The sequence below is a fragment of the Phocaeicola plebeius genome, from assembly GCF_003437535.1.
GTDB classification, from domain to species: domain Bacteria; phylum Bacteroidota; class Bacteroidia; order Bacteroidales; family Bacteroidaceae; genus Phocaeicola; species Phocaeicola plebeius_A.
Genome location: NZ_QSQT01000001.1, coordinates 173,015 through 288,357, shown reverse-complemented (window position 1 = coordinate 288,357; position 115,343 = coordinate 173,015). Strand labels below are relative to the sequence as shown.

General features: G+C 44.6%; 109 protein-coding genes, 1 tRNA gene and 3 pseudogenes (2 of these 113 running past the window's edge). 27 read left to right on the top strand and 86 right to left on the bottom strand.

Translation table 11 applies throughout. From position 1 onward, the window contains the following. Together DXD04_RS01230 and DXD04_RS01225 are read right to left on the bottom strand one after the other, a co-directional pair. Positions 1-1,373 carry the start of a SusC/RagA family TonB-linked outer membrane protein gene (locus DXD04_RS01230; RefSeq protein ID WP_117670129.1) on the bottom strand. 1,657 nt of this gene lie to the left of the window's left edge, so 1,373 of the gene's 3,030 nt are visible here — the first part of the coding sequence; it begins with the start codon at positions 1,371-1,373; its stop codon lies beyond the left edge, outside the window. Positions 1,374-1,587: 214 nt separating this feature from the next. Beyond that, positions 1,588-3,234 (bottom strand): DUF6377 domain-containing protein, encoded by a 1,647-nt coding sequence (locus DXD04_RS01225; RefSeq protein ID WP_220444605.1) that lies wholly within the window; start codon positions 3,232-3,234, stop codon positions 1,588-1,590. Between the two features lie 200 nt (positions 3,235-3,434). Between DXD04_RS01225 and DXD04_RS01220 the strand changes: the two are divergent. Continuing rightward, positions 3,435-3,584, top strand: a pseudogene (locus DXD04_RS01220) (DUF4491 family protein); the annotation flags it as partial. A gap of 175 nt (positions 3,585-3,759) precedes the next feature. On the opposite strand, the gene DXD04_RS01215 reads toward DXD04_RS01220, so the two are convergent. From DXD04_RS01215 to DXD04_RS01175, 9 genes are all read right to left on the bottom strand, one after another. Beyond that, entirely contained in the window at positions 3,760-4,773 is a 1,014-nt protein-coding gene (locus tag DXD04_RS01215) for a glycoside hydrolase family 53 protein (RefSeq protein WP_117670127.1), read from the bottom strand. A gap of 6 nt (positions 4,774-4,779) precedes the next feature. After that, complete coding sequence (locus DXD04_RS01210; RefSeq protein WP_117670125.1) at positions 4,780-7,272, bottom strand: glycoside hydrolase family 2 TIM barrel-domain containing protein; 2,493 nt, start codon at positions 7,270-7,272, stop codon at positions 4,780-4,782. Positions 7,273-7,354: 82 nt separating this feature from the next. Continuing rightward, positions 7,355-8,452 (bottom strand): glycoside hydrolase family 53 protein, encoded by a 1,098-nt coding sequence (locus DXD04_RS01205; RefSeq protein WP_117670123.1) that lies wholly within the window; start codon positions 8,450-8,452, stop codon positions 7,355-7,357. 14 nt (positions 8,453-8,466) lie between these two features. Next, complete coding sequence (locus DXD04_RS01200; protein ID WP_117670121.1) at positions 8,467-9,915, bottom strand: DUF5114 domain-containing protein; 1,449 nt, start codon at positions 9,913-9,915, stop codon at positions 8,467-8,469. A gap of 18 nt (positions 9,916-9,933) precedes the next feature. Then, positions 9,934-11,505 carry a RagB/SusD family nutrient uptake outer membrane protein gene (locus tag DXD04_RS01195; protein WP_117670119.1) on the bottom strand — a complete coding sequence of 524 codons (1,572 nt, stop codon included), beginning with the start codon at positions 11,503-11,505 and terminating at the stop codon, positions 9,934-9,936. A gap of 21 nt (positions 11,506-11,526) precedes the next feature. Then, positions 11,527-14,499, bottom strand: a complete 2,973-nt coding sequence (locus DXD04_RS01190) for a SusC/RagA family TonB-linked outer membrane protein (RefSeq protein WP_117670117.1) — start codon at positions 14,497-14,499, stop codon at positions 11,527-11,529. Positions 14,500-14,614: 115 nt separating this feature from the next. Further along, a complete protein-coding gene (locus tag DXD04_RS01185) occupies positions 14,615-18,520 on the bottom strand; it encodes a hybrid sensor histidine kinase/response regulator transcription factor (protein ID WP_117670115.1) in 3,906 nt (1,301 codons plus the stop codon). Positions 18,521-19,060: 540 nt separating this feature from the next. Beyond that, positions 19,061-20,137 carry a butyrate kinase gene (gene buk, locus DXD04_RS01180; protein WP_117670113.1) on the bottom strand — a complete coding sequence of 359 codons (1,077 nt, stop codon included), beginning with the start codon at positions 20,135-20,137 and terminating at the stop codon, positions 19,061-19,063. Positions 20,138-20,148: 11 nt separating this feature from the next. After that, a complete protein-coding gene (locus DXD04_RS01175; protein ID WP_117670111.1) occupies positions 20,149-21,069 on the bottom strand; it encodes a phosphate acyltransferase in 921 nt (306 codons plus the stop codon). A 200-nt stretch (positions 21,070-21,269) separates the two neighbouring features. Between DXD04_RS01175 and DXD04_RS01170 the strand changes: the two genes are divergently transcribed. The 4 genes from DXD04_RS01170 (at position 21,270) to DXD04_RS01155 (ending at position 26,363) form a co-directional block, all read left to right on the top strand. Beyond that, entirely contained in the window at positions 21,270-22,883 is a 1,614-nt protein-coding gene (locus DXD04_RS01170) for a glycoside hydrolase family protein (RefSeq protein WP_117670109.1), read from the top strand. 183 nt (positions 22,884-23,066) lie between these two features. Then, complete coding sequence (locus DXD04_RS01165; RefSeq protein ID WP_117670107.1) at positions 23,067-24,836, top strand: gamma-glutamyl-gamma-aminobutyrate hydrolase family protein; 1,770 nt, start codon at positions 23,067-23,069, stop codon at positions 24,834-24,836. Between the two features lie 81 nt (positions 24,837-24,917). After that, positions 24,918-25,916, top strand: coding sequence for a M20 family metallopeptidase (locus DXD04_RS01160; protein WP_117670210.1), 999 nt, complete (start codon positions 24,918-24,920; stop codon positions 25,914-25,916). A 15-nt stretch (positions 25,917-25,931) separates the two neighbouring features. Further along, the gene (locus tag DXD04_RS01155; RefSeq protein ID WP_007559352.1) at positions 25,932-26,363 is read left to right on the top strand and encodes a SufE family protein; all 432 of its coding nucleotides are present in this window, start codon (positions 25,932-25,934) and stop codon (positions 26,361-26,363) included. Positions 26,364-26,544: 181 nt separating this feature from the next. Here the strand turns inward: DXD04_RS01155 and rplQ are convergent, their stop codons facing one another. The 34 genes from rplQ to DXD04_RS00985 form a co-directional block, all read right to left on the bottom strand. Beyond that, complete coding sequence (rplQ, locus tag DXD04_RS01150) at positions 26,545-27,039, bottom strand: 50S ribosomal protein L17 (protein ID WP_007559355.1); 495 nt, start codon at positions 27,037-27,039, stop codon at positions 26,545-26,547. 3 nt (positions 27,040-27,042) lie between these two features. Further along, positions 27,043-28,035 (bottom strand): DNA-directed RNA polymerase subunit alpha, encoded by a 993-nt coding sequence (locus DXD04_RS01145; protein ID WP_007559357.1) that lies wholly within the window; start codon positions 28,033-28,035, stop codon positions 27,043-27,045. A gap of 11 nt (positions 28,036-28,046) precedes the next feature. Further along, positions 28,047-28,652 (bottom strand): 30S ribosomal protein S4, encoded by a 606-nt coding sequence (gene rpsD / locus DXD04_RS01140; RefSeq protein ID WP_022054454.1) that lies wholly within the window; start codon positions 28,650-28,652, stop codon positions 28,047-28,049. 117 nt (positions 28,653-28,769) lie between these two features. Further along, complete coding sequence (gene rpsK, locus DXD04_RS01135) at positions 28,770-29,159, bottom strand: 30S ribosomal protein S11 (protein WP_007559359.1); 390 nt, start codon at positions 29,157-29,159, stop codon at positions 28,770-28,772. A gap of 8 nt (positions 29,160-29,167) precedes the next feature. Beyond that, complete coding sequence (gene rpsM, locus DXD04_RS01130) at positions 29,168-29,548, bottom strand: 30S ribosomal protein S13 (protein ID WP_007559362.1); 381 nt, start codon at positions 29,546-29,548, stop codon at positions 29,168-29,170. Positions 29,549-29,581: 33 nt separating this feature from the next. After that, positions 29,582-29,698: a type B 50S ribosomal protein L36 gene (ykgO, locus tag DXD04_RS01125; protein ID WP_002558051.1), complete on the bottom strand. Its 117-nt coding sequence runs from the start codon at positions 29,696-29,698 to the stop codon at positions 29,582-29,584. A 15-nt stretch (positions 29,699-29,713) separates the two neighbouring features. After that, entirely contained in the window at positions 29,714-29,932 is a 219-nt protein-coding gene (gene infA / locus DXD04_RS01120) for a translation initiation factor IF-1 (RefSeq protein WP_002558052.1), read from the bottom strand. A gap of 1 nt (position 29,933) precedes the next feature. Further along, on the bottom strand, positions 29,934-30,731 hold the full coding sequence (gene map / locus DXD04_RS01115) for a type I methionyl aminopeptidase (RefSeq protein WP_007559364.1): 798 nt from the start codon (positions 30,729-30,731) through the stop codon (positions 29,934-29,936). Positions 30,732-30,747: 16 nt separating this feature from the next. Next, on the bottom strand, positions 30,748-32,094 hold the full coding sequence (secY, locus tag DXD04_RS01110; protein ID WP_007559366.1) for a preprotein translocase subunit SecY: 1,347 nt from the start codon (positions 32,092-32,094) through the stop codon (positions 30,748-30,750). A 4-nt stretch (positions 32,095-32,098) separates the two neighbouring features. Beyond that, positions 32,099-32,545, bottom strand: a complete 447-nt coding sequence (gene rplO / locus DXD04_RS01105) for a 50S ribosomal protein L15 (RefSeq protein WP_117670105.1) — start codon at positions 32,543-32,545, stop codon at positions 32,099-32,101. 30 nt (positions 32,546-32,575) lie between these two features. Then, positions 32,576-32,752, bottom strand: a complete 177-nt coding sequence (gene rpmD / locus DXD04_RS01100; protein WP_007559368.1) for a 50S ribosomal protein L30 — start codon at positions 32,750-32,752, stop codon at positions 32,576-32,578. An 11-nt stretch (positions 32,753-32,763) separates the two neighbouring features. Then, a complete protein-coding gene (rpsE, locus tag DXD04_RS01095; RefSeq protein ID WP_007559369.1) occupies positions 32,764-33,279 on the bottom strand; it encodes a 30S ribosomal protein S5 in 516 nt (171 codons plus the stop codon). Positions 33,280-33,285: 6 nt separating this feature from the next. Beyond that, the gene (rplR, locus tag DXD04_RS01090; protein ID WP_117670103.1) at positions 33,286-33,627 is read right to left on the bottom strand and encodes a 50S ribosomal protein L18; all 342 of its coding nucleotides are present in this window, start codon (positions 33,625-33,627) and stop codon (positions 33,286-33,288) included. A 21-nt stretch (positions 33,628-33,648) separates the two neighbouring features. Continuing rightward, positions 33,649-34,218 carry a 50S ribosomal protein L6 gene (gene rplF, locus DXD04_RS01085; protein WP_007559371.1) on the bottom strand — a complete coding sequence of 190 codons (570 nt, stop codon included), beginning with the start codon at positions 34,216-34,218 and terminating at the stop codon, positions 33,649-33,651. 17 nt (positions 34,219-34,235) lie between these two features. Then, positions 34,236-34,631, bottom strand: coding sequence for a 30S ribosomal protein S8 (gene rpsH, locus DXD04_RS01080; RefSeq protein WP_007559373.1), 396 nt, complete (start codon positions 34,629-34,631; stop codon positions 34,236-34,238). Between the two features lie 59 nt (positions 34,632-34,690). Next, positions 34,691-34,990 carry a 30S ribosomal protein S14 gene (gene rpsN / locus DXD04_RS01075; protein ID WP_007559374.1) on the bottom strand — a complete coding sequence of 100 codons (300 nt, stop codon included), beginning with the start codon at positions 34,988-34,990 and terminating at the stop codon, positions 34,691-34,693. Positions 34,991-34,996: 6 nt separating this feature from the next. Beyond that, complete coding sequence (gene rplE / locus DXD04_RS01070; protein ID WP_007559375.1) at positions 34,997-35,554, bottom strand: 50S ribosomal protein L5; 558 nt, start codon at positions 35,552-35,554, stop codon at positions 34,997-34,999. Beyond that, on the bottom strand, positions 35,554-35,877 hold the full coding sequence (gene rplX / locus DXD04_RS01065) for a 50S ribosomal protein L24 (RefSeq protein WP_007559376.1): 324 nt from the start codon (positions 35,875-35,877) through the stop codon (positions 35,554-35,556). The genes rplE and rplX overlap by 1 nt, the downstream gene beginning before the upstream one ends. Before the next feature lie 20 nt (positions 35,878-35,897). Next, positions 35,898-36,263, bottom strand: a complete 366-nt coding sequence (gene rplN, locus DXD04_RS01060; RefSeq protein WP_007559377.1) for a 50S ribosomal protein L14 — start codon at positions 36,261-36,263, stop codon at positions 35,898-35,900. A 2-nt stretch (positions 36,264-36,265) separates the two neighbouring features. Further along, complete coding sequence (rpsQ, locus tag DXD04_RS01055) at positions 36,266-36,523, bottom strand: 30S ribosomal protein S17 (protein ID WP_040312450.1); 258 nt, start codon at positions 36,521-36,523, stop codon at positions 36,266-36,268. Positions 36,524-36,534: 11 nt separating this feature from the next. Beyond that, a complete protein-coding gene (gene rpmC, locus DXD04_RS01050) occupies positions 36,535-36,729 on the bottom strand; it encodes a 50S ribosomal protein L29 (protein ID WP_007559379.1) in 195 nt (64 codons plus the stop codon). 5 nt (positions 36,730-36,734) lie between these two features. Continuing rightward, positions 36,735-37,166 (bottom strand): 50S ribosomal protein L16, encoded by a 432-nt coding sequence (gene rplP / locus DXD04_RS01045; RefSeq protein WP_007559380.1) that lies wholly within the window; start codon positions 37,164-37,166, stop codon positions 36,735-36,737. 20 nt (positions 37,167-37,186) lie between these two features. Continuing rightward, positions 37,187-37,918 carry a 30S ribosomal protein S3 gene (gene rpsC / locus DXD04_RS01040; RefSeq protein WP_007559382.1) on the bottom strand — a complete coding sequence of 244 codons (732 nt, stop codon included), beginning with the start codon at positions 37,916-37,918 and terminating at the stop codon, positions 37,187-37,189. Between the two features lie 6 nt (positions 37,919-37,924). Then, the gene (gene rplV / locus DXD04_RS01035) at positions 37,925-38,332 is read right to left on the bottom strand and encodes a 50S ribosomal protein L22 (protein WP_007559383.1); all 408 of its coding nucleotides are present in this window, start codon (positions 38,330-38,332) and stop codon (positions 37,925-37,927) included. 38 nt (positions 38,333-38,370) lie between these two features. Next, complete coding sequence (gene rpsS / locus DXD04_RS01030; RefSeq protein WP_007559385.1) at positions 38,371-38,640, bottom strand: 30S ribosomal protein S19; 270 nt, start codon at positions 38,638-38,640, stop codon at positions 38,371-38,373. A gap of 25 nt (positions 38,641-38,665) precedes the next feature. Then, the gene (gene rplB, locus DXD04_RS01025; RefSeq protein ID WP_007559387.1) at positions 38,666-39,487 is read right to left on the bottom strand and encodes a 50S ribosomal protein L2; all 822 of its coding nucleotides are present in this window, start codon (positions 39,485-39,487) and stop codon (positions 38,666-38,668) included. Positions 39,488-39,494: 7 nt separating this feature from the next. After that, positions 39,495-39,785, bottom strand: a complete 291-nt coding sequence (gene rplW / locus DXD04_RS01020; protein WP_117670100.1) for a 50S ribosomal protein L23 — start codon at positions 39,783-39,785, stop codon at positions 39,495-39,497. Positions 39,786-39,805: 20 nt separating this feature from the next. Then, positions 39,806-40,435: a 50S ribosomal protein L4 gene (rplD, locus tag DXD04_RS01015; RefSeq protein ID WP_117670098.1), complete on the bottom strand. Its 630-nt coding sequence runs from the start codon at positions 40,433-40,435 to the stop codon at positions 39,806-39,808. After that, complete coding sequence (gene rplC, locus DXD04_RS01010) at positions 40,435-41,052, bottom strand: 50S ribosomal protein L3 (RefSeq protein ID WP_007559391.1); 618 nt, start codon at positions 41,050-41,052, stop codon at positions 40,435-40,437. The genes rplD and rplC overlap by 1 nt, the downstream gene beginning before the upstream one ends. 20 nt (positions 41,053-41,072) lie before the next feature. Then, positions 41,073-41,378 (bottom strand): 30S ribosomal protein S10, encoded by a 306-nt coding sequence (gene rpsJ / locus DXD04_RS01005; RefSeq protein WP_002558075.1) that lies wholly within the window; start codon positions 41,376-41,378, stop codon positions 41,073-41,075. Between the two features lie 94 nt (positions 41,379-41,472). Continuing rightward, positions 41,473-43,590, bottom strand: a complete 2,118-nt coding sequence (gene fusA / locus DXD04_RS01000) for an elongation factor G (RefSeq protein WP_117670096.1) — start codon at positions 43,588-43,590, stop codon at positions 41,473-41,475. A gap of 29 nt (positions 43,591-43,619) precedes the next feature. Then, complete coding sequence (rpsG, locus tag DXD04_RS00995; protein ID WP_007559393.1) at positions 43,620-44,096, bottom strand: 30S ribosomal protein S7; 477 nt, start codon at positions 44,094-44,096, stop codon at positions 43,620-43,622. Positions 44,097-44,246: 150 nt separating this feature from the next. After that, on the bottom strand, positions 44,247-44,654 hold the full coding sequence (gene rpsL / locus DXD04_RS00990) for a 30S ribosomal protein S12 (protein ID WP_007559394.1): 408 nt from the start codon (positions 44,652-44,654) through the stop codon (positions 44,247-44,249). 186 nt (positions 44,655-44,840) lie between these two features. After that, a complete protein-coding gene (locus DXD04_RS00985) occupies positions 44,841-45,164 on the bottom strand; it encodes a DUF3467 domain-containing protein (RefSeq protein WP_117670094.1) in 324 nt (107 codons plus the stop codon). Between the two features lie 180 nt (positions 45,165-45,344). Here DXD04_RS00985 and DXD04_RS00980 point away from each other — a divergent pair, with 180 nt between their 5' ends. Further along, positions 45,345-46,331 (top strand): glycoside hydrolase family 43 protein, encoded by a 987-nt coding sequence (locus DXD04_RS00980; RefSeq protein WP_409034791.1) that lies wholly within the window; start codon positions 45,345-45,347, stop codon positions 46,329-46,331. Between the two features lie 45 nt (positions 46,332-46,376). On the opposite strand, the gene DXD04_RS00975 is transcribed toward DXD04_RS00980, so the two are convergent. Genes DXD04_RS00975 through DXD04_RS00960 form a run of 4 tightly spaced genes read right to left on the bottom strand, consistent with a single transcriptional unit; the run spans position 46,377 to position 52,507 of the window. Beyond that, complete coding sequence (locus DXD04_RS00975; protein ID WP_117670090.1) at positions 46,377-48,266, bottom strand: DEAD/DEAH box helicase; 1,890 nt, start codon at positions 48,264-48,266, stop codon at positions 46,377-46,379. Positions 48,267-48,325: 59 nt separating this feature from the next. Then, positions 48,326-49,258 (bottom strand): riboflavin biosynthesis protein RibF, encoded by a 933-nt coding sequence (gene ribF, locus DXD04_RS00970; RefSeq protein ID WP_117670088.1) that lies wholly within the window; start codon positions 49,256-49,258, stop codon positions 48,326-48,328. Positions 49,259-49,262: 4 nt separating this feature from the next. Then, positions 49,263-49,883, bottom strand: a complete 621-nt coding sequence (locus DXD04_RS00965) for an HAD family hydrolase (protein WP_117670086.1) — start codon at positions 49,881-49,883, stop codon at positions 49,263-49,265. After that, on the bottom strand, positions 49,880-52,507 hold the full coding sequence (locus DXD04_RS00960) for a calcium-translocating P-type ATPase, PMCA-type (protein ID WP_117670084.1): 2,628 nt from the start codon (positions 52,505-52,507) through the stop codon (positions 49,880-49,882). The genes DXD04_RS00965 and DXD04_RS00960 overlap by 4 nt, the downstream gene beginning before the upstream one ends. Positions 52,508-52,669: 162 nt before the next feature. On the opposite strand from DXD04_RS00960, the gene DXD04_RS00955 reads away from it, so the two are divergent. Beyond that, positions 52,670-52,743: transfer RNA gene (locus DXD04_RS00955), tRNA-Ile, on the top strand. 151 nt (positions 52,744-52,894) lie between these two features. Then, on the top strand, positions 52,895-53,653 hold the full coding sequence (locus tag DXD04_RS00950; RefSeq protein WP_117670082.1) for a NigD1/NigD2 family lipoprotein: 759 nt from the start codon (positions 52,895-52,897) through the stop codon (positions 53,651-53,653). A gap of 152 nt (positions 53,654-53,805) precedes the next feature. Here DXD04_RS00950 and DXD04_RS00945 read toward each other — a convergent pair whose 3' ends face one another. Genes DXD04_RS00945 through ruvB form a run of 3 tightly spaced genes read right to left on the bottom strand, consistent with a single transcriptional unit; the run spans position 53,806 to position 57,742 of the window. After that, entirely contained in the window at positions 53,806-55,164 is a 1,359-nt protein-coding gene (locus DXD04_RS00945) for a TIGR00341 family protein (RefSeq protein WP_117670079.1), read from the bottom strand. Between the two features lie 53 nt (positions 55,165-55,217). After that, complete coding sequence (locus DXD04_RS00940) at positions 55,218-56,708, bottom strand: oligosaccharide flippase family protein (protein WP_117670077.1); 1,491 nt, start codon at positions 56,706-56,708, stop codon at positions 55,218-55,220. 8 nt (positions 56,709-56,716) lie between these two features. Continuing rightward, complete coding sequence (gene ruvB, locus DXD04_RS00935; protein WP_117670075.1) at positions 56,717-57,742, bottom strand: Holliday junction branch migration DNA helicase RuvB; 1,026 nt, start codon at positions 57,740-57,742, stop codon at positions 56,717-56,719. Between the two features lie 119 nt (positions 57,743-57,861). On the opposite strand from ruvB, the gene DXD04_RS00930 reads away from it, so the two are divergent. Further along, positions 57,862-58,668 carry a 4Fe-4S binding protein gene (locus tag DXD04_RS00930; RefSeq protein ID WP_117670073.1) on the top strand — a complete coding sequence of 269 codons (807 nt, stop codon included), beginning with the start codon at positions 57,862-57,864 and terminating at the stop codon, positions 58,666-58,668. A gap of 16 nt (positions 58,669-58,684) precedes the next feature. Beyond that, positions 58,685-59,812 (top strand): tRNA 2-thiouridine(34) synthase MnmA, encoded by a 1,128-nt coding sequence (mnmA, locus tag DXD04_RS00925; RefSeq protein WP_117670071.1) that lies wholly within the window; start codon positions 58,685-58,687, stop codon positions 59,810-59,812. Positions 59,813-59,888: 76 nt separating this feature from the next. On the opposite strand, the pseudogene DXD04_RS00920 reads toward mnmA, so the two are convergent. The 8 genes and pseudogenes from DXD04_RS00920 to DXD04_RS00885 form a co-directional block, all read right to left on the bottom strand. Further along, positions 59,889-61,379, bottom strand: a pseudogene (locus tag DXD04_RS00920) (sulfatase family protein); the annotation flags it as partial. Between the two features lie 99 nt (positions 61,380-61,478). Then, positions 61,479-65,060: a glycoside hydrolase family 2 TIM barrel-domain containing protein gene (locus tag DXD04_RS00915; RefSeq protein ID WP_259295944.1), complete on the bottom strand. Its 3,582-nt coding sequence runs from the start codon at positions 65,058-65,060 to the stop codon at positions 61,479-61,481. Positions 65,061-65,073: 13 nt separating this feature from the next. Then, entirely contained in the window at positions 65,074-67,071 is a 1,998-nt protein-coding gene (locus tag DXD04_RS00910) for a family 20 glycosylhydrolase (protein WP_117670067.1), read from the bottom strand. A gap of 612 nt (positions 67,072-67,683) precedes the next feature. Then, positions 67,684-70,452, bottom strand: a complete 2,769-nt coding sequence (locus tag DXD04_RS00905) for a GH92 family glycosyl hydrolase (protein ID WP_117670065.1) — start codon at positions 70,450-70,452, stop codon at positions 67,684-67,686. A 34-nt stretch (positions 70,453-70,486) separates the two neighbouring features. After that, positions 70,487-71,713: a YdcF family protein gene (locus DXD04_RS00900; protein WP_181977115.1), complete on the bottom strand. Its 1,227-nt coding sequence runs from the start codon at positions 71,711-71,713 to the stop codon at positions 70,487-70,489. Continuing rightward, the gene (locus DXD04_RS00895) at positions 71,710-72,603 is read right to left on the bottom strand and encodes a glycerophosphodiester phosphodiesterase family protein (protein WP_117670061.1); all 894 of its coding nucleotides are present in this window, start codon (positions 72,601-72,603) and stop codon (positions 71,710-71,712) included. Before DXD04_RS00895 ends, DXD04_RS00900 begins: the two co-directional genes overlap by 4 nt. A gap of 20 nt (positions 72,604-72,623) precedes the next feature. Beyond that, positions 72,624-74,171, bottom strand: a complete 1,548-nt coding sequence (locus DXD04_RS00890) for a RagB/SusD family nutrient uptake outer membrane protein (RefSeq protein ID WP_117670059.1) — start codon at positions 74,169-74,171, stop codon at positions 72,624-72,626. 11 nt (positions 74,172-74,182) lie between these two features. Beyond that, positions 74,183-77,476, bottom strand: a complete 3,294-nt coding sequence (locus tag DXD04_RS00885; protein ID WP_270530458.1) for a SusC/RagA family TonB-linked outer membrane protein — start codon at positions 77,474-77,476, stop codon at positions 74,183-74,185. 287 nt (positions 77,477-77,763) lie between these two features. Between DXD04_RS00885 and metG the strand changes: the two genes are divergently transcribed. The 13 genes from metG to DXD04_RS00815 all read left to right on the top strand — a co-directional run bounded on the left by metG (position 77,764) and on the right by DXD04_RS00815 (position 86,358). Continuing rightward, on the top strand, positions 77,764-79,806 hold the full coding sequence (gene metG, locus DXD04_RS00880) for a methionine--tRNA ligase (protein WP_022054295.1): 2,043 nt from the start codon (positions 77,764-77,766) through the stop codon (positions 79,804-79,806). 98 nt (positions 79,807-79,904) lie between these two features. After that, on the top strand, positions 79,905-81,350 hold the full coding sequence (locus DXD04_RS00875) for a lipopolysaccharide biosynthesis protein (RefSeq protein WP_117670055.1): 1,446 nt from the start codon (positions 79,905-79,907) through the stop codon (positions 81,348-81,350). Positions 81,351-81,911: 561 nt separating this feature from the next. After that, on the top strand, positions 81,912-82,322 hold the full coding sequence (locus tag DXD04_RS16630; RefSeq protein ID WP_032588465.1) for a hypothetical protein: 411 nt from the start codon (positions 81,912-81,914) through the stop codon (positions 82,320-82,322). Between the two features lie 62 nt (positions 82,323-82,384). Beyond that, positions 82,385-82,720: a hypothetical protein gene (locus tag DXD04_RS00860; RefSeq protein ID WP_004310306.1), complete on the top strand. Its 336-nt coding sequence runs from the start codon at positions 82,385-82,387 to the stop codon at positions 82,718-82,720. A gap of 7 nt (positions 82,721-82,727) precedes the next feature. Next, a complete protein-coding gene (locus DXD04_RS00855) occupies positions 82,728-82,943 on the top strand; it encodes a hypothetical protein (RefSeq protein WP_005643957.1) in 216 nt (71 codons plus the stop codon). A gap of 11 nt (positions 82,944-82,954) precedes the next feature. Next, positions 82,955-83,176, top strand: coding sequence for a hypothetical protein (locus DXD04_RS00850; protein ID WP_008019901.1), 222 nt, complete (start codon positions 82,955-82,957; stop codon positions 83,174-83,176). A 23-nt stretch (positions 83,177-83,199) separates the two neighbouring features. Further along, positions 83,200-83,619: a PcfK-like family protein gene (locus tag DXD04_RS00845; RefSeq protein ID WP_004310304.1), complete on the top strand. Its 420-nt coding sequence runs from the start codon at positions 83,200-83,202 to the stop codon at positions 83,617-83,619. Continuing rightward, positions 83,616-84,881, top strand: coding sequence for a PcfJ domain-containing protein (locus tag DXD04_RS00840; RefSeq protein WP_004310303.1), 1,266 nt, complete (start codon positions 83,616-83,618; stop codon positions 84,879-84,881). Before DXD04_RS00845 ends, DXD04_RS00840 begins: the two co-directional genes overlap by 4 nt. A 24-nt stretch (positions 84,882-84,905) precedes the next feature. After that, a complete protein-coding gene (locus DXD04_RS00835; protein WP_005827305.1) occupies positions 84,906-85,163 on the top strand; it encodes a hypothetical protein in 258 nt (85 codons plus the stop codon). Between the two features lie 31 nt (positions 85,164-85,194). Continuing rightward, positions 85,195-85,413 carry a DUF3873 domain-containing protein gene (locus DXD04_RS00830; RefSeq protein ID WP_008770680.1) on the top strand — a complete coding sequence of 73 codons (219 nt, stop codon included), beginning with the start codon at positions 85,195-85,197 and terminating at the stop codon, positions 85,411-85,413. After that, on the top strand, positions 85,353-85,658 hold the full coding sequence (locus DXD04_RS00825; RefSeq protein ID WP_004310302.1) for a DUF6956 domain-containing protein: 306 nt from the start codon (positions 85,353-85,355) through the stop codon (positions 85,656-85,658). The genes DXD04_RS00830 and DXD04_RS00825 overlap by 61 nt, the downstream gene beginning before the upstream one ends. Before the next feature lie 53 nt (positions 85,659-85,711). Beyond that, positions 85,712-86,020 (top strand): hypothetical protein, encoded by a 309-nt coding sequence (locus DXD04_RS00820; RefSeq protein ID WP_004310301.1) that lies wholly within the window; start codon positions 85,712-85,714, stop codon positions 86,018-86,020. A gap of 116 nt (positions 86,021-86,136) precedes the next feature. Then, positions 86,137-86,358 carry a DUF7688 family protein gene (locus DXD04_RS00815; protein WP_004310300.1) on the top strand — a complete coding sequence of 74 codons (222 nt, stop codon included), beginning with the start codon at positions 86,137-86,139 and terminating at the stop codon, positions 86,356-86,358. Between the two features lie 62 nt (positions 86,359-86,420). On the opposite strand, the gene DXD04_RS00810 is transcribed toward DXD04_RS00815, so the two are convergent. From DXD04_RS00810 to DXD04_RS00725, 18 genes are all read right to left on the bottom strand, one after another. Continuing rightward, on the bottom strand, positions 86,421-86,948 hold the full coding sequence (locus DXD04_RS00810) for a glycoside hydrolase family protein (RefSeq protein WP_005827312.1): 528 nt from the start codon (positions 86,946-86,948) through the stop codon (positions 86,421-86,423). Next, on the bottom strand, positions 86,945-87,451 hold the full coding sequence (locus DXD04_RS00805) for a DUF3872 domain-containing protein (RefSeq protein WP_032595742.1): 507 nt from the start codon (positions 87,449-87,451) through the stop codon (positions 86,945-86,947). The genes DXD04_RS00810 and DXD04_RS00805 overlap by 4 nt, the downstream gene beginning before the upstream one ends. Further along, positions 87,451-88,350, bottom strand: a complete 900-nt coding sequence (locus DXD04_RS00800; RefSeq protein ID WP_004310298.1) for a toprim domain-containing protein — start codon at positions 88,348-88,350, stop codon at positions 87,451-87,453. The genes DXD04_RS00805 and DXD04_RS00800 overlap by 1 nt, the downstream gene beginning before the upstream one ends. Positions 88,351-88,358: 8 nt before the next feature. Next, a complete protein-coding gene (locus tag DXD04_RS00795; protein WP_032588474.1) occupies positions 88,359-88,934 on the bottom strand; it encodes a conjugal transfer protein TraO in 576 nt (191 codons plus the stop codon). 2 nt (positions 88,935-88,936) lie between these two features. Further along, positions 88,937-89,995, bottom strand: coding sequence for a conjugative transposon protein TraN (traN, locus tag DXD04_RS00790; RefSeq protein ID WP_032588475.1), 1,059 nt, complete (start codon positions 89,993-89,995; stop codon positions 88,937-88,939). Positions 89,996-90,064: 69 nt separating this feature from the next. Further along, entirely contained in the window at positions 90,065-91,420 is a 1,356-nt protein-coding gene (gene traM, locus DXD04_RS00785; RefSeq protein ID WP_032595739.1) for a conjugative transposon protein TraM, read from the bottom strand. Further along, complete coding sequence (locus DXD04_RS00780; protein WP_004308924.1) at positions 91,401-91,709, bottom strand: TraL conjugative transposon family protein; 309 nt, start codon at positions 91,707-91,709, stop codon at positions 91,401-91,403. Before DXD04_RS00780 ends, traM begins: the two co-directional genes overlap by 20 nt. Positions 91,710-91,715: 6 nt before the next feature. Further along, on the bottom strand, positions 91,716-92,339 hold the full coding sequence (gene traK, locus DXD04_RS00775; RefSeq protein ID WP_004308925.1) for a conjugative transposon protein TraK: 624 nt from the start codon (positions 92,337-92,339) through the stop codon (positions 91,716-91,718). Between the two features lie 31 nt (positions 92,340-92,370). Next, the gene (gene traJ, locus DXD04_RS00770) at positions 92,371-93,375 is read right to left on the bottom strand and encodes a conjugative transposon protein TraJ (protein WP_004308926.1); all 1,005 of its coding nucleotides are present in this window, start codon (positions 93,373-93,375) and stop codon (positions 92,371-92,373) included. Between the two features lie 3 nt (positions 93,376-93,378). After that, complete coding sequence (locus tag DXD04_RS00765; RefSeq protein ID WP_004308927.1) at positions 93,379-94,008, bottom strand: DUF4141 domain-containing protein; 630 nt, start codon at positions 94,006-94,008, stop codon at positions 93,379-93,381. A 30-nt stretch (positions 94,009-94,038) separates the two neighbouring features. Further along, the gene (locus DXD04_RS00760) at positions 94,039-94,422 is read right to left on the bottom strand and encodes a DUF3876 domain-containing protein (RefSeq protein WP_004308928.1); all 384 of its coding nucleotides are present in this window, start codon (positions 94,420-94,422) and stop codon (positions 94,039-94,041) included. Between the two features lie 37 nt (positions 94,423-94,459). Further along, a complete protein-coding gene (locus DXD04_RS00755) occupies positions 94,460-96,964 on the bottom strand; it encodes a TraG family conjugative transposon ATPase (RefSeq protein WP_005827325.1) in 2,505 nt (834 codons plus the stop codon). Further along, positions 96,961-97,293, bottom strand: coding sequence for a DUF4133 domain-containing protein (locus tag DXD04_RS00750; RefSeq protein WP_004311206.1), 333 nt, complete (start codon positions 97,291-97,293; stop codon positions 96,961-96,963). Before DXD04_RS00750 ends, DXD04_RS00755 begins: the two co-directional genes overlap by 4 nt. A gap of 10 nt (positions 97,294-97,303) precedes the next feature. Continuing rightward, positions 97,304-97,615, bottom strand: coding sequence for a DUF4134 domain-containing protein (locus tag DXD04_RS00745; protein WP_004311205.1), 312 nt, complete (start codon positions 97,613-97,615; stop codon positions 97,304-97,306). Between the two features lie 201 nt (positions 97,616-97,816). Further along, complete coding sequence (locus DXD04_RS00740; RefSeq protein ID WP_032595736.1) at positions 97,817-98,557, bottom strand: hypothetical protein; 741 nt, start codon at positions 98,555-98,557, stop codon at positions 97,817-97,819. Beyond that, positions 98,554-98,943 (bottom strand): DUF3408 domain-containing protein, encoded by a 390-nt coding sequence (locus DXD04_RS00735; RefSeq protein WP_299338276.1) that lies wholly within the window; start codon positions 98,941-98,943, stop codon positions 98,554-98,556. Before DXD04_RS00735 ends, DXD04_RS00740 begins: the two co-directional genes overlap by 4 nt. Beyond that, on the bottom strand, positions 98,940-99,389 hold the full coding sequence (locus tag DXD04_RS00730) for a DUF3408 domain-containing protein (protein WP_117670053.1): 450 nt from the start codon (positions 99,387-99,389) through the stop codon (positions 98,940-98,942). Before DXD04_RS00730 ends, DXD04_RS00735 begins: the two co-directional genes overlap by 4 nt. A 5-nt stretch (positions 99,390-99,394) precedes the next feature. Next, positions 99,395-100,150 (bottom strand): ParA family protein, encoded by a 756-nt coding sequence (locus DXD04_RS00725; protein ID WP_005643916.1) that lies wholly within the window; start codon positions 100,148-100,150, stop codon positions 99,395-99,397. A gap of 170 nt (positions 100,151-100,320) precedes the next feature. On the opposite strand from DXD04_RS00725, the gene DXD04_RS17030 reads away from it, so the two are divergent. From DXD04_RS17030 to mobC, 4 genes are all read left to right on the top strand, one after another. Continuing rightward, positions 100,321-100,518, top strand: coding sequence for a hypothetical protein (locus DXD04_RS17030; protein ID WP_431849728.1), 198 nt, complete (start codon positions 100,321-100,323; stop codon positions 100,516-100,518). A gap of 313 nt (positions 100,519-100,831) precedes the next feature. Further along, a complete protein-coding gene (mobA, locus tag DXD04_RS00710; protein WP_004291488.1) occupies positions 100,832-101,260 on the top strand; it encodes a conjugal transfer protein MobA in 429 nt (142 codons plus the stop codon). Then, positions 101,239-102,486, top strand: a complete 1,248-nt coding sequence (gene mobB / locus DXD04_RS00705) for a conjugal transfer protein MobB (protein ID WP_004291483.1) — start codon at positions 101,239-101,241, stop codon at positions 102,484-102,486. Before mobA ends, mobB begins: the two co-directional genes overlap by 22 nt. Before the next feature lie 30 nt (positions 102,487-102,516). Beyond that, the gene (mobC, locus tag DXD04_RS00700) at positions 102,517-104,535 is read left to right on the top strand and encodes a conjugal transfer protein MobC (RefSeq protein ID WP_004291482.1); all 2,019 of its coding nucleotides are present in this window, start codon (positions 102,517-102,519) and stop codon (positions 104,533-104,535) included. A gap of 131 nt (positions 104,536-104,666) precedes the next feature. Here the strand turns inward: mobC and DXD04_RS00695 are convergent, their stop codons facing one another. From DXD04_RS00695 to DXD04_RS00655, 8 genes and pseudogenes are all read right to left on the bottom strand, one after another. Beyond that, positions 104,667-107,921, bottom strand: coding sequence for a P-loop NTPase fold protein (locus tag DXD04_RS00695; RefSeq protein ID WP_004291481.1), 3,255 nt, complete (start codon positions 107,919-107,921; stop codon positions 104,667-104,669). A gap of 16 nt (positions 107,922-107,937) precedes the next feature. Next, a complete protein-coding gene (locus DXD04_RS00690; protein ID WP_004291480.1) occupies positions 107,938-109,068 on the bottom strand; it encodes an ATP-binding protein in 1,131 nt (376 codons plus the stop codon). A 301-nt stretch (positions 109,069-109,369) separates the two neighbouring features. After that, positions 109,370-109,975 (bottom strand): RteC domain-containing protein, encoded by a 606-nt coding sequence (locus DXD04_RS00685; RefSeq protein ID WP_004304269.1) that lies wholly within the window; start codon positions 109,973-109,975, stop codon positions 109,370-109,372. Positions 109,976-110,213: 238 nt separating this feature from the next. After that, complete coding sequence (locus tag DXD04_RS00680; protein ID WP_004291474.1) at positions 110,214-110,636, bottom strand: dihydrofolate reductase family protein; 423 nt, start codon at positions 110,634-110,636, stop codon at positions 110,214-110,216. Positions 110,637-111,188: 552 nt separating this feature from the next. Beyond that, entirely contained in the window at positions 111,189-112,232 is a 1,044-nt protein-coding gene (locus DXD04_RS00670) for an ABC transporter permease (RefSeq protein ID WP_005809236.1), read from the bottom strand. A gap of 2 nt (positions 112,233-112,234) precedes the next feature. Then, positions 112,235-112,462: pseudogene (locus DXD04_RS00665) on the bottom strand (hypothetical protein); the annotation flags it as partial. 121 nt (positions 112,463-112,583) lie between these two features. Further along, positions 112,584-113,942 carry an efflux transporter outer membrane subunit gene (locus DXD04_RS00660; protein ID WP_005809240.1) on the bottom strand — a complete coding sequence of 453 codons (1,359 nt, stop codon included), beginning with the start codon at positions 113,940-113,942 and terminating at the stop codon, positions 112,584-112,586. After that, on the bottom strand, positions 113,943-115,343 hold the end of the coding sequence (locus tag DXD04_RS00655; RefSeq protein ID WP_005809243.1) for an efflux RND transporter permease subunit. Its footprint extends 1,713 nt past the window's final position; 1,401 of the gene's 3,114 nt are visible here — the last part of the coding sequence; its start codon lies beyond the right edge, outside the window; its stop codon occupies positions 113,943-113,945.

Below are 115,343 nucleotides of genomic sequence, written 5' to 3'. Positions count from 1 at the left end.
TCATAGCCAAATGTTGACTTAAATTGCAACCAGTCACAAAACTTTATTTCTGCTGAAATATTAGCCAAGAAATTATATCCATCCGTCCGCTTGCTATCATTGTATATAGGCCCAATAGGATTACGCATCGTTCCGTACCAGTTAGCCTGTGAACGATTGTCGTAGTCCGGATAACCAGGATAGCTCCAGTCACCCTCATCTGTTTTAACCGGCTGTGTAGGAAGTGCCTTCATTGCACCGGCCACATCATAGCTTCCTGAAGTTTTAGTATCAGTAGAAAATGTCAGGTTATTTGAGAACTTCAACCAATTCAAAACCTGAGAGTCCGTGTTGGCTTGAAACGTAAAACGGCGATATTTAACGCTCTCTACCACACCTTTTTGCTCTAAAAATCCACCAGAAACATAATAATGAGACTTTTCACTCCCTCCAGAGTAACTAACTGTATAATTTTGTGATAGTCCTGTACGGAACATTTCATCAAGCCAATCAGTACTTGAAGTCAATGAAGAAGGATCTGCCCACAAAGGATTTGTTGTTTGCCCAGCTGCAGAAAGCATATCATTGCTATAAGCTGCATACTGGCTCGCATTCAACATCTCTGGTTGATTCGTAACATTCTGTACAGCCCAATTAGCACTGAAAGAAAGCTTACCTTTCCCACTTTCTCCCTTTCTCGTAGTAACCATTACTACACCATTAGCACCGCGAGAACCATAAATAGCTGTGGCAGAAGCATCTTTTAGAACATCAACACGCTCGACATCTGCCATATTGATAGAATTAAGTCCTAAATCTGTAGGTACTCCATCAATTACTATCAACGGATTACTATCATTGATAGAACCAATACCACGTACTCGAATAGTAACATTATCTCCGGGCTTACCACTATCTATAATCTGCAATCCTGCAACTTTACCTTGCAGTGCCTGACCTACGTTAGATATTGGAGAGTTCTTCATATCCTTCGCTCCGACAGAACCTACTGCTCCTGTCAGGTCACTCTTTTTCATCGTACCATATCCCACAACAACTACCTCGTCCAATAGTTCCGTGTCATCTTTCAAAGTAATAACAAGCGGCTGGTTACCTGTCACTGTTACATTCTGACTTGCGTATCCTATATAAGAAATCACCAAAACCGATCCTTTAGGAATACTTAAAGAGAATTTTCCATCAATATCCGTTATAGAACCATTCGACGTTCCTTCCTGGATAACATTTGCCCCAATAACAGGTTCCCCTGTAACATCCTTTACAGTACCTGTTACCGTAAGATTCTGACCAAATACACTCGCTGTAATAAATAGCCCTCCTAAAAGAGAAAGCGCTCGCTTCTTTTGTAGAAACCTTGAAGTGTTGTTTTGCATAAATTAGACTTTTAATTAATAAATTAGATGTAATATTACTACATCCTTTTCCAACAATGCAAAAGTATTATGCTAATATAAAAGCTTCAAGGCAACCAAGTATAAAAGTAGTAATTTAAGGTGTTCAAATAATCATAACATTCTTATTATTATAATATTAGAAAATGATTTCAATGTCAAAAAAGTAGTAATCCAATAAATGAAAAACAAGACGCTACTGCTCTAAACTACCAATTTGCATGACATATTTTTCAAATTCATCCCGATTGCAAGCCGCCTTATTCCGTGCCTTAGTTCGATAATTATAAATGGTAGTAACCGAATAACGAAGGAACTGAGCTATTTTTACACTATCTGTAATACCTAACCGAATCAATGCAAAAATACGCAACTCTGTATTAAGCCGTTCATTCGGCTTTAAATGAACTTTTTCACTTTCAATTAATAGTTTATTAAAATCATCAACAAAAGTCGGAAACAGCAACAAAAAGGTATCATCAAAACTCGCATAAAAATCTTTTAATTCTTTATCAACCAGTCGAGAAGACTTCAACTGATGATACAATTCCTCAACCTTTCCAACCGCAGCTAATTTAGCTAAACTTTTACGGTATTCATCCAACTTCTCAATATACGTTGAGCATTGATCAAGATAACGTCCTATGTAAATCTCCTTTAAATAAGTATTCTCACTCAATGCGTGATTCAACTCCTTCAACTTAGCATTTGACAGGCACAAGTCATTGTTTAAATCCTGTAGTTTCCGGTTCGCATCTATTACTTGACGTCGTGCTACCGCCAGACGTTTCATCTGGCAATACATATAATAAACTCCTCCCAATAAAATAAATGACAAGATACAAATACAAATAAACATTATTTGTAACTTATGCTGCCGCCTTGCTTTTTCTAAATGATAAGCCTCATTTATCACCGGAAATATTTTCAAGGTTTCTATAATCCGTAAACGGGCATTACACATAGCTGCATCTTCCATACAAAGTTTCAAATAAGAATAAGCACGATCGAGGTCTCCCTCTTGATAAAGTAACACAGCCAGTTCTCTCAAGGAAGCATATTCTCTAACTCCCGATTTCATATCAGCTATAGCAGAAAGCAACAAACAGCGTTTCTGGTTCTCTTTATCTCCAATTAAAGAATAAGAGTTTGATAATGTATAATAAAGTATAGCCTCATCATGAACTTCCATTTTATGTTTATTAGTATAATCTTCAAGCATTGCAATAGCTTCCTTACATTGACCATGAACATTATAACGATCAGCCTTAACAATTTGATAAGTAACAGACTCCTGATTATTTACCAGCAAAATAGAATCTCTATAAGAATCCGTTAATCTATTATATTGGCCTTTTTGGGCAACAGAAACCGTATAATCAGCCATATTCCCATAAACAGTACGATAAACATGATAATAATAAGGTCGCAAATAATCAGGCAACCGTTCCCGATTAACCTTTTTCATCAAATCCAGAGATTCTTTAAACATACCAGCAACTCCAGAAATCTCCGCCATATTCATTAAAGCATTTATCTGGTAATCCTCATTCTGGATACGTTGAGCAACTTCATAAATAGCACGAGCCACATGCAATGAAGAGTCAGCATTAAAAGAAGAATATCCAGAATATAACTCTCCTAATATATGATAACGTTGTTCATTAGTTTCTGAATTATCTAACATTTTATTCAAACGCTCCAAGTATTCCAAACGCTTCTTTATATACAAAGGACGTTCTTTAATTGCTTTATCAAGCTCTGATAACAACATAGGCATCTCATCTGCCATAGAAACAATAGCAAAAAAAAGCAGAAACAACGAAATCAAGAATTTCTTCATTCTAGATACAATAACTATAAGTTAAACCAAATTCAAATCTATCGTATAAACACAAAATTAATCAATTAAATGAAACAATAAATATTTCTTTCTCAAATTATAACTGATTTGAATATACCATAAAAAATTTATTTCAATGCTCCAGCCGCCTTCTGTCCATAATAAGATAAATTACTGAAATATAGGTCATCGATTACATACTGGTAAGTCAGATTCTGCTGTCGACCCTGTTGGGAGTTTTCTCATTCTCTTCTTTCTGGACCATCAAGGAGGTCTTCGAACAGCGCGAACGCGTACTGAAAGGCTGGTTCCCGATGAATCCGAAGCGGAAGAAAGAATACGAGCAGTAAGAAAACGGGTTCTAGAAGCAATATGACAACTTCCAGAACCCGTTTTTTACAGACATAGTAATGAAGCCATGATATGCTCCATGAAGGACTGAGCCTAATAATTAAACGTAATTGAAAATTACCTTATGAAAAAATAGAATGCAATAAAAAAAGGCTTTTCAAACTCTTACACTCACTAATTTTCCGTAAAGGCTTCCATAATGGCGGTAGGGTGTCCATCGGCAGTAAATGCACCCAATACGTAAGGAGTGGGTTTACATTCGGGTTCCCAATAAAACACACCCCGGCATTTTCCTTCGGTTTCCATACGGGCTTGGCGGATGATACGGGCAAGCTGCGCTTTCCCTTCTTCCGGTTTTGCCGACTCCATTCCCGTTTCAACAATCATGACGGGGCAGTTATATTTTCGGCTCATCCGACGAATATTATCCATACACCGCGTTATCGCTTCATCAGCATTTTTAACGTGTTTGTACATAATCGACCAGTACGGATAAAGCGACATACCTATCATGTCCCATTTCCCTCCGTTAGCCTTCAGTCCGTCAAAGATATAATTATACAATTCGTTGTTAAACCCGTTGTCAAGGTGGACGATGACAGTCGTTTCCGGGAAAATATCTTTTACGGCATCATAACCTGCAGTGGTCAAGGCAGCATATTGCGGCATATTAGTGCTGGCGCGTCCCACCTCCCAAAGGAAACCGTCGCTGGTTTCGTTGCCCACCTGTACCCAGCGAGGTTTGATGCCGCTATTTTTAAGTAGCAACAAGACATCGCGTGTATGTGTGGCCACAGCTACCTTCAAATCTTCGAACGACAGGTTCTGCCAAGCACGTGGAATGGTTTGATGTGCAGGGTCTGCCCAAAAATCGCTATAATGAAAGTCTACCATCAGCTCCATGTCGTTTGCTTGAGCGCGCTTAGCCAGTGTAAGCATATCTTCCTTGCTGCTCCATCCGTCTTCAGGGTCTACCCACACGCGCAGACGGATGGCGTTAAGCCCTAATTCTTTCATCAGGGCAGTACATTCACGTTCTTCGCCTTTCTGATTATAAAACCGGTGCCCTTCTGCTTCGAGTTGGGTAGTCCAACTGATGTCGGCACCTTTGTAGAACGTAGTGTCTGTTTGTCCATACGCGTGGAAGGAACAAAGAGCCATCCACGCAAGATATATTATCTTCTTCATACCCAGTTATTTTACAGGTTTCACGTTAATCCGGATACTTCCGCTTTTTACGCCTTTAGCTGTAGCTTGCAGTTCCAATGTGCCGGCTTCTTCGCCCGCCTGGAGGATAACCGTCAACATTCCGTTAAAAACGTGCATCCGGGGCAGATGGAAAAGATCGAGGCAAGTGGGGTCGCCATTGGCTGAAGCACGGTAAGTTCCGGCTCCTTTTACCCTAAAGTTAACCAAGCGCCCGTCGGTAGGACAGAGATTGCCGTCTTTATCTACGATGCGCAAGGTTACATAAGCAAGCTCTTTTCCATCGGCATTTAGTGTATGGTGAGGGGTGGAAAGTTCGATATGATGCGGCTTTCCGGCAGTACGGACTGTCTGTTCTGCCACCGCTTTTCCTGCTTCGTCATAAGCCACTACTCTTACTTCGCCCGGCTCGTAAACCACGTCTGTCCACATCAGGCGGTAGCGGCGTTGCAGCCAGAGCGAATCTTTTCCCTGTAATGCCCTGCTTTCCTCGACCGTAAGTTTGCACTGCCTGCCATAACTTTTTCCGTTGACAAAAAGTTCGGCTTCGGGATAGCTGGTATAAACAAACACAGGCGTATTTTTTCCTTCTCTCCCATGCCAAGTCCAGTGGGGCAATATATATAATGTAGGCGACTGTTTATTCCAGATGCTACGATATAAGTAATAACGATCTTTAGGCAAGCTTGCCAAATCAATGATACCGAACAATGAGCTGTGACTGGGCCAAGCATCAGTATCGTAAGGCGAGGGTTCGCCCAGATAATCGAAGCCGGTCCATACGAACTGCCCGATTGTCCACGGATAATCATCAGCTAATGCAAAATCTTCATCGGGTACATTACTCCATGAACAATATTCCAAATCATATCCGGTAGACTGGTGGTCGTCATACATCGCTGTGTGGCGTTTAACGACCGGGAACTTATATACTCCACGCGAGCTGACCGTAGAAGCGGTTTCTGAACCCAGCACGATATTTTGCGGCAGGCGGTTATATGCTTCCGTATAGAGGTGGGTACGATAATTGAAACCGGGAACATCCAACAAGGCAGCAAATCCATTGTCTAACACACTCAAAACCTGATCCATGCCGCAAGTGACAGGACGTGTAGAATCTTCTCGATGGCAAATTTCCTGTAAGAATGCAGCAACTTTGCAACCTTCTGGTTTCCATTGGGTAGGAACCTCGTTGCCGATGCTCCACATCACCACGCTGGGATTGTTGCGGTAATGGCGAACCATGTTTACAATGTCTTTTTCCGCCCATTCATTGAAAAAGCGGTGGTATCCGTTCTCACACTTGGCTATATCCCATTCATCGAACGATTCAACCATCAGCATGATACCCATCTCGTCGCAAAGTTCCACCAGCTCAGGGGCAGGCATGGTATGTCCGGTACGGATGGCATCACATCCCATGTCTTTCAGTAAAATCAGCTGATGGCGCAAGGCAGATACATTGATAGCCGCTCCCAACGGCCCTAAATCGTGATGATTGCATACTCCTTGAAATTTGCGGTGCTTGCCGTTCAGAAAAAATCCTTTGTCGGCTACAAACTCCAGACTGCGAATGCCGAAACGGGTGGTATATTCATCAACAAGCCGGTTGTCTGCATAGACTTTAGAAACGGCTTTGTACAATGAAGGACTTTCGGGCGACCACAACATCGGGGAATTTACCAGAAAGTTTTGTTCGAAAGACATTCCGTTAGTGATTTTGCGCGTATTGTCTTTGGCGGCAACTATCTTTCCTTCGGGCGAAACAATCTCGGTTACGATACGGACATCTTTATTGTCGGCATTTGCTACCGTTGTAAGTAATTTTACCGAAGCATAATCAACACTTACGTGTGGGGTAGTCAGTTTCGTACCCCAAACGGGTACGTGTATGTCGTCTGTAGCAATGACATGCACATTCCGGTAAAGTCCGGCTCCGGGATACCAGCGCGAAGACTGCGGACGGTTTTCCAAGCGTACTGCCAGCGTGTTTGCTTGTCCATCTTTATTGACATACGGTGTTACATCAAAATAGAAAGAATTATATCCCCAGGGCCAAAAGCCTATTTCTTTTCCATTTACGTAGATACGGGCTTCGCTCATCGCGCCGTCGAACATCAGCGTAATCTGTTTGCCGGCAGGTGCATGGAAAGTAGTACGATACCAGCCTACACCCACGTATGGCAATCCGCCCGTCCGTCCGGTTTTCACCGAAGCCTCCGTTTCAAAATTCTGGGTAACAGCTACGTTCTGTAAATCATGGCTGCGGTCGAACGGACCAAAGATAGCCCAGTCGTGAGGAATCGTAACAGCCTCCCACTCCGAATCATCAAATCCGGGAGTCTCGGCCCCTTTCACGTCTCCTTTTGTGAACCGCCATCCTTTTTCTAACAGTTGCTCGCTGCGTTGTGCCCATACAGAGCCCGACGTGATAACACATACAAAGAAGAAGATGAGTTTAAATAGGTTTGTATGTTTCATATTGTTGGTTTTTGAATAGTTAGATTTGAATAATCTATTCAGGAGGGAAGTCTTTTCACTACTCCCCTCCTGATAACAAATTTTAGTTACGAGCGAAAGCATTCAGTGAGGCAGTAGGTTTTCCGCTGTCATCAAATAAGCCCTTTTGGTATCCGTTCCATCCTCCATAACATTCCGGTTCCCAAACAAATACCCCCAAGCATCCCTCTACCTGTTTAGCTTTGGTCATGAAATCGGAATAAAAGGCTTCAGCTTGTTCGTAGTTCCACGGGATACCTATCTCGCAAACCATGATTTGGGTATGATACGTACTGATAAGCGATTGCATATTGGCAATGCAAGCATCGTTTTGTGCCTTCCATGTCTGCCCGTTTTCATCTACCGGACTCCATTCAGCCAGTCCATTGTTTTCATCAGGGTCTTCGCCCGGATAAAGCGACATTCCGATAATATCCCATTTCGCTCCGTTCCCTTGCAAGCCATTAAATATCCATGCATAATGCGTCAACTCGTTACCCCGGTCTAAATGAACAATAACCTGAGCTTCAGGATAAACCGTTTTTACAGCATCGTAACCCGAATTGACCAATGCCGCAAAGTTTGCCATATCCGTGCTTGCCTTGCCTTCGTCAAACAACATGCCGTTGCTGGTTTCGTTTCCTACTTGTACCCATTCCACGTCGATACCTTGATTTTTAAGCGTAGTCAATACTTCAGTCGTATGGTTGGCGACAGCCTGACGCAGTTCATCAAACGAATAATCCTCCCAAGCCGCCGGTTTGGTTTGATTTCCCGGATCCGCCCATGTATCGCTGTAATGAAAATCAATCATCAGCCGGTATCCCAAGTTATGTGCCCGCCATGCTTTGGCAACTACGTCGGCTTGGTTACACCAGCCGTCGACAGGATTCACCCACACACGTAAACGGATAGCATTCATCCCAAGTTCGCGGAGCAGAGACATACATTCCCGTTCTTTTCCGTCGGCATCATAAAATTTCCTTCCGTTAGCTTCCATTTCGGTCAGCCAGCTTACATCGGCACCGCGGGCAAATCCCGTCATATCGTATGTCTCTTCCGGAATTTCGGGGAATACCGGTTTATCATCGTCGTTGCAGGAAGTGATGGCAACCCCCGCCAATAGGAGTAAGCCCATCCACCAGTTTTTTATCTTTTTCATGGTTGTTTCGTTTTTTAATTTGCTGTGTAATTCCAAGTCATGTTAGTAAGGTCAACGGTAAGGGTAACCGCTCCGGTTCCGTCGAACCATATATTCCATTTGTCGTCTTGTGAAGACAGTTGCGAGTTTTCATCCGGGTCGCATCCATACCATACCGAGTTCGTCCGGTCTACGATGTTGATTTGGTCTCTTACTTCTCCGGAATAAGTGCCTGTGTACACACCGCTTTCGCTGCCGGTAGGGTAGAGTGTAGTCAGGATGACTTCGGAACCGGTAGAATAAGAAACCACGTCGAGCGATTCGGGAAGCGTGACGGGAGTCTCTTCACCGGAGTCTCCTCCGCCCGGCAGTTCGGCTGCTCCTGCCTCTACGCTGACCGTGCAGTTTGTCGGATCATACAGATTCAGTCGGACGGTACATTCTCCTGCCTGCGGCACATCAACCGTAATGTTTCCGGCAGTTTCGGCTAAAGCGACATGCTCTCCATCGGCGGCAAACGCAATGCCGGTGGCTGTGCCCGAGCCGTCTCCGGTTTCCACATTATACTGTTCTCCCTGCCCGTTGATGGTTATCGTGCGGCTTCCGGCAGCGTCGGCAGTAAATGTGGCAACCCATTGGTTTGTGGCTTGGTCTAACGTAAGGTCGATGCTTTCGCTTGTCAGTCCGCTGACAGAGAGCGAACTGATATGAAGCGCACTCCATTCTGCCGCTTGCGTATTGACGATAACATAGTAACATCCAGCTGTTCCAGGAAACCACATATTCTGGAGCGAGTTGTTCGGGTCGTCTGTAAGATGGAATGCCCCTTCGCTTCCTGATGTTCCCCATATCGAGCCGTCTCCTTCTTTAAGAAGGATATGATACCATGCTTCAGGTATAGAGATAAATCCGCTGTATATACCGTCGGCATCCGGTGAGTAAAAAGTAACACCTGTTTCACCCAAATTCTCCGTCTGATCATTTGACAGGATGACAGTACCGGTGTTCATATCCATTTTGTATGGTGTGACATCGATACTTACCACATTGCTGTATACCGGAGGAATATTTGTTCCGGTAGTTCCTGCCAGACGGAAATAAATCTTATTATTCCGTCCCGTAACAGCTCCAATCTCGCTTGCTAATGAGTTCAGTTCCAGCCCTGTGAATGCGATGGAAAGTGAAGTCGTTGCAGTCTTGCTGACGGTGGTAGAAAAATCCTCCGACAGCGATGCTTCCACATAGGTTGTAACGGTGACAGTTGTTCCTACCGCAGGGTCACTTATCTGAATCGTGCGGTCTGTCCACGCCAGTGAAACCACTATCTCTTGAGCCAAGTCAGCATTCAGTTCAACCCTGTCGGTGGTAGCCATTAAGTTATTGCTTTCCAGGCTCTGCAAATATATTTTGTCGCCATCTTTCTCGCAAGCCGAAAAAGCAAGCAATGCGAACAATACGGCAAACAGGCTTTTTATCGTTTTCATAACAAAAGAGTTTAAGTATTAATAGTTCTCATTATATAAATTCGGATTGGCAGTCAGTTCGGTAGACGGAATAGGATAAATGTTATATTTGCTGTCTACCCCTGTTCCTGCCAGTGTTCCTCCTTTCCACTCCCATACGTATGTATTAGAAGTAAAACGGTTAAAGCGAATCAAGTCAGTACGCCGTGTGCCTTCCCAATACAGTTCGCGCAAGCGTTCGGCAAGGAAAAAGATACAATTGTCATTGGTCATGGCAGCCCAGTTCGGAATCGGTTCAGCTCCCACACGGTCCCTCAGTTCGTTTACATACTTGTAAGCCTGATCCATGCTGCCTCCTTGCCCGCCCCGTGCCGTAGCTTCGGCATACATCAAGTAAACATCTGCCAGACGGAATAACGGGAAGTCCGTATTCACACCCGATTGTGCCGTATTGGATGCCGTTTCTCCCGCATCGGTTACGTTTGACCATTTAGTTACCACATAACCTTCCTTCTCGTTAGTCATGTCTGTAATATTGAGGGTTTGCCCTTCGGTGATAAACATACCTCTGGGGTCATTATTGAATTGGGCAGAGGCAGCACCGCGCATTCTCATAGACCCCCATCCGCTGGCTACTCCGACTGAGTTTTGTGCCATGCCGGCAGGTACCGCCGCACATACCACATACGTGGAAGCTCCCCATGAAACAGTAGTGGTAGCATCAACAGGAAGTGTAAAAATAATTTCGTTGGTACGTTTATCATTATCAGCATTAAACAGCTTGGCATAATCCTGTTCCAGCGTATAGCCTTGTTCGATGGCATGGTTACAAGCAGTGATACATTCAGTATAGCGAGCCTCGCCGATATAGGTTTCAGCGTTCAGATACATTCTTGCCAGCAGCGTGTAAGCCGCTCCTTTCGAAGCACGTCCGTAAGGGCATTCGTCGCGGTTCAGCAATCCGTTCTCTGTTCCTGTAATTTCATTTAATTCCGTCTCAATAAAATCGAAAATCTGTTGGGCTGTATAGCGTGGGGGAATGTAACTGCCCACAGGGTCGTTTTCAGAGACAAATGGAATATCATGGAAAAAGTCGAGTGCGTGGTAATAAAACAGTGCGCGGAGGAAACGGGCTTCCGCACGATATGTACGCAGGGTAGACTGTGTTTGTCCGTCGAATGCAGCGATTGCATCGTCTGTAGTATGACGGAGAAACTCATTACAAAGCGCAATGTTATAATAGATACGATAGTACATATCCGAAACCCATACATCGGTAGCATCCCAAGAGAGGTTGCTGATGTCGCTCAGCGTTTCACCGGATAACCATGTATAGGCCACTTCATCGGTACCGACTTCTTGCAGGTTAAAATAACAGCGCATGTAATCGAATCCTTTGTTGCTTGAGAGGTCTTGACTGCCGTTCTGTTCCTGGCCGGTAGTGACCATTGCCGTATATAATTTTGCTAATACCTGATAATAACTTTCTGCACTGTTATAAATATTTTCGGAAGTGATTTCCGTATGCGGGAACTGATCCAAATCTCCTACGCAGGAAGGAGTAAGAAAACATCCGCAGCAAATCATTGCTGTATATAATATTCGTTTCATAGCTTGGTACTGGATTGAAGATTAAAAATTAAGTCCGATATTCAAAGAATAAGTACGCGGACGCGGATAAAACGTATTGTCCACACCATTAGGTACTTCCGGGTCTACGCCACTGTATCTGGTGATACAGAATACGTTTTGAACCATCGCACTGACATTGAGGTTGCATCCCTTGAAGATTTCTCCGAAGTTATAACCCAATGTAAGATTGTCCATCTTTAAGAAAGAAGCATTTTCAACGTAATGGTCGGATAAATGCTGGCGGGTCTGGAATCCGGTTTCCAGATAGCTGGTTGAAAGATTGTTCAACTGATAAGCATTGTAGCTCATTGTTTCAAAGGCTCCGGTAGTCATAGCCATGCCATTGTAAACATAGTTACCGATATTGGCACGGAAACTCATGCCCAGGTTCCATCGTTTCCATTGTAGTGAAGTACTTAATCCCATGATAAAATCCGGGGCAGGCGAATGGTAGCGGTATAAGTCGCCTTCGTTGATAGTACCGTCATTGTTTAAATCGGCATAAACACCTTCAATAGGCTTTCCGGTTTTTTCATCGTACAGCTGCTTATATACATAAAACATATAGGGTTCATATCCTTCGGAAAGGGTTTGCACATATTGTCCGTCTACCGCCGGCCCTACTTGTGTGTTGGTAGCTTGTCCTCCTTCCACAATCGACAAATTCTTAACCTTCATTTTCTGCCAAGTCATATTAAAGCTGACATCCCATGTTAAATCTTTGGTTTGAACCGGTGTAGCGTTTAAAGACAATTCAATACCTTGGCTGTCTACGTTACCGACATTGGTTGTGATGTTGCGGTCGAACGTAGAACCTGCGGCGGCAGGAACCGTGGCAATCAAATCTTTTGTTTTCCGAGTATAATAATCCAAGCTACCCGTGATGCGGTCTTTCAAGAAACCAAAGTCGAATCCAAAGTTCCACGAGGTAGTTGTTTCCCATTTCAAGTCTGATACGTATGCTTCCGGGCGGTATGTATAAATAGGAGTACCTCCTACGATACCTTGTGCCCCATCTTGGCTGATGGTATAAACAGGCAGGTAATTATAATTGCCAATACCGTCTTGCTGGCCAGTGACTCCATAACTTGCACGCAGTTTCAGGTTACTTAATACTTGTTGGTCTTTCATAAACGATTCTTCCGTAACTCTCCATCCTAAAGCAACAGAAGGGAATGTACCCCAGCGCTGCGATTGTGCAAAGCGGGAGGTGGCATCACGGCGAACAGTAGCCGTCAGCATATAGCGCGAACCGTAAGAATAATTCAGACGTCCGTAGTACGAAAGCAACACATGACGTTGGTCGGATGTCCTGTATTGAGTTTGTATTTCTCCGGCGGCATTCATTTGTGTAGTAGCCGGAGTGGCGGATTTCCAATATTGGTAATCATATCCTACGGTTGCATCGAAACTGCTGTTGAGGGTATCAACAAACTTATTGTAGTTAGCATACAGGGTCAGCAGCCTGTTCTCGTTTTTCTGCGGTCCATACGGATAATAATATCCCCCGGTAGTATAATATTGAGCAGCTTCGGGCGATACGTATTCCGATCCTTTTCCTTCGGCATAGTCGTATCCCAATGTGGCATGGAGTTTCAAGTCAGGGAAGAAATGCAAACGGTAGTCAACATCGAAGTTACCGATAAAACGGACTACCTTGCTATGAGCATCGCGTTGTTCCAGTAAACCAACCGGATTCCTTACTCCGCCCGTCACCGGACTCCCATCGCCCGTAATGGCTTCTGTAAAGCCTCCAAATGCGTCAGTCCCAGAATAAACAGGTATAGTGGGATTCATGGTAGAAGCTCCCCAGATGGCCGAAGTGTTGGCAAACTGGTTCTTATTGAGCGAACCTTTGGCATTGATAGTCAATTTCAGATGGTCATCAAAAAAAGACGGAGACAACGAAAGGCTACCGGTAAAGCGTTCGGCATTGTCTGTTTTAAGCAAACCATCCTGGTTATAATAACCTACCGATACGCGGATTGGCCAGTTCGGGGCGATACGTCCTGCCAAACTCAGGTTGTTATCTGTTCCGAAAGCGTTATGATAAACCTGGTCGTTCCAGTCGGTGTTTGCCGTTCCCAATAAAGCTTGCTGGGCAGCACTTCCTTGCGTTTTTACTACGTTTACAAACTGGTCATAGCTCAGCATGTCTGCCATTCTTGTGCGGGTCTGAATGGAATTGGTTGTACTGAACGTTACTTTCAACTTGTCGGAGTTCCCTTTTTTAGTAGTGATGATGATAACACCATTTGAAGCACGTGAGCCATAGATTGCCGTAGAAGAAGCATCTTTCAGAATGGTCATGCTTTCAATGTCATTCGGATTAATCAGACTGAGGAAGTTTCCATCGTTTCCGCTGATACCTCCTTGTTCCAATGGCACACCATCCAGCACGATAAGCGGGTCGTTGCTGGCGTTCAGCGAAGCACCTCCACGTACACGGATGGTACTACCTGCCGTAGGCGAACCACTGTTCGACATAATCTGTACACCGGAGATTTTCCCATTGATAAGCTGCTCCGGCGAGCTGACCAGTCCCGTATTGAAATCTTCGCTCGACACGTTGGTAACCGAGCCGGTCAAATCGCTTTTACGCTGTGTACCGTAACCGATGACTACCACGTCGCTCAGCATTTCTGTATCCGATTTCAGTCGAATGTTTAATACGTTGGCAGACACATTTACTGTTTGAGAAGCGTATCCGATGTACGAAAATTGAAGTTGCTTGCTTCCTGCCGGAAGTTCTACTGAGTAGTTTCCATCGAAATCGGTGATAGTCCCGGTTGTGGTACCTACTACCAATACACTGACTCCGATAAGAGGTTCTTGATTTTCATCATCGATGACTTGTCCGGTAATGATTCTTTTTCCGCTTTGTTGCGCGGAAAGTGTGATTGTGTTTCCGCCTCCTGTTATTATCAGAAAGAACAGGAACACTTTCAGCAGATTAAAAATGTTGTTTTTCATGTTACGTATTATGTTTTTTTGTTCGTGGCAAAGGTAGAATACAACCTGCTACTTCAAAGAAACATATCGGACATATAACAAAAGAAATCGGACAACTGTTGTAAAACAGCTTTTTTCAGTCTTCTGAAGCGTATTGTTTGGGGGTTTTACCAAATACTCCCTGAAAACATTTCGAGAAATAAGACGCATTAGAATAACCTACCATGTACATGATCTCCGATACGGTAAATTTCCGCTGCTGTAACAGCATTGCGGCTTTCTTCATTCGGATGGATTTGATATATTCCACCGGAGACATGCCCGTGAGCTGTTTTACTTTCCGGTAGATTTGTTTGCTTCCTACACCGGAAAGATTGCAAAGCGCATTGACATTCAAGTCGGAGTCAGATATATGGTCCTCGATAAGCTGGGTTATAGCTGTCAAAAACTTTTCGTCCTGCGAGGCTATTTCTTCAATTGGCTTAGGGGAAGAAATCTTTTCCATCCGTGCCTTCGTTTCGTAGGCAACCCTGTTATGCAACAGCTGGGAAACTTTGAAGTAAAGAATCTCAGCATCGAAAGGTTTGGCGATGAAAGCATCTATCTGCGACTGCAAGCTCTTGCGTTCTGTTTGTTTATCATCTTTTGCGGTCAGCATGATGATAGGAATCACGGCAGTAGTCAGGTTTTTCTTTAATATGCGACTCATTTCAATGCCGTCCATGACGGGCATCATCAAGTCGGAAATAATTAAGTCGGGCTGCTGGTTGTTTACAACCTCCAGCCCTTCTTTCCCATTGGCTGCGAATACACACCGGTAACCATCAGCCAGGATGGTTTGGATGACATTGCGCATTTCCGGATTGTCATCTACAATCAGAATCAACGGCTTGAGTTCGTGGCTATCTGCTTCTTCTCTGGTTTCCGGCTCCTGGGTTGAGGATACGGACAAGTTGAGCGATTCATCTACGGGAAAAGTCACGGTGAAAGTTGTTCCTTTTTGGATAGTTGATGCTACTTCAACTTTTCCGTGATGTAGTTCCGTATAAGTTTTTACCAGGTAAAGTCCGATTCCGGTGCCTTCGTATTGCTGTTTAGTGCGTGAAGACTGATAAAAACGCTGGAAGACATAAGGCAGCTCATTTTCGGCAATGCCTATTCCGGTGTCAGCGATACGGATGCTTACAGCCTGCAAATCTTCATGATATTCAATTACAATACTGATAGTGCCGCCCCGCGGCGTATATTTAGTTGCATTCGAAAGCAGGTTGTTTATTATTGACTTAAGTTTGATGACATCCATGTCCATAAACAAAGAATTGGTGTTGCAGGAAAGATTCCATTGATATTTTTCTTCCACATCCGCTTCTTTATAAACGGCATATATGTTCTTGACAAACGAAACCAGTTCGATACGCGACACGATAAGCATAGAGTCTTCTTTCCGGTCTATACGGTTAAATTCCAACAGCTTATGAATCATTTCATTCAGACTGACCGCATTTCGGTAAACCACTTCCAACATTGATTTTTGATGATAGTCTTTCACATCAATCAGTAATTTGCTTATCGGAGTGACAATCATGCTGATCGGGTTTTTCAGGTCGTGGGAAATATTTGATAAGAAATCTAATTTTTGCTGCGACTGTTCCATTATCTGGCGTTTTTCCATCTGTTCCAGTTTCAGACGGTTTTTTACCATGAAAAAGTTGATTATCCATCCGACCAATCCTCCGATAATAAGGAAATAAGCCATTTTTGCCCACAAAGTTTGATACCACGGCGAAAGAATGGTAACCGAAAGCATGGAAGCAGTTTTTTGTCTGTCCCCGGCATGCCGTATGAACAGGGTATATTTACCGTGAGGAATATTGGTATAGGAAATGCGGTTAGAACGTTCGTCCACCTGATGCCAGTCCTTGTCCAATCCTTCTAATTTATATACAAAGTTACCTTTCTTTATATGGTCATACGAGTAATCAGAAAATTCGAACGACAGATTATTTTCTTTGTAACTTAATTCGATGTTTTGTGTGTACCGCACACTGCTGTCGGTAGTTATCTTTTGGTTGTTGGCTGTTATTGCAGTGATGTGGACAGGAAGATACTTTGCTGCTTTGCTAGCGGCCGAAGGAGTACACAGCCCGATACCATCATAACCTCCCAAAAATACACGCCGGTCAGTCTTATCGTAGCAGACGCATGTAAACATCTGGTCACCGACAGGGATGCGTGATACCGCATTGTTCTTTTTGTCAATTCCCCATAATCCTTTGGTTGTAGAAACCCAAATGCTGCTTTCAACTTCTGCCATGGAAAGAATATTACAATTCTTCTGGTTCAAATTGATTTCCGTGACTGTCTCCGTGACGGGATTGATACGCAACACTTTATTGTGGCATCCTGCCCAAAGATATCCTTCGCTGTCGCTCATCAGAAAATCGGTAGTGATTTCTTCATTTGTTCTTGGCAGGCGGAATGCGGTGAATTTCCCACTCTTCGGATTCAGTTTCTGAATCCCGTTATTATATAACATAATCCACACGTTGCCGCTACGGTCTTCTACCACTTGGTTGATAAACATACTTTTCAGTCCGTCTTGGGTCGTATAGTTCTTGTCGGCCACACAATAACCCGATGCGGAATGTAACAATTTATCTTTCCGGATAACAAAAAGTCCGCCCAGACAAGTGCTTATCCAGAAATTCCCGTCAAGGTCTTCAAACATATAGTAAGCCCAATTCGCGTTATACGAACGCGTCCGGTCAACGATTGTATATGGAATGAATTGTTGAGTCGATTCATCATACCGCTCTATGCCACCGTCTGTGGCAATCCATAAATTACCTGTTCGGTCTTCATAAATATGGCGTATACGGTTATGGGATAATGGGTAATCTTTTTTGTTCATCTTATACCATCGTGTTTTCGGATTACTATTTATCAAGCCGCGCTCTACGAATAATAATCCGTCTGTACCTCCCAGCCAGTAATTACCTTTACTGTCGCGGAAAATGGAATGGAATAAATTTCCCTCACTACTGTGCGTCAGTTGCCATACAGGTATGAATAAATAAGGATGAGTATTGCGGGCAAGGGATACGCCATTATCTGTACCCAACCAGATGTTAGAATCTTTGTCAGAAAAGATACTCCAAACGATATTATTTGATAGCGAGTGACTATTACGTGAATCGTGGAACAAATGGTTATGTTTTCCGGTAGCAGGATTATAAATGTATAGTCCGTTATCTGTTCCTATCAGTAAGTTTCTATCGACATCAAAAGCCAGTGATTTCACCGAATTGTCCTGAAAGAGAGGAATACTTTCTGCCCGTCCGTATCGCAGACAAATCAACTCGCCTTCTGTTCCTATCCATAAACATTTACGCTCTTTATCCTCCAGCATTATATTGGCAAAAAAATTCTTTTCGCGTCGAGCAGCAGGAATACCGATGAGGTAGAAATCATTACCAGTTTCATCCAACCGACATACCCCGTCATAGGTCCCGATATACAGTTCTCCATCAGACGTATGCAATAGTGAGTAAACAGCAACATGGGGAAGACGGCTGTTATAGGGCGTAAAAGCTTTCAGTTCGTGTGTATTAAGCGTATATCGGTAAAGTCCGTTTAATGTTCCTATCCAAAGGTTATTTTTGTAGAAAGCAAGACTACGCACATCGTTTGGGAAAGAGACTTCAGCAGTAACGTAATGGTCAGTCTTGTAATTATATATCAATAATCCGTTGTCTGCTCCAAGAAAGATAGAGTCTCCTGCAACAACACCGCAATAGATACGTACGTTACTGTTTTTTCCGTATTCAAAGTGAGATTGTATGGTATATCCGTCATAACTAAGCAAGCCAGCATTCGACCCCATCCAAATAAGACCACTTTGATCTTGCAAAATACAACTGATAGTTGAAGCATCGGCTTGTAAAGGAATACGGTCTAATTGGAGGTAAAACATTTGCTGCCCGTACAATCCCTGTATTGCCGACACAAGCATGTATAGGATGAGAAGAAAGTACTTTTTCATGTTACACAAGATAAAGAGATGAAACAGACACGAAAACAAAGATATGAATTCTTACCGAATCATGCAAAGGCAGATAAACATAACAAAAAATCTATGCTGATATATAGCACCTAATTTACCCTTTCACCAAGGATATACAAAATATGAATATACACCTATGAGACGTTTTTGTGGCAGTAAGTGTTCAATAGAAAAAAGTTATGAGGCTCTGAAATACGAATAATAACCGCTTGCAAACGTCTATCCTATATAAAAGTTGCTTCACTCTAAAAGCTAACAATATCATTACAAACGCATTAAAAATATTCAAACCAAGATAATTTTCTTTCAAACGTCAAGACAAATTCTCTGTTTCACACTGTGGGATACAAAAACCACAGTGTGGGATACATATTTCACACTGTGAAATACAAATCCCGCACTGTGGAACAGAGAATATACAAAGGGATTTCAAAAAATACTTACCCGAACTTCAATTAATTCTGCCGACAAATCAAATTAATCCTGAATCACTGTCATATTATACAGATAGTAATCAAATCAATCCGATGAAGTTTCCGGCGCATACTCCTGCAAAGTCAATTCTCCTCGCAGCACTCCCAAGGCATTCATGGCCAATGCTCCCATTTCATCCTCACCAGGAATTACCACAATCGGAGCCAGGCCTTCCAGCCATTCACGCAACCCCTGGATGCAATAGTCATTGAAAGCGATACCTCCAGTCAGAATCACAGCATCAGTCTGTCCGTGAAGTGCGATGTGCATGGCACCGACCTGCTTGGCTACCGTATAAAGCATGGCATCCAGCACTAACTTGTGCTTTTCGGCTCCGGCATGTGCCCAACGGATAATACTCTGCACATCGGTGGTACCCAAATGAGCCACCAGGCCTCCCCGACCGTTTATCATCTTACGGATTTCGGCATAGGTATATTTTCCGCTGAAACACATATCCACCAACTGCCGGGCCGGCAACGTTCCTGCCCGCTCCGGACTGAAAGGCCCCTCTCCATTCAAGGCGTTATTAACATCGACTACCTTTCCATAATGATGGGCACTGACCGAGATGCCTCCTCCCAAATGGGCTACAATCAGATTTAGTTCTTCATACTTTCGTCCGATACGAGCTGCATAACTGCGGGAAACAGCCCGACTGTTCAGGGCATGGAAAATAGAGATGCGCGGCAGTTCCGGAATACCGGAGATACGGGCCAAATCGCGCAACTCATCAGTCACCACCGGATCGGCCAAATAAGAAGGACAACCGGCACAATGCGCAATCTCATCGGCAATCCATGCCGCCAGATTCGATGCATGTTCCATATCGGCATGCCATAAATCATGCTTGATTCGCTCGTTAATCTGATATACTCCTCCGGGAGTAGGTTTCAACAAGCCTCCACGGGCAATCACGGCATCAAAGACAAGCGGAATGCCAGCCTTCTCCAGCGTATCGTGCACACACTTGCGACGGTACTCATATTGTTCATTAATATGGTGAAAGCCGGCCAACTCCTTGGAAGGATGCGCAATGCTTTCACGCCAGATAGGATTCTCATTCTCGTAGACTGCCAGCTTCGTAGAAGTGGAGCCCGGATTGATGACAAGTATCTTCATAAGGTCTAGTTTTATTCTTTTCGTGTCCCTGCCAGACATGCCAGTACCAGACTGTAGTATTTGGAGTTTCCGGAGTCACTCCGCGAAGGCACTACTACCGGTGCAATGGTACCGGTCAGCATACCTGCCATATTCGCATCGCCAAACAGAGACAGGGTTTTGTAAAACGTATTGCCCGCTTCGATATTAGGGAAAATCAGAATATCTGCATTGCCTACCACAGGCGAGGAAAGTCCTTTTATCTCCCCGCTGTGCTTGTCGCAGGCGGTCTTGGCATCCATCGGCCCGTCGATAAAGACTTTTCCGAAACGGCCTTCCTGCGCTTCTTTTTTCAGTTCCACGTAGCTCAGGGTATGAGGAAATTTCTCGTTGATTTTCTCCGTGCAGTGTATCAGTGCCACCCGGGGTTCTTCGCATCCCAACGTACGACACAAAGCCAGGTCGTTGGCAATCATTGAACGGTATTGTTCCAAAGTAGGACGAGGAATTACTGCCGCATCCGAGAAAAACAGCAGTTTATGATACAAAGGAACCTGCGCCACGGCCACATGGCTCAGCACTCCTCCTTCGGGTAACAGCCCCTCTCCTTTTTTCAGGACCGCACGCAGCAGGTTGTCGGTGTTGATAAGTCCCTTCATCAGGACTTCCGCCTCGCCCGTGCGTACCAGTTGCACAGCCAGTGCAGCCGCTTCATCCGGTGTTCCAGCTTCGTAAATGCGTACAAAGTCGGGAGAAGCTGCCCGCAAGTCGAGCGCTTCTTTCAAATGAGCAGAATCTGTGACTAGCAGATATTCAGCAATCTCCTCTCTCAGGCTACGGATAATGACATATTCCGTGTGCGGGTCGTTCGGGCAGACCACCGCCACTTTCCGTCGTATGCCGCGCGAACGCAGGCAGTTGACCATCTGAGAAAGGGTTCGAATCAGTTCCATATCATTAGATTTTAAACAAATATGAGAAAATAATTTGAATAAATATCTATTTGGGATGCTAATTAATGCTATAGAGCCGGAGAAGGAAAAATCCTCTCAACGTCAATTTGTCGATAAAATCCTACGAAGTACGTATTATATGCTACAACCGTGCAAGGAGATATACCTACTTTTGCAGAAAATTATACATAATACTTACCATGAAAAATATATTCTGCTTTTTAACCTTATTGCTCAGTCTGGGTGCAAATGCTCAAATCACAGAACGTACATTGCCCGCCGAATGGAAGCACCTTATTGATGGAGGGCGGTTTAAAGACCGGTTCCTGCCTATGCCCGACGGGAAGTCCGGCGAAAATGTGTGGGGAACTGACTCGGTACGTCTCCGGTACGTTGACAACGGGATTGAGAATCCGGAACTTTCTTTCTGGGGAGGAAACATTCTCAAAGGTAAGGATAACAAATACCATCTCTTTGTCTGCGGATGGCCGGAAAACTCACCTAAGGGGCACATGACATGGCCCAAATCTACCGTATTCCATACGACAAGTGACTGTTTGAGCGGACCTTATACCATCTGTGACACGATTGGGAAGGGACATAATCCGGAAGCATTCATACTAAAAGACGGACGTCCCGTGGTGTACGTAATCGACGGATATTACATTGCAGACAGCCTGAATGGGCCGTGGACGTACAGTCATTTCACCTTCGACAAGAGAAACAGAAAAATCATTGAGGGGCTGTCTAACCTGACCTTTGCCAGAAGAAGTGACGGTTCTTATCTGATGGTATGCCGCGGAGGAGGGGTATGGATTAGTGAAAATGGTATCTCTCCCTATCAACAGGTAAGTGACAGAAGTGTGTATCCTGACGTAAACGGGGAATTTGAGGACCCGGTTATCTGGAAAGACAGCTTGCAATATCACCTTATCGTCAACGACTGGCTGGGAAGAATTGCCTACTACCAGCGTTCCATTGACGGTATCCACTGGATTACGGAGGAGGGCGAAGCTTACACTCCGGGAATAGCCGCTCACAAGAATGGTTACAAGGAAAACTGGTTTAAGTATGAGCGTATGAAAGTGTTTCAGGATGAATACGGACGCCCCATTCAGGCCAACTTTGCCGTTATCGATACCATCAAATGGGAAGATCATCCCAACGATCGGCACAGTTCAAAGAATATATGCATCCCTCTGAACAAAGGATTGCGCTTGTCTGTCCTGAACGAAGATACGATTACCGCCCAGACCAAAGAAATCAAGGTACTGGTGAAAGCGGAGGAAGGAGTTGACTTCAAGGATTTCGACATGAAATCGCTGAGATTCGGAAGCTCCTCGGACGTAAATTACGGAAAGGGATGCAAGGCTGTCAAACGTATCGCTTCGGGCAAGGACCTGATTCTCGTATTCGATGGCAGAAACAATACCATCAGAAAAGATGAATTTGCTCCCAAACTGCTCGGAAAGACGAAAAAAGGAGAATTGCTGTACGGATATGCCAGACTGCCTTACGTCAATTATCATCCGGCATGCCTGTCGGCGGCATATCCTATGGCGTATGACAAGCAATTGGAACTGGAAGTGAAGAATTTCGGTTTGTCCACCTCAGAAGAAACAGACCTGACCGTACTGGTCAATGGAGTAAAACTGGCAGAAGGACAAGTGAAAACGCTTTCACCGTATGAAAGTGTAAAACTTAGCCTGCCTTGCATAAACGCAGCTAAGATTGACAACCAGACTTTATTTACGATTGTGTACAGCCAGTACGGTAAGGAAATCCGCAAAGAGACCATACAGAATTTCGACTGATAACACATTACCTTATACACATGAACGGGGAATACGAGCTCCTTTTTTAGAAGGTATTGTATTCCCTTTTTTATGAGACTCTATCTTAATTGTCAATTATTTACTTTATTCCTTCTTTTCTTGTGCGCATAATTCGCAAGTTCTCTCTATATTTGCCTTACTTGGTAAATAAAGAAGGAACACATGAAAACAAATTTTTCTTTCGATATGCAGGCCCTCGACGAGGGCATTCACAGCCGCTTCCCCAATCATAAGGAAGCACCGCTTATCGGACTTACCGGAAACTTCAGCGACGGAAATCTGACATTGGCTCCGGGGTATTATCAGTCTATCATTCAGGCCGGAGGGGTGCCGGTGGTCATTCCTCCCTACGAGGATGTAAACTTGCTGATTAATACGCTTGAGCAGCTTGACGGATTGTTGCTCACTGGAGGAGGTGATTTGAATCCGCTATTCCTGCACGAAGATCCTATCCGGGAACTTCACAGCATCAATCCGTACCGCGACCGTCAGGAACTGCTTCTGACGCGTTTGGCTGCCAACCGACAGATTCCGATATTAGGTATCTGCCGAGGGATGCAGGTCATCAATGCGGCATTGGGAGGCACACTCTATCAGGACATCTATGCACAGAAGGATACACCATCCATTAAGCACAGTCAGGATTTGGAACGGAGTTTCCCATCGCACAGGGTAGAGTTAGCAGAAGGCAGTCTGTTGGCACGTATCTTAAACGTCAAGGAGGTAGCTGTAAACTCTTTCCACCATCAGGCCGTGAAAGAAGCTGCTCCGGGTTTCCGTGTATCGGCTACGGCACCCGATGGAGTAATAGAAGCAATAGAAAGCACAGAATACAAATCTATTATAGGGGTGCAGTGGCATCCGGAATGTTTCATCCTGAATCAGGACAAGTGTATGATGCCGTTGTTCGGATGGCTCGTCCGTGAAGCTGGCTCATTCCAGAAGGCCAAGAAGCTGCATGAACGTCTGCTGATTCTCGACACGCACTGTGATACTCCGATGTTCTTCGACCAGCACATCCGCTTCCATGCACGGGACTCCAAAATAAAAGTGGACTTACATAAAATGACGGAGGGGCGACAGGATGCGACCATCATGGTGGCTTACCTGGAACAGAAGGAACGTACGGACGAGGCACTGCTGGCTACAACGGCCAAGGCAGACCGTCTGCTGAATGAGATTGAGGAGATGGTAGCTATGAACTGTACGGCTGTAGACATCGCTTATTCCCCCAACGACTTATACCGTCTGAAACGGGAAGGAAAGAAGGCCATTATGTTGGGCATTGAAAACGGATATGCCATCGGAAAGGATTTAAGCCGGGTAGCACATTTCCGGAAACGGGGAGTAGTGTATATGACGCTCTGCCACAATGGAAACAATGACATCTGTGGTTCTGCACGCTACAATGAAGAAAACTTGGGAGTTACTCCGTTTGGGGAGCAGGTTATTCAGGAGATGAACCGCCTGGGAATGATGGTAGATTTGTCACACAGTGGAGAACGGACATTCTACGAGACACTGGACATCAGCAGCCAACCGGTGGTTTGTTCGCATTCTTCCAGCCGTGCGCTCTGCGACCATCCCCGTAACCTGACCGACGACCAGCTTCGTGCCATAGCCCGCAAGGGAGGCGTGGTACAGGTATGCTTATATAGCGGCTTCCTCCGTAAGGAGCGTCCGGCTCACATCTTGGATGCCATCGAACACCTGAATCACATGGTGAACGTGATGGGTATCGAACATGTGGGAATCGGCAGTGACTTTGACGGTGACGGAGGTATTATCGGATGCAATGACTCTTCGGAAATAATCAATCTGACTCGTCAGTTGCTTCATGAACGGTACAGCGAGGAAGACATCCGGCGCATTTGGGGAGGTAACTTCTTACGTGTCATGCAGCAAGTGCAGGAGAATGGCTCCTACAAATAAAGTTTAAAACCCGATTGCCGTTGCAAGGCGTGTACAAAAATAAGTTTACCTTTGCACCACAATCAAAACAAATGAATTATGATTTCAATAAAGAATCTGCTGGCAGTAACTGCTTTAATGACAGGAGGGGCCTTCATCTCTTGCGGGAACAGTCAGAAGAACAGCCAGCAAATAGAAGAATCTGAAGCGGCTATAGTGCAGGCACCGGCATTCAATGCGGATAGTGCATACGCTTACATTGCCGCACAGGTGCAATTCGGACCTCGTGTTCCTAATACGGAAGCTCACCGGAGATGCGGCGATTACCTGGCCGCACAACTGGAGAAATTCGGTGCGAAGGTGTACAACCAGCATGCAGATTTAGTGGCCTACAATGGTACCATCCTGAAATCGCGCAACATCATCGGGGCTTACCAGCCGGAAAACAAAAAGCGAGTGATGCTGTGTGCGCACTGGGATAGCCGTCCATACGCTGACCAGGATGAAAAATCTAATCACCAGAAACCGATAGATGGAGCCAACGACGGTGCCAGTGGTGTAGGTGTATTGCTCGAAATTGCCCGTCAGATTCAACAGCAGGCACCACAAGTCGGCATCGACCTGATATTCTTCGATTCAGAAGATTACGGCACACCGGATTTCTACGAAGGTACTTACAAACCAGATACCTGGTGTCTGGGTTCGCAATACTGGGGCCGCATTCCTCACGTACCTGATTACAAGGCTCGGTTTGGTATCTTGCTTGATATGGTAGGCGGAAAGAATGCCACATTCTACTACGAAGCGTTCTCCAAGCAGACGGCGAACAATGCCATGAAGAAAATCTGGAAAATGGCTGACCATCTGGGTTACAGCAATTACTTCATCAAGGAAGACGGAGGTCAGGTTACCGACGACCATGTGTATGTAAACCAGTACCGCCAGATTCCGTGCGTAGATATTATTCACTACGATACGCAAAGTAACACCGGTTTTAACCCGACCTGGCACACACTGGACGACAGCTTAGAGAATATTGACAAAGCCACTCTTCAAGCCGTAGGACAAACGGTGATGGGGGTAATTTATAACGAAAAATAATTAAACACTACCGCAATGAAAACTATCAATGAACTCCAGGACGAAGTGATCGAAGAATTCAGCGACTTCGACGATTGGATGGACAAATATCAGCTACTGATTGATTTGGGTAATGACCAGCAGCCGCTTGACCCGAAATATAAAACCGAGCAGAACCTGATTGACGGCTGTCAGAGCCGCGTTTGGTTACAAGCTGATCTGGTAGACGGCAAAGTGGTATTTCAGGCAGAGAGCGACGCATTAATCGTAAAAGGTATCATATCTTTACTTATTCAGGTGGTATCTGGACACACACCTGACGAAATTCTGGAATCTGACCTTTACTTCATCGAGAAGATTGGACTGAAAGAACACCTCTCACCAACCCGCAGTAATGGTCTGCTTGCCATGGTAAAACAAATGCGCATGTACGCCTTAGCATTCAAAGCCAAAATGCAAGAAGCATAATCTCACAGAAAATTAATCAAGGTAATCACATAAAAGGCTCGTGAAGCAGGTTTAAATCTGATTTCACGAGCCTTTTTTATTGACAATGTTTTCCCAAGACCTTGATGTTTTTCAATCCCAATAGAGCATAAAAAAGGCTATGCAAACGCATAGCCTTTTAAGTATATAGCATGTTACAGAATTATTCAGCTTTAGGGGCTTCCTCTGTAGTAGCTTCAGTTGCAGCAGCTTCAGCAGCCGGTGCTTCTGCAGTTGCAGCTGATTTCTTAGAACGACGAGTACGAGTAGCTTTCTTGGCAGCTGTCTTAGCCATGTTCTCGTTGTAGTCAACCAATTCGATGAAACACATTTCAGCGTTATCACCCAAACGGTGACCAGTCTTGATAATACGAGTGTAACCACCCGGACGATCAGCAACTTTTACAGAGATTTCTTTGAACAGTTCAGTTACAGCATATTTGTCCTGAAGATTGCTAAATACAACACGACGTGAGTTAGTAGTGTCATCTTTAGATCTTGTAATCAGCGGCTCAACGAACTTCTTCAAAGCTTTAGCCTTCGCAACAGTCGTAGTGATTCTTTTGTGCTTGATCAAAGAACATGCCATGTTTGACAGCATTGCATTTCTGTGAGAAGCAGTACGACCTAAATGGTTGAATTTTTTATTATGTCTCATTGTTTATTCTTTGTCTAATTTATACTTAGAAATATCTGTTCCAAACGAAAGATTCAGACTCTCGAGCAAATCATCAAGCTCAGTGAGCGATTTCTTACCGAAGTTACGGAACTTCAGCAGGTCGGTCTTATTGAACTGAACCAAGTCACCCAATGTTTCTACATCGGCAGCCTTCAAACAGTTCAAGGCACGAACTGACAAGTCCATATCAACCAATTTGGTCTTCAGCAACTGACGCATGTGCAATACTTCTTCATCGAATTCTTCATTTCCTTCTGCATCTGATGTTTCAAGAGTAATCTTTTCATCAGAGAACAGCATGAAGTGGTGAATCAAAATTTTTGCAGCTTCTTTCAGCGCTTCCTTCGGGTGAATGGAACCGTCCGTCGTAATTTCCAGCACCAACTTTTCATAGTCAGTCTTCTGTTCTACACGATAGTTTTCCACCGCATATTTCACATTACGAATCGGAGTGTAAATAGAATCGATAGGAATTACATTCACATCGGTGCAGAATTCACGGTTTTCGTCAGCCGGAACATATCCACGACCTTTGTTAATTGTAATGTCTATCTGCATAGTTGCTTTTGAATCTAAATGGCAAATAACCAATTCAGGATTTAACACTTCAAATCCGGTCAAATACTTACCAATATCACCTGCCTTAAATTCAGTAGAATTCTCAACGGTAATGCTTACCTTCTCATTTTCGAATTCCTCAACTACTCGCTTGAATCGAACTTGCTTCAGATTCAAGATAATGTTAGTGACATCTTCTTTCACACCCGGAATTGTAGCAAATTCATGTTCCACACCCTCAATACGGATTGTGTTGATTGCATAACCTTCCAACGAAGAAAGAAGAATACGGCGTAAAGCATTACCTACGGTAATACCGAAACCGGGTTCAAGCGGACGGAATTCGAATTTCCCGAATTTGGAATCCGCTTCCAACATTAATACTTTATCAGGTTTTTGAAATGCTAATATCGCCATGAAATTAATTATTATTTAGAGTACAATTCAACGATCAAGTGTTCTTTAATGTTTTCAGGAATGTCAGCTCTTTCTGGAACATGCAACAATTTACCAGTCTTAGAGTTTTCATCCCATTCCAACCAAGGATATTTGCTGTGGTTAAATCCAGCCAAAGAGTTAGCAACAACTTCCAAAGACTTAGATTTTTCACGAACACCTACCAACTGACCCGGTTTTACAGAGAAAGAAGGAATGTTTACAACCTTACCATCTACAGTAATGTGCTTGTGACCTACAAGCTGACGAGCAGCAGCACGAGTCGGTGCAATACCCAAACGGAACACTACGTTGTCCAAACGACATTCAAGGCTCTGCAACAAGATTTCACCAGTAATACCGTTCATACTTGCTGCTTTCTCAAACATGTTACGGAATTGTTTCTCCAACACACCGTAAGTATATTTAGCTTTCTGCTTTTCAGCCAACATGACACCGTATTCAGAAGTTTTTCTGCGACGGTTGTTACCATGTTGTCCAGGAGGATAGTTTTTCTTAGACAAAACTTTATCTGCTCCAAAGATTGCTTCACCGAATTTACGTGCAATTCTAGTTTTTGGTCCAGTATATCTAGCCATTTTCTTTCTTAATTTAATTGTTATTCATGAACTCAATTTGTTGCAGCCGCGATTACAGAAAGGAATTGCAATCCATTATTTAACAAAATCAAGTTACATCTAAATAGGTTATCTTTATTATACTCTTCTTCTTTTAGGAGGACGACAACCGTTGTGAGGCAATGGAGTTACGTCGATAATTTCAGTAACTTCAATTCCAGCTCCATGTACAGTTCTGATTGCAGACTCACGTCCGTTTCCAGGACCCTTTACATAAGCCTTTACCTTTCTCAGGCCAAGATCGTATGCCACTTTTGCACAATCCTGGGCAGCCATCTGAGCTGCATAAGGAGTGTTCTTCTTAGAACCTCTAAATCCCATCTTACCTGCAGAAGACCATGCAATAATCTGGCCTTCGCTGTTTGCCAAAGAAACGATAATGTTATTGAATGAAGAATGAACATGCAACTGTCCATTAGCATCAACCTTGACATTTCTTTTTTTAGCTGCGACTGTTTTTTTTGCCATATTAACAATTATTTAGTAGCTTTTTTCTTATTTGCAACTGTTTTCTTTCTTCCCTTACGTGTACGAGCATTGTTCTTTGTGCTCTGACCTCTAACGGGCAGACCCAAGCGGTGACGAACACCACGGTAGCAACCAATATCCATTAATCGCTTAATGTTCAACTGGATTTCAGAACGAAGATCACCTTCAACCTTGTATTCAGCACCAATGATTTCACGGATCTTAGCAGCCTGATCATCAGTCCAATCCTTTACTTTCAGGTCACGATCTACGCCTGCCTTATCCAAAATTTTTGCTGAACTACTGCGTCCGATACCATATACGTATGTTAACGCAATCTCACCTCTTTTATTCTGAGGCAAATCTACACCAACTATTCTTATAGCCATATACTAAATTATTTTTTTTGCAAAAATAATAAATTATCCTTGACGTTGTTTATACTTAGGATTTTTCTTGTTAATAACATACAAACGGCCATTACGTCTAACGATTTTGCATTCCGGCGTACGTTTCTTTAATGATGCTCTTACTTTCATATCTTATATTTTCTTTTATTTGTATCTAAAAACGATTCTTCCTTTAGATAAGTCATAAGGAGACATCTCGACCCTTACCTTATCTCCGGGTAATATTTTAATGTAATGCATTCTCATTTTACCAGAAATATGAGCTGTAATCTCATGTCCGTTTTCTAGTTCTACACGAAACATTGCATTAGACAATGCTTCGACGATAACTCCATCTTGTTCTATTGCGGATTGCTTTGCCATATTAAATTGCTTTATCTCCTAAAACTTGTTCTATAAATTCAAATGACGATAATATATCAGCCTTTCCTACTCCCACAGCTACCGTATGTTCAAAATGTGCTGCACATTTGCGGTCTCTTGTACGGATAGTCCATCTATCCTCCTCCATCACAATTTGACGATTGCCCATCGTTATCATCGGCTCAATCGCAATACACATTCCTTTTTTTAACAAAGTTCCTGTGCCACGCCGACCATAATTAGGAACTGGAGGATCTTCATGCATTTCCTTTCCAATACCATGACCTACAAACTCACGAACCACGCCATAAGAATGTGCTTCACAGTATTCTTGAATCGAGTAACCTATATCACCAAGCCGCTTTCCATGAACTGCATTTTCAATTCCCTTATAAAGAGATTCTTTAGTTACCTTCAACAATTTCACGATTTCAGGATCAACTTCACCTACACAGAACGTATAAGCCGAATCACCACAAAAACCATTCATGAAAGTACCACAGTCCACAGAAACAATATCACCGTCTTTCAAAGGAATATCATTGGGAATCCCATGAACGACCTGGTCATTAACCGATGTACATAGTGTACCAGGAAAGGGAGAACCGTATGGATTAGGGAAACCCTTAAAAGTAGGTATAGCCCCATGGTCGCGAATAAATTCTTCTGCAACCTTATCCAATTGCTTGGTAGTAACTCCCGGTTGTATCATTTTAGCTACTTCAGCCAGAGTTCTCCCGACAAGGAGATTACTCTGACGAAGTAACTCTATTTCATCATCTGTCTTTAAAAATATCATTCGAGACGAGTAGTTTTTAATAAGCAGCTACATTACCGGAACGTCCTTTAATTCTTCCCGAACTCAACAGTCCGTCATAATGACGCATCAACAAATGGCTTTCAACCTGCTGAAGAGTATCCAATACTACTCCTACAAGAATCAGCAAAGATGTACCACCGAAGAACTGAGCAAATTCAGCTTGAACTCCGAAAAGACCGGCAAAAGCAGGCAGAATAGCAATAATAGCCAAGAATATAGAACCCGGCAGTGTAATACGAGACATAATTACATCCAAATATTCTGCAGTGTTCTTACCCGGCTTTATTCCCGGAATAAAACCGTTATTTCTCTTCATATCTTCTGCCATCTGGTTAGTATTGATTGTAATTGCAGTATAGAAATAAGTGAAAAGTATAATCAATGCCGCAAAAACAAAATTGTACCAGAAGCTTGTATGGTCAATCAAAGCGCGAGTGATGCCGCTTGCATCCTCCATATTGGAGAAACCTACAATAGTGATAGGAATGAACATAATTGCCTGAGCAAAGATGATAGGCATTACGTTCGCAGCATTCACCTTCAAAGGAATGTACTGTCTTGCACCACCATATTGTTTATTACCTACAATACGTTTTGCATACTGTACAGGAACCTTACGCACACCCTGAACCAACAAAATAGCAGCAGCTATCACAGCCAGCAAACAAACAAGTTCAATCAGGAACATGATGATACCTCCTGCACCCGGAGAAGCAAGTCTGGAAACAAACTCACCAGAGAAAGACTGAGGAAGACGAGCAATGATACCCACCATAATGATTAATGAGATACCATTACCAATACCTTTGTCAGTGATTCTTTCACCAAGCCACAGAACGAACATACTACCTGCTGCCAGAATGATAGTCGAAGTTATAATAAAGAAAGTCCAATCTAATGAAGCATTAAGGGCAGGCCCTGCTTGCATTTTCAAGTTGATCAGATAAGATGGAGCTTGGAAAATCAAAATAATGATTGTCAGGATACGAGTATACTGATTAATCTTTCGACGCCCGCTTTCACCCTCACGCTGTAATTTCTGGAAATAAGGTACTGCAATAGCCAACAGCTGAATCACGATGGATGCAGAGATGTACGGCATAATTCCAAGTGCAAAAATAGAAGCATTTGAAAAAGCACCACCAGAAAACATATTCAACAAGGCAAGAAGACCTTCACTCGTCTGTTCATGCAATTTAGACAGCATATCCGGATTGATACCTGGCAATACGACGTAGGAACCAAATCGATAAATTGCAACAAACAATATAGTAATGAGGATCCGTTTTCTCAGATCCTCAATATTCCATATATTCTTTAATGTTTCAATAGATTTTATCATTGAATCAGAGTTTTACTGCATTACCACCAACGGCTTCGATTGCAGCTACTGCGCTCTTAGAGAAAGCATTTGCTTCTACATCAAGCTTAGTAGTTAAACTACCGTTACCAAGAACTTTCACTAATTGGTTAGAAGAGATGAAACCAGCTTCAATCAAATCGTTAATACCTACCTTAGACAGATTCTTAGCTTCAGCCAATTTCTGAATAGTGTCAAGATTAACAGCTTTGTATTCAACACGGTTAATATTCTTAAAACCAAATTTCGGAACACGACGTTGAAGCGGCATCTGACCACCTTCAAAACCAATCTTCTTTGAATAGCCAGATCTTGATTTTGCTCCTTTATGTCCTCTTGTAGAAGTACCGCCTAAACCTGAACCAGCACCACGACCAACTCTTTTTCTAGTTTTGACAGAACCTTCTGCAGGACGTAAATTATTTAAATTCATATTGTAAGATCCTTTATTGTTAACAATATATTACTTAACGATTGCTACCAGGTGTTTTACCTTTTCAATCATACCCAGAATTGAAGGAGTCTCTTCGTGTTCAACCACACGATTCAATTTACGGAGACCAAGTGCATCCAAAGTTCTTTTCTGATCAGCCGGAGCACCAATTCTACTCTTTACTTGTTTAATCTTAATAGTTGACATACGATTCCTCCTTATCCTCTAAATACTTTATCTAAACTTACACCTCTGTTCTGAGCAACCATGCGAGCATCTCTCATTTCGCTCAAAGCCAAGATAGTAGCCTTAACCAGATTGTGAGGATTTGAAGATCCTTTAGACTTAGCCAAAACATCTGTTACACCTACACTTTCCAGTACGGCACGCATAGCACCACCTGCTACTACTCCAGTACCTGTTGAAGCCGGCTTAATAAATACTTCAGCTCCACCAAATTTAGCAGACTGTTCGTGAGGAACAGTTCCCTTCAATACCGGAACACGAGTCAGGTTCTTCTTTGCAGCTTCTACACCTTTAGCGATTGCAGCTGTTACTTCACCAGCTTTACCAAGTCCCCAGCCAATGATACCATCTTCGTTACCTACTACTACAATTGCAGAGAAGCTGAAAGTTCTACCACCTTTTGTAACCTTAGTAACGCGGTTGATTGCAACCAATCTATCTTTTAACTCTATATCGTTAGTGATCTTAACTCTATTATTAACTGCCATAATTCATTAAAATTTAAGTCCACCGTTACGAGCAGCATCAGCTACTTCTTTTACTCTCCCATGATACAAGTAACCATTACGGTCGAATACGACAGTCGTAATACCAGCTTCCTGAGCTTTCTTTGCAATCAGCTCACCAACTTTAGCAGCCTGTTCTTTCTTAGGCATAGGTTCCATGCCCAAAGATGAAGCAGCAACCAGTGTCTTACCACTTAAATCGTCGATAACCTGAACATAAATCTGCTTGTTACTTCTAAACACACTCATACGCGGACGTTCAGCAGTACCTGAAATCTTATTGCGTACTCTATATTTAATCTTAATACGTCTTTCTATTTTTGTTGTCATAATTGTACGATTTTATGTGAATTATTTAGCGCCAGCTGACTTACCAGACTTTCTACGAATTTCTTCACCAACAAACTTAATACCTTTTCCTTTGTAAGGTTCAGGCTTACGGAAAGAACGTATTTTTGAACAAACCTGACCAAGCAGCTGTTTGTCACAAGATTCCAATATGATAAGAGGGTTCTTATTTCTTTCAGATTTAGTTTCAACCTTGATTTCAGGAGGCAACTGCATAAAGATATTATGAGTGTAACCCAAAGCGAAATCAATGATATTACCGTTATTAGAAGCACGGTAACCTACACCGACTAATTCCAATTCTTTCTTGTAACCTTCAGAAACACCTACAACCATGTTGTTGATCAATGCACGATACAAACCATGGAATGCATGACGCTGTTTCAGGTTATCAAGCATAGCTTCTTCGTTTTCCTTCAACACCACGTGTCCGTCTGCAACCTCTACAATGATAGCAGGATTTACAAACTGACTCAACTCACCTTTAGGTCCTTTTACGTTCACAACATTTTCCTTCAGAGTAACTGTTACTCCAGCAGGGATACTAATGGGTAATTTACCAATTCTTGACATTGCTTATCCTCCTAACATTAATATACATAGCAAAGAACTTCACCACCAATCTTCAGTTCAGCAGCTTCTTTGTCTGTCATAACACCTTTGGAAGTAGATATAATAGCAATACCTAATCCATTAATAACTCTCGGCATGTCTTTGTATCCAGTATACTTACGCATACCTGGAGTAGATACTCTTTCAAGTTTCTTGATAGCGTTAACCTTGTTAACTGCATCATACTTCAGAGCCACTTTGATAGTACCCTGAGGACCGTCTTCAACAAACTTGTAGTTCAGGATGTAACCTTTATCAAAAAGGATTTTTGTAATTTCCTTTTTCAAATTTGAAGCAGGTACTTCCACCACTCTGTGCTTAGCACTAATTGCATTTCTCAATCTAGTGAGATAATCTGCGATTGGATCTGTCATAAAAATTAATTGTTAAATTAATCAGGACTACCCTGACAATATTTAATAAAAAAAATAAATTACCAGCTTGCTTTCTTAACGCCAGGAATCAAACCGTTTGAAGCCATTTCACGGAACTGAATACGTGAAATACCAAACTGACGGATATAACCTTTTGGACGACCAGTCAGTTTGCAACGATTGTGTAAGCGAATAGGATTAGCGTTCTTAGGGATAGCCTGCAACTTCTGAGCAGCCTCAAAAGCTTCTACAGGATCACCAGAATTTACAATCTTCTTCAACGCAGCACGCTTCTCAGCATATTTAGCAACAAGTTTAGCTCTTCTTACTTCACGAGCCTTCATTGATTCTTTTGCCATATCTTATCAATCTTTTTTAGCGTTTTTAAACGGTAATCCGAATTCTTTCAACAAAGCATAACCTTCTTCGTCAGTCTGAGCAGAAGTTACGAAAGTAATGTTCATACCCAAAATCTTGGTGATGCTATCAATGTTGATTTCAGGGAAGATAATCTGTTCCTGGATACCCAATGTATAGTTTCCTCTTCCGTCGAATTTGCTTTCAATACCTTTGAAGTCACGGATACGTGGCAATGCAACGCGAACCAGTTTTTCAAGGAATTCATACATTCTTTCACGGCGCAAAGTAACCATCACACCGATAGGCATTTTTTTACGCAACTTAAAGTTAGCGATATCCTTACGAGAAACAGTAGCTACAGCTTTCTGTCCTGTAATAGCAGTCAATTCATTGATTGCTACGTCAATAATCTTCTTGTCAGCTACCGCCATACCCAAGCCTTGATTGATAACAATCTTCTTAAGTACAGGGATTTGCATTGATGAAGAATACTGGAATTGATTCTTCAAAGCAGGAGCAATGCGCTCTGCATATTCTTTCTTAAGGCTAGCAGTATTACTCATTATTTAATCTCCTCTCCTGATTTTTTAGCATAACGAACAAATGTTCTTCCATCAGAACTTTCTCTTCTACCTACACGAGTCGGTTTTCCTGTTTTCGGGTCTACAGGATTCAGGTTAGAGATGTGAATAGGAGCTTCCTGCTTCACAATACCCCCCTGAGGATTCTTTGCGTTAGGTTTGGTACTCTTAGATACCATATTGATACCTTCTACCAGTGCACGTCCTTCTTTAACAAGAACCTTCAATACGCGGCCAGTTTTACCCTTATCTTCACCAGAGTTTACGTAAACTGTATCGCCTTTTTTAATATGTAATTTACTCATTACTTAAATCTTTTACAAAATTAAAGTACTTCAGGTGCAAGTGAAACCACTTTCATGTTCGCGTTACGCAATTCTCTCGCAACCGGGCCAAAAATACGACTTCCTCTAATTTCACCTGCGTTATTCAGCAATACGCAAGCATTGTCATCAAAACGAATGTAAGAGCCGTCAGCACGACGGATTTCTTTCTTTGTACGTACAATCAAGGCCTTAGATACTGCACCTTTTTTAATATCACTTGAGGGGATAACACTCTTTATTGAAACTACAATAACATCCCCAACAGAGGCGTAACGTCTCTTTGTACCGCCTAATACGCGAATACAAAGAGCTTCTTTCGCACCACTGTTGTCACATACTGTAAGTCTGGATTCTGCTTGTATCATAATTACTTAGCTCTTTCAATAATTTCAATCAATCTCCATCTCTTAGTTTTACTCAAAGGACGAGTTTCCATGATGCGAACAGTATCGCCAATCTGGCATTCATTCTTTTCGTCATGAGCATGGTATTTTTTCGTTTTAGAAACGAACTTACCATAAATAGGGTGTTTTTCCTTAAACTTAGCAGCAACAGTAATGGTCTTATCCATTTTATTGCTAACTACAACACCAGTTCTTTCTTTTCTTAAATTTCTAGCTTCCATGAGGACCATTATTATTTGTTAAGTTCTCTCTGACGCAATTCTGCTTTCATACGCGCAATAGTTCTGCGTAACTTCTTAATCTGTGCAGGATTTTCCAGCGGAGAGATCGAATGATTTAAAACCATTTGATTGTAATTGGCAACTTCAGTCTGAATTCTTTCTGCCAATTCGTTGGTAGCTATTTCTCTAATTTCTGCAATCTTCATATCAATTAAGCATTTTGACTTGCGTCGTAATCACGTCTAACAATAAACTTAGTTGTAACAGGAAGTTTCTGTGCAGCAAGACGCAAAGCTTCTTTTGCTACATCGAAAGATACACCTTCTACTTCGATCAAAATACGACCCGGAGTTACAGGTGCTACGAAACCTTCTGGAGAACCTTTACCTTTACCCATACGTACATCGGCAGGCTTACGAGTAATAGGTTTGTCCGGGAAGATACGAATCCAAATCTGACCCTGACGCTGCATATATCTTGTTACAGCAATACGAGCTGCCTCTATCTGACGACCTGTAATCCATTTAGTCTGAAGAGACTTGATGCCAAAAGAACCAAAAGCCAACTGATGTCCTCTTTGGGCGTTACCTTTAGCGCTACCTTTCTGCTGTCTTCTGAATTTTGTTTTTTTCGGTTGTAACATAATTCCTAAAATTCAAATCGTTAGCGATTGTTATTTTTCTTTCTGCGGAAGTTCTTTCCACCATTGTTACCGTTTCCTCCACGGTTATTTTCTTTGCTCTGAGTGAAGTTTGGAGCCAACTCACGTTTTCCATAAACTTCTCCACGGCAAATCCAAACCTTGATACCCAGCAAACCAACTTTTGTCAAAGCTTCAGCATGACAGTAGTCGATATCTGCACGGAAAGTATGCAATGGAGTACGTCCTTCCTTGTACATTTCTGAACGAGCCATTTCAGCACCATTCAAACGACCAGAGATCAGCACTTTGATACCTTCAGCTCCCATACGCATTGTATTGGCAATAGCCATCTTGATAGCGCGACGGTAAGCAATTTTACCTTCTACCTGACGAGCGATGTTGTTAGCCACAATCACAGCATCAAGTTCCGGTCTCTTAACTTCAAAGATATTAATCTGGATATCCTTATCGGTGATCTTCTTCAACTCTTCTTTCAGCTTGTCAACTTCCTGACCACCTTTACCAATGATAATACCCGGACGAGCAGTACATACAGTAATTGTCACCAATTTCAGAGTACGTTCAATAACGATTCTTGAAACGCTGGCTTTTGCAAGTCTGGCATTCAGATATTTACGAATTTTGCTGTCTTCCAGCAAAGCGTCACCATAATTCTTGCCACCGTACCAATTAGAATCCCATCCTCTGATAATTCCTAAACGGTTGCTTATCGGATTAACTTTCTGTCCCATCTACTCTTAATTTTTATCATTAGTATTCTTAGAATCAACGAACAAAGTCACATGGTTTGAACGTTTACGAATTCTGTAACCTCTACCCTGTGGAGCCGGTCTCATTCTTTTCAAGGTTGCTCCCCCGTCAACATAAATCTTAGTTACAAACAATTCGCCGTCTTCAGCTTTACGTTCGTTTTTCTGTTCCCAGTTAGCAATAGCAGAGCGTAACAATTTTTCCACTCTTGCAGAAGCTTCTTTAGAAGAAAACTTCAAGACACCAAGTGCTCTATTTACCTCCATACCACGAATCATGTCAGCCACGAGACGCATTTTACGCGGAGAAGTAGGCACATTTTGCAATTTTGCAAAATACATGGTTTTAAGGGCTTCTTTTCTCTTTTCAGCCGATATTTTTTTTCTTGCTCCCATTATTTATTACTTTATTATTTCAAATGTGCGTCCTGTTATTATTTTTTCTTGTTACCAGCATGACCACGGAAAGTACGAGTTGGTGCAAATTCACCTAACTTATGACCAACCATGTTTTCAGTAACGTAAACAGGAATAAATTTGTTTCCGTTGTGAACTGCAATTGTATGCCCTACGAAATCAGGCGAAATCATTGAAGCTCTAGCCCATGTCTTAACAACTGATTTCTTGCCGCTTTCATTCATAGCCAGCACCTTGTTTTCCAGTTTTACATTAATATATGGACCTTTTTTTAATGAACGACTCATAAATTACTCAATTAATCAGTTGTTATTACTTTCTTCTTTCAATAATATACTTAGAAGACTGTTTCTTAGGTGCTCTTGTCTTCAAGCCCTTAGCATACAAGCCTGTACGTGATCTTGGGTGACCTCCCGACTGACGTCCTTCACCACCACCCATCGGGTGATCAACAGGGTTCATAACAACACCACGGTTGTGAGGACGACGACCCAACCAGCGAGAACGACCAGCCTTACCTGATGATTCCAATGCATGGTCTGAGTTACCTACACTACCGATAGTAGCTTTACAAGCACTCAAGATTTGTCTTACTTCACCTGAAGGCAATTTGATTACACAATATTTACCTTCACGAGATGTCAACTGAGCAAAGTTACCAGCCGATCTTACCAAAGCAGCACCCTGGCCCGGACGCAATTCAATGTTGTGAATTACAGTACCCACAGGGATGTTTTCAAGAGGAAGTGCGTTACCAATCTCAGGCGCCGCATTCGCTCCAGACATCAAAGTGCTACCTACTTGCAATCCATTAGGAGCAATGATATATCTTTTTTCACCATCAGCATAAAACAACAAAGCGATACGAGCCGAACGGTTCGGATCATATTCAATTGTTTTAACGACTGCTGGAACACCGTCTTTATTTCTCTTGAAATCAATAATACGGAATTTTCTCTTGTGACCACCGCCGATATAGCGCATTGTCATCTTACCTACGTGGTTACGACCACCAGTAGAACGCTTTCCATATACAAGAGATTTTTCTGGTACCGATGCAGTAATTTCTTCAAAAGTACCAATAATTTTGTGTCTCTGCCCCGGTGTTGTGGGCTTAAATTTACGTACTGCCATCTTTTATTTAAATATTGCTATAAAAATCAATAGTATCACCTTCTTTCAATGTAACGATAGCTTTCTTGTAAGCATTTGTACGTCCATTGATAAGACCAGACTTAGTATAACGGCTCTTATTCTTTCCTGTGTAGCGAATTGTGTTTACGTCTACTACAGTCACATTATACATAGCTTCGATTTCACGCTTAATTTCTAATTTGTTAGCTTCAGGACGAACAATAAATCCAAAGCGGTTGAATTTTTCAGATATTGCCGTCATTTTTTCTGTAACCAACGGTTTAATAATCATTCCCATATTACTTCAGCCTCCTTTAATTATTTCACTAAGGTTTCCTCGATAGCTTTCAAAGCACTTTCTGTCACAACAAGAGTTTCTGCGTTCAACACAGAGTATGTATTCAGCGCAGAAGCAATTGCAAGATTTGTACGCTCTAAGTTACGAGCAGACAAATATACGTTTTTATTTGCTTCCGGCAAAACCATAAGTAGCTTTTTACCAGCCACTTTGAGATTATTCACAACATTTACAAATTCTTTAGTCTTAGGAGCTTCGAAAGTGAAGTCTTCTACTACTACGATGTTGTTAGTCTGTGCCTTGTATGCCAATGCAGATTTACGAGCCAAAACTTTCACTTTCTTGTTCAGTTTGAACCAATAATCGCGAGGTTTAGGACCAAAAACACGAGCACCACCCACCAATACTGGAGAGTTGATATCACCACGACGTGCACCGCCGCCACCTTTCTGACGACCCAATTTACGAGTAGAACCACTGATTTCGCTTCTTTCCTTAGACTTGTGAGTACCCTGGCGCTGATTAGCCATATACTGCTTCACATCCAGATAGATAGCGTGATCATTTGGAGTGATTCCGAAGATAGCTTCGTTCAAAGCAACCTTTTTGCCGGTATCTTCACCCTTAATATTTAATACGTTAACTTCCATTATTTCTCAATTATTACGATTGAACCTTTGCAACCCGGAACAGAACCTTTGATCAACAGCAAGTTGTGTTCAGGAATCACTTTTAATACCTGTAAGTTGTGAGTAGTTACCCTGTCACCACCCATTTGTCCGCCCATGCGCATTCCTTTGAATACTTTAGCAGGGTAAGAACAAGCACCGATAGAACCCGGTTTGCGGGCACGGTTGTGCTGACCATGAGTAGTCTGGCCTACACCGCCAAATCCATGACGTTTTACAACACCCTGGAAACCTTTTCCTTTAGAAGTACCAATAACATCTACATAAGCAGTGTCATTGAACAATTCTACAGTGATAGTGTCACCTAAATTCAATTCTTCTGAGAAATCTTTGAACTCGGCCAAGTGTCTCTTTGGAGTTACTCCAGCTTTCTTAAAGTGACCCATCAACGGTTTAGTAGTGTGCTTTTCCTTCTTGTCCTGGAAACCTACCTGAACAGCTGCATAGCCATCTTTTTCTACACTCTTAATCTGAGTAACTACACAAGGACCAGCTTCGATAACAGTGCATGGTACATTCTTACCATCAGCACTGAAAACGGATGTCATTCCGATTTTCTTTCCTAATAATCCTGGCATTTCAGTTAATTTTTAATTGATTAAACTTTAATTTCTACTTCTACCCCACTCGGTAATTCCAATTTCATCAAAGCGTCTACTGTCTTAGCAGTTGAGCTGTAGATGTCAATCAGCCTCTTGTAAGAAGACAATTCAAACTGTTCACGTGACTTCTTGTTAACGAAAGTCGAACGGTTTACAGTAAAAATACGTTTGTGTGTAGGCAATGGAATAGGACCGCTTACAATAGCACCTGTAGCCTTCACAGTTCTTACAATCTTTTCTGCTGACTTGTCTACCAAGTTGTGATCGTAAGATTTCAGTTTAATTCTGATTTTCTGACTCATTTGTTTATTAAATTATTAATTGTTTATATTGGGAAGGAAGCTTGAGGACTAAGAGTCATTCGCTAGTCCTCATCAACTTCCATCCTATTTCTTTTTATACCAAGTCTACGCGACCTTTAACTTCTTCCAGTACAGTCTTAGCGATTGAGCTAGAAACCTGAGCGTGGTGATCGTAAGTCATTGAAGAAGTAGCACGACCTGAAGTAATAGTACGCAAAGCAGTTACATAACCGAACATTTCAGCCAATGGAACCATTGCTTTTACGATACGAGCACCAGAACGGCTTGTTTCCATACCTTCTACCTGACCACGACGTCTGTTCAAGTCACCGATTACATCACCCATGTTTTCTTCCGGAGTCACAACTTCCAGCTTCATGATCGGCTCCATCAGAACCGGACCTGCCTTCACACAAGCATTCTTGTATGCCTGGATAGCACAGATTTCGAAAGACAACTGGTCAGAGTCAACCGGGTGGAATGAACCATCCTTCAAAACGACCTTCAAAGAATCAAGCGGATAACCAGCCAATACACCGTTCTTCATTGCAGTCAAGAAACCTTTCTGAACTGAAGGAATGAATTCCTTAGGAACGTTACCACCCTTCACTTCATCGATGAACTGCAGACCACCCTGTTTGAAGTCTTCATCAACTGGACCTACAGAAACGATGATGTCAGCAAACTTACCACGACCACCAGACTGTTTCTTGTAAACTTCACGCAATTCAACAGTCTTAGTAATTGCTTCTTTGTAGCTAACCTGAGGACGACCTTGGTTACATTCAACCTTGAACTCACGTTTCAGACGGTCGATAATGATATCCAAGTGAAGCTCACCCATACCAGAGATAACTGTCTGTCCAGTCTGTTCGTCAGTCTTCACAGTAAATGTCGGGTCTTCTTCAGCCAACTTAGCCAAACCGTTAGACAACTTATCAAGGTCTTTCTGAGTCTTAGGCTCTACTGCGATACCGATAACCGGTTCTGGGAAGTCCATTGATTCAAGAACGATCGGAGCAGTTTCATCGCAAAGAGTATCACCAGTGCGAATATCCTTGAAACCTACACCAGCACCAATATCACCAGCGCTGATTACTTCCACAGGATTCTGCTTATTTGAGTGCATCTGGAACAAACGAGATACACGTTCCTTCTTTCCTGAACGAGAGTTGTAAATATATGAACCAGCTTCTACTTTACCTGAGTACACACGGAAGAAAGTCAAACGACCTACATACGGGTCAGTAGCGATCTTAAATGCCAAAGCTGAAGTCTTTTCGTCTTCATCCGGTTTACGGTCTTCTTCAGCACCCGTGTTCGGGTTAGTACCAACGATGTTCGGAGTATCCAGCGGAGAAGGTAAGAATGCACATACATAGTCAAGCAAAGTCTGCACACCTTTGTTCTTGAATGAAGATCCACACAACATCGGAACGATTTCCATCTTCAAAGTACCTGCACGCAAAGCACGCATCACTTCTTCCTCTGTAATTGTAGAAGGATCATCGAAATATTTCTCCATCAAAGCTTCATCAAACTCAGCTACTTTTTCGAGCATCTTATCTCTCCATTCCTGAGCTTCGTCTACCAAGTTTGCAGGGATTTCTTCTACATCATAGTCAGCACCCATAGTTTCATCGTGCCACAAGATAGCTTTCATCTTAATCAGGTCAACTACACCTTTGAAAGACTCTTCTGCACCGATAGGAATTACAACCGGACATGGATTAGCGCCCAATACATCCTTCATCTGACGAACAACTTCGAAGAAGTCAGCTCCAGAACGGTCCATCTTGTTAACATAACCGATACGAGGAACATTGTATTTATCAGCCTGACGCCATACTGTTTCTGACTGAGGTTCAACACCACCTACAGCACAATAAGTAGCCACAGCGCCATCCAACACACGGAGTGAACGTTCTACTTCTGCAGTAAAGTCCACGTGTCCCGGAGTGTCAATCAAGTTGATTTTATACTTGTTACCAGCATACTTCCAATAAGTAGTTGTAGCAGCTGAAGTAATAGTAATACCACGTTCCTGCTCCTGTTCCATCCAGTCCATGGTAGCAGCACCATCGTGCACCTCACCAATCTTATGAGTCAAACCTGTGTAAAACAAGATACGTTCAGAAGTAGTTGTCTTACCAGCATCGATGTGCGCCATGATTCCGATGTTACGGGTCAAATGCAAATCATGTTTAGCCATTTTAATTCGTCTTAAAGTTATTAACTAGATTAAAATCTGAAGTGAGCGAAAGCACGGTTAGCTTCAGCCATACGGTGCATATCTTCCTTACGTTTGAAAGCACCACCCTGTTCATTGTATGCATCAAGGATTTCTGCAGCCAATTTATCAGCCATTGACTTTCCACCACGTTTACGGGCAAAAGCAATCAGATTCTTCATAGAGATTGACTCCTTACGATCCGGACGAATTTCGGTAGGAACCTGGAAAGTAGCACCACCGATACGGCGAGATTTTACTTCCAACTGAGGAGTTACGTTATCAAGAGCTTTTTTCCAAACTTCCAATGCTGAAGTTTCTTCACCCGGAAGCTTAGTTTCAACTGTTTTCAGTGCGTTATAGAAGATTTCGTAAGAAGTGTTCTTCTTTCCATCATACATCAGATGGTTTACGAATTTAGAAACCTTCTGATCATTAAATACTGGATCCGGAAGGATCACACGTTTTTTTGGTTTTGCTTTTCTCATTTTGTTTGATAATAGTGTTTAGTTTGGGGCTGCATCTCTGTCTACTTCAACGCTTCCTCCGAAGCATTTACTCAACCTTAAAGCTTTTCCAACAAACCAAAACGAATTTATAAAAGTTTTTTTCTTAATAAGGATTGTACTCAGCGAGGATTATTTCTTACCTTTTCCTGCCGGAGCTGCTTGTCCTGGTTTCGGACGCTTAGCGCCATATTTAGAACGTCTCTGTGTACGGCCTGCTACACCTGCTGTATCCAGTGTACCACGAACGATGTGATAACGTACACCCGGAAGGTCTTTCACACGACCACCACGAACCAAAACGATTGAGTGTTCCTGCAAGTTATGTCCTTCTCCCGGAATGTAAGAGTTCACTTCCTTAGAGTTTGTCAGACGCACACGAGCAACTTTACGCATTGCTGAGTTCGGTTTTTTCGGAGTTGTAGTGTAAACACGTACGCAAACGCCACGTCTCTGAGGACATGAATCCAATGCCGGTGATTTACTCTTATCAACCAAAACCGTTCTTCCTTTTCTTACTAACTGTTGAATAGTAGGCATTTTGTTTGATTTTTAATTGTTATATATTTGTTTCTTATTGTTTCTACAATCCTTGTCGAAATACTACATTTCGGGCTGCAAAATTACAAATAACTTTTTAATAGACAAACTGTTTTTAAAAAGAAAAAAGCTCATTCCCCGAAAAAAACGGGAAATGAGCCTCTTGAGTCCTCTATTTATATTTTTTTAAGCCTCTCCTTTGAAATCACTCAACGGTGGAGCGAAAGTTTTTCCGCCTTGTGCCTGCTGTTCCGGCATCCGAATCTGACCAAAATTCTGCTCATACTTAGTCACATTGTCCTGCAATGCAAACATCAGACGCTTTGCATGTTCCGGAGTCATTACAATACGAGATTGAACACCTGCTTTCGGCAAACCCGGCATTACACGTACAAAGTCAAGAATAAATTCAGAGCTTGAATGAGTAATAATTGCAAGATTCGCATAAGTTCCCTGTGCCACTTCTTCTTTTAATTCTATCTGAAGCTGATTTTTGTTTTCGTTTTCCATAATGATTAAACTGTTTAATGAATTTATACGGCAAATGTAGGAAAAAAGTTGGAGTAAACTAATAAATCCAATTCTTTTTCTAACCCACATACCCATAATCCAATCTAAAAAACCTTTTGTCCACCCTCCCGACCCATACGACAGCTATCTTTGCATCAAAATCATTTTCAAATTTAATATATCATGAAAAATCCATTCATTAACCTGGGGGTTATTGCCCTCACCATTTTTACCACACATTCATCTATCCTACAAGCCGCACAAAAAGATACTACATTTGTAGCGACTCAAAACCCGGTGGTTTCCTATAAATATCTGGGTGACCCAGCCGCATTAGTCCACGACGGCACAGTATATATTTATGCCGGCCACGATGAATGTCCCGCACCTCAGCAATATTATCTGATGAACGAATGGTGCATTTTCTCTACCAGAGACATGAAAACCTTCACCGAACATGCCTATACGTTGAAAGCTACCGATTTCAAGTGGGCAAAAGGAGAAGCGTGGGCCAGTCAGGTAATTGAACATAACGGGAAATTCTACTGGTATGTCACCGTCGAACATGCCACTATTCCCGGGAAGTCAATTGGAGTTGCCGTATCCGACTCTCCCATAGGGCCTTTTAAAGATGCACGCGGCAGTGCACTGATTACCAACGACATGACGACCCAATACACTTCCATTGCATGGGATGATATAGACCCGACGGTCTTTATCGACGATGACGGTCAAGCTTATCTTTTTTGGGGAAACACACAATGTTACTATGCAAAACTAAAAGATAATATGACAGAACTGGACGGCCCCATTCATCCCATCAACCTTCCCAGATACACAGAAGCACCTTGGGTTCACAAACATGGAGACTGGTACTACCTGTCTTTTGCTTCAGAATTCCCAGAAAAAATATGCTATGCCATGAGCAAGAACATCAATGGGCCCTGGATCTATAAAGGCATCCTCAATGAAATAGCCGGAAACTCCAATACCAACCATCAGGCCATCATCGATTTTAAAGGGAAATCCTACTTCATCTACCATAACGGAAGCATAAATACTGATGGCTGCGGATTCAGAAGATCCATCTGTATTGACCCGCTTTTTTACCAGAAAGACGGAAGTATCAAACGTATACAAATGACAACAGAAGGCATCTTCAAATAAATAAAAAGCCGGAAAGGAACAATTCCCTTCCGGCTTTTTATTTATTTATTTTTTACGTTTGCTGCGTTTAGCCCAACCTTCTTCTGAAAAGTCTGGTTCTTCTCCCCGAAGCGGTTGATTATCCTGCTGAAAGAACTGCTTCCAGTCATCTTTCTTTTTCGGACCGCGAGGACTGGTATATCCTCTTTCCTCCCGGCTCGGCTTTTTCGCCTTCTCTACCTTTGAAGGTTTATCAGCTTTCTTTTCAGCCGCCACTTTCTTTTTCTTTCCGCTCTTATCACTTTTCCCGGTATTCTCGCCGGCAATCTCTACACATACCTTACGCCCCCCGCTCAATACGACTTTGTTCAAAGCCTTTAGCACTTGTGGAGCCTGTTCTTGAATCACCTCAAAAAATGAGAAATTCTGCATCAAGTCAATACGGCCAATCTGAATACGCTCCTTTCTCAGATTACGGTTTACCAGGTCTATAATCTGATTGGTATAAAAGCCGTCTGTTTTTCCTAAATTCAAGAACAAACGCGTATAACCTTTTTCAGCCTTACGGCCTACCTTCTCTTTATCTCCCTTACGAGATTCCTTTGCCTCAGATTTCTTTTCATTAGCCTTAGGCTGCTCAATTTCAGGAGCATTTTTATAATAATCCAAGAAACGATTAAACTCCAATGAAACCACGCGCTTAATCAAATCTTCCTTATCCAGCCAATCAAGTTTTCGGTAAATGCCAGGTAAGAAGGTCTCTATCTCCTCTTCATTTACTTTCACTTTCTCTATATCATCAATCACCTTTATCAACTGCTGCTGACAAATTTCCTGTCCGGATGGGAGCACACTAACTTCAAACTTCTTTTTGATGATGTGCTCAATCTCCTTCATACGGCCCTTCTCCCGCAAATTGATAATTGCAATGGAAATTCCCGTTTTTCCAGCACGCCCTGTACGGCCACTCCGATGCGTATAACTTTCAGTATCATCAGGCAATCCGTAATTAATTACGTGCGTCAGGTCATTCACATCCAGTCCTCTCGCAGCCACATCCGTTGCAACCAGTAACTGCAAGTGACGTTGACGGAACTTCTGCATCACCAAGTCACGCTGTGCCTGGCTCAACTCGCCATGCAGCGAGTCTGCATTATATCCATCCTGTATAAGCTTATCGGCTATTTCCTGGGTTTCCTTGCGCGTACGGCAAAAAACGATACCATAAATCTGAGGATAAAAATCAACGACACGTTTCAATGCCAGATATTTATCTTTTGCGTGTACTATATAAGCCACATGATTAACGTTCTTGCTTCCTTCATTCTTGGTTCCGACGGTAATCTCCTTTGCCTCATGCAAATAAGTCTTCGCAATACGGGCAATTTCCGGACTCATCGTCGCAGAGAACATCAAAGTATTCCGGTCTTGAGGTATATTTTCAAGAATCGCATTGATACTATCCGTAAAGCCCATATTCAGCATCTCATCCGCTTCATCCATAACCACGTCGCGGATTGTAGCCAATTGAGCCACCTTGCGTTCCATCAAGTCAATCAAGCGGCCGGGAGTAGCTACGATAATATGCACTCCCCTCTTTAAACTGCGAATCTGGCTATCTATGGAAGAACCTCCATACACAGGAAGAATCTTTAAATCGGTGATATACTTCGAATAGTCAGTCAGGTCACCTGCTATTTGCAGGCAAAGTTCACGTGTCGGACAAAGCACCAACGCCTGTGGTACACAATTTTTTACATCAATTTTCTGAATCAGCGGCAGACCAAATGCGGCTGTTTTTCCGGTTCCGGTTTGTGCCAGAGCCACTACATCATTGCCGTTTCCCAACAAATACGGTATTACTTCTTCTTGCACGGGCATAGGATTCTCATACCCTAATTCCTCAATTGCCTTGCGTATTTCCGGTGAAACGCCAAGTTCTTCAAATGTTTTCATTCAATTCAATTATCTAATTTGCTGCAAAGATACAGACAAATCAGATGCTGCCCAAAACTTTATCCCTTTTGGTGCAAAAGATTTTTCACCACCTCTTTATCCTGCCGCAACTGCCATGTAAGCTTTTCCACACTTTCAAATTTCACTTCCGGGCGCAGATACTCCACAAACTCAATTTTTATCAGTTCCTGATAAATATCTCCCTGGAAATTCAATATATGGACTTCCACACTCACAGACTGTCCATTCTCGTTCACGGTAGGGCAACTTCCTATATTCAACATTCCAGCGTAGCGTTCTTTCCCTATATATACATAAACCGCATACACTCCCGTTGCCGGCAGAAGCTTTTCAGCACACAATGGCTGGATGTTGGCTGTAGGAAATCCTAAAGTACGCCCCACTTTCTTTCCGTCAACCACTCTTCCGCTTAAATAGTAGCTGTAACCCAGATAAGCATTCGCTTTCTTTATATCTCCTGCAAGCAGACATGAACGAATCAACGTAGAACTAATAGAAGTACCATCTTCTACCAAAGCTCTTGACTGCATCATACGCATGCCTAATTCTTTTCCATATTGGCAGTATTCCTCAAACCCCTCTCCCTGATTATGTCCAAAATGATGATCATATCCTACAAAAAGAGTCTGCACATTATACATCTCATGCAGAATCCTCATAAATTCACGGGCAGAAAGCAACGACAATTCCTTCGTAAAAGGAAGTAGCACACAATATTCAATAGGAGAATGCTCAAAACATTCTATTTTCTGAGACAAGCATGTCAGCAGCCGGGGACGATAATCCGTATCCAGTACCTGCCGAGGATGAGAAGCAAAAGTTATCAGGCAAGAAGCAAGTCCTCCCGCCTTCGCAATATTATGCACCTGCTCTATCAGGTATTGATGTCCTCTATGTACACCGTCAAAACAACCTATGGTTGCCACACATGCAGGAAGATTTGCGGCCGTAGAGCCAGTAACTATTTTCATTTGCTTACACTATAAATTTTTGAAGCTGTACCTCCAGATTATCTCCTGGTACATAATGACACACACCGATTCCCAACTTAGCAGCTGCCTGACAATTCTCTTCAGAATCATCTATAAACAAGACTTCATCGGCTTTAAGTCCTGCCTCTTTCAGCACAGTCTGAAAGATTTCCACATCGGGTTTTGCCAGATGCATCCGGTACGAAAGAAATACCTGCGTAAAGCAATCAAGCATCGGCATACCTTTATAAATAAACTTACCTGCACACTCTTTCCAATGCAAGTCATTCGTATTGCTCAGCAAATATAAATTATAGTTTTCCTTTAGCTTCAGCAATAATTCAAACTTATAATCCGGAATTTCCTTTAACATGCTGTTCCATATCCGGTCAATCTCCTCGTCCGGAAGTTCACGACCCACCTCTTCGCGAATCCGGTCCCGGAACTGCTCCGTGGTCAATGTGCCACACTCATATTCTTTAAAGAAACCTTTTTCATTCGTTCCAGTCATCCACTGACGCACTTCATGCAGCCCGATACCCTCCAAACGCTCTAAACAACGGTGTACATCCAAATCAAGAAGCACACCGCCTAAATCAAATATAATATTTTTAATCCGGTTCATTTTTTCATCATCCGTTTAACTCCTCGCCAAATCTCACCAATCCAAAGTACCACAGAAGTACCGGCTATAATATAAGCCCATTCCAATGCAGGCAAAGGCTCTGTACGGAAGACCTTGCCACCAAAAGTAACAATAATGAACTGACCAACCAGAATAATCAATGCCACTCCTAACATACCCATCGCATGACCGGCATCTTTAAAGATAGAATGATTCGTACCAAATACGCTGGCATTAAACAGGTTCCAGAACTGCAGCATGACAAAAATCGTAAAGAAGACAGTCAGATGATGCACATCCATACCGCCAGGCATGTTCTTAAAGAAAGCCAACAGCCCCATCAGTACAATCAAGAATCCGGCACCCACACCGAATATATTGTTCCGCATGGCAGGAGATATGATAAAATCAGTACGCTTGCGAGGTTTTTCATTCATTACATCCATGCTCGGCGCAATAGACGCCAACGCCATCGCTGCAAACGTATCCATAATCAGGTTCACCCACAGCATTTGAGTAACCGTCAGCGGAAGTTCCGTACCTAAAAAGGCACCCAGCAACACGCTCAGCAAAGCTACCACATTGATGGTCAGCTGGAACACAATAAAGCGCTGGATATTCTTATACAACGAACGTCCCCACATCACTGCAGTAGCAATGCTATGGAAGGAGTCATCCAACAACGTAATATCACTGGCCTCTTTCGCCACAGAAGTACCCGTTCCCATTGACAAACCCACCTGCGCATGATTCAATGCCGGCGCGTCATTTGTTCCGTCACCAGTCACTGCTACTACTTCACCTTTTTGCTGGAGCAACTGTACCAGACGTTGCTTATCCATCGGACGTGCACGGCTCATCACCTTCAAATCGACCACTCTTTCCAAAGCTTCTTCATCGCTCAAGGCAGCAAACTCCACTCCGGTAATGCGATTCCGTTCCGTATCTTCCGATGTCCACAGCCCGATTTGTCGTGCGATTTCAGTTGCTGTTCCCGGAGTATCTCCCGTTACAATCTTCACACGGATACCAGCCGACTGGCATTTCTTCACCGCATCAGGCACATCCGAACGAATCGGATCACTGATTGCAAAAATTCCCATGAATGTCAATCCGCCTTCCTTCACCAGTTCCGCACAATCCGTACTGCTATTTTCAGGAATTACCTTATAAGCCACTCCCAATGTACGCATAGCCTGATTCTGGTAAGCCAAAAGCTGTTCATTATATTGCTTAACCCGGCTTTCTTCCAGGTTACATTTTCCCATCACAATCTCAGGAGCCCCCTTCACATAAAGCACACGTGTGTTCAAAACAGAAGAGTCGACCAGCGTAGCCATATATTTTCTTTCCGTAGAGAAAGTAAGCTGATTTACCGTCTTTGCCTGATTTCTCAATAAGATGTAATCCATTCCCTGCTCATTCAACCAAAGCAAGAGAGCCACTTCCGTGGGGTTTCCTACTCCGGACGGCTTACCTTCTCCCTCTTTCTCTTCCAGGAAAGCAGTAGAGTTAGTTGCTATACCCTCTGCTATCAGGTTCTTCTGAGATTCATCCAACTTGGCATCATACACCTGCATCAGGTTCTGTGTCAGTGTACCTGTCTTATCCGTACAAATCACCGTAATGGCTCCCATTGTTTCGCATGCATGCATCTTACGAACCAAGTTGTTCGTTTTCAGCATACGGCGCATATTCAATGCCAAACTCAAGGTCACACTCATAGGCAATCCTTCCGGTACCGCTACTACAATCAAGGTGACAGCCATCATAAAATACTTCAACACGATGCGTGCTATTTCAAGCCACTGATGCCAGTCGGTAATAGTTGTATTATTTAAATGAACATATAAATCTTTCGCTGTAAAGATTACGAAGGTCAGTGTCGCAATTGTAAAACCCACCTTCCCTATCAGATTGGCCAATTTGGTCAACTGTAAATTCAACGGAGTCTGTTCCTGACTCTGTTCTGTAGCCTGTCGAGCCACCTTACCAATTTCAGTAGCATCCCCTACTCTTTCTACGCACATTACTCCGTGACCATCCGTCACTGTCGTTCCACGCATTACGGAATTAGACGGATAAGTAGCTTCTTCATCGAAATGAGCCTCATCCGTTGTTTTGTTCACCATCAATTCCCCGGTCAGGCTTGATTCATTTACCTGCAATGATACTGCTTCCAGCAATACCCCGTCTGCCGGAATCTCATCACCGGTATTCAATATCACTACATCTCCTACTACAATATCTTTCTTAGGAATCTCATGCACCTTTCCATTTCGAATCACCATAACCGGAGTCTCCTCCCCTACGGCATTCAGCAAATCAAACTTCTTATTGGCATCATATTCAAAATAGAACCCGATACCGGTCGCTAAGAAAATAGCAAAGAATATACCGATTGTCTCCGCATATTCACTCTCAATGATTGAAATCAACAGAGAAAAAGCGGCTGCAACGAGCAGCACTTTGATAACCGGATCCTGAAACTTCTCCAGATACAGTTTCCAGATTGACGGACGTTTGGGAGGAGTCAGCAGATTCATCCCATATTTTTGACGATTTTGAAGAACTTCCTGGTCGGTTAACCCCTTAAAACGAGAATCTTGTGTGTTGTGTGACATACGTCTGATAATTAATTATTAATATCGGCAAAAATACAACATATATTGCAAGCATCTGTTCCATTAGTTTTTTTTATCATTTTTTTCTAACCAAATATTGCAGATTTCAACTCAAACCATTACTTTTGCAACGCATTTCCAAACAAATTCTTCTGAAATGTCGGACTTGTAGCTCAGTTGGTTAGAGCAACAGACTCATAATCTGGAGGTCCCAGGTTCAAGCCCTGGCTGGTCCACAAAAAAGCAGTTACGAATTTCGTAACTGCTTTTTTTGTGCCTTTGCGAAAATAAAACACCATTTAACCATTTTACATGCAGGAATTACCCACTTCAAGCATTTTATGTACAAAACGACAAGAAGAGAGTAAACTTAAAAAATAATGTATTATGAAAACTCAATCATTCATTCGCAAAGGATTCTTCATCCTGACAGCTCTGTGTTTATCTATGGGGGGTCAATCGTGTCTGGACGATGACGATAACAACCTTTCTCTTTCACACTATTACGCCAATGCACTTGTCACTGTAAAACAGAGTGCAGACAATACACCATACTTGCAACTGGATGACAGCACAACCTTGCGTCCGGTAAACATGGCAAGCTCTCCTTTTGGTGAGAAGGAAGTAAGAGCACTGGCCAATATTGAATTGGCCGACGAAGCTCCTCAGGAATATGACAAAGCTGTATTCATCAACTGGATAGACAGTATACTAACCAAACCAATGGCTCCTAATTTGGGAGAGGAGGAAAACAATCGTACGTATGGAAACGACCCGGTAGAAATACTGAATGACTGGGTAACCATTGCAGAGGACGGGTACCTGACACTTCGGTTTGCGACTCGTTGGGGCAACGGACAACCGCATTTTGTCAACCTGATCAGTACAAAGAACCCGGACAATTCTTATGAAGTAGAATTCCGCCACAATGCTTTTGGCGATACAGAGGGCAAAATGGGAGATGCACTGGTTGCTTTCAAACTGGATGAACTGACCGATACGCAAGGAGAGACTGTCAAACTGAAACTGAAATGGAATTCTTTCAGCGGAGAGAAATCGGCAGAATTTGATTACTGCACGCGAAAAGCAACCAACCCACAGGCTCAGGAAGTGACTGCCATCCGCTGTACAAAGAAGGTGAAGTAAGCTAATTTTTGAAGACAAAAAAACGCAAGTGCATTTGAACTAAAACGTACTTGCGTTTGAATCGAAACGTCTTTGCGTTTAATCTAAAACGTACTTGTGTTTTAAACTAAACGTAAAGACGTTTTTTTATGCAATAAAATCCGGCTTGCGGACTATTCCACAATCAGCTGTAAATGAGCATCTCCCGTCTTTGCTTTCAGCCATTTCACGATTTTGTCACGGCTCTTTGAATCAGGCACCCGCTGACAATCAATAATGGCGTATGTCAAGGTGTCTATCCGGGAACTGTCAACCGACAGACGAAGACTCTTTGAAACGGAAAGAGTTTTGATTTCGGGGAACAAGACTTTTAATTCCTGCCCTAACTGCTTACCCATCCAGTCTGAACCGGAAAAGTCAGCCAACTGCTTACGCAGAGTATTGATTTCCTCATCCTGCTCCTTCAAGCGTTTTTCGCTGTTCCGATAGAAATCTTCCATTACCATCGACTTGATGTTGCTGATGTCTACCGCACTGCCGTCTCCCATTCCTTGGAATACTACCAGATTGGTTTTCGAAAGATTATAATCTGCCAGGCGATGCTGGGCGGCTGCAATCTGGTCTTTTGAGACTTCCTTTCCCACAAACACGACCTTTATTTCACGCTTGTCATAGGAGATTTCTCGACTTAAAATCTGAGAGTCAGGGAACTGCAATTCTTCTGCAATGAAATGGTTTGCCGCAGACTGGTAAAAGGTTTCCCGCACAATATTATAAGTAAGGTAGACTGCCGGACACATCGTACCGATGGTTATCCAGATGATATAACGTTTTACCAGCTTTTCACGAGCTTTATCCACAAACTGCTTGCGCTGGAAGTGCATCACCCGCACCCCGATGTAAGTAGCTAGGCTGATGAAAACGGAGTTGATAAAATACAAATAGAAGGCACCTAAGAAATACAACAGATTACCCGTGGCAATGCCGAAACCGGCCGTACACAACGGAGGCATCAAGGCTGTAGCAATGGCTACACCAGGTATTACATTTCCCTTTTCCTTCGTGGCCAATGCCACAATACCGGCCAGACCACCCACTAAGGCTATGAACACATCGTATATGGTAGGCGAGGTACGTGCCAGCAATTCCGACTGAACTTCATCCAGCGGAGTAAAAGAAAAATAAATTGTGGCGGTCGTCACACTGAACAGCGTGGCTACCAGGTAACTTTTCAGTGAGCGTTTCATCAGCTCGAAATCGTTCAGTCCGATAGAAAGGCCCACTCCCATGATAGGTCCCATCAAAGGAGAAATCAACATGGCACCGATAATTACCGCCGTAGAATTAACATTCAACCCCAATGAAGCAATAAAGGTAGCAAAAATCAAGACCCAAAGGTTGGTTCCTTTAAACTCTACTCCACTGCGGATGGCATCTACCGTCAGCTGCTCATCTTCCTTGCTCCGGTTCAAGTCCAGATACTCATTGAAGAATTTACGAAGGAGGAATTTCCTCTTGTTCCCTAGTTCCATACTTATCCGATTTATAAATTACAATTCAGCCTATATGCCCCACCCCACATTTCTTATTTAAAGAAATGGTTGACAAATGGAAGACTCCTTAAAGGTAAATCTTTTTTGATAATAAATGCCACAAAAACCAATATTAATAAGGTGCGGTAGCTTAAACGTAACCAAAGGTTGGCGATAGGTGTTTGTTGCGACAAGACATAAAGCACCAAGGCCAAAATCAGGTAGGTGGTCATCCGCTTCAGCGGATAAGCCACAGGGTATTTTTTCTGCCCGATGAAATAGGATAACAGAGTAATCACGCCATATCCGGCTACAGATGCCCAGGCCGAAGCTACATAACCATAAGTAGGTACCAACCAGATGTTCAGGCCTAAAATCACGGCACACCCGATAAGAGAGAAATAAGCTCCCCAATAGGTTTCATCCGTCAGCTTATACCAGAAAGAAAGGTTGAAATAGATACCTTTGATTATCTCGGCCAGCATCACGATGGCTACTACGCTCAGCCCTTCCCAATAGTCGGAGGCTACCATGTACTTCAGGATGTCCATGTAACCCATCACGGCCAGAAATGCCAAAAGAGAAAAGATAAAGAAGTACTTCATGGCAGAAGAATACATCTTCTTGCTGTCAGCATCTTTATTCTTACCGAAAACAAAGGGCTCGTAGGCATAACGGAAAGCCTGGGTAAACATGGCCATAACCAATGCAACCTTACTGGTGGCGCTGTAAATACCCAGCTGTACCAGTCCCTCCGAACGGTCATCAAACAGATAGGGATAAATCATCTTATCGACCGTCTGATTGAGGATACCGACCAGCCCGAATATCAGAATCGGGAAAGAGTAGTTAATCATGCGCTTCATCAGTACCTTGTCCATACGGTAGGACACACCGCGCAGCTCGGGTATGAAGAAGAATATCTGCAAGGCCGACATAATCAGGTTGGACACGAAAATATATCCCACCAGATAATCGGGGTTATAGAACCAGCTGACGGTTTCGTGCGCATGGACATCGAGCCACGGACATACCAGCAGGAAGAAAAGATTCAGCAGAATGTTTCCTATGATGTTCAGCAACTTGATGGCCGCAAACTTGACAGGCCGCTTCTTATAACGCAGGTAGGCGAAAGGTATACACTGGAAGGAATCGAGGGCCACCACACACACCATCATGGCAATATAGTCGGGATGGTCCGGATACTCCAACAAGGCTGAGAGCGGATGCAAAAAGACCATGCACAGCACCACAAACAGCAGCGAGAGTCCTCCCACAAACAGCAGGGAATTGGCATATACCTTCTGCGCATCCTCGTCCGACTTATTGGCAAAACGGAAAAATCCCGTTTCCATACCAAAGGTCAGCAACACCAGAATCAGTGCCGTATAGGCATATACATTCGACACGACTCCATATCCTCCGGAAGCAGCAGGAAGTACTGCCGTATAGAGAGGAACCAACAAATAATTCAAAAAACGTCCTACGATACTGCTCAGTCCATAAATGGCAGTATCCTTTGCCAAAGATTTTATTCCGGCCATAATGTTTATCAATCAAACAGCGTTCTTTCGCTATTGTATTTACTTTTTCCTAAATGTTTATATGCCAGCTCTGTCACCTCTCGTCCTCTGGGGGTACGCTTCAGGAAGCCTTCTTTTATCAGGAAGGGTTCGTACACTTCTTCCAGCGTACCCGGGTCTTCACCCAAAGCTGTAGCAATGGTGGTCAGTCCCACAGGACCTCCCTTGAACTTGTCTATAATCGTGCACAGAATCTTGTTGTCTATCTCATCCAGACCATACTGGTCGATGTTCAGAGCCTCCAGTGCAAAACGGGCAATCTCCAAATCAATTCTTCCTGAACCTTTCACCTGTGCAAAGTCACGCACACGTCGCAACAAGGCATTGGCTATACGGGGGGTACCACGGCTACGGGAAGCTATCTCTCCTGCCGCATCTGCATCACACGGCACATCCAAGATGCGTGCGGAGCGCAGGATGATGCGTGAAAGTACTGAATCATCATAATACTCCAGGTGCAGGTTGATGCCGAAGCGGGCACGAAGCGGGGCTGTAAGCAAACCACTGCGTGTGGTAGCTCCCACCAACGTAAACGGATTCAGGTCAATCTGTATGCTGCGGGCTGAAGGTCCCTTGTCAATCATGATGTCGATGCGATAGTCTTCCATGGCAGAATAGAGGTATTCTTCCACTACCGGACTCAGACGGTGAATCTCATCAATAAACAGCACATCGTTCGGCTCCAGGCTGGTCAGTACTCCGGCCAAATCACCAGGTTTGTCGAGCACCGGTCCTGAAGTCACTTTAAATCCCACTCCTAATTCATTGGCAATAATGTTGCTCAGTGTGGTCTTTCCTAATCCGGGAGGGCCATGCAACAAAACATGGTCAAGCGCTTCTGCACGAAGTCTCGCCGCTTTTACAAAGATGCGCAGGTTATCCACCACCTTGTCCTGTCCGCTGAAATCTTCGAACTGAAGCGGACGAAGAGCGTTCTCAAAATCACGCTCTTTTCCGGTTGGTTTATAATCGCGTATGTCAAATTGTTCTTCCATAAATTCTTTAAAAGTATGACCACAAAAGTACGAATAAAAGAAGAATCCCCGATGAAGAATCCCGATTTTCGTTTATATATTGTATTTTTGTCTACTACAAAACCTATTAGAATAAGCTTATGACATCAGCAACAACCCAACTCAATGGTACCCACCTGATATTCTTCTCACCCACACAGACCTCGGCCAAGATTGCACGAGCTATCGGAGAAGGCATCGGCATGGGAAGAAGAATGGAAACAGACCTGACGCTGGATGAACAAACCTCCCCTATTGAAATGAACGGAGAACTGTGCGTCATCGCCGTTCCGGTATACGGTGGCCGTGTAGCCGCCACGGCACTCCAGCGCCTGCAACGACTCAAAGGCAACGGCTCACCCGCCATCCTTGTCGTGGTATATGGCAACCGTGATTACGAGGATGCCTTACTGGAGCTCCGTGACACCGCTGTCCAACTCGGTTTTGTACCTCTCACTGCAGGTGCATTCATCGGGGAACATAGTTTTAGTACACCGGAACTTCCCATTGCTGCCGGACGTCCGGATGCAGATGATTTGCAACAGGCCCGTGAGTTTGGAAAAAGCAGTCTGGAAAAATGGGAAAAACTGCAAGCTACCGGAACCCCCATCACAGAATTAACGGTAAAAGGAAATTTCCCCTACAAACAATTGACACCCGGTGCCCCCGCCTGCCCGACTTGCACAGACGGTTGTTTTGCTTGTGGAGAATGTATTGAAGTCTGCCCTACACATGCCATCCATTTCAGTGAAGACCAGAGCTCCATTGAAACAGATATTCACAAGTGTATCAAATGCTGTGCCTGCGTGAAATGCTGTCCAAACGAAGCCCGCGAGTTCAATACCCCGTTTGCTGCCATCCTTCACGAGAAGTTCAGTGCCCGCCGTCAGCCGGAATTATTCTTCTAACACAAAACTTGTTTACATGAAAGAAAGAGAAAAACGGGTACTGGTTGGCATGAGTGGCGGGATAGACAGTTCGGCTGCCTGCATCATGCTTCAGGAACAAGGGTATGAGGTAGTAGGTGTCACGATGCGTACCTGGGACGTGGCCTCTCATTTCACTCCCGGGAATGATCAGCCCAATGAAGTCATAGAAGCTCAGGAGCTGGCAGCACGTTTAGGCATCGAGCACCACGTGGCCGATGTCCGTACGGAGTTCCGGCAGGTCATCGTGCAGTATTTCATTGACGAATACATGCGCGGACGCACTCCCAACCCCTGTGTCATGTGCAATCCTTTATTTAAGGAACGGATTCTGTGTGAATGGGCAGACAAATGCAACTGTGCCTGGATTGCTACGGGGCATTACTGCCAACTGAAAGACCTCAACGGTTATCGTTACATCCTGACCGGAGACGACCCGCTGAAGGACCAGTCCTACTTCTTGTGGAAACTTCCGCAAGAAATTCTGAAACGCATGATGTTTCCTCTGGGAGGAATGACCAAAGCCAGCGTGCGCGATTATTTGGCATCCAAAGGTTTTGAAGCCAAAGCACGAGGAGGAGAAAGCATGGAAATCTGCTTCATCGAAAAAGATTACCGGGAATTCCTGAAAGAGCATTGCCCCGACATTGATGAGAGAATTGGTCCGGGATGGTTTGTGGACAGCAAAGGCCTGAAACTGGGACAGCACAAGGGATTTGCCTACTACACCATCGGTCAGCGAAAAGGTCTGGAGATTGCTTTGGGCAAACCGGCGTATGTGCTGAAAATCAATCCGGCCAAGAATACGGTCATGTTAGGGGATGCCGACCAGCTCAAAACTTACTACATGTTAGTGGAAGACTATAACGTGACCAGCCTGGAGGAGTTACTCAACTGCAAGGAGCTTTCGGTACGTATCCGCTACCGCAGCCGCTCAATTCCCTGCCGTGTAATTCTGCTGGACAACGGGCAACTATTAATCCGGTTTGAGCAAGAGGCTTCCGCTATCACTCCCGGCCAGTCGGCAGTGTTCTACGAAGGGAACCGTGTACTCGGAGGCGGTTTCATCGCCTCGCAACAGGCAATTAAGAAAATAGCTGCTGAGAATGAAGCTAAATTCCTATAGCATACCACAAAAAAATGTCCGGACTGCTCACTAAAGCCATCCGGACATTTTCCATTTATAACTATCTTCTTACGGATTATTCCTTATCCCGTTCCGGCGAGAAACGCACGGGATCATCATATTGTTCCTGCAGTTTCAGCATTTCTGCCTTCAACTCGTCAACCACTGCCTCATACTCCTTCTGTCCGTACAGATTGTGCATTTCGTGCGGGTCTGCCTGCAAGTCGTACAATTCCCATGTATCAATGTCATTATAGAAATGAATCAATTTGTAACGGTCTGTACGCACTCCATAATGGCGTTTCACCATGTGCTCTGCCGGGTATTCATAGAAATGATAGTACAAAGCCTTGCGCCAGTCTTTCGGGTGTTCACCTTTCAGCAACGGCAACAAAGATACTCCGTGCATATCAGACGGAATTTCTACTCCTGCCAAATCCAGAAAAGTAGGTCCATAGTCAATGTTCTGTACCATTTCAGTAATGTCTCCCCGACGAGTGAATCCAGCCGGCAAACGCATAATCAGCGGAGTACGCATGGATTCTTCATACATGAAACGCTTGTCGAACCAACCATGTTCTCCCATATAGAATCCCTGGTCGGAAGTATACACTACCAGCGTATTCTCCAGTAATCCTTTTTCCTTCAGATAGTCCAATACGCGACCCACATTATCATCCAACGATTTCACCGTCTTCATATAGTCGCGCATGTAACGCTGGAACTTCCAGTTGGCCAAATCCTTTCCTTGAGGATTTTTCTTGTAGAAATCTTCGATAATAGGACCATAGAACTTCTCCCATGCTGCACGCTGAGCACTATCCATTCGGCCGAGGAAACTTTCATACAATGTCTTCAAACGAGAGTTTTTGTCCGGGCGAAGCATCTTCAGGTCATAAATCATATCCATGTCCTTCACGATGCTCATTTCCTGAGCGGCAGCCGCTTCACGTCCCTCATAGTCATCAAAGAAGTTATCCGGCAAAGGGAAGGTCTTGTCTTCATACAAGGCCAGATTACAAGTATCTGCCATCCAGTTGCGATGGATAGCCTTGTGGTGAATGAACAAGCAGAACGGCTTCTTGTCATCACGCTTGTGTTCCATCCAGTCGATGGCATCATCGGTAATGATGTTGGTTATGTAACCGTGCTTCTGAATGGTATCATTCTGTTGCGTAATGAAATTCGGATTATAGTAATCCCCCTGTCCCGGCACAATCTGCCAGTAATCAAACCCTGAAGGCAGACTTTCCAGGTGCCACTTTCCGATAATCGCCGTCTGATAACCGGCTTTCTGCAACAGTTTCGGGAAAGTTTGCTGTGCACTGTCGAACACACAAGTAGTATTATCATAGAACTTGTTGCCACAAGAATGCTTGCCTGTAATCATACAGGCACGGCTGGGACCACTCAACGAGTTTGCCACAAAACTGTTCGTGAAGCGCACTCCCTCATTGGCAATGCGGTCCAAATTGGGAGTTTCCATATAGCGCGTATCATAACAGCTCATCATCTGTGCCGTATGGTCATCGGTCATGATATACACAATGTTGTATTGCTTCTTCTCTTGCTTATCAGCCTGCTGACAGGCTGTAGTTACGGCCGATAAAGCAACCATACCGGCAACGGGGTAAAATTTATTCATAAGTATATTTAGGTTATTTGGTTACAAAGCAGATATACGAAGCTTATAGCTCATCGGTTTCTGCGGAATCTGGTACTTCAGCATGGTTTCCGGACCACAACTTGCATTTCCTATTCCACGCAAAGCTGCATCCAGGTGAAGCACTACGTATGGACGTGGCTGCAATTCCCAAGTATGTTTGGTATTCATCAAGTCTTCATCCGTATAACGTAAAGCAGAGAAAGAAACATTGCCCTGTGTCTGGATACGGATACCCTTTCCTGAAGCATCCTTCAAATCCATACTACGCAAACCTTCCCGATTGCCCATAGACTGAGGTTTCACATACTTGCCTGTATCATTTGCATCCAGTGTGTAACGTCCCACAGGACATGCATCCTTACGGTCAACATAGTTTTCCCAAGGACCATGTGCATAATAGTCTACCTGGGTCAAAGTAGAATCCAGCAGGCAAACCAATCCACAGCGACGTAAGTTTGCAGTCTGAGGAGAGAAACGTACATCCATGTCTATTACTCCATTCGGCATAAATGTGTACACAATGTTGGTTGCACACAAAGAACCGCCACGAGAGGTACTTACCTGTACAATTCCTTTATCCACACTTACCTCACACGTACCGGCTGCATCCAGTCCGTTAGCAACTTCCTTAAACAAGTCATTCTCAATCCAGCGGTGGTTATCATACAAGAAACCGCCATTATGACTGATGATTTCCTTTCCAGCCATGTTCAATTGTACCATCTGTCCGGTAGCTTTATCAAAAGCTGCACGGAGGTGCTTGTTATAAAGCATCAACAGTTTATCGGTTTCCTGAATGGTCCATTCATTTTTCTTCTTCTTAAACGTCAGTTGTGGTAAATCGGCTCTCTTCTGCAATTCAAACTGGCAAGCAGCTACTTCATGTCCAGCCTCAGCCCATACAGTAGGTGCTAACATACGTACATGTAAATTGACCATCACTTCATCACCAGCCTTCTTGGCATCTGCCAGGTTTACTCCAGACAGTTTCAGATTCAGCACCGTAGAATCTCCCGGAAGGATATTTTCCAGTTTCAAGCTGTCAGCTCCTACAATCACTCCATTCTTCACGCTTTCCCACTTCAAATCGAAGCCTTTCAATGACAAGAATGCATACTTGTTACGTACCTGTACATTGACCATATTATGAGAAGCATCCGTACCTACACACTTAAAGGCCACATACTGATAAATGGCTTTCACCTCTTTCAGTTTCGGAGATTCTTCACGTGTAGCCGGCACAATACCGTTGGAACAGAAGTTACCCTGATGCGGACCAGGGAAGTCATATCCTGTATGCAGACGGTAAATACCTTTCTTTATTTCATGCGGTTCATAAATAGCCTGGTCTACCCAGTCCCAAATAGCTCCACCGATAGTAGCCGTACTGCCTTCAATACTTTCCCAATATTCTTTCAGGTTACCGATGGCATTTCCCATGGCATGCGCATATTCACACACGAAGAGCGGTTTTTCAAACGCACTTACATGCTCATCCATCCAGTCCATGCTCGGATACATCTTGGAGTAGAAATCACTGAAGCGGTTACCACCGTATGACTTTCCATCACGTGTGCCTTCATAATGTACCGGACGACTATCCAGCTTTTTAGCTGCGTCATAACAATCACGGAAGTTGGCTCCTCCTCCGGCTTCATTACCCAAGCTCCAGAAAATCACACTCGGATGATTGCGGTCTCTCAGCACCATGCGGTCAATACGATCCACGAATGAAGGTATCCAGGAAGGCATGTCACTGATAGACTGGTTGGCATGGTCTTCCAGGTCAGCCTCATCCATTGTGTACAAACCATAGTAGTCAAACATAGCATACATTTTGGCTGCATTCGGATAATGCGACGTACGAATCGTATTGATATTGTTCTGTTTCATGGTCAGCACATCCCACAACATAGACTCTGTTGTCACCGCACGACCATACATCGGATGCGTATCGTGACGGTTGGTTCCCTTGAAGAACACTCGTTTGCCATTCAAGTAAAGCAGTGAGCCTTTCACCTCTATGTCACGGAAACCGTACTTCGTAGAGAAAGCCATTTCATCTTTTCCTCCCTGACGCTGTATCACTTGCACAGTATACAAGGTAGGAGTTTCAGCAGTCCACAAAGACAAATCTGTCAAATCGAATGACACATTAGCCGTACTTACCGGAGAAGAAGGAGCGTATTTCACAGCCACTTCCGATTCGGCTACCTTACGGCCTTCCGGATCTAACAGACGCACCAGCAGATTCTTGGTACCCTTCAGCTTGTCACGGTTATCCAAAGACAACTTCACATTCATGGTTCCACTTTTATAGTTCTTGTCTTTATCCAATAGACAAGTAATGTAATGGTCGCGCACGCTGACTTTCGGTACATTATATAAATACACATCACGGAAGATACCACTCATGCGGAACATATCCTGACATTCCAGATAAGAACCGTCACACCAGCGGAACACCTGCACAGCCAGACGATTTTCGCCCGGTTTCAGGTACTTGGTCACATCAAACTCAGCTACATTGTTTGCTCCTTGTGAATAGCCTACATATTTTCCGTTGAGATACACAAAAGCTGCACTGTAAATACCACCGAAATGAATGAAAGTACGTTTTCCATCCCAGCCTTCCGGCAAATTAAACGTACGTACATACGAACCTACCGGATTGATACCATAGTTCTTTCCGCCATCGTTAAAACCTTTACGTGCCTGAATATAAGGCGGTGTGTTGGCATGCGGGAATTCTACATTGGCATAAATCGGACGGTCGTAGCCCTGCATTTCCCAGTTAGACGGCACAGGAATGCGGTCCCATCCCGATACATCGAAATCTTCCTTATAAAAATCCAGCGGACGTTGTGAGGGTTCTGACACCCAATGGAAAGCCCATGTACCGTTCAGCAGCATATAGGCAGAGTTATGTACTTCCTCCCACGGGCGGTCATAGAAAGCCTTGTCTGCCAGCATATCTTTCTCTGAAGGATAAGGCATATACGTGGCATGACCTGCTTCCTTATTTTCTTCAAAGCGAGTTTCATCTTCCCAGTACACTTTTTCGCGTGCAGCCATACCCGCTCCTTCGGGCATAGGCACGGCGCTTACCCGTATCTGGAACAAAGAAGCTTCCATCGTTTCAGCCTTCTTTCTGTCCATCAACTGCAGACGGCCGTCCTTCTGACATACCAACATAAGCGACGGAGTATTGGCCGGAACCAGTCTCACCCCGTTTGCGGTTTCCTGTATGCTCCACAACTGCGCCTCATCACTTCCGTTTACCTCTGTAACGACCAATGCCTTATGGTCTACGTCAGCTCTCAGCGCCTTGTCTTCGAATACATTCACAAAACGGCAACTTCCCGATAACTCGTTAATGTTCCACTGCTGTTTCTGGTCGTCCTTACTCAAGGATTTCAATATCACAGACGAACCCTTATCATAGCCCAGTACCTTATTTGATACTTTTGCAGGGAATACATTATAAAGCCTGTCTTTATCGTATCTGCTTTGCGAAGATACATTCTGAGCCATCCATACCAGAAGTCCCAGGACCATCAAAAAACGATAAATTTTCATCATAACATTTGCTATATTAAAGTGGAATACATACTAAATTTCTAACTTTTCCTTTAAATCCCATCTTGGTATCTCCCAGCTGTTTCAAGGGGAAAATCAAGGTTTCCCGATACCATAATTTATCTTTTCGCTGCCACTTTTCATTGAAAACCTCTTTCACACGGCCTTCCAGTCTTTCCTGCAGCTGTCCATTTACAAACAGGGAGGTACCCTTTTCATCTCCTTCAATTCTTACTTTTGTCCATTGTCCGGCAGGCAAACGATACGCATGGAACACAAACTCATATCCATCACGACGGAAAGCAAACTTACCGGTATTCTGCCAGTTGGACACGAATTCTGAATGCGGACCTTTGAATAATATCGCATCAGCATTAGGCGTTGCATCCGGACACAATTCAAATTCCACCGCATAGGGATATCCAATTTCATCGACTTCCGTAGTCACCACTTCTGTACCTGACAAAGTCACTTCTTTTCCTGTTTCAGTCAGCGTAGTCTGTTTGTCTACCTTGGCCAACAGGTTTACCCCCGGAGCCTCAGGAGTAACCGCACAAAGCGCCATGAATTGTTCAAAAGGCACTTTATCGGCATTCTCACCTTTCCACATCTTTTCACACGCTACTTGTAACCCAGGGAAAGTACGAAGATGTACATCCTGTTCGCTGATTCCATTACCCACACGGTCGTTCCAGACCGCCAGCATCGCACCCAGGAAGTTGGGATGACGCACAGTCATCTTCGGGTCATCCTTCCGCATCATTTCCGGCATCCAGCTTTCATACAACCACTGATAGTCCAGGAAATCATGGTAATAATTTACGGCCGGAACTATATACAACAACCCGTCGCATAGATTTACGACTTTAGCTCCTGCATCCAGACAAGTCTGTACATCCATCCAGCCATGATTCCATGCACTTACCACCTTTCCCTTCAAATCCACAGGCGTATTTCCTTTCATCATGCTCAAGCTTCCCCATAAACGCGGAGTCTTGCCATATTTTGATACGAAATCAAGATAATGATTTGTAAAATGACGGAACTGCTCTGCCTCTTTCTGATTATATTCATCTGTTCCGATATGAACTTCCGGCCCTACGAACACCGGATTCTCACCCGACAAATACTCGTCAAACAGTACATCCACAAATTCGTAAACCTCCGGTTTGTATAAATCCAGGTGGTCCATACCATACTCTTTCTTATCGGCTGCCAGACGCGGATTATAATGTGTGAAAGCCAATGAATGAGCCGGCACGTCAATCTCCGGTATCACATTTACCCCATAACGTGCTGCCATAATCTGAAAATCACGGAATTCTTCTTTGGTATAAGAACCGTCCTTTGCCGTCAGCCCCGGGAAACGTTCACTTTCCAGACGGAAAGCTGCATACGTCTTGTTCCAGTCATTGTCAAAAAATTCCACAAAGCCATTGTCGTTCAAATGTACCTGCAGCTCATTCATCTTATAGAACGAAAGAATCTTGACATAATCACGCAGGTAATCCATCGTAAAAAACTTACGGCCTACATCAATCATGAATCCTCGGTTCGGATACAAAGGAAAGTCCGTAGCCCGGCCCTTCATCAACCCTTCCGGTTGGTTATGGAGCATCTGGAGCAACGTACGCGTTCCCCAGAAAACACCTTTAGAAGTAGGTGCCTCAATGGTAACCTCACCCTGAATATTCATCCGGTATCCTTCTTCACCCAAAGTTTTGTCCGGCTTACCCAAAGTCAGATAAACAGCTCCTTTTTCTTTCTTTCCTACTACGACACTATACTCCCAACCAAACATTTCCTTCAAATCCTGCACCAGGATTTCGGCCTCTCCTTTCAGTTCCATCTCTTCATCTAAAGAAACAATCACTTTTCCAGTTTCCGGAAGTACCAGTTTTCCTTTTGCCGATTTCCACTGCTGCAAGGCAGGAATCACTTGTGGCACATTCTGGCCTACAGCCATCATCAGTCCACACAACCACATCACACTACATAGAATCAGATGTCTCATTGTATCAAATTTAAAGTTTACATATTTATCTTAAGAAATAACCGTTTCTGCAGAAATCAACGACACTCATACTAAAATATTTGACTAAAGAAACGCTAAACCATGAACAAACAAAACCAGCGATTTTTCTCATACTATTTATTTAAGGATTTTAGTTTCGAATACAAAAATATGCATTTTTCTTCTCTTCATCACTTTTAAAGACTGATTTTTAAGTCTTAAAAATATCTATTAATAAGATTCGGAAATAAACGGAACATGCTTACGACCATGAAACATAGAACATTTCTGCCCTTTTTGAAAAATCCCTTTACATTTTCTACGTTTCCCTACAGAGAAACCTACGTTTTCCGAACCAGAAACATACGGTTCCGCATGGAGAAACCTATGTTTCCCTCATGGGAAACATAAAAATCTCTCCAATAAACAGAGATTTACATAAAGACATTTCAGTCTCTTCTTAGCACACTGATAAAAACAACAATTCCTTGCCTCTCCTTACACAAGGAAAAACAAGGAATCGTTATCCAGTCACGAGTTCACTTTGTATTTACTCTGTCATAAAAGTAGCTTTTATGTCATAAGAAAAAATATTTTCATATCATTACCAAACTACTTTTCCGACATAGATTTCCCCCAATTTTTATTAGGAGCAGACCCCATCCACAATTCTAATATTCCCCCATGTACAAAATCTGGATGGAGCAACTGATAGAAATTATAAGCTTTCCCGTTCAACGTAGCTTTTTGTATATAACAGTTTACCTCAGAATTATGATGAGTCACAATTTTAAACTCTTTTCCAGCATAATAATCAGAATCCAGCTTTATCGTAATCTCATCAAACACCGGACTTGTGATGTCATAGCATGGATGCGAGGAAGAACCTCCGTCCAGACTAAATAATCCGATTGCCATCAAAGCACTGACACCGGCCATCTGTCCCTGGTCTTCATCATTTCCAGTATATCCCTTTTCTGGAGTGATAGCTCCATACGTTTGCTTCCCAACCTGACGTACCCAATACTGAGTAAGCCAAGGATACCCTACATGCGAAAACACATGTGCACTTGAGCAACCCGGCTGATTGGCATAACTTACATAGCTGAACAGAAAATCATCTGCTGCCGACTTTCGAAAAGCCTCATCCAATCTGACCGCCAGACTATCTTTTCCTCCCATCATACGGGCTAAACCCTGAATATCGTGCGACAGACCAAAAGTAGCCTGCCATGCATTAGCTTGAACAAACCCCTTTTCCGACAGAGGGTCCGTATGCAGCCTATCACCATTTTCACTTCGCGGTATCATTAATTTTAACTCCGGATGAAAGGAAACTTTCCAGCCCATAGAACGTTTCTGAAAATACTTTGCCTCTCTCTGTTTCTTCATTTTTAGAGCCATCTGCCCTAAACTCCAGTCTTCAAAAGCCCACTGTATGGTCAGACCGGCATCATTCGGGCAATATCCATGTTTTACATAAAAATCCAGCTCCCGGTCCATATCAAAAGCCAGCATTCCTCCTTTTTCATGATTCCTTTTCATCGCCTGAAAAGCTTTCTCCGGATTCCACTTACGATAAATGCCACGTTGGTATGCACTTGTAATCATCGAAGTAGCCGGACAACCTGTCATTATATACGTATATGCACCTACAGACGGACCACGAGGCAACAACCCTCCATTCCTGTCATATTCAAGAAATGAAGCAGAAAACTCATCCAATACAGAAGGATAGGCTAATCCCCATAATGTATTCAAATTCCATTGAGTCAGCCACAATGCATCCGAATTATACATGTGATGAATCACTTTTCCATCCTTTCCTTTTGGCAGCATACGTGACTTATACTCTGGAGAAAGTGTGTGGATACGGGTAGCTTTTCCTACTCTTGTCCCTCCCTTCAAATAATCCGGATAAGAGCCATCTATATCATCAATTTTATGCCTTCCCAGCAGCACATGCCATAAGTCCGTATAAAATTTCATCTTTTGCTGGTTGGTTCCACCTTTTACATCAATTTTACCCAACCACTCATTCCAGACAGATAATGCTTCAGTCCTCACTTGCTCAAAATCCCAATGAGGACATTCCTGGTCCATATTCTCTCTTGCATTTTCTATGCTTACATACGAAAAGGCCGTTTTCACCAAAATCTGTTCACCAGGCTTCACCCCCCCAAAATCAGCTTCTACTCCAGAAGTTGGTGACTGCTTAAAAGAAGACCCTGGTATGGTATACACCTCTGTAGAGCCGTTCATCTGAGTAATATCACATTGTCTTTCATTTCCAGTCCAACTGTTTAATGTACGAAAAGGACGTTCAAAACGGACTACAAAATAAACCTGCGCCTTATCGACTCCTCCCCATACTCTTCCTGTGGTGTCAAAATATCCCGCGATTTCCGTTTCATTTACGCGCGAAGCGTGTGCACCCACCATCGTAGAAGTAGATATATGTCCGCCAAGTCCTAGCAGGACTTTCGCCAGTGACTCTTGTGCATACGTCAGCCGATAAAATCCCACACGTTCAGTGATTGTCTGTTCTACCCATATTCCATATCTATCCAAAAATAACCGATGGTAGCCTGGCTGCACGATTTCTCCATCATGCGAAAAAGAAGAGCTCCACCCACTTTCACCTTTACGGGTATCAATCTGACCTGTTATCGGCATCAGATTCAAACCTGATATAACCCAGTCATGAATCTGAGGAAAACCTAAAACCCGGGTAGAGTTATAACTGTATCCCCCACCGCCTTGATTTATATTACGTGTCAGAGGAGCAGAGCTCATCATTCCAAAAGGAAGACTTCCGGTCACAAAAAAGAAATAACGTCCCTTGGCTGTTTCCACATAAGGATTTACCCAAGAGACATAGTCTGAATAAGATTCAGGAGAAGGCAAGACTTCTATCTCGGACAGGCCAAGATTCTCTCCTTCACCATCAGTTACCTGGAAACGTACCCAACTGACTCTTTTAGAGTCAAAATCAACCACTTTAGGTGCACCATCATTAGCAATTAAATTTACATCAATCGAAGTTCCGTCACTGAATGAAAGAGTACCTGCCGCCGTATGGCTGCTTATATCCGGACAATCATATAAAATAATCTGGCTAATGTTTACAGGGTAATCCCAATCCAATTGTACCCAGGGGAAGGGACGAACTCTGCCCCTCATATCCAGGCGGCTACCTGAACGCCATTCTCCTGTATTCAGTATACGTATAAGCCCGTCTGACACACGTGTTGCATCCATCTCCTTCCCTGCAGCTGAAGAGCAAGAGACCTTTGCCAAAGAGGCAATGTTATGAGGCGTCGCAGATAACAAAAGGGGAAACAGGCACCATAGAAAAAACAAAAATGCTTTTATCCTCATAAGACTAATTCTCGTTTCAAGTTATAATTCCTACTCAAGGGTCAATGGGTTCTGTGGGCTGAATAATTAATGACTCCTGCAACGGGAAAAATTCCATCATACGCTCATTCAGCCTTTTCCCTAAACGATAAGGTACATAACCTAATTCACGAAGACAACGTGAATCCATTCCTTCCACAAAATTTAAATGAGAAAAAGAAGACGTTACCACTGCGGCCTTTTCTACAGGAAAACCGTTACGGAACATAATACGTGCTGCATTACGAAAGTTCGTGGTAGTATGTCGCGCATGAGGCTCTATAATAATGGCACTCTCCGGAATCTGCCAAACGTCCATCAAATACTTTTTCATTTCAAAAGCCTCATTGTAAGGAGTATGATATGGATGTACTCTTCCTCCCGATACAATAATAAATGGTGCCTGATGCTGACGATACATCATGGCTGCATAGGCAGAACGAAGCTTCCCTTCTGGGCTAATAGATACATTGGGCTCCTCGGGTCCTGCGCCTAACACTAAAATGGCTGTATAAGGATAATTGTTCCATTCTGTTTGGCTAACCTGAGTATATGCCATTCTGTTTTCTGTCGAACACAGAGGCTCATAATCAATCGACTGACGGCGGTCGTTCACATCAAGCAAAGCCTTAACAGCAGCCATAGGTACAGAATAAAAAACAGGATGTGTTTTTACCTCAAATGCAATATTTTGCTGACAAGCAGGAAGAATTTCCTCGATAAACCGGCGGCTATGTATGTAAAAGCCAATAGAATCGATTTGAGGATAATGAGGTTTCCGGGCTGCTGCATACACCTCTATCGCATAGTTCATTCCTTCTGCATCTTGCTCCCAGATTTTTTTCAAGAACTCTGCCCCATTCTCTTTATACTGCTGATAGCAACCGGAAGGGATTATATGCCTTGTCAACAACCGATCAATCGGATTTCCTGGCTTATAAAGACTTGCCAATGCTTTTGCAGCTTCTGTAATCTCTTCTGCAGAGAATTTCATCGCTTCCACCCGTTCCTGCGAAGTTTTTGCCTCATGCAAACGCTCTAATTTCTTCAGCCCCATTTTTTTCAAAACAGGGTCATGACAAATCATAGAATCTACTTCACCAAATTCACGCAACAGAGCTGTAAAATAATATGCTTTATTCTCTATCTTCTCTGCAGAAATTAAATGGTATTCTCTCTGAACCTGTGCATACGAGCATAAGGAAAACAGTAAACCCAAACAGCATATACCTATCTTTTTCATCGTCTGCCCTCCTCTTTTAAATATTGCAGTAACTGCACAGGACGGTCTGTCTGAATTAATGAAGCTCCTTTTTCTAACAACCATCCCCAGCTTTCATCTTTCTGATTCAATTCCACAGCACGGTCATCATCATGCCCACCATTCAATGAAGGCCACAATCCGTTCAGCCAAATCTTAGAACCATTATCTTTCACCTTTTGAAGTAAACGTAAAACTTCCGGAGTTACTTCTGAAAAGCAGCATTCCATTGCCACAGGTTTCATCTGTCTATACCCCTCTATAAACGCCTCTGCATCAGGATTGTTCAAGTCTACAATCGGCATATAAATAACTTTGTCAAGTACATCCTCATTTTCAGCCTTGACTTTTTCATAAGCATATCCGGATTTTATTACCACCTGGTCTATAGTCTGTGTTTTTACCAATAACTTATACACTTCTTGAAAATAATCATAGCCCTTATCTATGTTTATCAGAATTTTTCCTTTTGTCAGTTCCAATACCTCCTCCAAAGTCGGAATTGGATGAAAAGTAACTCTTCCCAATCCATTTTTCAGATGAAACTTTCGCAATTCTGCCAACGTATAATCCGAAACTTTTCCCTTTCCGTCGGTCGTACGGTCTATAGTATTGTCGTGCATAATTACCAGCTGATTGTCTTTTGTCATCTTCAAATCAATCTCAATCAAGTCAACTCCCATCGCAATACAATTTTGAAAGGCCTGTAATGAGTTTTCAGGTGCATTTCTCCAGTCGCCACGATGAGCCACTACCAATACTTTCTTCGTTTCATGACTCTTCAAATCTACCACAAGAGTCTTTGCACTCTCCTGAGCAGAGAGTACAAAGACTGTGCAGAGAAGAAAAATCATACAAGTAATTCTCTTCATCTTCAAATTTTATTTAATGATTAATATCCTTCGTTCTGATACATTCCTTCCGGATTCAACTTCCACTCATCATAAGGAATCGGATAATAAATATCTTTTTCATTGAAGTTCTGCAAATTGGAGATACCATAACAATTCGGATCCTTTGCATGCATATAAGTTACTAATTCATCAATCGTAAAGAAACGGAGTAAATCATACCAACGCTGATTCTCAAAAGCAAGCTCTACACGGCGCTCATGAAGAATAGCTAATTTCAGTGTCGGATATTTACTTCTGTAGTCGGTATTTTGGATAGATTCAATATAACCTGGTAATCCTGCCCTTTCACGTACCTCATCCAAATAAGGGATTGCTTTTGTTTCTTCACCCAAAGCTTCATAAACCTCAGCCATCATCAAGATAACATCGGCATAACGTAATATAATCCAATCATTGCCTCCATAAGCTAAAGTACCCGCAGCGTCACTAGTATCACGGAACTTTGTAATGCAATAAGCCATTGCTTTAGGATTATCAGCATAAACAACTGAGAATGCTTTTCGCTTATCAGTAGCTTCATATTCATTTACCAAATCCTCATTTACATAAGTTCCCTGACCTTTTGAAGGATATTGCGAATTACATGTAATACCAATTGACTGATTATCTGCCGCAATCGAAGAATGGTAATCTTTATCCCCTTGTTTATATACAATCTGGAAAAGAATTTCAGGACAAGTAGACTTGTTAGCAACAGCAAATAAACCAGTCTGTGCATTGTCATCATAAGTAACTTCATTCAGGCGATTAAACTGCTTCATTCCTAAGCACATTTCGAGATACGTTTTTGCAGAGTTTAAATATTCTTTCCGATTCTGGGTATCCAGCACATGGGCCATTGTCAAATATACTTTTCCAAGTAATCCTGCCATAGCTGCTTTATTTGCTCGCCCTTTATTACCTTCAGGCTGATGATTTGGCAAGGTACTTTTCTCAATTCCAAACTCTAAATCTTCTACTATCTGCTCATAAATCTTCTTCTTATCCTCACGGAAAGTATGCGCTTCAATTTCAGCTGGAGTAGCAAGATAAGATGTTACTAATGGAGCATCTCCCCACTTACGCACAATATCAAAATATACTAGCGCACGCACAAAACGGGCCTCAGCTTCATAATTATCTTTCTCTTTTTCATCACTAAAAGTCACAGTCTGAATACCTTTTAAAGCAAAATTTGCATTATTGACTGTTTTATACATCGCCTGCCAATGACTTTTCAAATAAGTATTACTAGGGAGTAATGAAAAGTCTGTAAACTGAAAAGGCTCACCGGCAGAAGACTGATTATCCAAACGTCCTGTATTATCTGAACGTTCCTCTGTATACATAGTACTTCCTTCGCCCATACAAGACCCTGAACGTAATGCCATATAAGCACCGTATACAGCACGTTCAACATCATTCTCAGTAGTAAAATAATTCTCTACTGGTATTTTATTAGGATTATCTTCTGACAGAAAATCTTCACACGAAGTTAAATTAAGTCCAACTGCCAGAATTGCAGTAAATAATATTGTTTTTTTCATTGTGTAATCTCTTAGAATGTTAATTGAAGTCCCATATTATATGCTCTCACCAATGGATATTTTCCATAATCTACCCCCGGAGTCAAATTCGCACCGTCATTATAATCTACCTCTGGATTGTATCCCTTATATTTGCTAATAGTAAACAAATTATCAGCTGCCACATATACTCGTAAGTTGCTAATTACTCCTTTTGACCAATTCTTTACATTGGAGAATGTATAACCTACGCTAATGTTTGTACATCTGAAAAACGAACCATCCTGCAAATAGAAAGTAGACAAACGAGTACTATTACTCTGTGTTCCTCCACGAGATGCTTTATAAACCCAACCATTTCCTGGATTTTCTACATCACGATAACGCTGGTCTGCTTCCACATATTGATTACCAGAACCTTCCATATTAAATAAATAGTAATCTTGTCCATCCAATACTTTATTTCCGTATGAGCCATTGAAAGAAGCACTCATATCAAAATCTTTATAACTTCCACTCAGGTTTAGTCCATAAGTAAATTTCGGATGAGGATTACCAATCACTGTTTTATCATTGTCATCTACAACCCCATCTCCATTTACATCTTCAAAATAAATGTCGCCCGGTTGGAGCGCAATAGATTGTGACAATGAACGAGCCGGACCTTTTAATTTATATCCTTCAGGGAATTTATTTCCATTTGCTTTATAAACAGCATCATCGGCCTGAATTCCAGCCATATCTGCTTCTGTAACCATTCCAATTACCTTAAACCCATAAAACATTCCAATAGGCTGTCCCTCCATTGTAATATGAGTTTTATAAGAACGTTCTGCACCATTAGTAATAATGGTATTGCCACCATCTAATTCCAATACTTTATTACGGTTAACAGAAATGTTACCACTAATATTAAAACTATAATCTTTTCCACTCAATACTCTACCATCTACTTGAATATCACATCCCGTATTACGAATCTTAGAATTCGGAAGATTTGTGAGCATAGAAGTTGCACCAGAAATTGCAGATACAGGCTGCTCGAACAACAAATCTTGAGTATGACTCAAATAATAGTTGGCAGAAATCGCCAAACGATTATTAAACAAGCCCAAATCCACACCTACGTTATATTGAGAAGTTGACTCCCAGCCAATCGCATTATCTTTTACTCCACCTGGATACATAGCTGATACAATCGTTCCATTTCCAATCACAGTCCCAGATGGAGAATTCATTACTGCAGCATATTGATAATTACCAATATTGTTATTTCCACTCATACCCCAACTTGCTCTCACTTTCAATGAAGAACTATCACCAAAAGCAGCTTTATAAAAATCTTCATTTGAAACAGTCCAAGCCGCAGAGATTGATGGGAAGTATCCCCAACGATTTTCAGGGCCAAACAAAGAAGAAGCATCACCTCGGAATGAAGCAGTTAAATAGTACTTATTTGCAAAATTGTAATTCAAACGTGTAAAATAAGAAATCATTGTCCAGTTTGATTTTGAAGTACTATTTAATGTAATATCACTAGGATCAGCACCATGACCTGTCACTTCTGTAATATGATCATCCTGATAACCAGTAGCTTTTACTCCCAAAATATCATACATATTTTTTTGAATAGAATAACCTGCAACACCACTGAAATTATGTACCTGATTCCAGCTCTTATTATAGTTTGCTGTAAATTCAGCCAAATAATCTGATTGCAAAGAAGTTCTTGCTATAGAATTAGCCGCAGCTTTGGCCTGATCTGTTCCTGGTAAATTTGCCCCGGATGATAAACTGGTAGGACGATAAAACTCGTATTTTTCACTATAATTATACATTCCTAAATTTGCCTTCAAGAATAAATCTTTCAACGGTTCATAACTTGCTGTCAAATTATATGTATTACGTACTCCGTTTCTTCTGATTTTTGTTTCCGTAGCTAATGCTACCGGATTCTCAATCTGCTGGAATCCATAATTACTTGAATAACTTGTCATCTCACCTTTTACCAATTGACCATTTTCATCATAGCAACGGAAAATCGGTGCATAAATCAAAGCCCCAAGAATCGGTCCATGATCAAAACGCCCTTCTTCCACTTCTCGATTCCAGTTAGATGTATTGGAAAAATTAGCTCCTACCTTAAACTTAGAGCTTACTTGTATATCTAAGTTTCCACGTAAATTCAGGCGACGTTGTCCCGTAGAAAGAATAATACCTTCCTGATTCTGATAAGCTGCACTAACTTCATAACGAATTTTATCTGTACCCCCATTTACAGAGATATGATGACGCTGTGAAGGAGCATTACGATACAACTCATCTTGCCAGTCTGTATCATATTCCGGTGTGATTACACGCTGATTCTCAAAATCATATAAAAATTCTGGAATCATAGCTGCACTATTACTAGAACCTAAACGCTGTGCACGTACATCATTCGTATCACTAAAGTAAGCATCATCCCATGCTTTTCCTGCATTAACCATGAAATTTTTATATGCATTATTACGTCCATCAACAACCAAATCTGCAAATTGTGCAGAATTCAATAATTTCACTTTTTTGGCCAGCTGATTTACACTAAACTGAAAATTATAGTTTACCTTCGCTTTTCCCTCTTTTCCACGCTTAGTTGTAATCAACACAACACCACCAGCTGCACGTGAACCATAAATAGCTGCCGAGGCTGCATCCTTCAAGACTTCAATAGACTCGATATCTTCAGGACTCAACATCAAATCTTCATTGGAAGGATAACCATCTATAACATATAACGGGTCAGAGCTCGCATTAATAGAGGCCACACCACGTACACGTATTTTTGTACTCTGATAAGGTGCACCACTTACCTGAGCAATCTGTACACCAGAGACCTTTCCGACCAAACTTTGCCCAACTGTAGGTGTAGTTACGTTTAACTCTTTTGACTTGATGCTGGAAACAGCTCCCACCACATCTGTTTTACGCATGGTCTGATAACCTACTACCACAACCTCATCCATTGTTTTAGAATCCTCAACCAATACAATATGCAGATTATCTCCCTTTTTCGGTTTTATACGCTGTGTGGTATAACCGATATAAGATATTTCCAGCGTATGTTCATAGCTCTGTACATCTAATCTGAACTTTCCATCCACATCCGTTACCGTTCCATTTTGAGTTCCCTTCTCAAAAATACTGGCACCGATTACGGCCTCTCCATTTTGGTCGACAACAAGACCTTGAACCCAATCATCTTCAAAAATTTTAGCCTGAGCAGAATTCGTAAAAAATCCTGTCATACAGACAATTAAACAAAACAATCTAATTACTTTTTTCATAACCTGTTAATAGAATAAAATTTCTGTGCAAAAGTATGAGGGGGGCATTGCACAATGATTGCAGGTTAATTAAAACTATGGCACAATAAGGTTACAAAAAGATTTCGACTACTCCATAAATTCTTATAAACACATTCACCGGATTCTACCTTCAAAGTTTTGAAACCAATATATCTTAAACCCATCCCGAAAAATTCGCTTCGTACGCCTCAAAAAAGAATAATTTCCAAATAAATCGTATCTTTGCACATCGTAAGGTTGCAACTTAGAATAAACTATATACGTATATGGAAAAGAACTTTAAACGGACGACCGTTACATCGGCTCTGCCATACGCCAACGGTCCGGTCCATATCGGCCATCTGGCAGGGGTTTATGTGCCGGCCGATATTTACGTGCGCTATCTGCGCCTGAAAAAAGAAGACGTGCTCTTTATCGGAGGTTCGGATGAACATGGAGTGCCCATCACTATCCGCGCTAAAAAAGAAGGTGTAACCCCACAGGATATTGTGGACCGTTATCACACCCTCATTAAGGATTCTTTTAAAGAATTCGGTATTTCATTCGATGTGTACGGACGTACCTCTTCACCTACTCACCATCAGTTAGCATCTGACTTTTTCCGTAAATTGTATGACAAGCATGAGTTTATCGAAAAAACTTCCATGCAATATTATGACGAGGAAGCTCACACATTCTTAGCTGACCGTTACATTACGGGAGAATGCCCTCGCTGCCATGCAGAAGGTGCTTACGGTGACCAGTGTGAAAAATGTGGAAGTACACTTTCTCCCACAGAACTGATTAACCCGAAAAGTGCCATCAGCGGAAGCCAGCCTGTCATGAAGGAAACCAAACACTGGTATTTGCCACTTGACAAACACGAAGGCTGGTTGCGCAAATGGATTCTGGAAGACCACAAGGAATGGCGTCCGAATGTGTACGGACAGTGCAAGAGCTGGCTGGATATGGGGCTGCAGCCTCGTGCCGTGAGCCGCGACCTTGACTGGGGTATTCCGGTTCCGGTAGAAGGTGCAGAAGGAAAAGTATTGTATGTATGGTTCGATGCACCTATCGGCTATATCTCTAATACAAAAGAGCTGTTGCCCGATTCATGGGAGAAATGGTGGAAAGACCCTGAAACACGCCTGATTCATTTCATTGGAAAAGATAACATCGTGTTCCACTGTATCGTATTCCCGGCCATGTTGAAGGCAGAAGGAAGCTACATTCTTCCGGACAACGTGCCTTCTAACGAGTTCCTGAACCTGGAAGGTGACAAGATTTCAACTTCACGCAACTGGGCAGTATGGTTGCACGAGTACCTGCAGGATTTCCCTGGCAAACAGGATGTATTGCGCTACGTGCTGACTGCTAACGCTCCGGAAACTAAGGACAACGACTTTACATGGAAAGATTTCCAGGCTCGTAACAACAACGAACTGGTAGCAGTATACGGTAACTTCGTAAACCGTGCCCTGGTGCTGACTCACAAATATTTCGATGGAAAGGTTCCGGCTTGTGGTGAATTGAACGACTACGACCGTGAAACACTGAAGGAATTTGCCGACGTAAAAGAAGAAGTAGAAAAACTGCTGAACGTGTTCAAATTCCGCGACGCACAGAAAGAAGCCATGAACCTGGCCCGCATCGGAAACAAATACCTGGCAGATACAGAACCATGGAAACTGGCTAAAACCGACATGGCACGTGTGGCTACCATCCTGAACATTTCATTGCAGTTGGTTGCCAACCTGGCCATTGCTTTTGAACCGTTCCTGCCGTTCAGTTCTGAAAAACTGCGCAAGATGCTGAACATGGAAAGCTTCGACTGGGAACAGCTGGGACGTACAGACTTGCTGGCAGAAGGCCATCAGCTGAACAAGCCTGAACTGTTGTTCGAAAAGATTGAAGACGACGTTATTCAGGCACAGGTAGATAAATTGCTGGCTACCAAGAAGGCCAACGAAGCAGCCAATTACAAGGCTAATCCGATTAAACCGACCATTGCTTTCGAAGAATTTGAGAAACTCGACATCCGTGTAGGTACTGTATTGGAATGCGAAAATGTACCTAAGATGAAGAAGCTGCTGAAATTCAAGATTGCCGACGGACTGGAAAACCGTACCATTGTCAGCGGTATTGCTCAGCATTACAAACCGGAAGACTTGGTAGGCAAGCAAGTGCTGTTTATCGCCAACTTAGCTCCTCGTCAGTTCAAAAACGGCCTGGTGAGCGAAGGTATGATTCTCAGCGCAGAAAACTTTGACGGTTCATTGTCCGTTACCACTACTTTGAACGAAGTAAAACCAGGAAGCGAAGTAAAATAATCTACTTTAAATAATTAAAGAAATTGAGAATGAGCGGATAAGAGAATCCCGCCATTCTCAATTTTCTTTTCCTCATAAACTCCACACAATCCTCAAATATGGCAGAGTCACTTAAAGAAAAAACGGCGAAAGGCTTGTTTTGGAGTGGCATCAATAACGGTGCTATGCAGCTCTTGAACCTGATATTCGGAATCGTGACTTCACGCATTCTGAATGATACCGATTACGGTATGATAGGTATGCTGAGTATCTTTTCTCTCATTGCAGCATCTCTTCAGGAAAGCGGATTCACTTCGGCACTTGCCAACAAGAAAGAAATCCGCCACGAAGATTACAACGCTGTATTCTGGTTCAGCAGCGCCATAAGTGTCACACTCTACCTCATCTTGTTTTTCTGTGCCCCACTGATAGCCGATTTCTACGACAATGAAAATCTGATTCCTCTGGCTCGATATGCTTTTTTAGGCTTTGTTATTTCCAGCCTGGGCATTTCACAGAACGCTTATTTGTTCCGCAACCTGATGGTCAAACAAAAAACCATTGCCAGCATCAGCGGACTAGCCGTTTCAGGCATCGTAGGAATCATTATGGCCTGCTTGGGATGTTCTTACTGGAGCATTGCAACACAAAGCATTGTCTACATCAGCGTCCTGAACATCTGCCTGTGGAGTTTTTCACCCTGGAGACCCACCCTGAAATTCAGTTTCAAACCTCTGAAAGGGATGGTAAACTTCAGTGCCAAACTGATGATAACCAATATCTTCAATCATATCAACAATAACTTGTTTTCCATCATTTTAGGGAAATACTATTCCGAAAAAGAAGTTGGACAATTTAACCAAGCCAACAAATGGAACTACATGGGGCACTCCTTTATCAGCAGCATGGTAGGCAGTGTGGCACAGCCCATGTTCAATCAGGTAGGAAGCGACCAGACACGCCAGCAGCGCGTTTTCCGCAAAATGCTCCGATTCACAGCCTTCATTGCTTTTCCTTCCATGTTGGGATTATCGTTCATCGCTCCAGAACTGATTACGATTACCATCACAGCCAAATGGCTACCAAGCGCACATATCCTGCAAATACTTGCAATAGGTGGCGCATTTATCCCCATTACAGCCCTCTATTCAAACCTTATTATCAGCAAAGGGAAATCCAATATCTTCATGTGGAATACCATCACATTGGGCATCCTGCAATTGATTGCCATGCTGATACTCAGCCCGTACGGACTGAAAAACATGCTGACAGTCTATGTGGCTATTAATATCGGATGGCTGTTTGTATGGCATTATTTTGTGTTCCGTGAGATAAAACTTTCTCTATGGGCCGCACTAAAAGATGTAGTTCCGTATGCTGGTATAGCTCTACTTGCCATAGCTGCGGCCTACTTTATCACTGGGCATATAACTGACATCTATCTGCTCATCCTTACCAAGATAACCGTTACAGCCATACTCTATGGAGGACTGATGTGGATATGCGGTTCAGAAACCTTCAAAGAAAGCCTCAGCTATCTGCTGAAGAAGACAGGAAAAAAATAAGATAAGTTTATCTATCTTTATTACTTTTGCAGATAGAAGTTACGAAAAGAGTGTAATTTATTGGAAATGAGCATTGGGTAATCGCTCATAATAGTAATAGGTTACGAATTAGTTAGTTATCTACTGCATTATTCTTCTGTGCGTTGCGTAACCTTCAAAGAACTCTTCGTATGCAAAAGTAACAATAAAACGGGAGATTTAGAAATGAATCTCCTGATTTTTTCTTCTCACACAAGTTTTTCCGTAAAAGCGATTTTATCCGTCAGCACACCATCGCCCAAAAAGATTTTGAACGAACGTGTGCCGACTGCCGCATAAGCGGAGAAAAGGGCTTTGCCTCACGCCTAAACAATAGTTTAGACTGATGAGACAAGGCCCCTTTCTTTTGTGCTTATGCCAAAGAGGTGCTTTTACGGGGTTTTGACGATTTTTCTTTTTTCGTTGTCCTTTTGAGCCGGAAGCGGAAAGCCGTGTATGACCGCACATTCCATAAATGGAACAAGCCGTCACTCACGGCAGACAAACCGGGAAGAATGATTTTATCCATCCGACCAAACACGTTTGGCCAAACAGATAAAAACATACTTCCTTGCCGATGGTTTGCTCGGTTTCACGCTACCGGCTATGTTCTTTTCTGTTGGGGATGTCTTTTTCACGGATTTCTCTTTTGAAGTTTTCCTGTCTAATCTGCCTCCACTTCCGTTTACCTCCATTTTCGCGCCTTTCAGTGAGCCGCATCAGGCAGTCATTTTCGTGCTGGGTGCAAAGGTAACTCCGGGATTGTACGGGAAAGCAAGGTCAAGCCTCCTGTTTTCTGGAAAAATCTCCAGCCTTTCGGGTAGTATTTTTCCGAAAAACCTTGCATTCCCTAATCCCTACCTTTTTAAGCACCCGAAACGAAAACGACCGATGCGACAGAAAGACGCATTAAAAAAAATGTCGGATAAACGAGAAGCAGATAAGATAGTTTGAAACTCAACTCCCTCAGCTCTTGAATCCGCATTAAAAAACAAAAAATCAAAAACAAAACGGATATGAGAACGGCAATAGCAACAAAATTCGTGGCATGGGAAGTACCAAGTTTGGAGAACCTGCAAGGCAGCAAGGTGTACGGACTTCGCACCAAACTGAACAATGGTGAGAAATTGAGCCGAGAGGAAAAGGATTGGCTTACACGCAACGTGAACAGCAACACCTATTTCAAGAGCGCAGTACCCTTGCAAGGTTGGATGTTTGACTTTTCCGACATTCTCCGAACCTACATTGTAAAGCAGTATGGACATTGGGCGGAATACAAGGCTACCGACAAGACCGCACTCCGCAGTTTCCTATACGGCAGGATAGACAGCATCGTGGAACTTAACAAATGATACGGCTATGACAGCAACGGTAAATTTCAGACAAATGGCGCAATACATAGGGCTTGCGATATGCACCCTAATCATGCGCACCGCCTTTTGGGTGTCCGGCATCCTTTGGTACATCGTCAGAGAGATAATAAACGGAGTGTTCCGAGTGGCAATAGGGGTAATCGTGGCTATTCTTTCCGTTATCCTGTTCTTCGGCTTCATTCTTTGGTTATTCACCCTTTAATCCCTACCGACATGGCAAAGAGAAGAAGCAAGACAGTGGAGCAACAATGCAGATACTACGAGGTGGGCAACATCTTCGAGTACATGGTGGAAACATACCTCAACGGCAATATGTCCGTGTTCCGTGGACTCTACCACGAACTGAACAAGGACGCACGGAAGGACTTTATAGACTTCCTATTGAGCGAGGTTGAGCCGATTTATTGGAGGGAGATTTTGAAACATACTATTTGACAACTCATAAAAACGACAGCGATATGAAAGGAACAGACCATTTCAAGAGAACGATACAGATGTATTTGGAACAACGTGCGGAGGAAGACACGCTCTTTGCGAAGAACTACCGCAATCCAGCCAAGAACATTGACGATTGCGTAACCTACATTCTGAACTATGTGCAGAAAAGCGGTTGTAACGGCTTCACGGACGGAGAGATATACGGACAAGCAGTACACTACTATGACGAGAACGAGATTGAGGTGGGCAAGCCTATCCAATGCCAAGTGGCGGTGAACCACATTGTGGAACTCACGGCAGAGGAAAAAGCAGAAGCACGTCAGCAGGCAGTCCGCAGATACCAAGACGAGGAACTCCGCAAGTTGCAGAACCGCACCAAGCCGACAAAGGCGAAAACAGAAACCCAAGTTCAACCCTCATTATTTGATTTTGGCTTATGAAACCGAGAAACAAATTTGAAAAAGCAGTTCTTGCCCAAAGCAAGAAACTACGCCCGATAACCCCGATACAGATAAATTGGGCATTCCGTAATTGCGTGGAGCATTATGCACACCGCTTGCCGAAAGGTCGTACCACTTGTATGGATTGCGGTCATAGTTGGGTAATGACGGAGCAGACCGAGCATTGTACGTGTCCCGAATGTGGAGCAAGTTTGAAAGTCTGCCTCACCTATCAGCGCAAGGTAAGACAAAAGCAGTATTTCACAACCCTTACCACAAGCGGAGAATACCAAGTGCTACGAATGTTCTTGCTTGTCGTGGGTATGGAGAAAGGGGTTAATGCCAAGTCCTATGCCCTTGAAATCGGGCAGTATTGGTGGAATGAACAAGGGCGTAAGGCTGTTGTTGCCATTCCACGCACATTGGGATGCTACATCGACACGTTCTCATTCGCTTCTCCTTTTGCTATCCGCAATGACAATGAAGCGTACCGCCATATCTCATATTCCCCGATATATCCAAGATATAAGGTGTTGCCGACGCTCCGCAGAAACGGCTTTAACGGCAATTTCCACGACATTGTACCCACCAAACTAATACCGGCATTATTGTCGGACAGCCGTGCGGAAACGCTGTTGAAGGCAGGGCAATATCCCATGTTGCGCTACTATCTGTACCACTCTTTCAATATTGGAGAGTATTGGGCTTCAATCAAGATATGTATCCGCAACGGCTATACTATTGAGGACGGCTCAATGTGGCGTGACACCATAGACCTCCTGCGTCATTTCGGCAAGGACACAAACAGCCCGAAATACGTTTGCCCTGCCGACCTCAAAGTTGAACACGACAAGTTGGTGGCAAAGCGCAACCTGCAAAGGAAACATGAGCGGACTGAACAGCAACGCAGGAAAGCGATTGAGGACGAGAAACAATATCTGAAAGCTAAGGGCATATTCTTCGGACTTGCCTTTACCGACAGCCTTATTTGCGTCAAAGTCATAGAGAGCGTGGAAGAAATGGCAGAGGAAGGAAGGACGATGCACCATTGTGTGGGCGGTTACCACAAACGAAAAGACTCCCTTATCCTATCCGCCACCATTGACGGAAAACGAATTGAAACGATAGAGGTGTCACTAAAAACTTTTGAGGTGGTGCAGTGTCGTGGCGTATGCAACGAGAACTCCGAATACCACGACCGCATCATCGCCCTTGTGAACAAGAACGCCAACCTTATCCGCCAGCGGATGAAAGCGGCATAATATCGACATCTAACAACTAACATTATGGAAGTAAGATTTGAAAGCATGGTTTTCCTATGGGATGATAAAATCCCCACGATGTTCCTTGAATTTATGAACCTCCTCACTCTTTGTCAGAGTGAGGAGCAATTAAGGGCGAGCGTCAAGGACTTTGCCGAGAAACACGAACTTGACAAGTTCTTCCTTTACGGCTTCGGCTCTCATCATTTCTACCTGCACCAACGCTACACGAGCGACCCCGAAATGGTGATGCAACACAGAGTGCTGTCTGTACATTTCTAATCATCTAAATAACAACGACTATGGCAACAAAATGACAATTAACGGAGTAAGCACCTGCCAATCGGCAGGAACGGAGAACTACGAGAAATTCCAAACGGGTATCGACAGACGCAAACGCACCCTTGTGCAATACGACTACCGCCACACGGACGGGGAACTTTTCTCTTGTGTCAAACCCACATTAGACGAATGTCGAGCCGCACGGGACAAGTGGCTAACGGCAAAGGAAAGGAAGGAGGAGAAGCGATGAACGAAGCAGGCTACCAAACGCTGATAGTCAAATTCAGCGAACCCATTACGGCATTGGACGGCATCTTTGACGATGCCGAAGCGTGGGGAGTTGATACCCTAAAGGGGTGGATAGACAGCTATGAAAGCAGCCGTTTCACTGCCATTGACAGCCATACGGCAGTCATCACGAGCGAGTATAGCATGGAATGTCTGAAAGAGTGGCTGGAAAAATGCACACCCATAACCGAGAAAACAGAATTTTGAACATTGGGGCGGTGTCCGCACCGCCCGAACCATAAACCTAAAAGACAACGGATATGATAGCAAAGACAATTTTAGAGCAGATTGGCGGCAGACGCTTTGCCGCCATGACGGGAAGCAAAGACTTCACAGACATGGGCAACGGCTTGCGCATGAGCCTTGCGAGGAACAAGACCAGTGCCAACCGCCTTGACATCATCTATGACGGAGGGGCAGACCTATACAATATGCGTTTCTACCGCAAGACGTTCAGCAAAAAGACATTCGAGAGCAGGACGAAGGACATTGAAACGCACGAGGGGATATATTGCGATATGCTGGAGGAAATGTTCACGATGGTAACGGGACTTTACACCCGCTTTTGAGGGGTGGGCGGCAAAAGCCGCCTACTTTCTTTCATGAGCATGATGGCGGATAAGAAAGTAGGCAAAGAAACCTTTGTACCAATCTACGATAGTATTCACAAAAACAAGTTTTAATCATGGAAACAATCAGACAGAACGGAAAAACCATCTTGTACAGCAACGACGGCATAAGCATAAAGATGGTTTTCAAGAACCTTACGGGCAGGAATTTTCAAGGTCAGGAATATACAGACTATATCCGGCATATCGCAATCGGCAGCATGGGATTTTCACCCGGTATCATAGAGCATTGCAGGGACGGTGAGGTTGCAGGCAAAGGGACAATCCCGAATGTATGAAAACTGAAACTCCGATGAAGTTGGCGGCTTCATCGGAGTTTCTTTCGTCAGACACTTATTCTTTATGGTACATACAGCAGCGCAAACTCAGCCTTCCTTCGTTTGAGCAGCATGGCGTGGCGTTTCCCCTTATAGTTACAGAAAGCGATATACTCCCGGTAGATGTTCCTGTCACCCGCCTCCAGCTTTCGGATTAGCGTGCTTTTGGGTATCTTCCCACTCCCCAAAAGACGGTACGGACCGACATTGTAGGCGAGCGTGGCAAGCAGAAGCGAATCCTTCCCGAACTGCTGGAACATCGCGCAGAACTTCCGCAGGTCTTTTCGCAGAAGCGCGTCCGCCTGCCGCTTCGTCATGGTGCGTGCCGAATACCTTTCCCCCGGCTGCAACCGATGTCCATATCCTACATACGGGTGATGTTTTTCCGAATGCCAGCCCTCAAAATACTTCGTGCATCGCACCGCCCTCTCAAATGGTGGCAGCCGGTAGATAGCCGCCTGCCCGTCCGTTCCCTCATGGCGTCTGTTCCGTGCGGACACGGAACAGACCGCCAGAAGCGAACAGAGGATAGCCATGAATACACGCATCATCGTGTAAAGGGCTTGAAGTTCCCGATGGGGACAACAGTGATAACCCCGTCATCCTTCACGTTTCGGTTGTTGAAGTCAAATTCCAACTCATAGGAGTTGCCGAAATTGTCCTCCACTACCACGATGAAGTTGTGCGCCTCGTCACCTTGCGCCGTGTAGTACAGCCGGAACTTCTCGTTTTCGAGCAGGTAGCGGTCATTGGGCAGGAAAGTGATGCCGTTGTCCATTTTCAGTGTGCCCTCACCCTCGAACTGGAAATACCGGATGGTATAGAGGGTATTGGCGAAATCGCCCGTTTTCTTCAGCTCACAGCGGATTTCCACCGTCTGCCCCTTTGTGACCTTGTTCGGCACGGGCATGGTTTCCACCGTGAAGGGATAGGATTGCTGGATGTCCATATCGTCGTCGCACGATACGAATGTGAATGACACTGCGGCGAACAGGCAGAGTGCCAACGCCTTGAAGATTGATGTTCTCTTGTTCTTGTTGTTCAGTATGTTCATTATTCTTTGATTTTTAGATTGTTGTTCTTTTGTTGTTTTCTTGATACTTGTTGCAGGTACTCGTTCAAGTCCTTGCAGCCTTGATAGATGCCGGAACGGTCTGTCACCTTTCCTCCGTAGCGTGTCCGCAGGGCTTCCATTGCCCTGCGTCCGGCTTCGTCTCGGTCGAGGTAACAGTCGATGCGCTCGTACCCGTCCAGATGTTTCAAAGCCTTTTCCACGTTGGCGACGGAGTTCAGCACAAGGCAGTCACCCGTTGCCAAACCGAGCGTGACGGCGGACAGGAAGTCCATAAAGCCCTCGAACACGCTGCACACGTCCGCCGGGATGTCCCCCGCCTTGACCAGCGACACGTCCTTTGGTGGTACGCAACCCTTGAAACGGCGGCTTCGGGTTTCATAGCCGCCCGACACGTTCGGAAAGCCGACGGCAAAGTACCGCTTACCACGCACGCCGTAGTTCAGGCGGCAGCAGTGGCGGGATGCAACGGCATAAGGGATGCCTCTTTCCTTCAAATACTCCGTCAGCGGAGAGCGGAGCAGCGGGACGGCTTCCACTCCCTCAAAGGCAGGTTCGGACGGTTCCGGCAGGTACAACGGCTTTTCTGCTGCGGCAAGCGGCATACGGGCGGTTTCCGCTATGAATCTCGCCTGCGCCATGAAATCCCCGCTTCGGGTAAACTCCCCGACAAGCGTGAAGATGTCGCCGCCCTTGCCCAAGCCGAAGTCGTACCAGAGCTGTTTCGCCACGTTCACACGGAAGGAGGGCGTGCGTTCACTGCGGTATGGCGCACGATACCACAGCTCGTTTCCGCTCCTTCGGACAGGCTCATGTCCCAGCCGTGCGAGAAAGTCCGCAATGGGTATCTGCCTCATATTCTCAATGTCCGTCCGTTCCATGCGACGTGTCAGTTGATGATTATCTTGACGCCCGCCCCGAACTGCGTATGGAACTTCCGTGTGTCGCCACCCCACAGCAGGCGCTCCCGGAGGTTGGCGAGCAGGGCGATACGGTCAGCCACGTAAAACTCCACATCGAGCGTCAGCGCACCGCCGTAGATGAAGGCGTCCCGGTCATGGAGCGTGGAGCCGTCATGCAGCACTTTCTCGCCCCAATTCACCGACTCATATCCGGCGAGAGCCGAAGCCCCCGCATAGACGAACACTATTTTACGGGCGTCGGAGAGTATCTTGAAATAATAACCGCCCTCCGCCGTGAACTGCGCCACAGGTATGGCGGTATCCTTGTACGGGTTGTTCTTCAAGAGGTATTCGCCACCGAACACCCACTTGTTACCGTTCTTCGTGTAGGTGGAGAGAGCCGCCCCGAAACTGTAACCGCCATTGTTGCCACTTAAACGCATACCGTCCACAAGGTTAGCTCTCAATTCGATGCCCTGCATCTTCGGCAGGCATCGCTGGGCGTGCGCCTGCCCCGTGAACAGGGCAAGCGACACGATGATTATTGCGATGTACTTTCTCATGGTCAGCGCACTTGAAGTTCGTTGATGGTATTGGCACGTACCAAGTCCTCGTTTTCAATCACGAAAGACTGGTGACGCCCCCCGTTCTTCTCGTTGAGTTCCACCACGAGGCATTTGTCGTCGGGAATGGTGAACTTCGCCATCGTGAATACCGTGCGCTCGCTCTTCTTGCCCGGCACGAGTGTGGCGTAATTCTGCGCACGGAGCGGCAGGATAATCTGCTCCTGCACGGCGGTACGCTTCGCCACCTTCTTGTCCACGATTTTCCATGTGATGTAGTCCACATCGAAAGGCACGTTGCTCTGGTTCTTTATCTCCGTGTGGAAATAGAGTAACCCATTATGCGTGTAGATACCTTTCAGCAGGTACTGGATGCCGAATCGCTTGCAGCCGATGTGCTTCACCTCACGCTTGTTCTGCTTGTGGATGGACTTCATGATAAGGCGCACCAGCATCGGGCTTTCGCTGCCCAGTTCCTTCAGGTAGATTTCCTGCGCGTTGTTCGGGCGGTTCACCTTCTCGCCGTCATGGATGAAGTCGCACATCTCCACGTTGAGAAGCAGCGGTTCGGAGGCGTACTTCACGTTAAAAGTATAGAAACTCCCGTCCTCCGTGATTACCGACATATTGGTTTCGTTCGGGAAGTTACGCACGGTAGCTTTCACGCGGATGACGTTCTCCGCTCCGTCGGCTTTACCCGCAATCAGGTCGGGCGAGCCTAAATCGACGTAGCGCACCTCCGAGGGGAAAATGACGTGGACGGTCTTGTCGTAGGTCACTTCCAATCCGTGCGGGGGAACCATGCGGTCGAAGGTCAGCTTCTTTGTCAGCCCGTGATACAGATCGCCGTCCGCCTCCTTCTGCGGATAGACCTCCTTTGTCAAGGTCGGTTGTTGGCTTTGCCTTCCTCCTCCTTGCGAGGCATAGTCAAGCGAGCTTGTCTCTGCTCTCGCTTCGTTCGTCGGTTCACTTCCGTTGTTCTCTCCAACGGTTACGTTCTCCTGCGCGTTGGCAGTTATGATGCCCATAGCGAGGGCAAACATGATGATTACTTTTTTCATTCTACTTTGGATTTTAGTGGTAAATAAAAATTTGGTTGTTGTTTTTTTAGTCGTTGATTGTTATTGTTTTCAATCTCTGTCCTGATATAGCATGACCTTGTATCCGGATTTCAGATGCACCTTGACGGTACGCATCTTCTTGGCGATATACTGGCTCGTGCCTTGTATCAGCCCCTTGCCCAAGTCGGAGGCGAGCTGCGCCCCTGCGTTGGTGGAGATATTAATGCTGCTGCCCAGCGAGCCGCCCATGTTGGCGGCAACCTCCCTGACGGCGTTCATCTCCATCGAGTTTGGAATGAAGATGCCGGGCTGTCCGTCCGTGTCATACACCGCCAGTTCTACCGGGATAATCGTACCTGCGTACTCCAGCGAAGTAATTTCAATATCGAGTCGTTCGCCCTGAATCTTTGCCGTGCCTACCACCACTGCATTGCGGGGTATGATTTTGTCCGCCACTGCCATCGGCTCCAGCAGCCGTAATCTTACCGCCTGCCCGTCAGTCACACTCTGCGCCCCATAGACACACGCCGATATGGTGTTCCTGTCCGATACAGTCGTGACACCCACCGCCGTATTGAAACTGCGGTTGCGCTCCTGCGAGAAGGAGGCGACAAACTCAGCGTTGCTCATCGGCTGTGAGAGCGAAGATACCACCTGATGCGTTACCTGCCTGACAGGTGCAGCCGTGTTCTTTCCGGCTTTCTGCACGGGGTAAGGCTCTGCCGCCTGTCCGACAGGTGGCTGTGTGCCGTTCTGCCCGCCCATGTACTTCGCCGCCAGTTCATAGGACTTCTCCATGAGTGCCACTTGGTCATCCATAGCGGATGCCTTGCCTTTCTCGGTTTCCAGTTCCGATTCCAGCGAGGCGATACGCTCTAACAGTTCGTCCATTTCCGCGTTGTCGTTCTTCGGCTGCTCATAGAAGTTGCCGAGCGTGGTATTGAGGTCGCGGTAGGCAGCTGCGGAGGATTGGATGGTTTTCGGAGCGGATGATTTTGCTGTTGCATCTTCCGCATTTCCGGGATTAGCAAGGTCGAAGTCCCTGCCGCCGTCCGTTTCCGCCACCTCGCGGTCGAACATATCGCCCAGTTCCTGCATGGCGCGGCTGCGGTTCTCCTGCCGTTCCTCCATTGCTCCCTGTTCGTAGGCTTTCGCCTTGTCGCCGATGATCTGGCGGTTCGCCTTGTCAGCGTCGGGCATTTCGATGTTGTAACCACCCGTTCCCGGTTGCTGCTCCTTGTCGGAAGACGGGGCGAATATCAGCCACATAGCACCGATGAATACCAGCACTATAGCGGGCAGCACTATCATTTTCTGACGTTTCAGCCTTTGGGCTTCGGTCAGCGGCTTGCGCTCCTTCTTCGGTTTCCCGTTGTCGGGAGCCGCCTTGTTCTCGTTTTTAGGTTCATTCTTCGTCTGTTCCATATAAATAAGGTATTACATTATGATTGTTGTCCGGCTTTATGGACAGTTCCACCTGTCCGGCATGGTCTGTTACCATCCGGCTGCCGTCATTCCTGCCGATTTCATAGACGGCTTTGCCGAAGGTGTAGAGGGCAAGCACCGCAAAGGCGGCGAGCATCGCCAGCACGATGCGCCTGCGTGTCTTCGGGGGCAAACCGTCCAGATAGCCTTTGAGCCTTGCCACCAGCATTTTCTTTTTGTCGTGGAGCTTCCAGTACGCACGCCAAAATGATTTTTTGATTTTCTTCATGTCCGTTTACCTTTTGATGGTTTGTAAATCCTTGTTCTCGATGATGGTGAATCCCTCGATGGTGAAACCGTTGGGATTGTCGTCCGAACGGGACGAGTTCAAGAGGCGGCACGTAGTCACGAGGCTGCGCTCGGTGACGTTGCTCTGCCGGATGATCTTCTGCGTGGCGTAGGTCACGGCACGGTAGGGATAGCCGTTGAAATCGCACACCACGCTGTCCACCTTCAACACCTGATTGATGTTCCCGGCGATGATGCGGTTGTAGTACCCCTTCTCGGCAAAGTCCGAATAGTAGTTGTACACGCTTTTGTCCGCTAATAGCAGGGCGCGTTTCACGTTATGCTCTATCGCGCTCTTTTCGGGTGAGAGCGTGAAGAACAGCTCGTGGAAACGGCGCACGTGTTCCCTCGCTTCTGCCGGACGGTTCTGCGACAAGTCTTGCGAGAGAGCCAGCATCAGCGACTTGCCGTTGTCCAGCACGTAAATCTTTTCCCGTTGCCGCTCCGCGAAGCGGTAGGAACTCCACACGCTCCATACCGTTATTACGGCACACAACGAGAGGAAGACGATACCGAACAGGCGTATCTGCCTGAACGATGATTCGATGTTTTTAAGTGACTTAAATTCCATTGTTGTTTATTCGTTTTTAATTGTCAGTTGATTATTTCAGCAGCTTCCCGACACGTCCGACCACGTTTCCTGCGGCTGCGCCCGCCACGCTGCCCGCCATACTTCCGGCTCGTCCTGCCGTCTGGTTCACGTTGCGACCGTAGCTTCCCATGCCTCCGGCTTGGATAATCCAGCCTGCTACCGTGGGGATGGTGAAGTAACCAATGATGCCGATTATCATGAAGACGATGTACACCCCGTCGCTCGAATCCAGCGAGAAGTTCGGGTCAGCCTGCATCCGTTCGATGTCGCTTTGCAGCATCAGCACTTGTATCTTCGCCAGTATGGTGCTGAACATATCCGACACGGGCAGCCACAGATAGACCTGTATGTAGCGGCATATCCACTGTGTAAGCGTGCTTTGGAAGCCGTCCCACACCGATATGGCGAAGGCTATCGGACCGAGTATCGCCAGCACCACGAGGAAGAACGTGCGGATGGTGTCTATCACGAGGGCGGCGGCTTGGAACATCAGTTCCAGTATCTCGCGGAAGAAGTCGCGGATGCCCTTCTTCATGTTGTACATCCCGCGCTCGATGTACATCCCCGCCATCGTCACCATGTCGCCGGGCGACCAGCCCAGTTCTTCCAGTTGTTTGTCAAACTCCTCATTTGACACGAGGTAGGCGGTTTCGGGATTGCGCATCATCGCTTCGTACTCCAGTTTGTCCTTCTGCTCACGGTATCGGTTCATGTCCAGCGTTTCCGCCTCCAGCATCTTTGCCGTACCCTGCACGACGGGCGACATGATGCTGTTTATCGTACCCAGTACCACCGTCGGAAAGAACATGATGCACAGACCGATAGCGAACGGGCGGAGCATAGGGAACACGTCTATCGGTTCGGCTCTCGCCAGCGACTGCCATACCCGGTAGGCCACATAAAAGAGTGCGCCCAGCCCGGCGATGCCTTTCGCCACGCCCGCCATGTCCCCGCATAGCGGCATCATCTGTTCGTAGAGCGAGCGCAGAATTTGGTGAAGGTTGTCGAAATTCATAGGCTACCAATATCTTTCGTTCATGTTCCCGTACAGCCCCATGATGCGGTCAAGGTCGTTTTTCTTCTTCGCACGCAGGTAACTCACGCTAATGTTCTTGTTGGTGTAGTAGCTCACGAGGTTGCGGTAACGCTTCATTTTGGAGTAGCAGCGTTCCACCACGTCCATGCGCTCCTTGTCCGTCATGGAGAGCGTGGTGATATTCACCACATTCTTCAGTTCCGTCAGCACATCGTTGGATTCCTCCAATAACTTGGTGTAGCCAAAGGCGATGGCTCCCAGTTCCTCCACCGTGAAGTTGTCGTCACGCATCATCTTCTGGAAACTGGTCACATAGGTGTCGGTGATGTCACCCACCATCAGAATGGTCTGCTGCACCTTCCGGGCGTCCTTTACCAGATTGTTCACGGATTTGAGTGCGTCGTAATACTTCTTGCCCTGTTCGTAAATCTTCACGGTCTCTTGAAAATTTTTTATCATATTCTGGGCGGTCGTGGAAGTGTGTACCACGTTCTTCGAGGTGTTCACGATGCTCTGCGCGATGTTGGACGGGTCTATCACCGCCCACTGTGCGCTTGCCCTGCCGACTGCAAACAGGCACAGGCAGATAATAAGTGTTATTCTTGTTCTCATGTTACTTTGGATTTTAGTGGATTTCATTATTTATTGCTCGCCTATCGGATGGTCCGGTTTCGGGTTCACACGCACGTAGTCCCCGTTCGGCGAGAAGGTCAGGATGTCCGTCGCCTCGTTGTAGGACACGTCGATGCGGAATCCGGTGTTCATGAACAGATTGCCGTTCTCCTCCTGCAAGAGATAGGTTTCCGGCTTCAGCTTGCGGCGGATGCCGCTCCGCTTGAATACCGTCACCTTATAGGCTTCGCCCTCCTTGTAGATAAGCACGTCGGGCTTGCCCTCCACACTCTCCCAGTTTCCGCAAAGCAGGTCGCGTCGGTTGTCCGTTATGTCGCAGGATTGCAGCACCATGACCGCCAGCCCGATTAAACACTTGCTGACTTGCAGCATTTTCGTTCTTGATATACTCATACGCATTTTCTTTTTTAGTTGATGAATCTGTTTCTATTTATTCCTTTTTTCTCCGCCTTTCGGCAAGCTGCCGGATGACGGCTTCAATGTCGCCGCCCAACTGTTCCGCCAGACGGTAAACCTCTACTTTTTCCGTTTCTTCGGTGGTGTACGCCAGATACTCTTCAGCACTAACTTCGGTGGCATAGACTGCCGACTGCGTGCCGCCCAGTCCTATCCACACTTCCTTGTAGAGCCTTGACGGGTTGTTCGCCATGTTGATGGAGAGTATCTGCGACTTCTCTTTCTCCGTCAGACCCAACAGGGACTGTATGGCATCAAACTTGTTCATGTACTTCCGCTGGTCAAGGAGTATCTTGCAGTCGGAGTTGTTGATGATGCTCTCCTTGACGACGGGCGAGGAAATGATGTCGTCCACCTCCTGCGTCACCACGATTGCCTCCCCGTAATACTTGCGCACGGTCTTGTACATATAGCGCAGGTACTCAGCCATGTTCGCCGAAGATAGAGCCTTCCAAGCCTCTTCCACTATCAACTGTTTCCTTACGCCTTTCAATCGGCGCATCTTGTTGATGAAGGCTTCCATGATGATGATGGTCACCACAGGGAAAAGCTCGCGATTTTCCTTTATACTGTCAATCTCGAAGACGATGAACCGCTTGCCGAGCAGGTCGATGTTCTCCGTGGAGTTGAGCAGGAAGTCGTAGCGTCCGTCCCGGTAATACTGCCGCATGGTGGTGAGCATATTGTCGATGTTGAAGTCGGACTTCTCCACCTTTATCTCACGTTCCGCCAGTTCGCGGCGGTAGTCGTCGCGCATATACTCGTAGAAGGTGTTGAACGAGGGGACGATGCTCCGGTCAGCCCTGATACGCTCGATATAGGCGTTCACCGCACTGCCCAGTTCGCCGCTCTCCGTCTTCGTCACTTTGTCGTCCTCCGACTTCCAGAGCGTCAGCAGCAATGTCTTGATGCTGTCCTTTTTCTCCACGTCGAACACGTAATCATCGGTGTAGAACGGGTTGAACGAAATCGGTTTCTCCTCCGTGTAGGTGAAGTACACGCCGTCCGCCCCGTTTGTCTTGCACCGGATCATCTCGCACAAGCCCTGATAGGAGTTTCCCGTGTCCACCAGCACCACGTGCGTACCCTGCTCGTAGTATTGCCTCACGAGGTGGTTCATAAAAAAGGATTTGCCGCTGCCCGAAGGACCCAACACGAACTTGTTGCGGTTGGTCGTGATACCCCGCTTCATCGGCAGGTCGCTGATGTCGAGGTGCAACGGTTTTCCCGTAAGCCTGTCCACCATCTTGATGCCGAAGGGCGAGAGCGAACTGCGGTAGTTGGTTTCCTCCGTGAAGAGGCACACCGCCTGCTCGATGAATGTATGGAAACTCTCTTCCGCCGGGAAGTCCGCCGCGTTGCCGGGCATCGCCGCCCAGTAGAGCGTCGGGCAGTCGATGGTATTGTGGTGCGGCACGCACTCCATGCTTGCCAGCTGGCTGCCCACATCGTTCTTGATATGCTTCAGTTCCTCCGCGTCATCGCTCCACGCCATGACGTTGAAGTGCGCCCGTACCGAGGTCAGCCCGTAGGAATGGGCTTCGTTCAGGTACTGGTCTATCCACTCGCGGTTGATGCTGTTGCTCCGGCTGTATCGGGATAGCGACTGCATATTCCTTGCGGACTTCTCGAACTTCTGCAAATTTTCCTCGCTGTTGTCGATAATCACATACTGGTTATAGATGTGGTTGCAGGAAAGCAGCAGCCCCACGGGGGAGGCGAAGGAGAGGCGACAGTCCGAGCGGTCGGTGGAGAGTTTCTCGTAGCGGATGTCGGTAGCCACCTTTCCTGGCATATCCTCCGCGTCGGAGAGGGTGTGCAGGCACAGGCGGTTGTCACCGATACGCATTTCTTTTGCCGAGAGGTCGATGTCCTGCAAGGTCGTGTCGCCTTCGGGCATGAGCGAGAAGTAACGCTCTATCAGCCCGGCGGACTTCTCCGTCCCGACAATCTCGTCGGTGGAGAGGCGGCGCAGCCTCACAAAGCCGCTGTCGTTCATGATGCGCTCGAACTGTTCGGCGGCCTCCATGAACTTCCCGGCGGTTTCCTTGTCCAGCTCCTTCGGGATGATATGTCCCCGGCACAGCGTACTGAAGTTGCTCTGCATACGGTTACGTTCTTTCGTCGTCTTGGTCAAGTAGAGATAGCAGGAGTGTTTCAGGTACGGACGCTCGTTGAAGTGGCGTTCAAAGGAACGGCTCAAGAAACTCATGTCGTCCTTCTGTAACTCCGGCATATATTTCTCCTTGATGAACCAATCCTGCTTATGCACGACGCAGAAGTACGGCAGCACCTTGATAGCCTTGCACCAGCAGCCGTGTATCGCCTCGTACTCTGCGCCCGTCACGGTGTAAAGCTCCGGCAGTTCCACCTCAAAAGCCACCGTGATGTCGGCGTCTTTGGAGATGATGCAGCCATGCTCCACCGCCAGCAGGGGGAACTTGTTTTCCAGTGTTGTCATTTTGGATGTATTTCTCATGTCGTTTCTTCCTTTCGTTGCCGTTTGAGTAATCGGGTGATCCGCCGTCGGTTGATAAGGTATCGGGGATGGCTCCTTGCCGCTCCCAATTTCATCAGCCCGTGTTCGCCGTACCGGGCGTTCAGCGCGAAGGTCTGCCATACGAGGACGGAAGACGATGCCGCGCCGAAGCCGATACATATCCACTGGTCGATGCCGACCATATAGAGGATGACGAACAGGACGAAGAGAGCCAGCAGACCTCCGCAGAAGATGAAGAGGTACTGAGCCTTCAAACCCTTGAACTCGACCGGACGGCCGATACCCTTGTTTATCGGGTATTCAGCCATACATTGTTTATTAAAGGAAGAATGAGCGCAGGATAGTGGCGGCGACAATCAAGAAGATACAAGCCCCGAACCACGAGGCGGCGGTCTTCGAGGTGTCCGGGTCTCCGGACGAGAATTTTCCGTACACTTTCACGCCACCGATAAGCCCGACTACCGCGCCGATGGCGTAGATTAATTTCGTGCCGGGGTCGAAATACGAACTCACCATAGAGGTGGCTTCGTTGATGCCAGCCAGACCGTTTCCCTGTGCGAAAGCGGAGGCGGTTGCGGCAATCATAAGTGCCGCAGCGATGATTAACTTTTGTCTGATGTTCTTGTTCATAAACTGTTCTTTTTTGTGCCGTCCAAAGGGTGGATAGTCCTTTTTCGGGCGGTTGATACTTGATTACTTTACTTTGGTTTTAGTGGTTGCCCGTTTGTTTCTACGGACTTGGGGCTGTCCGTTGCGGGTTGGCTGTACCTTGTACCGCCGTGCGCGTGGGTGTCGTCATTTTACGTTTTCATTTCCATTCTTTTTTAGTTGTTATACATAGTTTCGGAAGTCGAACTCCTCGATGTTGTCGGGAATCACGAACACCTTTTCCTTTTGTTGTGTCACGGTCATGTTCACCGTGTCCACGAAAACTGCCATCGCCTTTGCAATCCTCTCGCTCATTGCTTCATCGGTCAGGCGTTCCGTTATTCTTGTGAAAAGCTCTGTCCCGTCCAGTTCCGTCATGACCTTTCCGGCGTGTCGCATTTCCTCATCGGATGGTGATTCCTTCCGTATGGTGTGTACTGCCATGTCAATATCCTCGAAGCTACTTCCCGAAGCCTGCTTTTTGTCTGGTTCTTCATCCTCCGGTTCATCTTCTCCGTACTCCAGTTCCGAGGGCGGGATGCTCGTGAAGGTTTCATCGAGTTTGTCCTCCGGTACTTGTGTCGGGCGTGAGACGGTTTCCGTGTTTCCGTCGTCAAAAGTAGCCTCTTCCTCCGACAGCTCAATGCCTTTTTCCGAAGTGGCGGCTTCTTGCGTCGGTATGGCAGCGGTTGTCCGGGTCGATGCCATCTTGAAACGGCTCTTGCCAATGATGTCCGAGGTGTCTGCGTGAGGTATTTCCTTATCCTTTCCTTGCTCTGCCACCGTACTGTCCAATGACCGCCACAGCCCGGCAATATGTCTGAAGAAACGGATGAGCTTCATGTCCATGATGCGGTCATAGAACAGCAGAAACAGAAACCACACGTTGCAAGCAACCGATACGATTAAAAACGCCTTTGTCATAATCTTACTTTTTGGGCGTTTTCAATCTGTTCCATGTACTGCTGCCCGTATTGTCGGAAATGGTCGCGGAGGATGTTATCCACAAACTTGCCGATGCTCAAACCGTTTCCCATCCGACTGGTAACGATAGCGACTTTCTCATGAATTTCTCGGCTGATGTATATACATTGCCGCGTTTTGATTTCCGATGCTTGCAGGAAAGTCGAGAGCGGTTTGTCTCTGCCTTTATCCTTGCGGAAGTCAACGTCGGTATTTTCATGCCCGTAGTCGGTTACACACTTTGCTGCACGGACAGCGGTTCTTTCACTCTTTCCTGTTTGCAGATACTCAGCCTGACGGTTCTTATTTGTTCTTTTCATACTTCTTTGTTGTTTTTGAGTGTTTATAAATTATAGGATTCCATGTGCCGTTTGAACGATTCGGCTATCTCGTCTTGGAACAGCGTGAAATGGTGTGTCAGCACGTTGTCAAGAAATGCCGCGATAGTCACTTCGTTGCCTCCGATTACATGAAGCATCTTCTGTATGCGGTCGTGGTACTCCTTGCGGATATAGACCTGCTTGCCGAGCCTTGCCGTGATATTGGAACCGCATATGAATACTATGTCATAATCCAATTTTTCCGGCTTGCTGTTCCTGCGCCTGCGTTCCGGCTCCTCTTTGGAGTGCGAGGCGGGTGGAGAAACGGCTTCTTGTATCGCTTCTTTCGGAGGTGGGACAGGAGCGTTCCCGTCCGTGCTTCTCGCTTCCGGCGGAATGCTTGTATCGTCCAGTCGAAATGAGTTGATTACGGCTTCGCTGTCGATGTCCTCGATTCTTGTTTTCTTTGCCATGCCGTTCAGTTTTTGATGATGCCGAGAATCTCATCGACGAGTTTGTCGAGGTTGCTGCCGCGTACCAGTATTTTGTCCGCCGGAAACGCCGTGGAGCGGAATACCGCCTTGCGTTCTGCCGCCGTCTCCTTGCGGAAGCGCTTACTGTCCGGTAGATGTGTTTCCAGAATGGGCAGGGCGAACTCGGCACAGACCTTGTCGTATGCCTTGTAAAGTTCAGTCTTTTCGCGTCCGTCCACCATGTTCCACACGAGGTAAATCCCTTTGATGCCGGACTTGCCCGTGCTTATCATCTGTTCGTTGATGACAGTGGCGAACTTGATGGAACTCTCCATCACCACACGGTCGGCGATGATGGGCGTGAAGATATAGTCCATTTGGGAAATGGTCTGCACCACATCGGCATTGTTGATTGTTCCCGGCAGGTCGAAGAACACGAAATCGAGGTCGGGCTGCGCTGCCACCAGATTTTCGGCGGTCTTTACCGCATCTTCCGCACGGCTGCATCTGATGGTGTACGGGTTCTTCTTCAGTCGTTTGAGCTGCTCATACGCCAGCACCTTGTAATGCCCGTCCTCCATGACGGCTTTCATGTCACGCTTGCGCATGTCATGGATACTGTACTGCGGGAAATCGCAGTCCACCACGGCTACGTTGTAGCCTTTCACATAGTGCAGATAGCTTGCTACAAGCACTGTCAGGGTTGTCTTACCCGCTCCACCTTTCTGCGTGGAGATTGCCACATAAGTTGCTTCTTTCATTTTTTTGATAATTTATTTGGTTATACATCTGTCCGGTGGCGGTAGCGTATTGTCATTAGTACGTACGCACGCACTCCCATTCATTTATTTATTCACTCCTTAATCCGGCTGTGCCTGCGGGTATTCATCGGTTTGTCCAACCGTCCATGCTTTTATCCGTCCGCACGGACGTGTGCTTGGAAAACTATCTGAATACATACACCTGTTTTCAACCGTTTGGATTGATGCCCGGATTGCTGTCCGAACATCCGGCGGAAGGAGTGTATTTTCAGTCCCACATCCGAATCACACTGCAAATAAACAAGGATATTTTGGAACTTGTATCACTTCTCCGGCAAGTGGCAGCACGTTGCGCCGGTTGGCACTGATTGTCCGGGTCAAGCCTCTGTCGGACATCGCCTTAAGGGCGTAACTTTGCACCCGAACGGCAGGGTACGCCGCAGGTAGCGCAGCCCGGAGTTTGAAAGGAATCATCCCCAATCCGTCCCCGACGGATTTTTATGTTCACCTGAACATAGCAAGATGTCTTTTCAGCCGCTCAAAATATTTTGAGCAGCCACGAAAAGCACTTGCCCTTGCAGGGGGCGGGCTTTCCCTCCGAAGTCGGGAAGCCTTTCAGAACTGCGGTGCTGTAATCCGAAGCGGCGGCTTATGCCGTCAATCCGCTAAATCCAAAGTAATATGAAAGAGAAAAGGAAAAGCAAATCAGGGAGAAATCCCAAACTTGATCCGGCGGTGTACCGGTACACCGTCCGTTTCAACGAGGAGGAACACAACCGTTTCCTCGCCATGTTCGGAAAATCGGGTGTCTATGCACGGTCTGTTTTCCTCAAAGCGCACTTCTTCGGGCAACCGTTCAAGGTGCTGAAGGTGGACAAGACGTTGGTGGACTATTACACCAAACTGTCGGATTTTCATGCACAATTCCGTGCCGTGGGTACGAATTACAACCAAGTCGTGAAGGAACTGAGGCTGCATTTTTCAGAGAAAAAGGCGATGGCGTTGCTCTACAAATTAGAGCAACACACCGTCGAACTCGTGAAACTGAGCCGCCGGATTGTGGAACTTTCAAGGGAAATGGAGGCAAAATGGTCGCAAAAATCAGTGTAGGAAGTTCGTTGTACGGCGCGATTGCCTACAACGGGGAGAAGATTAACGAGGCGCAGGGGCGGCTTCTCACCACCAACCGCATCTACAATGACGGTTCGGGAACGGTGGACATAGGCAAGGCGATGGAGGGTTTTCTCACCTTCCTGCCACCGCAGATGAAGATCGAGAAGCCGGTGGTGCATATCTCTCTCAACCCGCACCCGGAGGATGTGCTGACCGATATTGAGTTGCAGAATATCGCCCGCGAGTATCTGGAAAAACTCGGTTTCGGAAACCAGCCTTATCTTGTATTCAAGCACGAGGACATCGACCGCCACCACCTGCACATCGTGACGGTCAACGTGGACGAGAACGGGAAAAGGCTCAACCGGGATTTTCTCTACCGCCGCAGCGACCGTATCCGCAGGGAACTGGAACAGAAGTACGGATTGCATCCGGCAGAACGTAAAAATCAGAGATTGGATAATCCGTTGCGCAAGGTGGCCGCATCGGCAGGTGATGTGAAGAAGCAGGTAGGCAACACCGTGAAGGCTCTGAATGGGCAGTACCGTTTCCAGACGATGGGCGAATACCGTGCGCTCCTTTCCTTATATAATATGACGGTGGAGGAAGCGAGGGGCAACGTGCGCGGACGGGAGTATCACGGGCTGGTCTATTCCGTCACGGACGACAAGGGTAACAAGGTGGGCAACCCGTTCAAATCCTCGCTTTTCGGGAAGTCCGCAGGCTATGAAGCCGTACAGAAGAAGTTTGTCCGTTCCAAATCGGAAATCAAGGATAGGAAACTGGCAGACATGACGAAACGCACCGTCCTTTCCGTGCTGCAAGGCACTTATGACAAGGACAAATTTGTATCCCAACTCAAAGAGAAGGGCATCGACACCGTACTGCGCTACACAGAGGAAGGGCGCATCTATGGGGCTACCTTCATCGACCACCGCACGGGATGCGTGCTGAACGGTTCGCGCATGGGTAAGGAGCTTTCGGCGAATGCCTTGCAGGAACACTTCACCCTGCCATACGCCGGACAACCGCCGATACCGCTATCCATCCCTGTGGATGCTGCGGACAAGGCACACGGGCAGACCGCCTACGACAGTGAAGATATATCGGGCGGTATGGGCTTGCTCACTCCCGAAGGTCCGGCGGTAGATGCCGAGGAAGAGGCTTTCATCCGGGCGATGAAGCGCAAAAAGAAGAAAAAACGCAAGGGCTTGGGTATGTAATCAGAGTATCAACAATTAAAAAATCAATGTATGTCACAACAAGAAGACGATTTGAGGGCATTGGCGAAAATCATGGATTTTCTGCGTGCCGTGAGTATCATTTTAGTGGTCATGAACGTGTACTGGTTCTGCTACGAAGCCATCCGGCTGTGGGGCGTGAACATCGGCGTGGTGGACAAAATCCTTCTGAACTTCGACCGCACGGCGGGGCTGTTCCATTCCATTCTCTACACGAAGCTGTTTTCCGTCCTTTTGCTTGCCTTGTCCTGTCTGGGTACGAAGGGTGTCAAGGGTGAGAAAATCACTTGGGGGAGAATCTGGACAGCATTTGCCGTCGGGTTCGTGCTGTTTTTCCTGAACTGGTGGTTGCTGCCCCTGCCGCTGCCGCTTGAAGCGGTGACGGGACTGTATGTCCTTACCATTGGAACGGGCTATGTCTGCCTGTTGATGGGTGGTCTGTGGATGAGCCGCCTGTTGAAACACAATTTGATGGAGGATGTTTTCAACAACGAGAACGAGAGTTTCATGCAGGAAACGAGGCTTATCGAAAGCGAGTATTCGGTCAATCTGCCGACACGTTTCTATTACAGGAAACGCTGGAACAACGGTTGGATCAATGTAGTTAATCCCTTCCGTGCGTCCATCGTGTTGGGTACGCCGGGCAGCGGCAAGTCCTATGCCGTGGTAAACAATTTTATCAAGCAACAGATTGAAAAGGGCTTTAGTCAATACATCTACGATTTCAAGTATCCCGACCTATCTACTATTGCCTACAACCATTTGCTGAACCACCCGGACGGCTACAAGGTAAAGCCGAAGTTCTATGTGATCAACTTCGACGACCCGCGACGCTCTCATCGGTGCAATCCCATTCACCCGGATTTTATGGAAGATATTACGGATGCCTATGAGAGTGCCTACACAATAATGCTCAACCTCAATAAAACGTGGGTGCAAAAGCAGGGCGACTTCTTCGTGGAGTCACCTATCATTCTGTTTGCCAGTATTATCTGGTATCTCAAAATCTATCAGAACGGGAAGTTTTGCACGTTTCCCCATGCTATCGAGTTTCTGAACCGCCGTTACGAGGATATATTTCCGATACTGACCTCTTATCCGGAGCTGGAGAACTACCTTTCGCCGTTCATGGATGCGTGGCTTGGAGGGGCTGCGGAGCAGCTCATGGGTCAGATAGCGTCGGCAAAAATCCCGCTTTCGAGGATGATTTCACCGCAGCTCTACTGGGTGATGTCAGACAGCGAGTTTACGCTGGACATCAACAATCCCGAAGAGCCGAAAATCCTCTGCGTGGGTAACAATCCCGACCGTCAGAATATCTACGGTGCGGCACTCGGTCTGTATAATTCCCGTATCGTGAAGCTCATCAACAAGAAGGGGATGCTGAAGTCATCGGTCATCATCGACGAGTTGCCCACAATATACTTCAAAGGGTTGGACAATCTTATAGCTACCGCCCGAAGCAACAAGGTTGCCGTGTGTCTGGGCTTTCAGGATTTCAGCCAGTTAGTGCGTGACTACGGGGACAAAGAGGCGAAAGTGGTGATGAACACTGTCGGCAATATTTTCTCCGGTCAGGTGGTGGGGGAAACAGCCAAGACGCTCTCCGAGCGGTTCGGTAAGGTGTTGCAGAAACGGCAGTCCATCTCCATCAACCGGCAGGATGTTTCCACCTCCATCAACACGCAGATGGACGCGCTCATTCCACCGAGTAAGATTTCCGGGCTTACGCAGGGAATGTTTGTCGGTTCTGTATCCGACAACTTCAACGAGCGTATCGAGCAGAAGATTTTTCATTGCGAGATTGTGGTGGATGCCGAAAAGGTGAAACGGGAAGAAAGTGCCTACAAGAAAATTCCCGTCATTACAAACTTCACGGACGAGGACGGCAACGACCGCATGAAGGAAACGGTGCAGGCGAACTACCGGCGCATCAAGGAAGAGGTGAAGCAGATTGTGCAGGAGGAACTGGAGCGTATCAAAAACGATCCGGTGCTGTGTAAACTGCTACCAGATAATGAGACTGTCTAACAAGTCCCCAAAATTGAAAATTATCCCTATCGAAGTTTGAAGTGACCCCCAAAAGTTGGATACAATTTTTTTGGGGGGCACTTCAGTTCTGACGGGTAAAATCGTAAAATTCGGACTTGTTAGACAAATACTTACGCGGTTTCAACCTCAGGTACTGAATCTATCGAATTGACAAATTTAACCAATTGCGGATCTGAATCTTTTTGTATGAGGTTTCGGAGACTCTTTTTCAATTCATAAGCATCATCCCCTGCTGTATTTATTAAATCCATATAAAAATCTTTGTTTTGCAGAATCAATGAACGGCATGCCCCATCGGAAATTACAGGTTTCACTATTTTATCAATAACGTCTCCAGCTTGACTTTTCAAATTACCATGCGATCTAAGCCATGTTTCGAAAAATTGAAACTTTATTGCATTGATAGTCTTTTTACCGATGCAGAAATCATTTCTTATATCGGTAACTGTCGATTTAATTTTTCGTTTATCCAATCTTTCAACTATATTCTTGAAACAATTAGGGAAAGGATTCAAACTTTGAGTTCCAGAAGCAATATCCATCAGAATCTTTTTGCCAAATTCAGTCAAGTTATCTGGCAAGGATTTGATTTTAGCCAGTAAATGTTTTATTGCGACAAACCAATAATATGATGTATGTGCTGTTCTTTGGGCGTATAATGTATCAACACTTATTTCAGACAACGCTTCGAACGCTATTTTATTGATATGATCGGTCAGGACATTGCTTATTTTAGTGGTCAAATCGTAAAAAGATGCGTCAGGAATTACATCTTTAATATTGTTCTTAGTGATATACTTATCCAAATCGGTATTCCACTCTGCTAAATGCTCGATAAATACCTCATCCGTTACACCTATTCTGTTCTTAATATCTTCAAATTGGGGCAATATGTCTGAGAGCAATAATTTATAGCCAAGTTTATGATTTACCATGTATTGTAGTGTTTCATTTAATAGCGGTATATTCCATCCCACACTATTTACTAATAAGTCTCCATGATCCACATAATAGTCCATGAGTTCTGCAACATATTTTATATCTCCACCCTCTATTAAGGAAACGGAATGACCATGTGCCAATTGCATGGCGACTAAATCGTAATATCCAGACTCTTTAATGTTTCGGCCATCAGTTTCTAATTCAGAATGCAACTGATTTATGTAGGTTGAATCTAACGTTACAGGTAAAGGTCTTTCTTCGTCAGATGCCAATAAACGATAGGTTGTAAATATAGCCCCTATATTATCTTTATTTACATTCTGTTCATCAATGCAATTCGTGATCGCTTGCAAAAGCGTTGGAAACGTATAGGTAGAATTATCTTTTAACGTTTTTACAATATCTGCATGGTCGAAATTATCGGGTAGTAAGTTTGCCAAATAATTATCGAGCGCCTCCGAATTTGTTGCTACTTGATAATATTTATATGCTTTAGTTGTCGCGTTATCCCGATAGGCAGCATCTGTTGCATTTGCAGCTTGAATATAATCGATAAATGTATTTGGCTTGACTGTTTTTGCTTCAATCAATGACGTAAAATCGCACGCCAACTTATTTTGCGCAATAAACCTGTCTATTGCATCTAACGTTTTGAAATAGTCGCCGCCATTGAAGTCATTGAACCGAACTATCTTCTTATATAATTGAGCAATCACATGGTTTTGGCTTTCCGTGTCTAAATGCAACAGCAGTTCTTGGTATTCGACAGGGAACACCTGCTTCTCTATGGATTCTTTTAATTTCAATTGTGCTATTCTTTGCCATACACGCAGAATAACATCGCTCTTTCGAGTTAATTTATGCAAACAATGTATAATCTTATCGATAAGCGCATTGTCCATACATTGTATAACTTCTTCTAATACAGTGTCAAATTGTTTATTAGTCTCTGCATATTGATTTATGTCGTGGTCTTCTTCTCCGTTGATGCAGCCTTCAATATATTTTTTCAATGGAATTTGTCGAGCATCTTCAACATCGACACCATATACCAAAGCTGCAATTTCGCGTTGTGTTTGCAGATCATTGTTAATTATTGTTTGAATGCCATTCAGATAGTCGCCGGACAATATTTGTTCTACTGGATTTGCCAGAATATCCGTCTTCTTCAAACAGAACAATGCTATGTTTATCATCAAAATTTCGTTACACCACTCTTGTTTAAGAGCGACCATCTCATTGATATATGATATAATTTCCCTAACATTGGCATTAGGATTTACCAATCTGAATATCCGATTTATAGTTTCTTTCGCTTCATTTTCTGTTTCTCCAAATGCTTCAACAAACAGTTTGTTGAATATACTTCGATAGTCGGTAATAACAGGAGGAGCAACACGATAAACAATAGGGAAAGTTTTATTGATAAAATACTTGGTCAGTTGTTTCGTTTGTTCGTCGGTCTCATCTCCGAATGCACAAGCTAAATGTGTTTCATCGAAAGGAATAACAGCCCAAACATTTTCAAAACCGCTATCGGCGAAGAACGTATGGATAGAAGACCATAATTCTTTTACTTTTTCAGCGGGGAGACGATCCATGTTGTCAAAAACAAGGACTAATTTACGTTGTCCTTTTTCCTTGATAAAATCAGAAATGTCTTGCATCCATGTTTTGAACTCGTAAACCGTTGGTTCGTCTTCGCTCAAAGTCTCATAGCAAACGTCCTTTTCGACTTTATCTTGATAAATAGCTAACATATAACTCCATCCATATTTATGATCTTTGCTATATGCCCATTTCCAAACGCACAATGCAATAAGAACTGGCAGTGCAGCTATGATAATAGACAATAAAGAAAACCACCATGTTGTGGGTGTAGGTTTTACTGCATACGCAATAAATGTAAATATCGGAGTTAAAACTGCAACCAAAAATGCCGCAACCATACCATTACTGATAAGGGGATATTTTTCGGTTACGGTCTCCGTTTTACGGGCTAATAAATATTTCAGCTTTTCAGACCATGATACGGTTTTCGTACCTCCACCTTTGACTTTTATTGTTGCATTTCCAGATAGGATACCATCATCAATAAGTTTGCTTGTAAGCAATTCCAATATAGAGCGGCGTTGCAAGTCCTCTTGATGTCCCCATGCGTCATACTCAAAAAAGTAATAGTCGTCTGATAATTCACGTTCCAACATTTTAACCACGTTGGATTTTCCAGATCCCCAAATACCTTCGATGCCGATAATTCGAGGTAAAGTACATTCCTCATCCAATGAATCATTCTGACAAAAATGGCGAGCAATAGTTTTTGCCAACCTTTCTTGCGAACCTCCATCGAATTTGTCAATACCACACGGTTTATTTTGGATAAACCGCGGATATTGCTGTTTGGATTGTAGTTTTGTTTCCATATACGTAATTTATTGATTATACGAACTCCAAATAATTCTCCCGATTTACCACATGAAACTCGGCATAGGGATAGGCTTCTTGGAAGGCTTTCGGTGCGGCCGGCATTTTATTTCCCCACTTGAACTCCAAGGCGGTAAGACTGTCGGCACTCTCCTCAATCAGGTCGATTTCCTGTTTGTCGTAGGTGCGCCAGAAATAGAACTCCCTGTGCAGTCCCTCATTGAAGTTCGCTTTGCGCCGCTCTCCGATGATGTAGTTCTCCCACAGCGCACCGACATCCTGCCGAATGGCCAGCGGTGAGAAAGCCCCGATAATGGCATTGCGAATGCCGTTGTCGTAGAAGTACCACTTGCCAGCTTTTGTAACCTCCTTGCGTAGGTTACGCGAATAAGCCCCCAGACGATAGATAACGAAGACCTTTTCCAATAGGTCGAGGTATTTTTCAACGGTCGTCTTGCTCATGCCGAGTTGTTTACCTAACTCTTCGTAAGAAACTTCGCTGCCCAACTGAAAAGCTATCAATCGCAGTAGATCGCGCATCTTGCTCGAATTTTTTAAGCCGTCAATTGCTAAGATATCTTTAAGCAGGTATGCACCGACAATATCACGTAGGTAGTCTGTTTTACGTTCATAGTTCTCCATCATTACTACTTCGGGATAGGAACCGTAAATCAAGCGCGCTTCGAGGTTCTGGCGGGTTTCAAGTGCCGTTTCCGTCTGTGCGATTTCCCGTTGCGAGAATGGTGTAAGGAGAAATTGCGTACTGCGGCCGACCAACGGTTCACCAGTCTTATTCAGCAAATCGAATGACGAAGAACCACTTGCCAAGACACTTATTCCCGGTATTTCATCAACTATCAACTTCAGAATACTACCGATTTGTGGTATGTTCTGTGCCTCATCAATAGCCAGCAAATCAATACCATCCAATAAATGCCGATAATTGGCTATTGAGCGATTCTCCAATAGTGCTAATGTGTCGTAGTCTTCGCCGTTGAGCATCATCGTCCTACCTGAATAGTTGTCCACAATTTTACGCATCATTACCGTTTTACCAACACGGCGAGCACCAAAAATCAGTACTGCTTTATTGGGCGCGATTCGTGCTGTAATCTTCTCTTGAAGTATTCTATTTACTGTTTCCATACCTTATAAAATATAATGCAAAGATAATCATATTTTTTTAATTGGCGAATTTTACAAAAAAAACGGGCTATTAAATGGCGATTTTTACAACCACAATCTTATGGAAGTTGTTTCATTGTTTTTAGTAATGATATATGTTCATACTATGATGACTCAATAATTTACCAGACATACGTTTCTGAAATTTGTCCTTATAGGAATGAAAAACTCACATATATTGTGCTAATTAATATATAATTAAATGAAAATAAAAAGACAGGATACGAGTATTCCTGTCTTCTCATATGTAATGGATATTTTTTTATTTTCTCATCCGCTCCAACTCCTCATCACGCAACATTCTCTCGTTCAGTTTTTCCTGCATCCTGTCAATGAAATAGGTGCGGCTTTCGTTCTTCCGGCGTTTGATATCAGTGTAGAAGCGGTAGCAGTCTTTAGAATCAACCCCGAATATCTTATAGAGAAGTGGGGCGAGCTGTTTGAGCGGCATATTGCCGTTGTTGATGCAGCCCATCACGTCTATGCCGTAGATAAGTTCCACGAGGTCGATGGCATTGCCCGTCCATTGAAGAAGGCTGGCGGTGGTTTCTGTTGCGTTGTTGGCGGATATTAGTGGTGGCACTTGGGGCGTGGCAAGGAATTTCTGCATCTTTCTTACGAAAGACAGAGCCTTGCTGACGTAGGCGGCAATCTCTCTTTTTTCTTCTGACAGATTACGTACGGGATGGTGCTGCAACTCGATTTCGATGTAGGCAAGCGCGATGACGGTAAGGTTCATGTCCATGCCGCCGTTGCACAGTTCGATCACTTGGGTGGCGAAAGCCGTGTATGCCGTTTCCATATTGCAGTCGCCGGCTTCGTTTATCAGGCGGAAAAAGTCGGTTTCCGCCAGCAAGAAATAATTCATGGTTCTGTCAATTTTGAAAATTACACTTTGTTTTCTGCGTGCGCACATGAATATAATTGGCAAAAAACGCGGCAGAAAATAAAAAATCCAACACTCAATTTTACAAAGTGCTGGATTTCAGAGGTATAAAATTCAGTATTTTTTCACAAGGACAAATTATCTCCGACTTAAATTGTTTGTAATCGGAACATTTATTCTATTCCTGAAAATAGAAATGTATGCTTGCCGCACATTTTGGCTATCTTGCTTTTTTATCAAGGATATAGATAATGCGACATACACCGTTGGGATAGCTTTTCAAAGAGGAAAGCGTCCAGTGTTGCTCTGGCAGAGCCGACTTAAAAAAATGTCGTCCGCTTCCGGATATGAAAGGAACGGTGTATAGTATGATTTCATCCACAGCGTGCATCCGCAGCAGTCCGTTTATATAGTCTGCCGTGTCCGGTGTGGCTTCCGCGAGGTAACGGATGTTTGTGCAGTCTTTTCTCCATTCGTGCAGCATTGAAATGGAATAGTCCGGTGTCACACGGTAAAAGGCTTTCTTCCTGATTTCATCAAGACCGCAACGGTCAAGGCACAAATCCTGATGTGCTTTATCATATAACTCTGAAGAAAGACATCCGTCCATCGTCAGTACGGCGAGAATCTGAACTTTACCCATAATCGTTTCCTTTCGTTAGGCAAGGGTAAAAAAGTAGCGTGCAATTCACACTACCTTCAAGCGATGGCTCTGGTAAAGCCTTTACGGAGAGTACGTGAATGCACGCTATGCGTAAGCATAGCATAAGCATCACGCAATCGTCTCCGTAGTTCCAATTTACCAGATTTTCGCTTGAAACGCCTTGCGGTCTTATCCTATATGTTGGCGGCGAAAAGCTCCTGCCAATCGCCGTTTTTCTCAAATGTTATGCAAAGATAGCCAAATTCAGTGAATTACGGGCTATGATTGCTTGAATTTATATTTAATCTCCTATGCGCACTTTATCTCCTATCGAAACATTAATCTTGTCCAGGACTCCCGATATCTGCGATTTTATTTCGATCTCCTTCATCGGAAAAACATTGCCGGATATGTTTATTTCCTCTTTGATCTCGCGATATTGTGGTTGTGTAGTTTCGTAAATTGCCTTTGTACCTCTTAGCGAAGAACGAAAAGCAACAAATGCCAGTGTGGCGGAAAAGATGCAAATTAATATAATCTTAAATGTCTTCATTATCCTATATTTTCGTTTCTAATGGCGTCAATGGGTTGTATAACAGATGCTTTCATAGCCGGAAATGCTCCGGCAATGACACCGGACAAAATCAAGATAACCAAAGCGAGAACAGCTACATTTATATCTATTTCTGCATGCTTTATCATTGTCGCGTGACGGGCGCTTTCGAGCAACCAATTTATAATCTCAAGAATAGCTGCACCTGATATCAATCCGATGATACCGGAGATTACAGTTATGATGACAGATTCCGTCAGCATTAACACAAGAATGGATTTAGGAGTTGCTCCTACAGCCTTACGGATGCCTATTTCGCTACTCCTTTCTTTGATCACGACAAACATGATGTTGCTTACTCCAACAATACCACTTATCAGAAAACAAATTCCTACGATCCAGATAAACATTTTCAATCCATCAAAGAGTCCCTCAAAAGCAGATGTTTGTGTCTCAAAATTGATTATCTGTAAGGCTTGCTTATCAGAATAAGCAAATTGGTATTTATTAGCGATGAAGGCTCTCAGCTCATTCTCAAATCGCTTGGAATCAACTTCTTTGTTCAGATATAAACAGAAAGCGCGCAATGGAGTCTTATTGTCAATACAGTTTATGTAACTTGAGAAGGGCACATATACCGAATTGATTTCCGAAGCGCTGAAAATATCATCATTCTTTAGTACGCCTATCACCTTAAAATCAATACCGGCAATGTTGATCGACTTACCCAACGCTTTTTGATTATTAAATAAGGTCGTACTGACATTTTCGCCGATAATGGTAACATTACGGGTATTCTCGTCATCTCCTTTATTAAAATATCGTCCATCTTCGTTGATTTTAAGTATCTTAATTCCCATATAGTTTTCATTGATTCCTATAATCTTAAAAAGTCCGCTTTTAGCTTTATTCATCACTTGCGAATAAGGTCCTGTTATTTCAGGCGAAATAGCTTTTATCCCCGGGAACTGTTTCTTTATGCGGTTAAGAAAATGCAAATCGAAATGCAATTGTTCCCCTTCTCTGATATTCTTATACTTCACCCAGAATCCTCATCATTCCATACCATGACGGATTCACCATAAGTTACTAACGTGGTCACATAGCGGTGTGTGGTATTGATATTGTGCTGGGTTTGAAAAATAGCGATTGATTCATTCTCTATTTTCTGTACACGACTACGCTCGTGCAGAACAATAGCGACCATGCTGCCAATGATCGCCATTAAAAGAAAGTATCCTATAAATATTTTATGCTGCAAAAGTATTTTCATTGGCTTGATATTTTACAATCCAAATATTGCTTTCGTACAATATCTACATGCGGCAGAATCACGAAAAATATCCGAGATGAATAACACTAATAATAATTTCAAATTTTTCTATTTATTGCAGTTACATTCCTCCTCCCAACACATGATAAAGTTTGATTACACTTTGTATGCGTTCAAAACGAGTTTGTAGCTGTTGCACTTCCGCTTCGAGAAGAGACTGTTGGGCGGTCAACACTTCCAGATAGGTGGCATTGGAATGACGCATAAGCGATTCTGTCTTTCGCACAGCATCGCATAATGTTTCAACCTGTCGAGCATTGATTTCAATTTGCGATTTTGCCGTCTGCCATGCAGTCAGAGCATCGTTCACTTCTTTTCCAGCGTTCAGCAATGATTGCCGGAACAACAGTTTGGCTTCTTCCTGACGGCTTTTGGCTATCTTCAAGTTGGCGATGTTTGTGCCCCGGTTGAATAAGGGCTGTGTCAGGGAACCGATGGCATTGAGCAACCATTGTCCGGGATTTACGATTACGCCACCGCCGTTATTAGTCCATCCAAGAGTCCCCGAGAGGGTAATATTGGGATAGAAGGCGGCACGAGCCGCATTGGTGGCGTAGAACGCCTGCGCCAGTTCCATTTCAGCCTGACGCACGTCGGGACGGTTGGAAAGCAGTTGCAAAGGGACTCCAATCGAGACAGTATCGGGGAAAGCAGCCTCGGCCAGATTACTTCGTCCAATCGAGTGTGACGGCATGGCAAGTATCGCAGACAGGGCATTTTCTGTTTCGGAAATACTCTTGCGTATGGATAACAGGGATGCTTCGAGTCGCATCACGTTCGCCTTTGCCTGCAATACGCCGGCTTCGTTTGATTTCCCCACTTTTTTCAACGCTTCAAGAGTACGTACGGTAGTCCGCCAGTTCTCCAAAGTCCGGTTACTTATTGCCATTTGTGCGTCAAGCATGGCAAGGGTGTAGTAACTGTCTGCAATAGTGGCGACAAGCTGTGTCTGTACGGCCTGCCGGTAGGCACGGCTTCCTTGTAACGCGGCGGCTGCACCACGCTTTGCCGCCGTAAGTTTGCCGAAGATGTCCAGTTCCCAGCTTGCCGACGCTCCCACATTATATGTCTTTGCCGTTGCTCCGTCATGTTTATTGGCATTACCTTCGGCAGTCAGTCCCAGTGATGGAAGATATGATAGTCTGGCAGTCATCAGGACGGCTTCTGTCGCTTCCACGCGTAACCGTGCCACATTGAGGTCTGTGTTCCGTTCAAGTCCGGTTTCAATCAAGGACTGGAGTTTCGGGTCGGTAAACATTTCCCGCCACGACAGGGACGCGATGGTCGTTGTATCAATGTCCGCCGGTACGTCCCGATACAGATTCTCCGTTGAGAGGTCAGGACGATGATACCGGCTGTATGTGCCACAACCGGCAAACATCCATCCTGACAATATGATATATATTACTGTCTTCTTCATTTAATTATGCTTAACACGTTCTTGAATATATTGGAATACAATAAACAATGACGGCACAAGGAACAACAGAGCCAAAGTACCGACAATCATTCCACCGATTACACCTGTGGCAAGCGAACGGCTGCCGTTGGCACCCACTCCGTGCGCCATCATCAGCGGGACAAGACCGAACACCATGGACAGCACAGTCATCAATATAGGGCGCAGGCGGACTTTTGCCGCACTGTATGCTGCCTGTGCCAGCGTCATGCCTTCCGACCGCCGCTTGCCGGCGTATTCGGTAAGCAGGATGGCGGTCTTGGCAAGCAGGCCGATAATCATGATTAATCCGGTCTGCATGTAGATGTTGTTCTCCAGACCGAAGAGCCACGCAAACAGGAAACTGCCCATTAGTCCGCAAGGCACCGACAACAGAACCGCGAAGGGTATGAACACGCTCTCATACAAGGCGCACAGAATCAGATAGACCAGAACCATGCAGAGCAGGAATATAAGCGTGGCATTGTTGGTCGTCTTGCTTTCCTCACGCGAAATGCCGCCAAACTCGTATGTGTAATTTGACGGAAGCACTTCACGTGCCGTCTCGCCGATGGCTTCGAGCACCTGCCCTGAACTGTAACCCTGCGCCGGCGACCCGCTAATCGAGATGGCGTTGAACAGGTTGAAACGGGTGAGGTCTGACGGGCCGTTGGTCTTGGTCAGGCGCACGAACCGGCTCAAAGGCGACATGCCGCCATCGGAGGCGCGCACATACATGTGGTGCAGGGATTCCGCATTCACACGATATTCCGCCGGAGCCTGCATGGTCACATGGTAGAGCTTGGAGAACCGGTTAAAGTCGGAAACATATTGTCCGGTATAATAGCCCGACAATGTGGAAAGCACATCTGCGGGCGACACACCCGACTGCTCACATTTGGCGGCATCGATATCCACCCAGTATTGCGGATAGTCCGTGGCAAAGGAGGAATAGACTTCGCCGATTTCGGGTCGTTGCGACAAGGCTTCGACAAACTTGTCCGCCTCTTCCTTGAAAGCGGCGATGTTTCCGCCCGCCTTGTCCTGCAAATAAAGCTCGAAACCGTTTCCCATGCCGTACCCGGCAATCATCGGAGGCGACATGGCGAACACCGTGGCATCGGGAATATCTGAAGTGGCGGCATAAATCTTTCCGATGACATCATTCACCGACTGCCCCTCTCCCTTACGATCCTCCCAGTCTTTGAGTGTCACGAAATACATCGCCTGCGAGGGACCGGAACCGCTGAAAGAGAAACCGGCTACCGCACCGCTGTATTCAATCTCGCCGATGCTGTCGAGACGGCTGTTGATACGCTCCATCACCTTACTTGTCTGAGCCATGGATGTGCCGGGCTTCGTGTTCATGCTCACCATGACCGT

Coding starts and splice junctions, on each gene's coding strand:
- DXD04_RS00965 (WP_117670086.1), bottom strand. CDS start 49,883: ATGAACCGGATTAAAAATATTATATTTGATTTAGGCGGTGTGCTTCTT.
- rpsE (WP_007559369.1), bottom strand. CDS start 33,279: ATGGCAGTTAATAATAGAGTTAAGATCACTAACGATATAGAGTTAAAA.
- DXD04_RS01200 (WP_117670121.1), bottom strand. CDS start 9,915: ATGAAAACGATAAAAAGCCTGTTTGCCGTATTGTTCGCATTGCTTGCT.
- DXD04_RS01170 (WP_117670109.1), top strand. CDS start 21,270: ATGAAAAATATATTCTGCTTTTTAACCTTATTGCTCAGTCTGGGTGCA.
- DXD04_RS00680 (WP_004291474.1), bottom strand. CDS start 110,636: ATGGGTAAAGTTCAGATTCTCGCCGTACTGACGATGGACGGATGTCTT.
- ruvB (WP_117670075.1), bottom strand. CDS start 57,742: ATGGAAGAACAATTTGACATACGCGATTATAAACCAACCGGAAAAGAG.
- DXD04_RS00815 (WP_004310300.1), top strand. CDS start 86,137: ATGGAAACAATCAGACAGAACGGAAAAACCATCTTGTACAGCAACGAC.
- DXD04_RS00840 (WP_004310303.1), top strand. CDS start 83,616: ATGAAACCGAGAAACAAATTTGAAAAAGCAGTTCTTGCCCAAAGCAAG.
- infA (WP_002558052.1), bottom strand. CDS start 29,932: ATGGCAAAGCAATCCGCAATAGAACAAGATGGAGTTATCGTCGAAGCA.
- DXD04_RS01185 (WP_117670115.1), bottom strand. CDS start 18,520: ATGAAAAAGTACTTTCTTCTCATCCTATACATGCTTGTGTCGGCAATA.
- DXD04_RS01195 (WP_117670119.1), bottom strand. CDS start 11,505: ATGAAACGAATATTATATACAGCAATGATTTGCTGCGGATGTTTTCTT.
- metG (WP_022054295.1), top strand. CDS start 77,764: ATGGAAAAGAACTTTAAACGGACGACCGTTACATCGGCTCTGCCATAC.
- DXD04_RS00810 (WP_005827312.1), bottom strand. CDS start 86,948: ATGATGCGTGTATTCATGGCTATCCTCTGTTCGCTTCTGGCGGTCTGT.
- rplP (WP_007559380.1), bottom strand. CDS start 37,166: ATGTTACAACCGAAAAAAACAAAATTCAGAAGACAGCAGAAAGGTAGC.
- DXD04_RS00945 (WP_117670079.1), bottom strand. CDS start 55,164: ATGGAACTAGGGAACAAGAGGAAATTCCTCCTTCGTAAATTCTTCAAT.
- fusA (WP_117670096.1), bottom strand. CDS start 43,590: ATGGCTAAACATGATTTGCATTTGACCCGTAACATCGGAATCATGGCG.
- DXD04_RS00875 (WP_117670055.1), top strand. CDS start 79,905: ATGGCAGAGTCACTTAAAGAAAAAACGGCGAAAGGCTTGTTTTGGAGT.
- rpsG (WP_007559393.1), bottom strand. CDS start 44,096: ATGAGAAAAGCAAAACCAAAAAAACGTGTGATCCTTCCGGATCCAGTA.
- DXD04_RS00730 (WP_117670053.1), bottom strand. CDS start 99,389: ATGGCAAAGAAAACAAGAATCGAGGACATCGACAGCGAAGCCGTAATC.
- rplN (WP_007559377.1), bottom strand. CDS start 36,263: ATGATACAAGCAGAATCCAGACTTACAGTATGTGACAACAGTGGTGCG.
- DXD04_RS00835 (WP_005827305.1), top strand. CDS start 84,906: ATGGAAGTAAGATTTGAAAGCATGGTTTTCCTATGGGATGATAAAATC.
- DXD04_RS00975 (WP_117670090.1), bottom strand. CDS start 48,266: ATGAAAACATTTGAAGAACTTGGCGTTTCACCGGAAATACGCAAGGCA.
- DXD04_RS00930 (WP_117670073.1), top strand. CDS start 57,862: ATGACATCAGCAACAACCCAACTCAATGGTACCCACCTGATATTCTTC.
- DXD04_RS00695 (WP_004291481.1), bottom strand. CDS start 107,921: ATGGAAACAAAACTACAATCCAAACAGCAATATCCGCGGTTTATCCAA.
- DXD04_RS00910 (WP_117670067.1), bottom strand. CDS start 67,071: ATGAGACATCTGATTCTATGTAGTGTGATGTGGTTGTGTGGACTGATG.
- DXD04_RS01190 (WP_117670117.1), bottom strand. CDS start 14,499: ATGAAAAACAACATTTTTAATCTGCTGAAAGTGTTCCTGTTCTTTCTG.
- rplX (WP_007559376.1), bottom strand. CDS start 35,877: ATGAGTAAATTACATATTAAAAAAGGCGATACAGTTTACGTAAACTCT.
- traN (WP_032588475.1), bottom strand. CDS start 89,995: ATGAAAAAAGTAATCATCATGTTTGCCCTCGCTATGGGCATCATAACT.
- DXD04_RS00960 (WP_117670084.1), bottom strand. CDS start 52,507: ATGTCACACAACACACAAGATTCTCGTTTTAAGGGGTTAACCGACCAG.
- DXD04_RS01165 (WP_117670107.1), top strand. CDS start 23,067: ATGAAAACAAATTTTTCTTTCGATATGCAGGCCCTCGACGAGGGCATT.
- DXD04_RS00915 (WP_259295944.1), bottom strand. CDS start 65,060: ATGATGAAAATTTATCGTTTTTTGATGGTCCTGGGACTTCTGGTATGG.
- mnmA (WP_117670071.1), top strand. CDS start 58,685: ATGAAAGAAAGAGAAAAACGGGTACTGGTTGGCATGAGTGGCGGGATA.
- DXD04_RS00760 (WP_004308928.1), bottom strand. CDS start 94,422: ATGAGTATATCAAGAACGAAAATGCTGCAAGTCAGCAAGTGTTTAATC.
- DXD04_RS00845 (WP_004310304.1), top strand. CDS start 83,200: ATGAAAGGAACAGACCATTTCAAGAGAACGATACAGATGTATTTGGAA.
- DXD04_RS00660 (WP_005809240.1), bottom strand. CDS start 113,942: ATGAAGAAGACAGTAATATATATCATATTGTCAGGATGGATGTTTGCC.
- DXD04_RS00685 (WP_004304269.1), bottom strand. CDS start 109,975: ATGAATTATTTCTTGCTGGCGGAAACCGACTTTTTCCGCCTGATAAAC.
- DXD04_RS01145 (WP_007559357.1), bottom strand. CDS start 28,035: ATGGCGATATTAGCATTTCAAAAACCTGATAAAGTATTAATGTTGGAA.
- rplW (WP_117670100.1), bottom strand. CDS start 39,785: ATGGGAATGATTATTAAACCGTTGGTTACAGAAAAAATGACGGCAATA.
- DXD04_RS00900 (WP_181977115.1), bottom strand. CDS start 71,713: ATGAAAAAGATAGGTATATGCTGTTTGGGTTTACTGTTTTCCTTATGC.
- secY (WP_007559366.1), bottom strand. CDS start 32,094: ATGATAAAATCTATTGAAACATTAAAGAATATATGGAATATTGAGGAT.
- DXD04_RS00745 (WP_004311205.1), bottom strand. CDS start 97,615: ATGAACAAGAACATCAGACAAAAGTTAATCATCGCTGCGGCACTTATG.
- map (WP_007559364.1), bottom strand. CDS start 30,731: ATGATATTTTTAAAGACAGATGATGAAATAGAGTTACTTCGTCAGAGT.
- DXD04_RS00855 (WP_005643957.1), top strand. CDS start 82,728: ATGACAGCAACGGTAAATTTCAGACAAATGGCGCAATACATAGGGCTT.
- DXD04_RS00940 (WP_117670077.1), bottom strand. CDS start 56,708: ATGGCCGGAATAAAATCTTTGGCAAAGGATACTGCCATTTATGGACTG.
- DXD04_RS01155 (WP_007559352.1), top strand. CDS start 25,932: ATGAAAACTATCAATGAACTCCAGGACGAAGTGATCGAAGAATTCAGC.
- DXD04_RS00750 (WP_004311206.1), bottom strand. CDS start 97,293: ATGGCTGAATACCCGATAAACAAGGGTATCGGCCGTCCGGTCGAGTTC.
- DXD04_RS00800 (WP_004310298.1), bottom strand. CDS start 88,350: ATGGAACGGACGGACATTGAGAATATGAGGCAGATACCCATTGCGGAC.
- mobB (WP_004291483.1), top strand. CDS start 101,239: ATGGTCGCAAAAATCAGTGTAGGAAGTTCGTTGTACGGCGCGATTGCC.
- rpsS (WP_007559385.1), bottom strand. CDS start 38,640: ATGAGTCGTTCATTAAAAAAAGGTCCATATATTAATGTAAAACTGGAA.
- rplQ (WP_007559355.1), bottom strand. CDS start 27,039: ATGAGACATAATAAAAAATTCAACCATTTAGGTCGTACTGCTTCTCAC.
- mobA (WP_004291488.1), top strand. CDS start 100,832: ATGAAAGAGAAAAGGAAAAGCAAATCAGGGAGAAATCCCAAACTTGAT.
- DXD04_RS00755 (WP_005827325.1), bottom strand. CDS start 96,964: ATGAGAAATACATCCAAAATGACAACACTGGAAAACAAGTTCCCCCTG.
- rplO (WP_117670105.1), bottom strand. CDS start 32,545: ATGAATTTAAATAATTTACGTCCTGCAGAAGGTTCTGTCAAAACTAGA.
- rpmC (WP_007559379.1), bottom strand. CDS start 36,729: ATGAAGATTGCAGAAATTAGAGAAATAGCTACCAACGAATTGGCAGAA.
- rpsK (WP_007559359.1), bottom strand. CDS start 29,159: ATGGCAAAAAAAACAGTCGCAGCTAAAAAAAGAAATGTCAAGGTTGAT.
- DXD04_RS00850 (WP_008019901.1), top strand. CDS start 82,955: ATGGCAAAGAGAAGAAGCAAGACAGTGGAGCAACAATGCAGATACTAC.
- DXD04_RS00825 (WP_004310302.1), top strand. CDS start 85,353: ATGTCGAGCCGCACGGGACAAGTGGCTAACGGCAAAGGAAAGGAAGGA.
- DXD04_RS00905 (WP_117670065.1), bottom strand. CDS start 70,452: ATGAGGATAAAAGCATTTTTGTTTTTTCTATGGTGCCTGTTTCCCCTT.
- rpsJ (WP_002558075.1), bottom strand. CDS start 41,378: ATGAGTCAGAAAATCAGAATTAAACTGAAATCTTACGATCACAACTTG.
- DXD04_RS00950 (WP_117670082.1), top strand. CDS start 52,895: ATGAAAACTCAATCATTCATTCGCAAAGGATTCTTCATCCTGACAGCT.
- rplV (WP_007559383.1), bottom strand. CDS start 38,332: ATGGGAGCAAGAAAAAAAATATCGGCTGAAAAGAGAAAAGAAGCCCTT.
- mobC (WP_004291482.1), top strand. CDS start 102,517: ATGTCACAACAAGAAGACGATTTGAGGGCATTGGCGAAAATCATGGAT.
- DXD04_RS01215 (WP_117670127.1), bottom strand. CDS start 4,773: ATGAAGAAGATAATATATCTTGCGTGGATGGCTCTTTGTTCCTTCCAC.
- ribF (WP_117670088.1), bottom strand. CDS start 49,258: ATGAAAATAGTTACTGGCTCTACGGCCGCAAATCTTCCTGCATGTGTG.
- rpsM (WP_007559362.1), bottom strand. CDS start 29,548: ATGGCTATAAGAATAGTTGGTGTAGATTTGCCTCAGAATAAAAGAGGT.
- traJ (WP_004308926.1), bottom strand. CDS start 93,375: ATGAATTTCGACAACCTTCACCAAATTCTGCGCTCGCTCTACGAACAG.
- buk (WP_117670113.1), bottom strand. CDS start 20,137: ATGAAGATACTTGTCATCAATCCGGGCTCCACTTCTACGAAGCTGGCA.
- rpsH (WP_007559373.1), bottom strand. CDS start 34,631: ATGACAGATCCAATCGCAGATTATCTCACTAGATTGAGAAATGCAATT.
- DXD04_RS01225 (WP_220444605.1), bottom strand. CDS start 3,234: ATGAAGAAATTCTTGATTTCGTTGTTTCTGCTTTTTTTTGCTATTGTT.
- DXD04_RS01175 (WP_117670111.1), bottom strand. CDS start 21,069: ATGGAACTGATTCGAACCCTTTCTCAGATGGTCAACTGCCTGCGTTCG.
- DXD04_RS00860 (WP_004310306.1), top strand. CDS start 82,385: ATGAGAACGGCAATAGCAACAAAATTCGTGGCATGGGAAGTACCAAGT.
- traK (WP_004308925.1), bottom strand. CDS start 92,339: ATGGAATTTAAGTCACTTAAAAACATCGAATCATCGTTCAGGCAGATA.
- rplE (WP_007559375.1), bottom strand. CDS start 35,554: ATGAGTAATACTGCTAGCCTTAAGAAAGAATATGCAGAGCGCATTGCT.
- DXD04_RS00820 (WP_004310301.1), top strand. CDS start 85,712: ATGATAGCAAAGACAATTTTAGAGCAGATTGGCGGCAGACGCTTTGCC.
- rpsN (WP_007559374.1), bottom strand. CDS start 34,990: ATGGCAAAAGAATCAATGAAGGCTCGTGAAGTAAGAAGAGCTAAACTT.
- rpsC (WP_007559382.1), bottom strand. CDS start 37,918: ATGGGACAGAAAGTTAATCCGATAAGCAACCGTTTAGGAATTATCAGA.
- DXD04_RS00740 (WP_032595736.1), bottom strand. CDS start 98,557: ATGACAAAGGCGTTTTTAATCGTATCGGTTGCTTGCAACGTGTGGTTT.
- DXD04_RS00830 (WP_008770680.1), top strand. CDS start 85,195: ATGACAATTAACGGAGTAAGCACCTGCCAATCGGCAGGAACGGAGAAC.
- DXD04_RS00895 (WP_117670061.1), bottom strand. CDS start 72,603: ATGAAGAGAATTACTTGTATGATTTTTCTTCTCTGCACAGTCTTTGTA.
- DXD04_RS00885 (WP_270530458.1), bottom strand. CDS start 77,476: ATGAAAAAAGTAATTAGATTGTTTTGTTTAATTGTCTGTATGACAGGA.
- DXD04_RS00805 (WP_032595742.1), bottom strand. CDS start 87,451: ATGAACATACTGAACAACAAGAACAAGAGAACATCAATCTTCAAGGCG.
- rplC (WP_007559391.1), bottom strand. CDS start 41,052: ATGCCAGGATTATTAGGAAAGAAAATCGGAATGACATCCGTTTTCAGT.
- rplR (WP_117670103.1), bottom strand. CDS start 33,627: ATGACAACAAAAATAGAAAGACGTATTAAGATTAAATATAGAGTACGC.
- rpsL (WP_007559394.1), bottom strand. CDS start 44,654: ATGCCTACTATTCAACAGTTAGTAAGAAAAGGAAGAACGGTTTTGGTT.
- DXD04_RS00890 (WP_117670059.1), bottom strand. CDS start 74,171: ATGAAAAAAACAATATTATTTACTGCAATTCTGGCAGTTGGACTTAAT.
- DXD04_RS00725 (WP_005643916.1), bottom strand. CDS start 100,150: ATGAAAGAAGCAACTTATGTGGCAATCTCCACGCAGAAAGGTGGAGCG.
- rpsD (WP_022054454.1), bottom strand. CDS start 28,652: ATGGCTAGATATACTGGACCAAAAACTAGAATTGCACGTAAATTCGGT.
- rplD (WP_117670098.1), bottom strand. CDS start 40,435: ATGGAAGTTAACGTATTAAATATTAAGGGTGAAGATACCGGCAAAAAG.
- DXD04_RS00795 (WP_032588474.1), bottom strand. CDS start 88,934: ATGAGAAAGTACATCGCAATAATCATCGTGTCGCTTGCCCTGTTCACG.
- rplF (WP_007559371.1), bottom strand. CDS start 34,218: ATGTCAAGAATTGGTAAATTACCCATTAGTATCCCTGCTGGAGTAACA.
- ykgO (WP_002558051.1), bottom strand. CDS start 29,698: ATGAAAGTAAGAGCATCATTAAAGAAACGTACGCCGGAATGCAAAATC.
- DXD04_RS00985 (WP_117670094.1), bottom strand. CDS start 45,164: ATGGAAAACGAAAACAAAAATCAGCTTCAGATAGAATTAAAAGAAGAA.
- DXD04_RS00690 (WP_004291480.1), bottom strand. CDS start 109,068: ATGGAAACAGTAAATAGAATACTTCAAGAGAAGATTACAGCACGAATC.
- DXD04_RS01205 (WP_117670123.1), bottom strand. CDS start 8,452: ATGAAAAAGATAAAAAACTGGTGGATGGGCTTACTCCTATTGGCGGGG.
- DXD04_RS00780 (WP_004308924.1), bottom strand. CDS start 91,709: ATGAAGAAAATCAAAAAATCATTTTGGCGTGCGTACTGGAAGCTCCAC.
- DXD04_RS01210 (WP_117670125.1), bottom strand. CDS start 7,272: ATGAAACATACAAACCTATTTAAACTCATCTTCTTCTTTGTATGTGTT.
- traM (WP_032595739.1), bottom strand. CDS start 91,420: ATGGAACAGACGAAGAATGAACCTAAAAACGAGAACAAGGCGGCTCCC.
- rpsQ (WP_040312450.1), bottom strand. CDS start 36,523: ATGGAAGCTAGAAATTTAAGAAAAGAAAGAACTGGTGTTGTAGTTAGC.
- rpmD (WP_007559368.1), bottom strand. CDS start 32,752: ATGTCAACTATTAAGATTAAACAAGTAAAGAGTAGAATTGGTGCTCCG.
- DXD04_RS00765 (WP_004308927.1), bottom strand. CDS start 94,008: ATGAGAACAAGAATAACACTTATTATCTGCCTGTGCCTGTTTGCAGTC.
- rplB (WP_007559387.1), bottom strand. CDS start 39,487: ATGGCAGTACGTAAATTTAAGCCCACAACACCGGGGCAGAGACACAAA.